The organism is Rhizobium sp. GCM10022189, assembly GCF_042656325.1.
Classification (GTDB): domain Bacteria; phylum Pseudomonadota; class Alphaproteobacteria; order Rhizobiales; family Rhizobiaceae; genus Rhizobium.
On the sequence record NZ_JBHSOR010000002.1, the window covers coordinates 225458 to 339419 of the forward strand.

Genomic DNA, 113962 nt, shown 5'->3' on the forward strand with positions numbered 1-113962 from the left:
CGTGGAGAACCTGACCCTGACCGGCAGCGCCAGCATCAACGCCACCGGCAATGGCCTCGCCAACATTCTCGTCGGCAATTCCGGGGCAAACGTGCTGAATGGCGGCGCTGGCGGGGACAGTATGACAGGCAAGGCCGGTGACGACACCTATATCGTCGACAATGCCGACGACATGGTCATAGAGGCCGGAGGCTCCGGCAAGGACACGATCAAATCCTACATTTCCCTCAGCCTGGGAGACACGGACCATGTGACCGGGACCGTCGAGAACCTCATCCTGATCGGCACGGCCGATATCGATGCGACCGGCAACGGCTCAGCCAATATCCTCACCGGCAATTCAGGGGACAACAATCTCAACGGCATGAAGGGCGCCGATCGTATGGCCGGCGGATTGGGGGATGATACCTATACGGTCGAATCCGCCGGCGACATCGTCGACGAGACCAACGGCGGCGGCAACGACACCGTCGTCTCCTCCATTTCCTTCAATCTGGCGAATGCGTTGGGCACGGTGGAAAATCTGACGCTGTCAGGTTCGGCAGCGCTCGGCGCTACCGGCAACGATGCGGACAACGTCCTGACGGGCAATAGCGGCGCCAACATCATTTACGGCGGCCTGGGGAACGACCGGCTGATCGGCGGCGGCGGCATAGACACCCTGAACGGCGGCGCCGGGGCGGATTATTTCGTATTCAGCACAAAGCCGAGCAAGGCGAGCAATGTCGACAAGATAGAAGATTTTTCCGCAGCGGCCGGCGACAAGATCGTGCTCGACCATGACATCTTCGCAGCGATCGATCCGTCCAGCTTCTCATCGGCCAATTTCGTTGTCGGCATCAAGGCAATGGATGGGAACGACAGGCTCATCTACAACCAGTCCAGCGGCGCACTCTTCTACGATGCCGACGGAAACGGGCGCGGTGCGGCCGTTCAGGTTGCGACGCTCACCAATCTGGCGACGCTTCATCACGACGACTTCCTGTTTCTTTGAAAGCGGCGCGACGTCTTCAAGCGGCGGACCTCACGGGGCTCCTTTGCGGAGCCCTTTTTCTTGCCGCATGCCGATGTCGATGCGCCCCATCGGCCACGCGGGGATCTCGTAACCGGCGTTCTTCCGGCGCGGATCTTCGAGCGGGACAAAGGCTGACAAGTGACTTGCATGATGCAAGTGACTTCTGTAGTGACTTGCATCATGCAACGAACAAGCTTCGCCAATTTCAAATGCCCGGCCGCGCGCGCGCTCGACAGCGTCGGCGACTGGTGGAGCATGATGATCCTCCGCGACGCCTTTCAGGGGCTGACGCGTTTCGACGAATTCCAGAAGAGCCTCGGCATTGCGCCGAATATCCTGACGCGACGGCTCGCGCATCTGATCGAGGAGGAGCTGTTCGAGAAGCGGCTCTATAGCGAGCGCCCTGCCCGCTACGAATATGTGCTGACGGCCAAGGGGCGCGATTTCTTCCCTGTTCTGATGGCTCTGTTTTCCTGGGGACGCCGGCACGTTCCGCAAGAGGACCTTGCCTTCCTGCTCGGCAATGCCGCCTCCGGTGAGGAACGCCGGCCTGTCCTGGTGGATGCGGCCAATGGCGAAGAACTCAAGCCCGAAAACACCTGCCTGCTGCCCGGGCCGGCAGCCGAGGAAAGCGACCGCGAGCGGATTGCCCGCATGCGCGCTTATTATCTTGGCATCGATGCCTAGAAAACCTCGTTTCCCCGGAGTGCCGGAAATGCTCGATCTCTTTGTTTTTGCGCAATTCCGAACGCAAACCGACTGCGCATTTATGCTGGACTTGCTCTAGAAAGGACGAATCCATGGAACGCATTGTTGTCACCGGCATGGGACTTGTTTCGCCGCTCGGCGTCGGCGTGGAGACCGCATGGAACAGGCTTGTCGCGGGCGGTTCCGGTCTGCGCGTGCTGCCGGAGGATGTGGTCGGCGACCTTGCTGCAAAGGTCGGCGGCGTCGTTCCCTCGATCGAGGAGGATGCGGGAGCCGGCTTCGATCCCGACCGCGCGGTCTCGCCCAAGGATCAAAAGAAGATGGACCGCTTCATCCAGTTCGCGATGATGGCGACCGACGAAGCGGTGCGCCAGGCCGGATGGATGCCCGAGGGCGTGGATGAGCGCGAGCGGACCGCGACGATCATCGCGTCCGGCGTCGGCGGCTTCCCGGCGATCGCCGATGCGGTGCGCACGGCCGAGACACGCGGCGTGCGGCGGCTCTCGCCCTTTACCGTGCCGTCCTTCCTCGTCAACCTGGCGGCGGGTCAGGTCAGCATCCGCTATGGTTTCAAGGGACCGCTCGGCGCGCCGGTGACGGCCTGCGCCGCAAGCGTTCAGGCGATCGGCGATGCGGCGCGGCTGATCCGCTCCGGCGAGGCGGATGTCGCTATCTGCGGTGGTTCTGAGGCCTGCATCGACAAGGTGAGCCTCGGCGGCTTTGCGGCGGCCCGCGCACTCTCGACCGGTTTCAACGACAGGCCGGAACTTGCTTCGCGTCCCTTCGATACGGCCCGAGACGGCTTCGTGATGGGCGAAGGGGCCGGCATTCTCGTCATCGAAACGCTTGAGCACGCGCTGGCTCGCGGCGCGACGCCGCTTGCCGAACTGGTCGGCTACGGCACGGCTGCCGATGCCTATCACATGACGGCAGGGCCGGAAGACGGCGACGGCGCCCGCCGGGCGATGGAAGCGGCATTGCGGCAGGCGAAGATTCCGGTCTCCGAGGTCAAGCATCTCAACGCCCATGCGACATCGACACCGGTCGGTGACAAAGGTGAGATCGCTGCGATCGGTACGGTCTTCGGCCGCGACGGCGGCATTGCCGTCAGCGCCACCAAATCCGCGACCGGTCATCTCCTGGGTGCCGCAGGCGGGCTTGAAGCCATCTTCACGATCCTTGCGCTGCGCGACCAGATCGCCCCGCCGACGCGCAATCTGGAGACGGCCGATCCGGCGGCAGAGGGCATCGATCTCGTCGGCAGCACGGCCCGCAAGGTGGCGATGGAATACGCGATCACCAACGGCTTCGGCTTCGGCGGCGTGAACGCCAGCGCCCTCTTCCGCCGCTGGTCCTGACCGGCTCTTTCCTTGCGCCGAAAATCGCCTACACTTGTCCGGATATAGCCGGAGGCGATCCCATGCGCGCATTCTTCGCAGTGCTGATCCTGTGTGCCGTATCCGTGATGTCGGGCGTGCCCGCCTATGCAGAAGATCCCGTCCAGACGACGCAGACGATGATCGAGGCGCAGATCCGGGCCTTCCTCAAGGACGATGCCGATACGGCCTATTCCTTCGCCGCGCCCGGCATCAAGGCCATGTATCCCGACAAGAATGTCTTCTTCGCCATGGTGAAAAAGAGCTACGAGCCGGTTTATCACCCCGGCAACTATGCCTTCGGGCGCAGCAGATCGATCGACGACGGGGCCATGATCTATCAGGAAGTGCTGATTTCAGGCCGCGACGGCAAGGACTGGACGGCAATCTACCAAGTCGCTCGCCAACCTGACGGCAGCTTCAAGATCAACGGCGTGCAGATCGTGCCCAATGCCGACAGCAAGGGCATATGAGGTGCTGTCTGGCCCCCATATCTTCTTTTTCTTCCGGTTGGCCTGGCCAGCTACGCCCTCCAAAACGGATGGGATGTCTTCAAGCTGACCGAGCTTCCGCTGAAAGCGGTCCTGTTTACTCCCAGCACAGGCGTGGAAAGCCTCTTTCCCTTCAACGGCCCCAGTTGGTCTCTGTTTTTCGAGCTTTGGGTTGGGCTGTTGACGAGCCGCTGTGCAAGAGGTTGAAATCGATGCTTGTGCCCGGAACTCCAACCGCCAAACCTGTCGCGTCCGCCGCGAGGACGAACTGATCCTTACACCGGTTCGATATCGCCCCTTGCCCATTCCTCGATCGTCTCGGCCATGAAATCCGCAAAACGGCCTTCGGCAATCGCCTTGCGGATACCCTGCATCAGTTCCTGATAGTAGTTCAGGTTATGCCAGGAGAGCAGCATGCCGCCGAGCGCCTCGTTGGCCCGGACGAGATGGTGGAGATAGGCGCGGGAATAATCGCGCGTTGCCGGGCAGTTCGACTGTTCGTCGAGCGGGCGCATATCCTCCGCATGACGGGCGTTGCGGATATTGACCTTGCCGCGGCGGGTGAAAGCCAGGCCGTGACGGCCCGAACGGGTCGGCATCACGCAGTCGAACATGTCGATGCCGCGGGCAACGGATTTCAGGATATCGTCAGGCGTGCCGACGCCCATCAGGTAACGCGGCTTTTCGCCCGGCAGGACCGGCAGCGTCTCTTCCAGCATTTTCAGCATGACGTTCTGCGGCTCGCCGACCGCAAGGCCGCCAACGGCGTAGCCCTTGAGGTCGAGCTTGGCGAGTTCCTCGGCCGAGCGGACACGCAGGGCCGGCACGTCGCCGCCCTGGACGATACCGAACATGGCTTTGCCGGGCTGATTGCCGAAAGCGACCTTGCAGCGTTCGGCCCAGCGCAGCGAGAGCTCCATGGCGCGCTCGATTTCCTTCGGCTCGGCCGGCAATGCCACGCATTCATCGAGCTGCATCTGGATATCGGAGCCGAGCAGGCCCTGGATCTCGATGGAACGCTCCGGCGACATGTGATGCAGGCTGCCGTCGACATGCGACTTGAAGGTGACGCCCTGCTCGTCGAGCTTGCGCAGGCCGGAAAGCGACATGACCTGAAAGCCGCCAGAATCCGTCAGGATCGGATGTTCCCAGCGGATGAGCTTGTGCAGGCCGCCGAGGCGGGCGACACGCTCGGCCGTCGGACGCAGCATCAGGTGGTAGGTATTGCCAAGGATGATGTCGGCGCCGGTGTCGCGCACCTGGTCGAGATACATGGCCTTGACCGTACCGACCGTGCCGACCGGCATGAAGGCCGGCGTGCGGATGACACCGCGCGGCATGGAAACTTCACCGAGACGGGCGGCGCCATCGGTCTTCTTCAGGGTGAACTGGAAGTTCTCAGTCGTCATCGGTCTTTCCGGAAAAGGAGGCTCGCGTCGCCGTAGGAATAGAAGCGGTAGCCTGTCGCAATGGCGTGTTCATAGGCCGCGTGCATGGTTTCGAAACCGGCGAAAGCGGCGACCAGCATGAAGAGCGTCGAGCGCGGCAGGTGGAAGTTGGTCATGAGGACATCGACCGCCTTGAAACGGTAGCCCGGCGTGATGAAGATGCTGGTGGCGCCAGCCCAGGGCCTGATGTTGCCGCTTTCTTCGGCGGCGCTTTCGATCAACCGCAGCGAGGTCGTGCCGACGCAGATGATGCGCCCGCCCCTTTGCCTGACCGCATTCAGCCGCGCGGCGATCTCGGCGCTGACGTAACCACTTTCCAGATGCATCTTGTGATCGTCGGTATCGTCGGCCTTGACCGGCAGGAAGGTGCCGGCGCCGACATGCAGCGTCACGAAATGCCGTTCGATGCCGGCCCTGTCGAGGGCCCCGAAGAGAGCAGGAGTGAAATGCAGGCCGGCGGTGGGGGCAGCAACAGCCCCCTCCTCCCGTGCGTAGATGGTCTGGTAGTCGGCGCGGTCGCGCTCATCCTCCGGCCGCTTCGCCGCGATATAGGGCGGCAGCGGGATATGGCCGACGCGGGCGATCGCCTCGTCCAGCGCTGGGCCGGAAAGATCGAAAGCGAGCGTCACCTCGCCTGCCTCGCCCTTCTCCTCGACGGTGGCATCGAGCGCGCCGATCAGGCAGCTTTCGCCGCTGTGGCCGAAGGCGATGCGATCGCCCTCCTTGATGCGCTTGCCGGGCTTGGCAAAGGCTTTCCACTTGTTGGCGCCGACGCGCATGTGCAGCGTCGCCGAAACCTGCTGGCCGCCGGCGCCCTCGCGATGGCGGATGCCCTCGAGCTGGGCCGGAATGACCTTGGTATCGTTGAAGACCAGTGCGTCGCCGGCCCGCAGGAAGGACGGCAGATCGAAGACGCGGTGATCCGACAGCTGCGCCTGCCCATTCGGATCGACGACGAGCAGGCGCGCGCTGTCGCGCGGCTCGGCGGGCCGCAGCGCAATGCGTTCATCCGGCAGGTCGAAATCGAAGAGGTCTACGCGCATCGAGGCACTTTCGGGCAAAGCGAAACCCGCCCCGCGCTTTCGCGCAAGGGCGGGTTCCAGCAGAAATCACAATCAGACGTCGGCGGCAACCCGCATGGAGACGATCGAATCCGGATCGGAAACGGGCTCGCCCTTCTTGATCTTGTCGACGTTTTCCATGCCTTCGATGACCTGGCCCCAGACGGAATACTGCTTGTTCAGCCACGGAGCGTCGGTAAAGCAGATGAAGAACTGGGAATTGGCCGAGTTCGGGTTCTGCGAACGGGCCATCGAGCAGGTGCCGCGGACATGCGGCGTTGCCGAGAATTCAGCCTTCAGATCATCCTTGGAAGAGCCGCCCATGCCGGCGCGGCCCGGGTTGAAGTTCTCGCCGCCCTTCTTGCCGAACTCCACGTCGCCCGTCTGCGCCATGAAGTCGGCGATGACGCGGTGGAAGACGACGCCGTCATAGGCCTTCTCGCGGGAAAGCTCCTTGATGCGCTTGACATGTTCGGGGGCGACCTGCGGCAGAAGCTGAATGACAACCTTGCCCTTGGTGGTTTCCAGAATGATGGTGTTTTCCGGATCCTTGATCTCGGCCATTGTCGTTCTCCTTCTCGTCTTGAATTTAGTTCTTGCCCAGCGTGACCTTGATCATGCGGTCAGGATCGCTGACTTCGCCGTTCTGGCCTTCGCCCTTCTTGATCTTGTCGACGTTTTCCATGCCCGAGACAACCTTGCCGACGACCGTGTACTGGCCGTTCAGGAAAGAGCCGTCGGCGAACATGATGAAGAACTGCGAGTTGGCGGAGTTCGGATCCTGGGCGCGCGCCATGCCGACCGTGCCGCGCACGAAAGGCGTCTTGGAGAATTCCGCCGGAAGGTCCGGCAGGTCGGAGCCGCCGGTGCCGGCCAGGCTCGCGTCGAAGTTCTTTTCCATGTTGCCATACTTCACGTCGCCGGTCTGGGCCATGAAGCCGGGGATGACGCGGTGGAAGGCGACATTGTCATACTCGCCCTTCTTCACCAGCGCCTCGATCTGCGCAACATGCTTCGGCGCCACATCGGGAAGAAGCTGGATGACGACCGGGCCGCTCTTCAACTGGATGGTCATGTAGTGATCGGCAGCCTGCGCAAAGGCGTCGCCCGCGAAGGAGGCGAGATAGAGCACGCCGGCAAATGCAAGATAGAAGAGTTTCATGTGAGCTCCGTTGAGGCGAGGTCCGCCTAGGCTTTGCGCTTGGATTTCAGGGCTTGCAGGACGGCCGCCGGCACGAAGGCGCTGACATCGCCGCCCATGGCTGCGATCTGGCGCACCAATGTGGCGGTAATGGGCCGCGAGGCCGTGCCTGCCGGCAGAAAAATGGTCTGGATATCAGGGGCCATCTGCCGGTTCATGCCGGCCATCTGCATTTCGTAATCGAGATCGGTGCCGTCGCGCAGGCCGCGGATCAAGAGGCTTGCGCCATGTGCGCGAGCGGCGTCGACCACGAGATTGTCGAAGGAGACAACGTCGATATCCGCGCTCTTTTCCGGAAAGACCTCGGCCAGGGACGCGCGGATGAGCGCTGCCTTTTCCTCAAAGGAGAAGAGCGGGGTTTTGCCGGGGTGGATGCCGATTGCGACGATCACTTTCCCGGCGACGTTGAGCGCCTGGACCAGCACGTCAACGTGTCCGTTGGTGATCGGGTCGAAGGACCCCGGATAGAAAGCTGTCGTCATCTGGCCCGGCCGTTTGTTTCACGCCTTTTGTCATGGAAGCCGGTTTCCCGCAAGTGATTTAGCCGTGCCGGCCGATGCGGCTGAACGATGAATGAACGGCGCGTTCAAGACCTCTTCAGATGCGATCTGCTTTATTCGGATCGTCAACACAGATGCCGCCGGCCCCGGTGGCATTTCCCCCGGAAAGACCTTGATCATGCTGATCATCCTCATTGCAATTGCCGTTATTTTCTCGCTGGTTGCAGAACTTTTCTACGGCTATCTCGCAGATCGGCGTCAGCCTGGCTGGGTGCGTCCCGAGGTCAACGAACATGCGGCCATCATGCGCCAGCTCGGGCGCATGCGGTCTAATCGATTTGAATTCTGAACGGCAGATGAACGAGGTATTCAAGGTCGCTTCAGAACACGGTTGGTAAACACCCCGTCAACATCCGGCGGGAACCATTTAAAGACGGATGCGTTCATTTGATCGACACATATGAGATGCGAAAGCGCGGCAGGAAGGGAATGAAGATGCCTGGTAAGATCACCATGATTAACGTGCTTTGGATGGCAATGGTTACAGGCATGCTGACTGCCACAGTCGCTCTCTATGACAACCAGAAGATCGATACCTCCAAAGTATATGGTCCCTACGCTTCGGCTCGCTCCGTAAGCGTTCTCGGCCAGTACTGAGGGGCGTGAACGCAACCCTCGACAGAAAGGAACGCCACCATGTTCACGATCCTGACAGTTTTGACAGCACTCATCAGCATCATGTTCATCGTGTCCGTGACCTCAACGATTTCCGCGCTGCGCCGTGAAAGCGAGGACGTGAAATCGATGAACGAGAAGCACAGCGCTTTCTAAAGCCGCTCTCCCAGCGCAAAGCCTGAACGCAAGCCGGATGTTCTGCATCCGGCTTTTCTCATGCCGGCGACGGCCGCAGCGCCAGGCAGCCGCTCTTTCGCAGCGGCAGGACAAGCAGCGCGCCCCTGCCATAGAGCGCGCGCACATAGTCGCTGCGCTCGCTCGTGACGACGGCAAAGCCCCTGCCCCACCGCAGGATCGAAACGCCCTCCGGCAAGGCGCCGGGCTCGATGCTGGCGGCGGGAAAAACCACGGCGGCCGGCGCCTTACCGGTTGCGGCAAAGACGACGGCAAACAGCCCGAAGACTGCGGCGACGACCGCAATCGCAATGCCTGTCCTGCGCGCCAAGCGTCTGATCAAGGGGCCATCCGTCCGATGTTTCAGAAATCGAATATATGTTCGAGCCCGGGATCGGCAATCGGCCGGCCTTTGAGCAGAGGTGCAAGATCGGCCATCCTGACCGAAACGAGCAGACGGTCGCTGGCAAAACCTGTGCGAGACAGGCGCGCAATCGCCTCGCCGGGCAGATTGCCGGGCTCCGTCCCCCGCGGCACAGTCAGCGACACCATGATCTCGTCATTGCCGGCAATCTCGCGGATTGCGCCACCCGCCGTGGCGATCTCAGCGAGGATATGGGTGAAACGGTCGTAGCGCGGCGTCTCGATCAGTACGCCATCGGCACTTTCCGAAATGACCGATACGTCGGGTATAGCTGAAAGCGCGGCAGCCGGCAGGCCTGAAACGACCGATCGGATCGTCAGCTTCGCCTCGCCGGTTGCGGCAACGGCGCTGGCGATCACGCCGGCATAGGCAATCTTGGCGCGCCATTCGCCGCCGAGCGCCAGGCGGCGCTCCCAGCCGCGCAGCGGCTCTTCCACCGGCGCGGCCCAGAGCCTGTCGATCCAGGGCTGAAAGGGATATTTGTACCACGGGGTCTGGCGAAGGAAGGCGGCATAATCGATCGCCATATCGCGGGCGACAATATCCTGGGGCGTCTTTTCACTCCCGCGCCAGAGCGCGAAAACCCGTCCTATCGTTTCCTCATAGGCGGCCTTCAGGCCCATTTCGAGCGTGAAGCTGACACCGATCGTCGCGATCATCATGCGCGTCTCGCTGTCGGCGCCGCCATGCCGATCGGCAATCCGCGTCAGCGCACAATCGGCCGTCCAGAAATCCCGCACGCTGGAGAAATAGCCGAAGCCATGTTCGTCGCCCGTTTTCAGGATTTCGGCAAGGCCGTCATAGGCATAGACGATGTGCCACTCGGGATAGGTGAGGTAGGTATTGGCCTCCTGCCGGCGGAATTCGGCATCCGCTATCAGCGGCTTGTAGCCGTCGGGTTCGGGATCGGCATGGCAGAAGGTCTCGACATAGGCGACGGGGCTCAACAGCAGCAGGACCACGACCACGAGAGCCGCAAGCAGCCAGCCGACGGTCTTGACAAGGCGTCGCATCACGGAGCCTCCCGGCGGAAGATATAGCTGGAGGCAATCCCTGCGCCGCCCAGGAAGAGATGCGGAAGGTTGGCGAGGATCTTGAAGGTGAACGGAAGGTCCTGAACGCCGTAGTTGACGATGCCGAGATCGAGATAGCCCGACCCGGTTGCCAGCCCAAGCAGGCCATCGCTGAAATAGAGCAGACCGAAATAGAAAAGAAAGTTTCGGGAAGCGCGGGCAGACAGGAAGGCAGCGATGGCGGCCCAGGCGGCAGAGGCCAGATGCAGGCTGTCGTCATAGATATCGAGCGCGAAGATGCCGAACGCGCGTCCCTGCGCATCCGTCAATCCGGGAATATAGTTCAAAGCGGCCGCAAAGAGCAGAACCACAGTATAGAGCATGGCAATCAGCCGAAGCCTGGACATGATGATCCCCCTAGAGGCTTGCGAGATAGCGATCCCAGAAACGGTTGCGGAAGGTAAGGGCGGGATCCAGCCGGCGCTTGGTGGCGGCGAATTCGCCGGCGCGCGGATAGGCGCGGGTGAACTGATCCAGCCTGGCATGCGGCCGGTATGGCAGATAGTAGCTGCCGCCGATGGCCAGCACGCGCTCGATCAGGGCTTGCGTCATGCGCTGCATGTCGGCCTCGCCTCTTACCGTTTTTTCCTGGGAGAAGAGCATGACCGCGGCAATGCGAGGCTCCGTCGCATAGGCCAGCACGCTGTCGCGATCGGTATCGACATAGCGCAGCGTGATGTTGAGGAGCTCTTGGTAGGAAGCCGGAATGACCTCCTGGCAGGCATTGACGAAATCGGCGAAACGCGACGGCGCGACGAAATATTCGTGCAGGATATCGGTGCGGGACGGATCCCGGTCATCGAGCGTGACGACGGGCTCGTTCATCAGGCTGTTGCGCGTCGCCTGCGCTGCGATGGATGGATTGACGACGGCCTCCGTCCACCAGCGCAGATGCTTGGCCCTGTCCGAACCGAGCTGCGCGCGGAAGATGTCTCGCGAGACGTGGCTTATGAAACCGGAACCGGAAGCTGGAGGTATCCTGGTCTGGTCCGACGCAGCGCGATATGTAATCAGCAGTGCATCTTCGAAGAAGCGATCGAGCGAGATATCCATGCGGCCATAGGCCATGGCGATGGTGCCGTCGCTCGCCAGAACCTCGGCAAAACGGCGCCCGAGATCCTCGCCCGCCAGATGCTCGAAACTCGGCTCCAGCAACAGGTTCGGCACCATGTCGAGTTCGAGCTCGGTAATGATGCCGAAAAGACCGTAGCCACCCATGGCATGGTTGAAGAGTTCCGCATTTTCCGTGCGCGAGCAGGTCACGAGATTGCCGTCCGCCGTCATCAGCCTGATGGACCGCACCGTGCTGCCGCATCCGCTGAAGGGAACCGGCCAGCCATGGGCATTGACCGAGAATGTGCTGGCAACGCCGAAATCATTGTTGGACTGCATGACGGCGGGCGAGAAACCGATGGCATCGAGCTTGGAAATGACCGTCGACCAACGGGCTCCGGCGGCGACACGATAGGTCCTTGAGGTCGTATCCGCCTCCAGCCAGTCCTGATCGAGCGTGAGCGCCGTGCCGTTCTCGGCAAGGCTCTGGCCGCCCATCGAATGGCGCGCAGCGCTGGCGATGAAGGGTCTGTTTGCCTTGACGGCCTCGGCGAGCGCCGTGCGCAACCGGCCGGTCATGGCGTCCTGCGGCGGCTCCCTGACGGTCAGATGGACCGCCACCCGCGTCGGCGTCAGCTCTCCGGCATCGTTGAGAACGATCGCGCCGTCCTCCACGGGAATCTCCGCTGGAAAGGCCGGTCCCGGATCGCTTTGCGGCTGAAGCAGGAAACGCCCCGCCGCAACGCCGGCTGCGGCCGAAATGCCGGCCAGCACCCCTCGCCTTGTCCACCTGCCCATAACATTCCCCCTCCGGATGAATCGGCAAGTTCTTCATAGCGCAATAAAAAACCGGGCGGCAGGGGCCGCCCGGTTCGCAACGCGAATGTGGTAAAATTATTCGCCCGACGGGGTCTCGTCGGCTTCTCCCGCGGCAGGCGCCCCGCCTTCGGAAAGCACCGCTTCGTCACCATTGTCGGCCGTTTCTTCCTCTTCCGGCTCGCTGATGCGCTCGACGGAGACGACCTTTTCATCCTTGGCGGTCGAGAAGATCGTGACACCCTTGGTTGCGCGGCTGGCGATACGGATGCCGCCGACGGGAACGCGGATCAGCTGGCCGCCATCGGAAACGAGCATGATCTGGTCGCCATCGTCGATCGGGAAGGCGGCGACCAGTTCGCCGATTTCGCCGGTCTTCGACGTGTCGGTGGCGCGGATACCCTTGCCGCCACGGCCGGAGATGCGGAAATCATACGAAGACGACCGCTTGCCGAAGCCCTTTTCGGAAACCGTCAGCACGAACTGTTCGCGCGCCTTCAGCTCTTCGTAGCGGTCGTCGGAGAGCTGTCCCTCTTCGGTGACTTCCTCGCCGACCAGCGCAATATCCTCTTCGTCCACGCCGGTCGCCCGACGTTCGGCGGCGGAGCGCTTGAGGTAGGCGGCGCGTTCCCACGGCTCGGCATCGACATGGCCGACGATCGTCATTGAGATGATGCGGTCGCCTTCGCCGAGATTGATGCCGCGCACGCCGATCGAGTTGCGGCCGGCAAAGACGCGGACGTCATCGACCGGGAAGCGGATGCACTGGCCGAGCGCCGTCGTCAGCAGCACGTCGTCCTGATCGGTACAGGTCTCGACGGAGAGGATTTCGTCACCCTCCTCTTCCAGCTTCATGGCGATCTTGCCGTTGCGGTTCACCTGCACGAAGTCGCTGAGCTTGTTACGGCGCACAGTGCCGCGCGTCGTCGAGAACATGACGTCGAGGTTATCCCAGCTGTCCTCATCCTCGGGCAGCGGCAGGATGGTGGTGATGCGTTCGCCGGGTTCCAGCGGCAGCATGTTGATGAGCGCCTTGCCGCGTGACTGCGGCGTGCCGATCGGCAGGCGCCAGACCTTTTCCTTGTAGACGATACCGCGCGAGGAGAAGAACAGGACCGGCGTGTGGGTATTGACAACGAATAGCCGGCTAACAAAATCCTCATCGCGGGTCGTCATGCCCGAACGGCCCTTGCCGCCGCGGCGCTGCGCCCGGTAGGTCGTCAGCGGGACGCGCTTGATATAGCCGAGATGCGAGACGGTCACGACCATGTCTTCGCGGGCGATAAGGTCCTCGTCGTCCATTTCGAGACCGCCGTCGACGATCTCGGTGCGGCGCGGAGTGCCGAACTCGTCGCGGATGGCGGCAAGCTCGTCCTTGACGATCGTCTGGATGCGCACGCGCGACGACAGGATATCGAGGTAATCCTTGATTTCCTCGCCTATCTTATTGAGTTCATCGCCGATTTCGTCGCGGCCGAGAGCCGTCAGGCGGGCGAGGCGAAGCTCGAGGATGGCGCGAGCCTGCTCCTCCGAGAGATTATAGGTCAGGTCGTCGTTGATGCGGTGGCGCGGATCGTCGATGAGGCGGATCAGGCTCTCGACATCCTCCGCCGGCCAGCGGCGGGTCATCAGTTCTTCGCGGGCCGACTGCGGGTCCGGTGCCTGGCGGATGACGCGGATGACTTCGTCGATATTGGCAACCGCAATCGCGAGACCCACCAAGACGTGGGCACGTTCACGCGCCTTGCGGAGCAGGAATTTCGTTCTCCGGCTAACGACTTCCTCGCGGAACGAGACGAAGGCGCGCAGCATGTCGAGCAGCGTCAGCTGTTCCGGCTTGCCGCCGTTCAGCGCCACCATGTTGCAGCCGAAGGAGGTCTGCAGCGGCGTATAGCGGTAAAGCTGGTTCAGGATGACGTCGGCATTGGCGTCGCGCTTCAGCTCGACGACGACGCGGTAGCCCTGACGGTCGGATTCGTCGCGCAGGTCGGAGATGCCCTCGATGCGCTTTTCGCGCACCAGCTCGGCCATCTTCTCGATCATCGTCGCCTTGTTCACCTGATAGGGAATTTCGGTGATGATGATCTGCTCACGATCGCCGCGCATGGGCTCGATGGTGGCAACACCGCGCATGACGACGGAACCGCGGCCGGTTTCGTAGGCCGAGCGGATGCCGGCGCGGCCGAGGATCTTGGCGCCGGTCGGGAAGTCGGGACCCGGAATGATCTGCATCAGGTCCGGCAGTTCGATTGCCGGGTCGTTGATCAGCGCAATACAGCCGTCGATGACCTCGGAGAGATTGTGAGGCGGAATATTCGTCGCCATGCCGACGGCGATGCCGCCTGCCCCGTTGACGAGCAGGTTCGGGAACTTGGCGGGAACCACGACCGGCTCGGACAGCGTGCCGTCGTAGTTGTCGCGGAAATCGACCGTTTCCTTGTCGAGGTCGTCGAGCAGCGAATGCGCCGCCTTCTGCAGGCGGCATTCGGTGTAGCGTTCGGCCGCCGGCGGGTCGCCGTCGACGGAGCCGAAATTGCCCTGGCCGTCGATCAGCGGCAGGCGGAGCGACCAGTCCTGCGCCATGCGGGCGAGCGCGTCATAGATCGCGGCATTGCCGTGCGGATGGTATTTACCCATCACGTCCCCGGTAACGCGGGCGCATTTGACGTATTTCTTGTTCCAGTCGATGCCGAGCTCGGACATGCCATAGAGGATGCGCCGGTGCACGGGCTTCAAGCCGTCGCGCACGTCGGGAAGTGCGCGGGACACAATCACGCTCATCGCGTAATCGAGATAGGACCGCTGCATTTCCTCCATAATGGAGATCGGCTCGATGCCTGGCGGGAGCTTCCCGCCGCCGGGGGGTGTTTGCTCAGTCAAAACGGTTCACGTTCTCTTCTAGAATCACTCGAAGATTTATAGCGGAAAGCCTGTTCCCACGCCAATTTGGCCGGCAGTTTTGAACAGGCTTTTGCGGTCTAAAGAGGGCAAATCGCGGCATTTGCCCATGGTGAAAGACGAAAGGAGATCATGTATTTGCCAAATCGGAAGCCGCGCATCACAATCATCAAAAACAAGCGTGTATATGGGGTTTTGGAGAACCGATGGCAAGCGCCGACCAACTGATTAACGCATTCACGACGCTGCTCGTCACCATCGATCCGCCAGGACTTGCGCCGCTCTTTCTTGGCCTCACCGTGGGCATGAGCCGCCCGGAGCGCAAGCAGGTGGCGCTGCGCGGCGTGACGATCGCCTTCATCATCCTTGCGGTCTTTGCGCTGTTCGGTTCCAGCGTGCTCGGCGTGCTCGGCATTTCGATCGGCGCCTTTCGGCTGGCCGGCGGCCTGTTGCTGTTCTGGATCGCCTTCGAAATGGTGTTCGAGCGGCGGCAGGACCGCAAGGAAAAGACCACGGAAGTGGCGATCACCAAGGACCATATCGAAAATATCGCCGTTTTCCCGCTGGCGCTGCCGCTGATTGCCGGGCCGGGCGCGATTTCGGCGACGATCCTGCTCGGCGGCACCCTGCCCTCCACGGTCGAGCGCGCGCAATTGATCGGCGTCATCGCGGGCTGCCTGCTGATCACGCTGGTGGTGCTCTTCCTCGCCGACCGGCTGGACCGCTTCCTCGGCGTGACCGGCCGGGCGATCCTGACCCGCCTTCTCGGGGTGATCCTCGCCGCACTTGCAGCGCAATTCGTCGTCGATGGCGCAAAGTCCGCCCTCAACCTGATAAGCGCCACGCCGACATGAAAACGGCGCCAACAGGCGCCGTCGTCAATTCATTCTGACAGCTTCGATCAGAACGGAATGTCGTCGTCGAGATCGCGCGAGAAGTTGCCGCCACCGCCGCTGCCGGCGCCGCCACGATTGCCGCCGCCGCTGCGACCGCCGCCGGAAGACGGGCCGGAGCCGTAATCGTCTCCATAGCCGCCGCCACCGAAATCATCGCCGCCACGACCGCCGCCGAAGCCGGAGCTTGCGCCGCCGCCTTCGCCGCGACCGTCAAGCATGGTGAGCGTCGAATTGAAGCCCTGCAGCACGACTTCGGTCGAGTAACGGTCGTTGCCGTTCTGGTCCTGCCACTTGCGGGTCTGCAGCGCGCCTTCGATATAAAGCTTGGCGCCCTTCTTCACATATTGTTCGACAACCTTGCACAGGCCTTCGTTGAAGACGACGACCGTATGCCATTCGGTCTTTTCGCGGCGCTCGCCGGAATTGCGGTCGCGCCAGGTTTCCGAGGTCGCGATGCGAAGATTGGCGATCGGCCGGCCATCCTGGGTGCGGCGGATTTCGGGGTCGGCACCCACGTTTCCGATAAGAATTACCTTGTTCACACTGCCAGCCATACCATTCACCTTACTGCCGCCCTGACCGGCGGCGTTCAAAAATCATCGGCGCACCTTAAACCATAGAGGACATGCGATGCGCATCCAGGCCCTCTTAATCCACAAGGAATTTTGTTCTTTATTTGTTCTAATTATTCGCTATGATCCTGTCAACAGAATCGAAAACATTTGTTGTTCCGGACATTCAGCCTCGACTCGACCGTCGGCATCACTAAATAAGGGCTGTTATTCCCCAAACGACCTGAAGCAGAGACGATGAGCGAACTGAAGACGATCTCCATCCGCGGCGCGCGCGAGCATAATCTGAAAGGCATCGACCTCGATCTGCCGCGCAACAAGCTCATCGTCATGACCGGGCTTTCCGGCTCCGGCAAATCCTCGCTGGCCTTCGACACGATCTATGCCGAAGGCCAGCGCCGCTATGTCGAAAGCCTTTCGGCCTATGCCCGCCAGTTCCTGGAAATGATGCAGAAGCCCGATGTCGACCAGATCGACGGGCTCTCGCCGGCCATCTCGATCGAGCAGAAAACGACCTCGCGCAACCCGCGCTCGACGGTCGGCACCGTTACCGAAATCTACGACTACATGCGCCTGCTCTTTGCGCGCGTCGGCGTTCCCTATTCCCCGGCGACCGGCCTGCCGATCGAGAGCCAGACGGTCAGCCAGATGGTCGACCGGGTGCTCGCCTTCGACGAAGGCACGCGCCTCTACATTCTGGCGCCAATGATCCGCGGCCGTAAGGGCGAGTACAAGAAGGAACTGGCGGAGCTGATGAAAAAGGGCTTCCAGCGCGTCAAGGTGGATGGCCAGTTCTACGAGATCGCCGACGCGCCGACACTGGACAAAAAATACAAGCACGATATCGACGTGGTCATCGACCGTATCGTCGTGCGCCCCGACATGGCCTCGCGCCTGGCCGACAGTTTCGAGACGGCGCTGAAGCTCGCCGACGGGCTTGCCGTTGCCGAATTCGCCGACAAGCCGCTGCCGCCCGAGGAAACCGCGGCCGGCGGCTCTGCCAACAAGTCGCTCAACGAGACGCATGAGCGCGTGCTGTTTTCGGAAAAATTCGCCTGCCCGGTCTCCGGCTTCACCATTCCCGAAATCGAACCGCGCCTCTTTTCGTTCAACAATCCGTTCGGCGCCTGCCCGACCTGCGACGGCCTCGGCTCGCAGCAGAAGATCGATCCCGACCTGATCGTGCCGGAACCGGAGCGGACATTGCGCGATGGCGCGATTGCGCCCTGGGCAAAATCGACCTCGCCCTATTACAACCAGACGCTCGAAGCGCTCGGCAAACATTTCGGTTTCAAGCTCGGCAGCCGCTGGAACGACCTTCCGGAGAAGGCCAAGGACGTCATCCTGAACGGTACGGACGAGAAGATCGAATTCCACTATGCCGACGGCGCGCGCTCCTACACGACCTCGAAGAATTTCGAGGGTATCGTGCCCAATCTCGAACGGCGCTGGAAGGAAACGGATTCGGCCTGGGCGCGCGAGGATATCGAGCGCTTCATGTCGGCGGCCCCCTGCCCGGCCTGCGGCGGCTTCCGCCTGAAGCCGGAGGCGCTCGCGGTCAAGATCAACAAGCTGCATATCGGCGAGGTCACGCAGATGTCGATCCGCGTCGCCCGCGACTGGTTCGAGGCGCTGCCGGCGACGTTCAACGCCAAGCAGAACGAGATTGCGGTGCGCATTCTCAAGGAGATCCGCGACCGCCTGCGCTTCCTCAACGATGTCGGCCTTGAATATTTGAGCCTGTCGCGCAATTCCGGAACGCTTTCCGGTGGCGAGAGCCAGCGTATCCGCCTTGCCTCGCAGATCGGTTCCGGCCTGACCGGCGTTCTCTATGTGCTCGACGAACCGTCGATCGGCCTGCACCAGCGCGACAACGCGCGCCTGCTCGAGACGCTGAAACACCTGCGCGACATCGGCAATACGGTCATCGTCGTCGAGCATGACGAGGACGCGATCCTGACGGCCGACGATGTCGTCGATATCGGCCCTGCCGCCGGCGTGCACGGCGGCCAGGTGGTGGCGCATGGCACTCCGCAGGAAATCATGGCCAATCCGAAATCGCTGACCGGCAAATATCTGTCGGGCGAACTCGGCGTCGCCCTGCCCGACGAGCGGCGCAAGCCCAAGAAGGGTAAGGAGATCAAGGTCGTCGGCGCGCGCGGCAACAATCTGAAGAACGTGACGGCGGCGATCCCGCTCGGCGTGTTCACGGCTGTGACGGGCGTTTCCGGTGGCGGCAAGTCCACCTTTCTGATCGAAACGCTCTACAAGTCGGCGGCGCGCCGCGTCATGGGTGCCCGCGAAATTCCCGCCGATCACGATCGGATCGACGGTTTCGAGCATATCGACAAGGTGATCGACATCGACCAGTCGCCGATCGGCCGCACGCCGCGCTCGAACCCCGCCACCTATACCGGCGCCTTCACGCCGATCCGCGACTGGTTCGCCGGCCTGCCGGAGGCCAAGGCGCGCGGCTACCAGCCGGGCCGTTTCTCCTTCAACGTCAAGGGCGGCCGCTGCGAGGCCTGCCAGGGCGACGGCGTCATCAAGATCGAGATGCATTTCCTGCCCGACGTCTATGTCACCTGCGACGTCTGCCACGGCAAACGTTATAACCGCGAGACGCTCGACGTGACCTTCAAGGGCAAATCGATCTCCGACGTGCTCGACATGACAGTCGAGGAAGGCGTGGAATTCTTTGCGGCGGTTCCGGCCGTGCGCGACAAGCTGCAGTCGCTCTTCGATGTCGGCCTTGGCTATATCAAGGTCGGCCAGCAGGCCAATACGCTTTCGGGCGGCGAGGCGCAGCGCGTCAAGCTCGCCAAGGAACTGTCGAAGCGCTCGACGGGGCGCACGCTCTATATCCTTGACGAGCCGACCACCGGCCTGCATTTCCACGACGTCGCCAAGCTTCTGGAAATGCTGCACGAACTGGTCAACCAGGGAAATTCGGTCGTCGTCATCGAGCACAATCTCGAAGTCATCAAGACCGCCGACTGGATCCTCGACTTCGGCCCGGAGGGTGGCGATGGCGGCGGCGAGATCGTGGCGGTCGGCACGCCCGAGACGATCGTCAAGGAGAAGCGCTCCTATACCGGACAATTCCTGAAGGATCTGCTGGAGCGGCGGCCGGTCAAGAAGGTGGTTGCAGCGGCGGAATGACCATGCGGCTTGCCACGATAGCGGACCTGCCCGCCGTCGTGGCGCTGACGACGGCCGCCTATCAGCCCTATACCGATCTTTTCGGCACCCCGCCGATCCCGGTGACTGAAGATTACGGGCCGCGGATCGAGCGCGGTGAAGTATGGTTGCGCGAGACCGGGGGTGCCCTGGCGGGGCTCTCGGTCGTCGAGCGCCATGCAGACCATGTGATGCTCTTCAGTATCGCGGTATCGCCTCATTTCCAGGGTGCGGGACATGGCGCGGCCATGCTCGCATGGCTGGAGGACAGGGCACGGGACTGGGAAGTGCCTGAGGTCCGGCTCTATACCAATGCGCGAATGGAGCGGAACATCGCGCTTTATGGCGCCTTCGGTTTTCAGGAAACGGGTCGCCGGCCCAATCCCTATCGGCCAGGATGGACCATCGTCGACATGATGAAAAAGGTTGGCGCGGTCTGAGCGATCGCAAGCGAGGAGGAACAGATGAGCAAATCGGGCACGATCCGCGTGGGAATCGGCGGCTGGACATTCGAGCCGTGGCGCGGCCATTTCTTTCCTGCCAATCTCAAGCAGAAGGACGAGCTGAATTATGCCAGCCGCCAGCTCAAGGTCATCGAGGTCAACGGCACCTATTACAGCACGCAGAAACCCGCGGTCTTCGCCAAATGGGCGGCCGATGTGCCCGACGGCTTCATCTTTTCGCTGAAGGCGACGCGTTTTACGACGAACCGGCGCGTGCTGGCCGAAGCCGGGGAGTCGATGGAGAAATTCCTCTCCTCCGGGATCAGCGAACTCGGCGACCATCTCGGCCCCCTGCTCTGGCAGTTCGCGCCGACCAAGAAATTCGAGCCTGACGATTTCGAAGCCTTCCTCAAGCTCTTGCCGGACAAGCAGGACGGGCTGAAGCTGCGCCATGTCGTGGAAGTCAGGCACGATTCCTTCAAGGTGCCGGAATTCGTCGCCCTGCTCGAAAAATACGGCGTGGCACCTGTCTGCGCCGAGCATTTCGATTATCCGATGATCGCCGATGTGACCGCGGATTTCGTCTATACCCGGCTGCAGAAGGGATCGGACGATATTGCGACCTGCTATCCGGAACCGGAGCTGAAGGACTGGACCAAACGGCTTCAGGCCTGGTCCGAAGGCAAAGTGCCTGAGGACTTGCCGCTGATCGACAAGAACAGGAAGGTCAAGGCCGAGCCGCGTGACGTTTTTGCCTTCATGATCCACGAGGGCAAGGTCAATGCGCCGCACGGGGCGATTGCCCTGCAGAAGCGGGTCGACGGCTGATCGTTTCAGGCGTGCCGGGCAATCTTTCAGATTCGCTCGCCGCGCCTGGCTGCTGTTTTCGCGCGTTGCTGCCAAAAACTGCGGCACGCTGCTATGTGACATGCTTCAGAAGGGCAGCACCTGGGCTGCGAGGTCTTCGGCCGTCAGGCCCTTGCCGGCGCGATGGCCTGCCTCACCATGCAGCCAGACAGCGGCAGCGGCTGCCTCGAAGGCCGGCAGGCCCTGGGCGAGCAGGCCGCCGACAATACCCGCCAGCACATCGCCGGAGCCGGCAGTGGCGAGCCAGACCGGCGCGTTGGTGTTGATCAGCGCCCGCCCGTCCGGCGAGGCTATGACCGTATCCGCTCCCTTGTAGATGATCGCGGCGTTGGAGCGGCTGGCTGCGGCCAGTGCCTTGTCCACCTTGCCTGCCCCCTTGTCGGCTGCGATATCGGGAAAGAGGCGGGCAAACTCGCCGTCATGCGGCGTCAAAACGAGGCGCGGCTCTCCCTTAAACAGCGTGAACAGTGCCTGCGGGTCGTCCTTGAACGAGCTGATCCCGTCCGCGTCGAGAACGAGCCGGCGGTCGCGCAACAGGGATACGAATTTGCGGGCTCTCTTTCCAATCCCGAATCCGGGTCCGAGGATGAAAGTCTGAAGCCGTGCGTCTTCAAGCCAGTGCCCCAATGCCGCCGCATCATCGATGGCGTGCAGCATGACGGCGGTCAGATGGGCGCTGTTGGCTGCAAGGGCTTCCGTCGGTGCGGCTATCGTCACCAGCCCTGCCCCGGCTTTCAGGCCGGCCATCGCGGACATTCGGGCCGCCCCCGTCTTGCTCGCCTCGCCCGAAAACACGACGAGATGGCCGCGCTTGTATTTGTGGGTTTCCAGCTGTTCGGCCGGCATGGCGGAGCGCCAGACGACCGGCGTGTTCTCGGCCACGCGCCCATTCGTCTGTGCTCTGACGATGCGGCCCGGAATGCCGATATCGACGATTTCCAGGCGGCCGCAAAGCTCCCTGCCCGGCATCAGCAGATGGCCGGGCTTGCGGGTCATGAAGGTCACGGTATGGGCCGCGCGGAAGGCGGCCCCGAGCACCGCGCCGGTGCGCCCGTCAAGGCCGGATGGCAGGTCGATGGCGACGACGGCAACGCCCGCCTTCCCGACCTTGCCGATCAGATCGGCCACGTCAGAGGGAACATCGCGCGCAAGGCCGGCTCCGAAGAGGCCGTCAATGACGACGTCGCCCTGCCGCGGTGCGTAGCGGCCTATATCCTGTCCCGTCCGCCCGCAGGCCGCCTTTGCGCGGGCCGCATCCCCCTTGAGCCTGTTCGGATCGCCGAGATGGAAAATCTCCACCGGCGCGGCGCTCTCCCACAGAAGCCGGGCGGCGACATAACCGTCGCCGCCATTGTTGCCGGGGCCGCAAAATACGGCAAAACGCTGCGCACCCGGATAGAGACGCAATGCAGCGGCAGCGACCGCAGCCCCCGCTTTCTCCATCAGGCCGTAGGTATCGATACCGGATGCGGCAGCGGCCCTATCAGCCGCAGCCATTTCAGCAGGTGTCAGGAGAAGATCTGGAAGGCGTTCGCTCATCACACCATTCAATTCAAAAAGCGCCTAAAAAACAACCGCATGACCACAAAAACAAAAGCACACGCTTTAGGCATATGCATATTTTTTAATCGAATCGATGATGGCCTCCCGAAATTGACGTCGGGACGATTTTTTCGCTTTTCACGCCAGTTTTGCAAAAAATGCAGCCTTGCGAACCTCGTTTTTCATCAAAACGACATGCAAATGCAGGCAAACAGGGCCGCGCACGTAAAATTCCGCGATTTTTTGACCGAGACGGATTTCAAACTGGCACGATATCTGCATCATATCCCGCGAGCGGGAAAGTTCCTGCTGTAACGGGAGAAGCGGAGAGACATTTTCTCATGAAAAAGATCGAAGCGATCATTAAGCCTTTCAAGCTGGACGAGGTGAAGGAAGCCCTTCAGGAAGTCGGTCTGCAGGGTATCACTGTCACGGAAGCGAAGGGCTTCGGTCGCCAGAAGGGCCATACCGAACTCTACCGCGGCGCCGAATATGTCGTCGATTTCCTGCCGAAGGTGAAGGTTGAGGTCGTGCTCGCAGACGAAAACGCGGAAGCCGTGATTGACGCTATCCGCAAGGCCGCGCAGACGGGGCGCATCGGCGATGGAAAGATTTTCGTTTCCAACGTCGAGGAGGTTATCCGCATCCGCACCGGTGAAACCGGTATCGATGCCATCTGACCGGCTTTGCCGTCCGGCAGGGCCATCTATCCTCATCGCACATAACGTAAAGTCATCACAAAACAGAGGAAGCATCTTATGGCGAGTGCAAGCGAAATCCTGAAGCAGATCAAGGACAACGACGTCAAGTTCGTCGATCTGCGCTTCACCGATCCCAAGGGCAAGCTGCAGCACGTGACGATGGACGTAGCCTGCGTCGATGAAGACATGTTCGCCGATGGCGTGATGTTCGACGGCTCCTCGATCGGAGGCTGGAAGGCCATCAACGAGTCCGACATGGTGCTGATGCCCGACACCGAAACGGTGCATATGGACCCGTTCTTCGCTCAGTCGACCATGGTCATCGTCTGCGACATTCTCGACCCGGTTTCCGGCGAAGCCTATAACCGCGACCCGCGCGGCACCGCCAAGAAGGCCGAAGCCTACCTCAAGGCATCCGGCATCGGCGACACGATCTTCGTCGGCCCGGAAGCCGAATTCTTCGTCTTCGACGACGTCAAGTACAAGGCCGATCCGTACAATACCGGCTTCAAGCTCGATTCCACCGAACTGCCGTCGAACGACGATACCGACTACGAGACCGGCAACCTCGGCCACCGTCCGCGCGTCAAGGGCGGTTATTTCCCGGTTCCGCCTGTCGACAGCGCCCAGGACATGCGTTCGGAAATGCTGACGGTTCTCTCCGAAATGGGCGTCGTCGTCGAAAAGCACCACCACGAAGTGGCTGCCGCCCAGCACGAACTCGGCATCAAGTTCGACACGCTCGTGCGCAACGCCGACAAGATGCAGATCTACAAATACGTCGTCCATCAGGTCGCCAATGCCTATGGCAAGACGGCAACCTTCATGCCGAAGCCGATCTTCGGCGACAACGGCTCGGGCATGCACGTGCACCAGTCGATCTGGAAGGGCGGCAAGCCGACTTTTGCGGGCGACGAATATGCCGGCCTTTCGGAAACCTGCCTCTACTACATCGGCGGCATCATCAAGCATGCCAAGGCGATCAACGCCTTCACCAACCCGTCGACGAATTCCTACAAGCGTCTCGTCCCGGGTTATGAAGCACCGGTCCTGCTCGCCTATTCGGCCCGCAACCGCTCGGCCTCCTGCCGCATTCCGTTCGGCTCCAACCCGAAGGCAAAGCGCGTCGAGGTCCGCTTCCCGGACCCGACCGCCAACCCCTATCTCGCCTTCGCCGCCATGCTGATGGCCGGCCTCGACGGCATCAAGAACAAGATCCATCCCGGCAAGGCCATGGACAAGGACCTCTACGACCTGCCGCCGAAGGAACTGAAGAAGATCCCGACCGTCTGCGGCAGCCTGCGCGAAGCGCTGGAAAGCCTCGACAAGGACCGCAAGTTCCTGACGGCCGGCGGCGTCTTCGACGACGATCAGATCGATGCCTTCATCGAACTGAAAATGGCCGAAGTGATGCGCTTCGAAATGACACCGCATCCTGTCGAATACGACATGTACTACTCGGCATAAGACAAGACTTGAAAGCCCCGGTTCGCCGGGGCTTTTTTCGATCCGGAGGCCAGGAGGACCGATGGGCGCAGATGACAGTCATGTGACGAAATCCCGCAAAAATCTTGATTTGCGGGGGACCGATCACCAAATTGGGTGAGAAAGGAAGTCGTACCATGAAAGAAAGAGTTGCAAAGTTCAGTATAGGCGAAGTGGTCCGGCACAAGGTTTTTCCGTTTCGCGGCGTCATCTTCGACGTTGATCCGGAGTTCGCGAATACGGAAGAGTGGTGGAATTCCATTCCCGCGGAAGTCCGCCCCAGCAAGGACCAGCCGTTCTACCATCTGCTCGCCGAAAACGACGAAAGCGAATATGTCGCCTACGTTTCCGAGCAGAACCTGGTCAGCGACGAGAGCGACACGCCGCTTCGCAATCCGCAGGTCGAGCAGATCTTCGACCGCAGCCCGACGGGCCAGTTCAAACCCAAGATGAGCTTCGCCCACTAAGTCGGACCCATGACCTCCGTGACAAGGCCCCGCATGACGGGGCCTTTCTTTTGGGCAACAAAAAACCCGGCTCGTGACCGGGTTTTTCATGAATTCCTGAAGGCCCTGATTACTGGGCCTTTGCTGCCTTCTGGGCGTCTTCCAGCTTCTTGCGGGCTTCCTCAGCCTTCTTCTGCATGCTGTCCTGCAGGCTGCGCTGGCTTTCGGCGAGCTTCGATTCGGAAACCGGTTCGCCGTCATAAGCGCCGGTGAAGCCTTCGAGCGAAACCTTGATCGGGTTCGGAGCGCGGCGGAAGTTGATCGAGGTGAAGACCACGTCGCTGCCCTTCTTGAGGCTTGCGATCATGGCGTCCGTCAGCGGGATTTCAGCGGTGCACTTGTCGGGCAGGCAGACGGCGTAATCGAGCTTCTGGCCCTTGCCGCCATCGATCTGCATGCTGATGCCCGGAGGGATCAGGCGTGCGGCCGGAACCGAAACCTGAAGGATCTTGCGGTTGATCTTGCCGGAAACCGAAATCAGGCCAACGGCCGTAACGAGCTGGCCGCCATTGGCAAGAACCAGGTTCTGAACAACGCAGATGTCGTTGTCTTCCTGCTTGCTGCAGGTCTTGTACCAGCCGAGGCGCGGTGCGCCGACAGCCTGTGCGGGCGCGTCTGCCGACGCTGCCGGAGCCTGGGCGGCCGCGTCCTGTGCGAAGGACGAAACCGGAGCCGAAGCACCGAAGATCACTGCCATAACGGACAGTGCTGCCCGCATTTTCTTTTCAGACTTGAACATCATAACGAATTCCGTCTCCTGATATCCGTTGCGGGGCTACGTTCGGCCGCCCCAACCACCGGGTCGTTCGGCACTCCACCTCGTGGAAAATTAAGGCAAATGCATGACCCCAAAAACTTCGGGTCACGTGTTACATCGCACCGCTGAAGATATCCAGCATTTCTTTGGCAATTTCGCGGGCATTTTGGCACATAGGTAAAGAAAGCGGCGGCTGCGGTTGGAATCGAGCTGTCACATGCTACCCTTCCGGCGAATCGTGCCCATTGCCGCGCATCAAGGAATTTCAGCAATGCTCCGGATCGCCCTTTTCGCCGCTTTTGCGCTTGCCGCCAGTGCCGCCGCCGCAGAGCCCGTGCACGGTATCGCCATGCACGGCACACCGGCGCTGCCCGCCGACTACAAGAACTTCCCCTACGTCAATCCGGACGTGAAGAAGGGGGGAAAGATCACCTATGGCGTGGTCGGTACCTTCGACAACCTGAACCCCTTCATCATCAAGAGCAACCGCACGACCGCGCGCGGCATGTGGGATCCGCAGTTCGGCAACCTGGTCTACGAAGCACTTCTGCAGCGCTCCAGCGACGAGCCTTTCACGCTCTACGGGCTACTCGCCGAGACCGTGGAATGGGACGAGGACCGCACCTTCGTGCAGTTCAACCTCAATCCCAAGGCCAAATGGTCCGACGGGCAGCCCGTGACGCCCGAGGACGTGATGTTTTCCTTCGAACTGCTGCGCGACAAGGGCCGTCCGCCCTTCTCCAGGCGTCTCGACGTCGTTTCCAAGATGGAGAAGGTCGGCGAACACGGGGTGCGCTTCACTTTCAACGACAAGGCCGATCGCGAGACACCTCTGATCTTCGGCCTGTTTCCGGTGCTGCCGAAACATGCGATCGACCCGGAAACCTTCGACCGCACGACCCTGACGCCGCCGGTGGGATCCGGCCCCTACAAGGTCAAAAGCCTCAAGCCCGGCGAGAGCATCACCTATGAGCGCGATCCGAACTACTGGGGCAAGGATATTCCGGCCAAGGTGGGCATGGACAATTACGACCAGATCAGCGTGCAATATTTCCTGCAGGATACGACGCTCTTCGAATCCTTCAAGAAAGGCGATATCGACATTTATCTCGACGGCAATCCGGGGCACTGGGCGAGCGCCTACGACTTCCCGGCCGCGACGTCAGGGACTGTCGTGAAGGATGTCTTCCAGCCGAAACTGCCGAGCGGCATGCTGGGCTTCGTCTTCAATACGAGGCGGCCGATCTTTGCCGATATCAAGGTACGCGAGGGCCTGTCGCTGGTCTTCGATTTCGAATGGGCCAACAAGAATCTCTATTCGGGCGCCTACAAGCGCACGCAAAGCTTCTGGCAGAATTCCGACCTTTCGAGTTTCGGCGTACCGGCCGATGCGCGCGAACTGGAACTGCTCGGCCCGATCAAGGACAAGATCGACCCCGCCATTCTCGACGGCAGCTACAAGCTGCCGGAGACGGACGGCTCGGGACGCGACCGCAAGGTGCTGAAACAGGCCGTCGATCTTCTGAAACAGGCGGGATATACGATCCAGGGCGGAAAGATGGCGGATGCCAGCGGCAAGCAGCTCGCCTTCGAGATCATGACGCAGAACCCCGATCAGGAAAAACTCGCCGTCGCCTACCAGCGCTCGCTGCAGACGATCGGCGTTGCCGCCTCGATCCGCACCGTCGATGATTCGCAATATCAGAGCCGGACCAACAGTTTCGACTATGACATGATTATGAAGGCCTATACTTCGTCGCTGTCACCCGGCAACGAGCAGCTCGGCCGCTGGTCGTCCGCAGCCCGCACCCGCGAAGGCACCGACAGTTTCGCCGGCGCCAACGATCCGAATATCGACACGCTGATCGATCACCTGCTGCGGGCACGCTCGACCGAGGATTTTACGGCTTCGGTGCGCTCCTACGACCGGCTGCTGCTTTCCAACCACTATGTCTTGCCGCTGTATCACATCGATCAGCAATGGGTGGCGCGAAACAAGCGCATCGGGCGTCCCGACAAGATGCCGCTCTACGGCTACCAGCTGCAGACCTGGTGGGATGCGAGCGCGCAATAGTCACATCATCCGGCGCGCCGCTCTATTTCCTTTCTCTTGCCGCGACCTTCCTCTAAAGATCGTCCGGAACATTGCTCCGATCTCGGCCCTGCGCCATCGGAGGTTAAAGAACAAGGAAATCGGAATGGAACGCATCACCATCGACGTCGTCTCCGATGTCGTCTGCCCCTGGTGCTATCTCGGCAAGGCGCGGCTGGAGCTGGCTATCGCCGAGGTGCAGGATGAAATCGGCGTCGATATCAATTGGCGCCCCTATCGCCTCAACCCCGACTATCCGCCCGAAGGCGTCGACCAGAAGAAGATGCTGGAAGAGAAGCTTGGCGGCGCAGAACGTGTGGCGCAGGCGCACAAGATGCTCACGGAATACGGCCGCGAGGTGGGCATCAACTTCGATTTCGAAGCCATCAAGATCGGCCCGAACACACTCGACGCGCATCGGCTGATCCATTGGGCCGTCGTCGAGGACCGGCAGAAGCAGGAAGCGGTCGTGTCGGCGCTGTTCAAGGCCAATTTCGAAGAAGGCCGCAATGTCGGCGATCACGAAGTGCTGCTCGATATCGCCGAGAAAGCCGGCCTGCAGCGCCCGGTCATCGCCGCCCTGCTTGCTTCGGATGCCGACCGCAGCGTCATTCTCTCGGAAATCGATGCGGCACAGCGCATGGGCGTCAACGGCGTGCCCTTCTTCATCTTCGACCAGCAATATGCCGTCAGCGGCGCGCAGACGCCGGATGTGCTGGCGGGCGCGCTCCGCGAGATCGCCAAGGCGAAAGCCGAAGCGCGCGCCGGGTTGAACTGACCCGCGCCAGCATCGTCAAATTGGGAAGACAGTGGGGCAGTCCGGTTTAGCCGGGCTGCCCTCAGCTTTTGGCCAGTTCCGCAAGTTGCGTCATGATGACAGCGGCGCCTTGCAGGCGCTTTTCCGGGGTCGGCAGGTCGCGGGTCAGGAACAGGCTGTGGTCGGGGCGGATCTTCGCCATCGTGCCCTGCTTGCCGATATAGCCGACGAGATTGGCCGGGTTCGGGAATTCCTTGTTGCGGAACTGCACGACGACGCCTTTCGGGCCGGCATCGAGCTTTTCGACATTGGCCGTGCGGCAGAGCGACTTGATATAGACGATCTTCAGCAGATGCTGGACTTCCGCCGGCATCGGCCCGAAGCGGTCGATCATCTCGGCGCCGAAGCCGTCGATCTCCTTGAGATCGGTCAGTTCGCCCAAACGACGATAGAGCGCCATGCGCAGATGCAGATCCGGCACGTAATTGTCGGGGATCATGACCGGCGTGCCGACGGAAATCTGCGGCGACCAGCCGGTATCGGCAATCTCGTCGATACCCTTCACTTCGGCGACGGCCTCTTCCAGCATCTGCTGGTAAAGCTCGAAGCCGACTTCCTTGATATGGCCGGACTGTTCCTCGCCGAGCAGGTTGCCGGCGCCGCGGATATCGAGGTCGTGGCTTGCGAGCTGGAAGCCGGCGCCGAGCGTATCGAGCGACTGCAGCACCTTGAGGCGGCGTTCGGCGGTTGCCGTCAGCACCTTGTTGACCGGCAGCGTGAAGAGCGCGAAGGCGCGCACCTTCGAACGGCCGACGCGGCCGCGCAGCTGGTAGAGCTGGGCAAGGCCGAACATATCGGCGCGGTGGACGATCAGCGTGTTGGCTGTGGGAACATCGAGGCCGGATTCGACGATGGTGGTCGAGAGCAGCACATCATAGCGGCCTTCGTAGAAGGCGTTCATGATGTCCTCCAATTCGCCGGCCGGCATCTGGCCGTGGGCGACGGCGACCTTCAGCTCCGGCACGTCGGACTGGAGGAAGGCGTGCACATCCGCCAGATCGGCAAGGCGCGGGCAGACATAGAAGCTCTGGCCGCCGCGATAGTGCTCGCGCATCAGCGTTTCGCGGATGACGAGGCTGTCGAAGGGCGAAATGAAGGTGCGCACCGCCATGCGATCGACGGGCGGCGTGGTGATGAGCGAGAGCTCGCGCACCCCGGTCATGGCAAGCTGCAGCGTGCGCGGGATCGGCGTTGCCGACAGCGTCAGGACGTGGACGTCGCTCTTCAGCTCCTTCAGGCGCTCCTTGTGCTTGACCCCGAAATGCTGCTCTTCGTCGATAATCAGCAGGCCGAGATTGGCGAACTTGATGCCGGCGCCGAGCAGCGCATGGGTGCCGACGACGATATCCGTCTTGCCCTCGGCCACTTCCTTTTTCGTCAGCGCCAGTTCCTTGGAGCCGACGAGGCGCGAGGCCTGCTGGACGCGGACCGGCAGACCGCGGAAACGCTCGGAGAATGTCTTGAAATGCTGGCGGGAGAGCAGCGTGGTCGGTACGACGACGGCAACCTGCACGCCGTTCATGGCCGCAACGAAGGCGGCGCGCAGGGCCACTTCGGTCTTGCCGAAGCCGACGTCGCCGCAGACGAGGCGGTCCATCGGGCGGCCGGCGCCGAGATCGCTTCGCACGGCTTCGATCGCGTTGTCCTGATCCTCCGTTTCGTCATAGGGGAAACGGGCGGCGAACTCGTCATAGAGCCCTTCCGGCGTCGTCAGCACCGGCGCGTGGCGCGTCAGGCGTTCGGCGGCGATGCGGATCAGCGCATCGGCCATATCCAGCAGGCGGCGCTTGAGCTTGGCCTTGCGCATCTGCCATGCGCCGCCGCCAAGCTTGTCGAGCGGGACATCGGTGCTTTCGCCACCGAAACGCGAGAGCAGATCGATGTTTTCGACCGGCAGGAAGAGTTTGGCATCGTCGGCATATTGCAGTTCGAGGCAGGCATGCGGGGCGCCTGCCGCCTCGATCGTGCGCAGCCCGACGAAACGGCCGATACCGTGTTCGGCGTGGACGACGATCGATCCTTCGTCGAGGCCGGCGACTTCGGAAATGAAATCGGCGGCGCGCTTGCGGCGGCGGGAACGGCGCACCATGCGGTCGCCGAGAATATCCTGCTCGCCGATGACGACGAGATCGCCGCTCTCGAAGCCGGATTCGAGGCTGAGCACGGCAGCCGCCGCCTCACCTTTCGCGAGGCCCGACACATCCTTCAGCGCCGCGATCGGCTTGACCCGTTCGAGGCCGTGTTCGTTCAAAACCTGCAGCAGGCGCTCCAGAGACCCTTCGGTCCAGGCGGTGATGACGACCTTCGCGCCGCCGGCGCGTTTATCGGCAATGTGCCTGACGACCACATCGAAGATGTTGACACGCTCGGCATCCCCGCCGCCTTCGGCATTGGAGCGCGCCCAGCGCTGGCCCTGGCGCGCATCGAGATTGACGACGCGGCGCGCCTCCCCCTCGTGCTCGTTGAAGGGCGAGACCCTGATCGCGTTGATCGCATCGAGCGTGCGCGCAAAGGTCTTGCTGTCGAGATAGAGCTGGCCGGGCGTCACCGGCTTATAGGGCGTGCCCTGCGCCATCTGGCCCTTGCCCTGCTGGCCGGAATTCAGGCGCGCATCGTAATAGTCATAGACGAGCTTGGAGCGTTCTTCGGCCGCTTCACGCACCGTATGGTCGGTGACGATGCGGAAGCCGGAGAGGTAATCGAACACCGTATCCAGCTTCTCGTAGAAGAGCGGCAGCCAATGTTCCATGCCGGGGTAGCGGCGACCTTCCGATACGGCGAGATAGAGCGCGTCATCGCGCGTGGCGGCACCGAAGGTGGAGAGGTAATTCTTGCGGAAGCGGCTGATCGTATCCGGGGTCAGTGTCACCTCGCTCATGGGATTGAGATCGAGGGAGCGCACCTGCCCCGTCGTGCGCTGGCTGGCGGGATCGAAGCTGCGGATCGATTCCAGCGTATCGCCGAAGAAATCGAGGCGAACCGGCTCTTCCGAACCGGGCACGAAGACATCGAGGATGCCGCCGCGTACGGCATATTCGCCGACTTCGCGCACGGTCGCCACCCGCTCGAAACCGTTGCGCTCCAGCCGGCCGGCAATATCGTCCATGCGCACCTGATTGCCGGGGCGCGCCGAGAAAGCCAGGCTTTCGATGATGTCCTGCGGGGCCACCTTCTGCAGCATGGCGTTGACCGTGACCAGCACGATGGCCGCATGCGGTTTCTTATGGTGCGCGATCAGGCCGGAGAGGGCCGCGAGGCGGCGCGCCGAGGTATCGGCGCTCGGCGAGACGCGGTCGTAGGGTAGACAGTCCCAGGCCGGCAGCGTCAGAACCGGAATATCGGGCGCCACGAAACCCAGCATCTGCTCCAGATCGGCCATGCGATGGCCGTCCGACAGAACATAGGCGACCGGCTCGCCGTTGCGGGCGAGTTCGGCGAGCAATAGCGGCTCCATGCCGGCCGGCACGTTGCCGATCGTCAGCGGCTCGGCGGCGGCTGCGAGTTTCTTGGCGTCAAAACCAGGGATCATTCCGGTATCCGGGGCGTCTCGAAATCGGGCTTGTAAGCGGCGATGCGGGCAAACATGGGGGTCTGCAAATGCTCGGGCGTCGGCCAGGTTCCCATGATCCAGCGCACGAGATCGTTATCCTCTTCGGCCATGATCGTCTCGAACTCGTCGAGCTCGGCTTCGCTCATGGTGGGAAGTTCGTTTTCGGCGAACTGACCGAAGACAAGGTCCATCTCTCTGATGCCGCGATGCCAGCAGCGGAAAAGAATCCGGCGTCGGCGCGGGTCGAGACCGGCGCTCGTGAGCGTTACTCCTGTCATGGCATCACCTTCCTTGTTGATGCGCCTCTATAGACCCTCGAAAGCGGCTTGTCAGCCTTGCCAAGGCCCTATTGTTCATCGCATTTTGGCACCCATGCGCCCCGCCATTCTCGATCCGCTGTTTTCTCCCGTTTCGGGCCTTCCGGGCGTCGGCCCGAAGATCTCGGAGCTTTTCGTCAAGCTGCTTGGGCGCGAGACACCGGAGGATTGCCGGGTTATCGATCTCCTGTTCCATGCGCCCTCCTCGCTGATCGACCGCCGCAACCAGCCGGGAATCGCCCGCGCCCCGCAAGGGGCGATCGTGACGATCACGGCGCGCGTCGATCGGCATCAGGCGCCGCCGCGCGGCAATCGCAACGTTCCCTACCGGGTCTTCCTGCATGACGAGACGGGCGAGCTGACGCTCGTCTTCTTCCGCGGCCAGGCGGCGTGGCTGGAAAAGCAGTTGCCGATCGACGAGGACGTAACCGTCAGCGGCAAGGTCGACTGGTTCAACGGCCGCGCCTCGATGGTTCACCCAGATTACATCGTCAAGGCAAGCGAGGGTGAGAACCTGCCGCTGGTCGAGCCGATCTATCCGCTGACGGCGGGGCTTTCCCCGAAGACGCTGCGCAAGATCATCGAGGCGGCGCTGCCGCGCATGCCGGAGCTGCCGGAATGGATCGATCTTTCGCTGTCGCAGAAACAGGGCCTGCCCTCCATCCGCGACAGTTTCCATATGTTGCACGAGCCGCGGGATACGTCCGACATAGACCCGCAAACCCCTGCCCGGCGCAGGCTCGCCTATGACGAATTCCTCGCCGGCCAGCTGTCCTTGGCGCTGGTGCGGCAACGGCTGCGAAAGGTCGCCGGCCAGCCCGTGCATGCCACCGGAGAAATCAGCAGCAAGATATTGCGGGGCCTTCCCTTTTCGCCGACGAGCAGCCAGACGCAGGCCGTTGCCGACATTCTGAGGGACATGGCCGGCAATGAGCGCATGCTGCGGCTGCTTCAGGGCGATGTCGGCTCCGGCAAGACGCTGGTGGCGCTGCTTTCGATGGCTGCCGTCATAGAAAGCGGCGGACAGGCCGTGCTGATGGCACCGACCGAAATCCTCGCCCGCCAGCATCATGCGACAATCTCGAAATTCGCCGATGCCGCCGGGCTTGCCGTCGAGGTGCTGACGGGTCGCACCAAGGGGCGCGAGCGCGAGGATATTCTCGAGCGTATCGCGTCCGGCGAAGCGCAGATCATTATCGGCACGCATGCGCTCTTCCAGGAGAGCGTCAACTACAAGAACCTGATGCTGGCCGTCGTCGACGAGCAGCACCGTTTCGGCGTGCACCAGCGCCTGCGGCTGACGGCGAAGGGCATCTCGCCGCATATGCTGGTCATGACCGCAACGCCGATCCCGCGCACGCTCGTGCTGGCGGCCTTCGGCGACATGGATGTCTCCAAACTGACGGAGAAGCCGGCGGGGCGAAAGCCGATCCAGACGATCACCGTGCCGGCCGAGCGCACGGGCGAGATCGTCGGCCGGCTGAAGAGTGCGCTCGCCGACGGCAAGAAGGCCTACTGGATCTGCCCGCTGGTGGAAGAATCCGAAGAGCTCGATCTGATGTCGGTGGAAGAGCGACATGCGACGCTAGTCTCGGCCCTCGGCCCCGGCATCGGCCTCATCCACGGGCGCATGAGCGGACCGGAGAAAGATGCGGTCATGCTGGCCTTCAAGAGCGGCGAATTGCGGCTGCTGGTGGCAACGACCGTTGTCGAGGTCGGCGTCGACGTGCCGGATGCGACGATCATGGTGATCGAACATGCCGAGCGCTTCGGCCTGGCGCAGCTGCACCAGCTTCGCGGCCGTGTCGGGCGCGGAGACGAGGCCTCGACCTGTATCCTGCTCTACAAGGGGCCGCTTGGCGAAACCGGCCATGCCCGGCTTTCGATCATGCGTGAAACGGAAGACGGTTTCCGCATTGCCGAGGAAGATCTGAAACTGCGCGGCGAAGGCGAGCTTCTCGGCACGCGCCAGTCCGGCACGCCGGGTTTCCGGATCGCGAGCCTGGAGGCGCATGCCGATCTCCTGGAGATCGCCCGCAAGGATGCAGCCTATCTTATCGAGCGCGATCCCGAACTGACGAGCGAGCGCGGCGAGGCCGTGCGCACCCTGCTCTATCTCTTCCGCCGCGATGAGGCGATCCGGTTCCTGAGAGCGGGTTAGAGCCTAATCGACCTTCGATATCGCCTTCGGCTTGGGGCGCAGGACCGGAACATGTTCCGGGGCGACAAGGCCGCCCGATATCAGGAACTTGGCGGCATCTTCCGGGCTCATGTCGAGCACGGTGATCTTGTCGCGCGGCACGAAGATCAGGAATCCGGCCGTCGGCACCGGCGTCGGCGGCAGGAAGACGGCGACCATATCCTGCCCCATCGCGTTGAACTTCGATGCGATCTCGCCCTTGGCGTCGGTGGCGACGAAAACCAGCGACCACAGGCCCGGCCCCGGATATTCGATGAGGCCGACCTTCTTGAAGGAATTCGACTGCTCCTTCAGCACCGTTTCGAAGATCTGCTTCACGCTTCTGTAGATGGTGCGCACCAGAGGCATGCGCTGGACGATCGATTCGCCGAAACGGACGATGCTCTGGCCGATCAGGTTCTTGCCGAGGAAGCCGACAATGGTGATCAGCACCACGGCGATCAGCAGGCCGAAACCGGGAATGGCGACGTTGATATAACTCTCGGGGTTCCAGCGTGCCGGGATATAGGGCCGCACCCAGCTGTCCGACCAGTGGATGAAGGTCCAGGTCAGCCAGATCGTGATGGCGATCGGTGCGCAGATGATCAAACCAGCGAGAAAATTATTCCTCAGCCGCATGGCGACCGGCACTCGGGGGGCCTTATCGGTCATCTTTTCTGATGAACTCCGTTTCAGTCTCTAGACAGGCCGTTTCACCGGCCTTCCCCCTGTGTCCGCAGGCACAAAATTGCCAGAATTCGCGTTGCTGCACAACATGTTTCAGCCCATTCGGGCTTACTCCACAGTCACCGATTTTGCGAGGTTGCGCGGCTGGTCGACATCGGTCCCCATGAAGACCGCCGTGTGATAGGCGAGCAGCTGGATCGGCAGCGAGAAGATCATCGGCGCGATGATCTCATCGACAACGGGAAGCGTGATCGTCGCCATGGTCGGCAGCTTGGAGGCGGCAGCACCGGCCTCGTCGGTGATGAAGATGATGCGGCCGCCGCGGGCAGCCACTTCCTGCATGTTGGAGACGGTCTTTTCGAAGAAACGGTCGTAGGGGGCGATGACGATGACGGGCATGTTTTCATCGATCAGCGCGATCGGCCCATGCTTCAATTCGCCGGCGGCATAACCTTCGGCATGGATGTAGGAGATTTCCTTGAGTTTCAGCGCGCCTTCCATGGCAAGCGGGAAACTGGTGCCGCGGCCGAGATAGAGCACGTCCTTGCACTTGGAAAGTTCGCGCGACAGGCTTTCCATCTGCGGCTGGATGAGGTTGAGCACGCGGCTCATGACGCGCGGCATTTCCGCCAGATGGCGCACCATCGCCTTCTCGTCGTCGGCGCCGATCGTGCCGCGGGCGCGGCCGGCGCCGATGGCGAGCGAGGCAAGCACGGCCAGCTGGCAGGTGAAGGCCTTGGTGGAGGCGACGCCGATTTCCGGGCCGGCCATGATCGGGAAGACGGCATCGGATTCGCGGGCAATGGTCGATTCGCGCACGTTGACGACGGCGCCGATCTTCAGGCCGTTGTCCTTGCAGTAACGCAGCGACGCCAATGTGTCGGCGGTTTCGCCCGACTGCGAGATGAAGAGCGCGGCCTGCGAGGACTGCAGCGGCATTTCGCGGTAGCGGAATTCGGAGGCGACATCGATTTCGACCGGCAGGCGCGCGTAGCGCTCGAACCAGTATTTGCCGATCAGCCCGGCAAGATAGGCGGTGCCGCAGGCGGAGATCGCAAGGCCGGTCGCCGCCTTGAAGTCGATCGCGGATGCATTCGGGCTGATCGTATTGGCGGCGAAATCCACATAGTGGCTGAGCGCGTGGGAGATGACCTCCGGCTGCTCGTAGATTTCCTTCTCCATGAAATGACGGTGATTGCCCTTGTCGACCACATAGGCGGTCGCCTGGGAAACCTGGCGCGGGCGTTTGACCACCTTGCCGGAGAAATCGAGCACGGTCGCGCCGTCGCGGGTGATGATCGCGCAATCGCCATCGACGAGATAGGTGATTTCGTTGGTGAAGGGCGAAAGCGCGATGGCATCGGAGCCCAGGAACATTTCGCCCCTGCCGTAACCGACGGCAAGCGGCGGGCCGGAGCGGGCGGCCATGAGCGTGCCGGGATCGCTCTTCAGCATGACGGCCAGCGCATAGGCGCCGGTGACGCGGTTCAGCATCTTCAGCATGGCATCACGCGGAGACAGGCCTTCACGCAGATATTTCGCCATGAGGTGAGCGACGACTTCCGTGTCGGTCTGGCTCTGGAAGGCGGCACCTTCGTGGGTCAGCTCGTCGCGCAGTTCGGAGAAATTCTCGATGATGCCGTTGTGGACGACGGCGACGCCGTCGACGAAATGCGGATGGGCATTGGTTTCGTTCGGCACGCCATGGGTGGCCCAACGCGTATGGGCAATGCCCGTCGTTCCCGGCAGCGGTTCGCTGTCCAGGCGCTTCTCGAGGTTGAAGAGCTTGCCCTCGGCGCGGCGGCGGTCCATCACGCCTTCATGGATGGTGGCAACGCCGGCAGAATCGTAACCGCGATATTCCAGCCGCTTCAGCGCATCGACGAGACGGCCCGCAACCGGCGCATTTCCGACGATCCCCACAATTCCACACATGCAAACGTCCCCTCAGGCATCAATATCGACGCCAGTCCTAGCGATTCCCGCTTATTTCTCAATTGGTCGTGCGGTCACTTTCGGTTTCCGCACGTTACGGAAGAGGGCTCAGCCCTTGGCCTTCTTCGCCGCCTTGATGGCGAGCGCGCGTTCGCGCAGGGCCTTCGCCCGCTCGGGCTTGACCTCCTGGCGGGCGCGACCGAAGGCGAGCGCATCGGCCGGCACATCGGCCGTGATGACGCTGCCCGAGGCAATATAGGCGCCGTTGCCGATCGTCACGGGAGCGACCAGCGAGGAATTGGAGCCGACGAAGGCATCCTTGCCGATGACGGTTTCGAACTTGTTCACCCCGTCATAATTGCAGGTGATCGTGCCAGCGCCGATATTGGTGCCCGATCCGACGACGGCGTCCCCGATATAGGTCAGATGGTTGACCTTGGCTCCCTCGCCGATCCTGCCGTTCTTGACCTCGCAGAAATTGCCGACCTTGGAGCCGGCCGAGAGATCCGCACCCGGGCGCAGGCGCGCGAAAGGACCGACCGTTGCGCCTTCGCTCACATGCGCGCCCTCGATATGCGAGAAGGCGTGGATGACCGCGCCACCGTCGATGACCGCGCCGGGGCCGAAGACGACGTTCGGCTCGATCAGCGCGTCCTGGCCGATGACGGTATCGTAGCTGAGAAAAACCGTTTCCGGGGCAATCATCGTGACACCCGAAAGCATCAGCTCATGGCGGCGCCGCTCCTGCCAGAACCGCTCGATCGCGGCGAGTTCCGCACGGTTGTTGCAGCCGGTCATCTCGACCTCGGGCGCATCGACGGCGGTGACGCGACCGCCCAGCGAGCGGGCGATCTCGACGAGATCGGTCAGATAATATTCGCCCTTTGCGTTGCTGTTGCCGATGCGCGCCAAGAGGTCGAGCGCCTTGCGGCCATTGATCGCCATCAGGCCGCTGTTGCACCATTTGACGGCGCGTTCGGCATCGGTCGCATCCTTTTCCTCCCGGATGGCGATCAGCTCTCCATCCTTGACCAGCAGGCGGCCGTAGCCGGTCGGGCGCTCCGTATGGAAACCGATGACGACCACATCGCTGCCTTCGGCGAGCGCCTTGCGGGCTTCGAGCAGCGGGCCTGATGTCTGCAACGGCACATCGCCGTATGTCACGAGAATATCGTCATAGCCCTCGGCAATCGCCTCGCGGGCGGCGAGAACGGCGTGGCCGGTGCCGAGGCGCTGTTCCTGCAGATAGGATTGGATCTTCACGCCGCCGATCTCGGCAGCCTTCGCCACTTTCTCGGCGTCGCGGCCGACGACGAGCGCGACGGAGGAAATGCCGGTCGCCGCCACGGCATCGACGACATGGGCGATCATCGGCCGGCCGGCCACCTCATGCAGCACTTTCGACTTTGCGGATTTCATTCGCGTGCTGTCGCCGGCGGCGAGAATGACGGCAAGGCAGGTGCGTTCCATGGGCAGACTCCGAGAATCCATTGCTAGGCGGCTGTTCTGCCGCTCATAGCAGCAAGGCGAGGCTTCAAAAAGACGAAATCGGCAGGGAAACGATGGGCTCGGAGAGCGCGGAGAAGGCTTCGTGGACGTGTTCCCTGCCCTCGATGATGACATCCTCCATCGCCTTGCGCGCCGCGGCCGTGTCGCCTGCGGCGATGGCATCGACGATGCGCATGTGGGTTTCGGCGATGTTGGCGAAACCGCTCTGCGAGGGCGGCGTACTCATGCGGAACATGCCGACGAGTGCTGCTTCGATGAGCCCGCCGAGCGTGCGCATGAAGGGATTGTGCGATGCTTCGGAAACGGCAAGGTGAAACCGCAGGTCGGCAAGTGCCAGGCTGTCGGCGGTGTGGCCGCTTTCGGCCATGTCGAGCGCCAGGCCGCGCAGCAACTCGATCTCGGCCGGCTTTGCACGCTCGGCCACGAGACCGGCGGCAAATGGTTCGAAGGCCAGGCGGATATCGTAAAGGTGCAGGAGGAATTCTTCGCTCACACCGTTGGCGAAATGCCAGGAGATGATTTCGGTGTCGAACATGTTCCAGAAGTTCTTTTCCGTCACACGCGTGCCGACACGCGCCTTGGCAACGACCATGCCCTTGGCCGCGAGCGTCTTCATCGTTTCGCGCAGCACCGTGCGCGAGACCTTGAAGCGCTGCGCCAGCTCTCCGTCTCCAGGCAGGATCGTGCCGACGGGATAGGTGCCGGCGACGATTGCCCGGCCGAGTTCATCGACGACATGCGCGTGGCTTGTTCGGGTTCTTCGCCCTGCCTTTCGGGTTTCAAGCGGTCTGTCGCGCAATCCGTCACTCCTCCTAGCCATATCTCCTGTTCAGACCGGAAAGGAAAAGGATGGCCTTCTGCATTATCATGAACGCAAAAAGCAGCAGGCCAATCAGGATTTTTGTCCACCAGCTCGACAGCGTGCCGTCGAAAGTGATGTAAGTCTGAATGAGCCCCTGGATCAGCAGACCGATGAAGGTCCCTGCCACGAATCCCGCTCCTCCCGTCAGCAGCGTCCCTCCGATGACGACTGCCGCGATGGCATCGAGCTCGACACCCACCGCCGCAAGAGAATATCCGGCAGACGTGTATAGGGAAAAAACGATTCCGGATAGACCCGCCAGAAAACCCGACAATGCATAGATCTGGATCGTCGTGCGCGCCACCGGCACGCCCATCAGCTGCGCCGTCTGCACGCCGCCGCCCAGCGCATAGACATTGGTGCCGAAACGGGTGCGGTGGGCGATGAAGATGCCGGCCGCAAAGACGAGCAGCATGATGGTGCCGATCAGCGTCAGCCGGCCGCCGCCGGGCAGACGATAATAGAGGCTGGTCAGCGTCGAATAATATTCGTGATTGATCGGGATGCTGTCGATCGAGAGCACATAGGCCATGCCGCGGGCGAGGAACATGCCGGCAAGCGTGACGATGAAGGGCGGCATCTGCAGGAAATGGATGATCATGCCCATGACCGCGCCGAAAGCGGTGGTGATGACGAGAACGATCGCAAAGGCCGCCAGCGGGTGAATGCCGGTATTCTGCAGGATGACGGCCAGGAAAACGCCGGTGAAGGCGATGACCGAGCCGATCGACAGATCGATGCCGCCGGAAATGATGACGAAAGTCATGCCGACGGCGGCGATGCCGAGAAAGGCGTTGTCGGTCAGGAGGTTGCCGATGACGCGCGTCGACAGCATGTTCGGATATTGCAGCGTGCAGACCGCATAGGCGAGGATGAAGATGACGATCGTCGCCAGGAGCGGCAGGTATTTGGAATTCATTTGCGCTCTCCCGCGTCCGTCCGACGGCTCAGAAAGCCGGTCAGCGACGACATTGCCGGCGACTGGATGACCAGAATGACGATGATGATGACCGCCTTGATGATGAGGTTGAACTCCGGCGGGAAACCGGAGAGCAGGATGCCGGTATTGACCGCCTGAATGATCATGGCGCCGATCAGCGAGCCGACGATGCTGAAACGGCCGCCAAGCAGCGAATTGCCGCCGACAACCACCGCGAGGATGGCGTCGAGTTCCAGCCAGAGGCCGGCATTGTTGGCATCGGCCCCCTTGATGTCCGCGGCCACGATGATGCCCGCCACGGAAGCGCAAAGGCCGCTCAGCATGTAGACCGCCATCAGCAGCACCGGCGTCTGCACGCCCGATAGCGTGCTGGCGCGCCGGTTGATGCCGACCGCCTCGATCAGCATGCCGAGCGCTGTCCGGCGGACCAGCAGGATGACCAGCAGGCCGACAATCAGCCAGATGACGACAGGCATGGGCAGAAAGGCAAAGGAGCCGCTGCCGAAAAAGATCAGCCCGTCATCGTTGAAGGTCATGATGACGCCCTCGGTGATGAGCTGCGCTATGCCGCGGCCGGCGACCATAAGAACCAGGGTTGCAATGATCGGCTGGATATTGAGGACGGCGACGAGGAAGCCGTTCCAGACCCCGCAGAGCAGGCCGACGATGACAGTCAGCGCGAGCGTATAGGCAAGCGAATTGCCCTCGACGATCGACGAGGCGGCAACCGCGCCGCAGATCGCAATGACCGCGCCGACCGACAGGTCGATGCCCTTGGTGGCAATCACCAGCGTCATGCCGATCGCCAGCAGCGCCACGGGCGCGCCGCGATTGAGCACGTCGATGATGCTGCCATAGAGGCGACCGTTTTGAACAATGACATTAAGAAATTGCGGGAAGAAGCTGAAATTCAACAGAAGAACAACCAGAAGCGCAATCAATTGTGGCGCAAGACGAAAGCCAAGCGCCTTCAGCGAGGCAGTCATGCATCCTCCGTTCGTTTGTCGGCTGCAGCAATGGCATCAACGATGCCGGCGGCACTGATGCGCTCGCCGGTCAGTTCCGCGATATGTTCGCGATCGCGAAGCACGATGACGCGCGAGCTATAGGCAACCAGTTCCTCCAGCTCGGAAGAGATGACGATCAGCGACATGCCCCTGGCGCAAAGCTGCTCGATGAGCTTGATGATTTCGGCATGCGCACCGACATCGATGCCGCGCGTCGGTTCATCGAGGATCAGGAAATCCGGATTGGTGGCGAGCCACCGGGCAAGGATCGCCTTCTGCTGATTGCCGCCGGAAAGCAGCCGGATGGGCTTTTCCCGATCGGTCGTGCGGATATCGAGCGCCTTGATATAGTTGTCGGCGATCGCGTTCTGCTCGGCGCGCGAAAGCGGCCGCGCCCAGCCGCGGCGTGCCTGCAGGGCAAGCGCGATATTCTCGCGGATCGACAGGTCGCCGATGATGCCATCCGTCTTGCGGTCCTCCGGGCAAAAACCGAAGCCCCTGGCAATTGCCATGCGCGGGCTGGAGAGCGCCACAGGCTTTCCATCGATCTTTGCCACGCCGCTATCGGCGCTCTCGATACCGAAGAGAAGCTCGGCCGTTTCCGTGCGCCCCGAACCCAGAAGCCCCGCGATGCCGACAACCTCGCCGACGCGAACCTCGAGATCGAAGGGCTTCACCTTGCCGCGCTTTCCATAACCCTCGAAGGCATATCTGACCGCGCCGGCAGCAATTGCGTGTTGTCTTGCGGCGTGTTCCGTCTGGGCGAGTTCGCGCCCGAGCATCATGGCGATCAGGTTCTGCCGCGGCAGTTCGGCTGCCTCATGCGTCCCGACAAGCCGGCCGTTGCGCAGCACGGTGATGCGGTCGCTGACTGCATAGACCTGTTCCAGGAAATGAGTAATGAAGACAATGCCCAATCCGCGTTTTTTCAAGTCGTTTATGATGCCGAACAGCATTTCGACTTCGTGCGTATCGAGACTGGCGGTGGGCTCGTCGAGAATGAGGACCTTGCCTGAGAGATCGACGGCGCGGGCGATCGCCACGATCTGCTGGACGGCGACCGAATAGCGGTCGAGCTGCGCGGTCACGTCGATATCCAGGCCGTAGCCGGCCAGAAGCTCGCGGGCATTCCTGTTCATCGTGCGGGCATCGATCATGCCGAAACGCTTCGGCTGGCGGCCCAGGAACAGGTTTTCGGCAACGCTCAGGTTGGAGAGGAGGTTGACCTCCTGATAGACGGTGCCGATGCCGAGCTTCTGGGCGGCCAGCGTATCGGCCGGGTCGATCTCACCGCCATCCAGCGTCAGGCTTCCGGCGTCGCGACGATAGGCGCCCGTGATGCACTTGATGAGCGTCGATTTGCCGGCACCGTTTTCACCGAGAAGCGCATGTACCTCGCCCCGGCGCAGCGTGAAATCCACCTTGTCCAGGGCGATGGCGCCGGGGAAGAATTTCGATATGCCGGAGGCTGCGAGAATATTCTCGAAATTGTGAACCATGAGGGTTGCTGTTTCCTGATATTGCGCCTTGAGCCTGTACCAAACACGGGCATGACGCCCTGATGGTACCGGCAGTTCCGCACCGGCCCATGAGGGGCCGGTGCGGTTCCAGCTTCACATCAGTAACCCTGACCCTTCTTTTCCTCGTAGACCTTCATCGGATCGTCGGACTGGGTGTAGAGCTTCGATTCCGTCTGGATCCACTTCGGCGGCGCCTTCTTGTCCTTGAGGTAAGCGTCGAGCGCATCGAAGGCGGGGCCTGCCATGTTCGGCGTCAGTTCGACGGACGCGTTTGCCTCGCCTTCGGACATGGCCTTGAAGATATCGGGCACGGAGTCGATCGAAACGATCAGGATATCCTTGCCGGGCTTCAGGCCGGCTTCCTTGATCGCCTGGATGCCGCCGACAGCCATGTCGTCGTTATGGGCGTAGAGGGCGCAGATGTCCTTGCCGCCGTTTTCAGCCTTCAGGAAGCTTTCCATGACTTCCTTGCCCTTGGTGCGGGTGAAGTCGCCGGTCTGGCTGCGGACGATCTTGAAGTTGTCGTGGCCCTTGATGGCTTCCTCGAAGCCCTTCTTGCGGGCGATGGCGGGCGACGAACCCGTCGTGCCCTGAAGTTCGACGACATTGCACTTCTTGTCGCCGACGGTCTTGACCAGCCAATCGCCGGCAACCTTGCCTTCATGAACCTGATCGGAGGTGACAGCCGTCAGGTAGAGGTCATCGGGAGCCTTGATCGTGCGGTCGAGCAGGATGACCGGAATATTGGCTTCCTTGGCTTCCTTGAGAACGTCATCCCAGCCGGTTTCGACGACGGGAGCGATCAGGATGGCATCCACGCCCTGGGCGATGAAGGAACGGAGAGCCTTGATCTGATTTTCCTGCTTCTGCTGGGCATCGGCAAATTTCAGGTCGATGCCGCGCTTTTCAGCCTGCTGCTTCGTCACGGTCGTTTCAGCCGCGCGCCAGCCCGATTCCGAGCCGATCTGCGAGAAGCCAACCGTCAGGTTTGCAGCCGAAGCAGAACCGAACATGCAGGCAGCCAGAACCGTGGCACTCAAAAGTGCAGTCTTCAATTTCATGATTTCCTCCCAAAGCCGCTCCTCGCGGCGCAGGGTCAAAAAATCATATAGTATTACTTTTGTAAATCGGTATTTTAGTATGCGCTGCAGCAAAAAAGGCGCCCTTTTCAGGACGCCTTTTCGCAACTGCGAGTTACAAGATCAGATCATTGCGCCGGCAGCTTGTCGTCCACGCCTTCGACATAGAAGTTCATGCCGAGCAAGGTGGCGTCATCGGCCTTTTCGCCGGCCTTGAGCCAGGGCGTCCCGTCCTGCTTGTTGATCGGACCGGTGAAGGGATGCAGTTCGCCGGACTTGATCTTGGCTTCGGTTTCCTCGGCCATCTTCTTCACGTCGTCAGGCATGTTCGTGTAAGGCGCCATCTTGAGGATGCCGTCCTTCAGCCCGTCCCAGCTCTGCTCGGACTTCCAGGTGCCGTCCAGAAGCGCATGGACGCGCTTGGAGTAGTAGTTGCCCCAGGTATCGACGATTGCCGTCAGCTGCGCCTTCGGGCCGGCTGCGATCATGTCGGACGCCTGGCCGAAGGCATGGATGCCGCGTTCTTCGGCAACCTGCATCGGCGCGGTCGTGTCGGTATGCTGCGTCAGCACATCGACGCCCTGGTCGATCATGGCCTTGGCGGCGTCGGCTTCCTTGCCCGGATCGAACCAGGTGTTGACCCAGATGACCTTCAGCTTGAAGCTCGGATCGACGGACCGGGCGCCCTGCTCGAAGGAGTTGATGCCCATCACCACTTCCGGAATCGGGAAGGAGGCGATGTAGGCGGCACCGTGATTCTTCGACGTCTTGGCGGCGATCTGGCCGAGGATGTAGCGGCCTTCGTAGAAGCGCGAGTTGTAGGTCGCCAGATTCGGGCCGGCCTTGTAGCCGGTGCCGTGTTCGAACTTGACGTCCGGGAACTTGGCGGCGACCTTGACCGTCGCGTCCATGAAGCCGAAGGACGTCGTGAAGATCAGCTTGCAGCCGGAACGGGCGAGACGCTCGATGGCGCGCTCGGCATCCGGGCCTTCCGGCACGTTTTCAAGGTAAGGCGTTTCGATCTTGTCGCCGAACTCGGCCTGGACCTGCTGGCGGCCGACATCGTGCGCCTGCGAATAGCCGCCGTCATTGTGCGCTCCGACATAGACGAAGCAGACCTTCGTCTTGTCCGCAGCCGCGGCGGCGGAGGAGATGCCGATTACGGCTGCGGCCGTTGCGGCAAGTGTGAGTGCGAACTTCTTCATGATGACCCCTGTTGGTTTGAAGATTTTCCGGAAACCCGTCTTGATGTTCTTGTTCTATCGCTCCGGCACGAAGGCTTTTCCAAGCGACGCGGGCGTGTTGATCAACGTCGTGCGCCGATTATGAGAAATGATGATGAGAACCACAATAGTCGCGGCGTAGGGCAGCATCGAAAGGAACTGCGCGGGGATGCCGAGACCGAAGGCCTGCGCATGGAGCTGCAGGATCGTGACCGCTCCGAAGAGATAACCGCCGGCAAAGACCCGCCATGGGCGCCAGGAAGCGAAGACGACCAGCGCCAGCGTGATCCAGCCGCGGCCGGCCGACATGTTTTCCACCCATTGCGGCGTGTAGACGAGCGACAGCTGCGCGCCGGCAAGGCCCGCGCAGGCGCCGCCGAACATTACGGCCAGGTAGCGTGTGCGGATGACGTGAATGCCGAGCGCATGGGCTGAGCCGTGACTGTCGCCGATCGCCCGCAGTTTCAGGCCGGGACGGCTTCTGAACAGGAACCAGCTGACGCCGAAGAGCAATGCGATCGACAGGTAGAAAATCAGGTCCTGCTTGAAGAGGACCGGGCCGATCACCGGAATGTCGGACAGGACGGGAACGACGATCTCTTTCAGCTGGATGCCGGGTACGCTGACATAGGGCTCGCCGAGCTGGCCGGAGACGCCGAGCCCGAGCAGGGTCAGCGCCAGGCCGGTCGCCACCTGGTTTGCCACCAGCGTCAGCGTCAGGAAAGCGAAGAGCAGCGAGAAAAGTGCGCCGGCGACGATACCGCAGACGATGCCGACATAGGGCGAACCGGAGATCTGCGAACCGGCAAAGGCGGCGACGGCGCCCATGATCATCATGCCCTCGACGCCGAGATTGAGGACGCCGGAGCGCTCCGTCACGAGTTCGCCGAGGGCTGCGATGACAAGCGGAGTGGAGGCGGTGATGACCGTCAGAAGAATGGCTTCGAAGATGCTCATACGGCGCCGCCCCTGACTCGCGACCAGACGATGCGGATTTTGTAATAGATCAGTGTGTCGCAGGAGAGCACGAAGAACAGGATCAGCCCCTGGAAGACGCGCGTGACCTTGTCCGAAACGCCGATCGAAAGCTGCGCCGCCTCGCCGCCCAGATAGGTCAGGGCCAGCACGAGGCCCGACGCGACGATGCCGAGCGGATTGAGACGGCCAAGGAAGGCGACGATGATGGCGGTGAAGCCATAGCCCGGCGAGATCGCCGGCTGCAGGTGGCCGATCGAGCCCGAGACCTCGCAGATGCCGGCAAGGCCGGCGAGCGCGCCGGAAAAGAGGAAGCTGAACCAGATCATCCTCTTTGACGAGAAGCCGGCAAAGCGCCCTGCCCGTTCCGACTGCCCAAGCACGACGATCTCGAAGCCCTTCAGCGTGAAGCGCAGCATGAACCAGACGAGGATTGCCGCGACGATGGCGAAAATGAAGGCCCAATGGGCACGGCCGGATTCCTCCCATATCGCCGGTACGATCGCCTCGGGGGCAAAATCGCGCGAGACGGGGAAGTTGAAGCCTTTCGGATCGCGCCATGCACCGCGGATCAGCCAGTCGAGATAGAGCTGGGCGATGTAGACCAGCATCAGCGACGTCAGGATCTCATTGGTATTGAAATGCGCTTTCAGGAGCGCTGGAATGGCGGCAAACAACGCGCCGCCGAGCGCGCCAAGGATCAGCATCAGCGGCAGCACGAGCGGCGAATGCCAGTCGTAGAAGACGATCGGGATATAGGAGCCGGTGATCGCGCCGATGGTGAACTGGCCTTCGGCGCCGATATTCCAGTTGTTGGAGCGGTAACAGACGGCAAGGCCGACGGCGATCAGAATCAAGGGTGCCGCCTTGACCGCCAGCTCGTGCAGCGACCAGACCTCCAGCAGCGGCTCGAGGAAAAAGGCGTCCAGCGCTTCGACCGGATCCTTGCCGAGCATGGCAAACATGATCGCCCCTGCAATCAGCGTCAGCACGAGGGCAAGAAGCGGTGAAACGAAGGTGAAGAGCCTTGAGACCTGCGGGCGCTTTTCAAGCTCAATGCGCATGAGCGGCCTCCGCGGCATGCCTGCCGTCATGCAAACCGCCCATCAGCAGGCCGATCTTTTCGCGCGTCAGTTCGCCGGCCGCATAGGGCCTGGAAAGACGGCCCTCCGAGATGACGGCGATATCGGTGGCCACTTCGAAGATCTCGTCGAGATCCTGGCTGATGACGACGACGGCCGATCCTGCTTTTGCCAGGTCGACCAGCGCCTGGCGGATGCGGCTGGCCGCACCGGCATCCACGCCCCAGGTCGGCTGGTTGACGACGAGCACCGCCGGCTGGCGGTCGAGCTCGCGGCCGACGATGAATTTCTGCAGATTGCCGCCGGAGAGCGAACCCGCTGCCGGATCATCCCCGCTCTTGCGCACGTCCATCGCTTCCGAAATGCGCCGGGCGGCGGATTTCACCGCGCCGTGGCGGATGATACCGAGAAAACCGAGGAAGGCCTTGCGGTCCGACTGGCTGCGGGCCAGGACCAGATTGTCTGAAAGTTTCATGGCGGAAACGGCCGCGTGGCCATGCCGCTCTTCCGGCACGAAGCCGGCGCCAAGCAGACGGCGGGCAGTAATGCCCTGCGTGCCGACGGGTTTCCTGCGAATGACGATCGCCTCGGCCGAGGCGACGGGATATTCGCCGGACAGCGCATCGAAGAGTTCGCTCTGGCCGTTGCCCGCGACACCGGCAATGGCGAGGATTTCGCCGGAGCGCACGGTCATGGAAACATCGCGCAGCGGCATGGCGAAGGGCGTGCGGGCGGCAACCGAGAGGTTTGCGACGGCAAGCTGTATTTCACCCTTGTCGCTTCGCTCGGGATGGGTGACGGCTGCGACCTCGCTGCCGACCATCATGCGGGCGAGAGAGGCCGGCGTTTCCTGCTTCGGGTCGCAGGCGCCGGTCACGCGGCCATGGCGCAGCACGGTGGCGCGGTCGCAGATGCGCTGCACCTCCTCCAGGCGGTGGCTGATATAGAGAACGGAACGGCCTTCGGCGCGCAGCTTGAAGAGCGTTTCGAAGAGCCTGTCGGCCTCCTGCGGCGTCAGCACCGAGGTCGGTTCGTCGAGAATGATGAGCTTCGGGTTCTGCAGGAGCGCCCGGACGATTTCGATGCGCTGACGCTCGCCGACGGAGAGATCGGCGACATGGGCATGCGGATCGAGCGGCAGGCCATAGGCCTCGGACAGCGCCCTCGCCTCCTCGGCGATCCTGCCGATCGGAATTCCGTCATCGAGCGAGAGCGCGATATTTTCGGCGACGGTCAGCGCCTCGAACAGCGAGAAATGCTGGAAGACCATGCCGATGCCGAGCTTGCGCGCCTCGCCCGGCGAATTGATCGCAACCGGTCTCCCCTGCCAGAGGATATGCCCGTCCGTCGGCTCGAGAACGCCGAAGAGCATCTTGACCAGGGTGGATTTGCCTGCACCGTTTTCGCCGAGAAGCGCATGAATTTCGCCCGGCGCTATATCGAGATCGATTTCATTGCAGGCGGCGAAGCTGCCGAAGAATTTCGTGAGCTTCTGAACCGATAACAACGCACCGGAAGCCGGCACATTCAATGGCGACACGTTCCCCTCATTTCTTCTGCCGACCGGTCCGTTCGGATCTCATGGAATCAGCAGCGTCGTTCCGGTTGTTTTTCTTGTTTCCAGATCCGCGTGAGCCCGCCCAACCTCACGCAGCGGATAGGTTTGATTGATATTGATACGCACTTTGCTGCTGCGCACAACATCAAATAGATTGTTTGCACAATCGGTAAGTTCCTGGCGCGTGGCAATATAAGTGAAAAGCGTGGGGCGCGTTGCATAGAGCGAACCCCTCTGTGCGAGATGCGCCATGGTGAAATTCTCGATCGCGCCCGAAGACTGGCCAAAGGAGGCGAAGAGGCCGCGCGGCTTCAGACAGTCCAGCGATTGCGGAAAAGTGTCGCGGCCGATCGAGTCATAGACCACATCGACGCCTTTGCCGCCGGTGATCTCCCGCACGCGCTCGGCGAAATTTTCGGTCTTGTAATTGATGACATGGTCATAGCCGTGTTCGAGCGCCAGTTGCACCTTGTCGGCCGAACCTGCCGTGCCGATGACGGTGGCGCCGAGCGCCTTTGCCCACTGGCCGGCAATGAGGCCGACACCGCCGGCTGCGGCATGGAAGAGCAGCACAGTCTCGGGACCGACCTTGAACGTGCGGTTCAGGAGATATTCCGCCGTCATGCCTTTCAGCATCATCGCCGCAGCCGTTTCCAGGCTGATGCCGTCAGGCACCTTCACGAGGTGTTTCGTATCGATGTTGCGTTCGGCGCTATAGGCGCCATCGGCGCTGGCATAGGCAACGCGGTCGCCCACGGCAAAACCGGCAGCACCCGGTCCGACCGAGGTGACGATGCCCGCACCTTCCTTGCCTGTGACGAAAGGCAGGTGCGGAGCCTTGTAGGTGCCGTCGCGGAAATAGACGTCGATGAAATTCAGGCCGATCGATTGCTGCCGGATCTGCACCTGCCCCTCGGACGGCGGCGGCAGATCGATATCGACATATTCGAAAACCTCGGGTCCGCCGTTCCTGGAAAAGGAAACCGCCTTCGTCTTTGTCATTTCAGTCTACCTCACTTGCGTCCGAGTGCGGGGAAGAATTGGAGTATTGCGCCGATGACGTAAAGATAGATGCCGCTCACGATGAAGAGAACGACGGCCCATTGCGGCATGTTGAAATGCATCAGCAGCGAATAGGCGCCGAGCGCCGACCACAGGAAGAAGATGCCGAGGTTCAGCGGGCGCAGGCGCTGCACGCGCACGGGATGCAGGAAGTTGATCGGCAGGAAGGTGAGGACGACGGAGACGGTGACGACGGCAAAGGCCGTCACCTCGCTCGCATGCATGACGAAGAGCGTGAAGATCACCATGTTCCAGACGACGGGGAAGCCCGAGAAGAAATATTCCTCCGTCTTCATGCCCATGTCGGCATAGTAGATGGCGCTGGAGACGACGATCATGCCGGCAGCCACAAAGGACCAGGGCTCGCCGATCATGCCGCTCTGATAGAGCGCAAAGGCCGGCAGCAGCACATAGGTCACGTAATCGATGATATTGTCGAGCGTATCGCCCGACCAGTTGGGCAGAACCTCCTTGACACGCACCTTGCGCGCGATCGGCCCGTCGATGCCGTCGACCAGCAATGCCAGGCCCAGCCACCAGAACATGTCGATGAAGCGGTGCTCGGCAGCGGCGACCACGCCAAGAAAGGCCAGAAAAGAACCGGACGCCGTCAGAATATGGACGGAAAATGCGCGCATTTCCGCATAAGGAACGCGCTTATAGTTGAAGATTTTCATGTTCCCCCGTACCACCTGTCGCGCGCCCCGCGCCGCGGCGGGCGTCGTTTTTTCTTGAAGCGTGCCGCGATCTTTCGGATCTCGCGACGCACTTCACGTTTTTGTTTGACGCATGTCCTTGCCACAAAAGCGCTGAACGCTTTCGCGTGACGTGCTTTAATATGCATCCTTTGAATAGCTTAGCCAGCGCAAAAGCGACAGTTTACCACAGGCGGCTTTATCCTGACCGTGACATGCATATTTCGCTCCCCTGCCGTGCGATGGAATGGATTGCCTTTAATTCAGCGGGGTTTTGTAATATCTGCCTCGAATGTGATGATCATCTTGCGAACGACGAGTCCGATATCGAAATGAACGCTCCTGCAAAGACCGAAGAATTCGCCTCCGCCATTCCCGCCGGCGTCTATGCCGAGACGGTGCTGAGCGTGACGCATTATACCGACCGGCTCTTCCGCTTCACGATGACGCGGCCGGATGGCTTCCGTTTCCGCTCGGGCGAGTTCGCGATGATCGGCCTTATGGTCGAGGGCAAGCCGATCTTCCGCGCCTATTCGATCGCAAGCCCGGCCTGGGCCGAAGAGCTGGAATTCTTCTCCATCAAGGTGCCGGACGGGCCGCTGACCTCGCATCTGCAGCTCATCAAGCCGGGCGACCAGGTGCTGATGCGCAAGAAGCCGACGGGCACGCTGGTTCTCGATGCGCTCACTCCCGGCAAGCGCCTCTACATGTTCTCCACCGGTACCGGCATTGCGCCTTTCGCGAGCCTGATCCGCGATCCGGAAACCTATGAGAAGTTCGAGGAGGTCATCCTCACCCATACGACGCGCGAGATTTCCGAATTGAAATACGGCTTCGATCTCGTCAACGAGATCCGGAACGACGAGCTCCTGCAGGAAGTCGTCGGCGACAAGCTGCGCCATTACGCGACCGTCACCCGCGAGGATTTCGCCTATCGCGGCCGCATCACCGACCTGATTTCCTCGGGCAAGCTCTTCACCGATCTCGGCGTTCCGCCGCTCGACCCGACAGTTGACCGCGGCATGATCTGCGGTTCTTCCGCCATGCTGAAGGACACGAAGGAGCTTCTGGAAAAGGCCGGCCTCGAAGAAGGCGCCAACAGCAAGCCCGCCGAATTCGTCATCGAGCGCGCCTTCGTCGGCTGAGGCAGCGTTACAGACCAGCATGCGACGGCTCCGGAAACGGGGCCGTTTCTATTTCTATTTCTGGCTGAGGTAGTCGATGAGATCGGCCATGTTTTTCCGCGCCTGCTCGATCTCCCCCTCATGGATCGCCCTGATGACCGCGACATGATGCGAGATGGAACGGTCCATGCGCTCCGGATTGGCGGTCTTGTACCAGAGGCGTCGGGAATGGGTCTGGACCGGCCCGAGCGCGGCGGTGATGAAGCGGTTCGGGCAGGCATCCTCGAGGATTTCGTCGAAAGCCTTGTCGGCGGCGAAGAAGCCCGAGAGATCGCCGCTGACGGCGCAGTCCTCCATGGCACGGGCGCAGGCCACGAGGCGGGATCGCTGCTCCTCATCGGCCGCGTCGGCTACCAGTGCCGCCGCGGCCGGCTCCAGCTTGCGGCGCACCTGCATGACATTGGCGTGGTCTTCGGCATGAATTTCGGCGATCTGCAGGCCGACGCGCGGCTTGACGACAATGAGGCCCTGCCAGGCGAGCTTCTGGATCGCCTCGCGAACCGGTGTGCGGCCGTGACCGGCCAGATCGATCAGCTGCTTTTCCGTCACCAGCGCGCCTGGCGCCAGAGCCAGCGTCACGATAGCGTGCTCGAGCGCCAGATAGGCGAGATGGCTTAGAGATTCCTGCATGCGGGCGAATCCGGGACTGATATATCAATACTGGCACGGTTAGATGCCAAAGACAAGTTATCCTGATATATCAAAGCCATGCAGGGACGAGAATTCCCCTCTATTCGTGGCGCAGTGCTTCGATCGGATTGAGCTGTGCTGCCCGGCGCGCCGGGAAGAAGCCGAAAATCATGCCGATCGCCGCCGAAAAGACGAAAGCGACGAAAATGATGAGCGGGCTGACGACGAAGGGCACATTGAGGAAGCTGACCGTACCATATGCGAGCGTCAGCCCGAGCATGATGCCGGCTATGCCGCCGAAGAGCGACAGGGCGACGGCTTCGACGAGGAATTGCGTCAGAACCTGATTTTCAAGGGCGCCGATCGCAAGACGGATGCCGATCTCGCGCGTGCGTTCCGTCACCGAGACCAGCATGATGTTCATGATGCCGATGCCGCCGACGAGCAGGCTGACGGCCGCGACCGCGCCCAGCAGCCCGGTCAGCAATGTCGTCGTGCCGGTCATGGCTTCGGCGATCTGCGTCATGTCGTTGACGTTGAAATCGTCCTGACGGCCGGGAATGATCTTGCGGCGCTCGCGCAGCAGGTTCTCCACATCGGCCTGCACTTTCGACGTGGAAACACCGTCTCGCGCCGAGATGAGGATCGTCGGCACGTTGGAACTGCCGCTGATGCGCCGCTGGAAGACCTTGACCGGCATGATGACCACATCGTCCTGGTCGTTGCCCATGCCGGACTGACCACGCTTTGCGAGGACGCCGATGACCGGGCAGGAAACTTTGCCGACGCGGATCTGCTGGCCGGTCGGATCGGCGGCGCCGAAGAGCTGTTCACGCACGGTCTCGCCGATGATGCAGCGCGACTGGCCGCGCTCTTCCGCCGGGGTAAACTGGCGGCCCAGCGACAGATCCCAGTCCTGGGCGACGAAATAGTCGTTGGTGGTGCCGTAGACGGTGGTGGAGTGGTTCTGGCCGCCGAAGATGACCGTCGCGGTCGACTGGTTGGACGGGGCGACGGCCCGCAGACCGGGGATCTGGTCGCGGATCGCCTCGACATCCTTCAGCGAAAAGCGCCGCGCTTCGGAACTGGCCCGGCCGGGACCGAACTGGCCGGGGCGCACGAAGAGCATGTTGGTGCCGAGGCGCGAGAGTTCCGTCGAAACCTGCGCCGTCGTGCCGTTGCCGATCGTAACAAGCGCGATGACGGCGGCGACGCCGATGACGACGCCAAGCACGGTCAGGAAGGAGCGCAGAAGATTGCGGCTGATGGCGCGCAGCGCCAGCTTCAGCGTCTCAAAGAACATGTTCCGCCCTCCGCTGGTGCTCCACTTCGGTCTCCAGCTTGCCGTCGACGAAGCGCAGCAGGCGTCCTGCATAGGCGGCGATATCCGGTTCGTGCGTGACCATGACGATGGTAATGCCCTGCTCGCGGTTCAGCCGCGTCATCAGGTCCATGATTTCGATACTGGTCTTGGTGTCGAGATTGCCGGTCGGCTCGTCTGCGAGCAGCAGGGCCGGCTCGGTGACGATGGCGCGGGCAATCGCCACACGCTGCTGCTGACCGCCGGAGAGTTCCTGCGTCTTGTGATGTTCCCTGCCCGACAGGCCGACGAGGCCGAGCGCTTCCCTCGCCCGCCTGCGCCGCTCGCCGACAGCCATGCCGCGATAGATCAGCGGCAGTTCGACATTTTCGACGGCCGAGGTGCGCGGCAAGAGGTTGAAACCCTGGAAGACGAAGCCCAGCATATGGCGGCGCAGAAGGGTCAGCTGGCCGCGATCGAAGCCGCTGGTCGAAATGCCCTGGAACACATAATCGCCCGAGGTCGGCACATCGAGGCAGCCGAGAATATTCATCGCCGTGGACTTGCCGGAGCCGGACGGCCCCATGATCGCGACGAATTCATGCGTGCGGATCGCAAGATCGACGCGGTCGAGCGCGCGGATGGCCGCAGCGCCTTCGCCGTAGATTTTCGAGACCTGCCTGAATTCGAGAAGCGGCGGAGGTTCCATCGTCGCCCCCGTCAGTTCGTCCGCGCCGACGCATCGGTGATGACTGCATCCTTTTCGGTGAGTTCACCTGATGTGACCTGCGTGAACTGGCCATCGGACGAACCGACCTGGATCACGACGGGCGCGGGACGACCGTTGCGCAGCACCCAGACGCGGCGCTCGGTGCCGGTGAGCTTGGAGTCACCGCCACCGCCGCTGCGGGGCGGGCGCGGCGGACGCAGCAGGCTGAAAATGCCCCGGCCGCCACGTGTTTCGGTCTGGGGCGGTGCGTAACGCAGGGCCGCATTCGGCACCATCAACGTATCCTTGACGGCTTCGACGGTGATATCGGCGGTCGCCGTCATGCCGGGGCGCAGCAGCAGGTCGGCATTGTCGACCGACAGGACCGCCTTGTAGGTGACAACATTGTTGACCACTTCGGAGGCAAAGCGGATCTGCTCGATGACGGCCGGGAACGTGCGATCGGGATAGGCATCGACCGTGAATGTCGCCTTCTGGCCGACGGCGATCTGGCCGACATCGGCTTCGTCGACATCCACCTGCAGTTCCATCTTTTTCAGATCGCCGGCAATGGTAAAAAGCACCGGCGCCGAAAGCGAGGCGGCGACAGTGGCGCCCGGGTCGACGGAGCGGGTAAGGATCACGCCATCGATCGGCGAGACGATTTTCGCCTTGCCGAGATTGACTTCGGCAAGCTGCAGGTCGGCTTCCGAGGCCAGGACTTCGGCCTCGTTGATATCCTTGGCGGCGACGGCCGAGTCATATTTGTAGGTCGCATCGTCAAGGCTCTGCTGGGTGGAGACGTTGCTTTTCACAAGGCTCTTCAGGCGGTCGAGCGAGGTCGCGGCCGATTCCAGATCCGCATTCGCCTTGACCACATTTGCCTTTGCCGAATTGAGCTTGGCCCGCGAACTCTTCACATCGGCTTCCAGCTTGTTGGTATCGAGAACGGCCAGAACATCGCCCGCCTTGACGGTGCTGTTGTAATCGACATTGACGTCGCGCATCGTGCCCGACAATTCGCTCGATATATCCACCTGCTCGGTCGGCTGGACGGAGCCCGTGGCGGTGACGAGCACGGTCAGGTCGCCGCGCTTGACCGGCTGGGTCGTGTAGCTGAATTCGGCGCGGCCGCGGCCGGAATAGACATAGACGGCAGCCGCGGCAGCGAGGATCACGAGCACGAGAACGGCCAGCCGGCCGCGCCAGCGGCGGCCACTGCTCCGCTTGCCGGCAGCCAGCACGGCGGCCAGATCGGCATTCGCGCCCGTTACGGAACCGGTCTCTTTGCCAGCCTCCAGATTGTCCATGTCATCCTCGAAAAATGCTTCGCCGTGTCGGGCCTGTTCGCGCCAGAATAATCACAACGAAGATGAACCCAGCATTACCGTTGCCTCTATCATGGTACGGAAATGCGGCTGAAAAACATGAAATATTCGTAAGGAAACAGCCGGATGACGGCGACTGTGCAAGCAAGTCGGCAAGACTGCGCGCTCCGGAATCCGGAACTCATGGTTGCGAAACCTGTTCGCCCGGAGAAACAGCCGCGGCTTCCGAAAGGCCGCGGCACTGCCTGCTGTCTAGCGCGGCGGCAGGATTGCGGCGCCGCCGGCCGCCTGGACGGCGAGGCTGCCCATGGCAATGCCCTCGCGCAGGAAGACATCGGCACTGGCACCACCCAGCCAGGCGTGGATCAGCCCGGCATTGAAGGCGTCGCCCGCCCCGGTCGTATCCACGACCTTGACGGTGGGGGCGGCGTCATGGAGCCTGAGATCGCCGGCCGCAAAATAGGCGCCGCCGGCACCGGCTTTCAGCGCCACGGCCGGGAAGCGCCGGGCGAGCCTGTCCAGCGCTTCGGCGGGATCGGCGCATCCGGTGATGGCAACGGCTTCCTCGACATTCGGCAGGAAAAGATCGACGCCGGCGCAGCGGTCGAGGAAATCCTTCTGGTAGATCAGCGTCTCGTCCCAGCTCGGATCGAGCGACACTGTCAGGCCGTTCTCCCGCGCCTTGCCGACAAGACCCGGAATTTCCGCAAGTGTCGCGAATTCGGCGATGTGAAGATGACGCGCCTCGCTCCAGGCGAGCGCTTCGCCAAGGGTTGCCGGCTCGGCGCCGCCCGCACGTCGCGACAGGAAGGCCCTCTCCTCGCCGTTGTTGATGGCGACAGTCACCTGCGGGCCGGCATCGGCGGCCCGGTCCACAAAGCGCAGGTCGATGCCGCTCGTCTCCAGTTCCGCGGTCAGGCCGTTCGAAAGCCCGTCGGTGCCAAGACGGGCGAGCAGAGCGGTCTTGCGGCCGATATGGGCGCAATAGGCCGCCATGATGAAAGCGCCGCCGCCTGCGGCAATGCGCAGGTCATCGGCAAATATTTCGCGCCCGAGAACGGGCATGGTCTCCAGTCCCGTGAAAATCAGGTCGCAGTAGATCCGGCCGATGCTGAGCACCGCCGATCGCATGTCATTATCAGATGTCATTGGCGCCCGAGGGCCTTTTCCGTTTTTGCATCGAAAACATAGAGAGCACCGGATGCCGCATGGGCATTCACGGCGCTGCCGACGGCCGGTATCACCTTACCGGGGGCGGTTGCAATCACCGATGTTCCCGCCACATCGAAATGCACGAGCGTTTCGGCGCCGAGCGGCTCGACGGCCGTCACCGTACCCGAGAGGGAAAGGACGCCCGTGCCCTCGCCGATCACCAGATCATGCGGGCGTACGCCGACAAGATGCGGACCGCCCTGCCCGATGCGGATACCATCGGCTGCAGCAGTACCCGGCAGAAGGTTCATCGACGGACTGCCGATAAAGCGCGCGGTGAAGACATCGGCCGGGTTCTCATAGATATCCATCGGCGTCCCTGCCTGCAGGATGTGGCCGTCCTTCATGACGACGATACGGTCGGCCATGGTCATGGCCTCGACCTGATCATGCGTGACATAAACGATCGTCGTACCCAAGCGCTGGTGCAGGCGCTTGATCTCGATGCGCATCTGCGTGCGCAGCTGGGCGTCGAGGTTCGACAGCGGTTCGTCGAAGAGGAAGGCGGAGGGATTGCGCACCATGGCGCGGCCGATCGCGACGCGCTGGCGCTGGCCGCCGGACAGGGCCGCGGGACGGCGGGCAAGATAATCGGTCAGGCCGAGAATCTGGGCCGTCTCGTCGATGCGCTTGTCCTTTTCCGCCTGCGAGAGCTTCGAGGTATAGAGGCCGAAGCCGATATTCTGGCGCACGCTCATATGCGGATAGATGGCGTAGTTCTGGAACACCATGGCGATGTTGCGCTGTTTCGGCTCGCGCTCGTTGACCACCTCGCCGCCAATCTTCAGCGTGCCGCCGGAGATGTCTTCAAGACCGGCGATCATGCGCAGTGTCGTTGACTTGCCGCAGCCGGACGGGCCGACGAAGACGACGAATTCTCCATCTTCGATCGAAAGATCGATGCCGTGGACGACATCCAGCTTGCCGTAGCGTTTGACGAGCCCCTGCAGTTCGATATTTGCCATCAGGCGGCCCCCATCAATGCCGTGAATCTGGTGTGAAGTTCCTCGGCAGCGGCGGCTTCGCGCGCTGCGTTCTCCTGTGCCTGTCTGGCGAATGCGGCAGCCTTTTCCTGATAGGCTGCAAGCGCATCCGCCATCGGTGCCGGTGCGGGACCGCCGAAGCGGGCGCGGACGGCAACGAAATGTTCCGGTGAGACGATCTCGGCAAACTGCGCCTTGTCGATACCGGGCTTGCGGCCGGCCAGTTCCTCGAAAGCAGCGAGGAAAGGTTCGTAGCCGTCATCCGAAAGGCCGCCGCCCCTGGCGACCACGGCGCGGGCGACCGTTGCGGCAATCTCATGCGCCTGCCGGAAGGAGAGCCCCTCGCGGCGGACCAGCGAATCCGCCAGTTCGGTGATGGTGATGCAGGAGCGGCGGATATTTTCCGCCACACGTTCCGGGTCGATGCTGATCTGGGAAACGAAGGCGGCCAGCAGGTCGAGCACGCGGCCGGCAGACTGGAAAGCTTCGTAGCCCATGCCCTGCGTTTCGCCCTCGCTGTCGTTCATGTCGGTAAAGGGCGTATTGTGCATGATATCGAGCACCGTGCGGGCGCGCCCGAAGGTCTGGCTGGCCAGATGCCGCATATGCTCGATCGGCACCGGATTGCGCTTTTGCGGCATGATCGAGGAGATCTGCACCAGTGCGTTCGGCACATAGATCTGGCCGACCTCGAAGCTCGTCCAGAACTGGAAATCCTGGATCAGTCGGCCAAGATGCAGGAACATCAGCTCGATCGCGCTGTAGGTGGAGGTCGTGTAATCGACGGCCGCGATGCAGCTGTAGGAATTGCGCAGCGGCGCGGCGAAGCCCAGCAGCTCGGCGACACGGGCGCGATCGATCGGAAAGCCCGAAGTGGTGATCGCCGCAGCGCCCATGGGGCTCAAGTCGACGATCTCGCGCGCCTCGGCAAAACGCTCGATATCGCGGATCAGCACCTCGATTGCTGCCGAAAGATAGTGGCCGAAGGTGGTCGGCTGTGCCGGCTGGCCGTGGGTGTAGGCGACGATCAGCGTCTCCTTTTCCCAGTCGGCGGCCGCAATCATGGCGTCGAGAAGCTTGCGCGCCTTGGCCATCAGCGCGTCGATGCGTTCCTTCAGGCCGAGCTTGAACAGCGTATGGTCGATGTCGTTGCGCGAGCGCGCCGTATGGAGGCGGCCGGCAATATCGACGCCGATACGAGCCTTCAACTCCTTCTCGATCAGGAAGAAGAAATCTTCGACCTCACCGGTATAGACGAGCTTTTCCGGATCGATGTCGCGGTCGATCGCCTCAAGTGCGGCGGCGATCTTGCCGGCCTGGTCGCGATCGAGAATGCCGGTCTCGACCAGCATGACGAGATGGGCGCGGTCGATGCGGCGGAAGCCGTCGACATGATGGGTCTTGGCGCCGTCGAAGAGCGGCCTCAGCACCGTTTCCTTATAGACCGGATCAGGAAAGACGCTCCTGTCGGCAAGGCGTGGATTGGTTTCAGTCATATCTTATCCCTTCAGGCCGGCCAGCATGACGCCGCGCACGATGTAGCGCTGCAGCACCAGGAAGACGATGAGCGTCGGCAATGTCGCCAGCGCCGCACCGGTCATGATCATTTCCCATTGGATGGATTGCTCGACGGCAAAGCTCGATAGGCCAACCGGCAGCGTATAGAGTTCGCGGCTGGTAGTGACGATCAGCGGCCAGAAGAAGGCCGTCCAGTTGCCGAGGAAGGTGAAGATCGCAAGTGCGGAGAGTGCCGGCGTGACGAGCGGCATCGCCACCTTCCACCAGATCTGGAATTCGTTGAGGCCATCGATGCGGGCCGCTTCCAGAAAGTCGTTCGGGACCGTCTCGAAGAACTGCTTCATCAGGAAGGTGCCGAAGGCCGTCATCATGCCCGGGAACATGATGCCCCAGTAGCTGTCGAGCCAGCCGAGCTGGGCCGACATCAGATACCAGGGGATGACGAGCATTTCCGTTGGGATCATCAGGGTGGAGAGGATCGCGAGGAAGATCAGGTAGCGGCCACGGAATTCGAACTTGGCGAGCGTATAGCCGACAAGGCTGTCGAAGAAGACGTTGGAGAGCGTCACCGTGCAGGCAACGATCGCCGAATTCAGGAACCAGCGCATGAAGCGGCCGTCGGAGAGAACGGTGATGTAGTTCTGCAGCGTCGGCTCGGCCGGGATGAGGCGCAGGTCGTAGACCTGGCCTGCCGTCTTGAGCGAAGTCGAGAACATGAAGAGCAGCGGCGAGACCATGATGAGGCCGCCGATGAAGAGCAGCGTCCAGGTGATGATGGCGCCGGGGCGGATATTGGCCTTCGGCAGCGGCGCCGCGTTGTTTGTCGTCACGGCACTCATTTGCGCTCCCTCAAGATCCAGAGCTGCAGCAGGGAGACGCAGAGCAGGATGGCGAAGAGCACGACGGTCTGCGCGGCTGCATAACCCATGTTGTAGGATGAAAAGGCCGTCTGGTAGATCATCAGAACCAGGGGCTTGGTCGATCCGAGCGGGCCGCCGGGATCGTTGGTCGTCATGTTGTAGACCTGGTCGAAGATGCGCAGGAAACCGATCGAGGAAAAGACGACAAGGAAGACGGTCGTCGGTTTCAGGAGCGGCAGCGTGATCTTCCACAGGATCGGCCATTCGCCGAGACCGTCGATTTTTGCAGCCTCGTAAAAGGTGTTCGGAATGGCGCGAAGGCCGGCCATGAAGATGATGATCTGGAAGCCGAGGCCGGCCCAGATGGCAGTGACCATGATCGACGGCAGCGCCTGATCGACGGAGCGGATGAACTGCTGCTGCGGCAGGCCGATCAGGCCAAGCACATCATTGATGACGCCGATCGGAGCCGGCTGGTAGAACCAGCGCCAGACCCAGGCCATGGCGGCGGCGGTCGTCAGAAACGGCAGGAAATAGAGCGCGCGGATCAGGCCGTGCAGGAAACGCACGCGATCGAGGAAGAAGGCCACGACGAAGGAGACGACGAGGCTGATCGGTGTGCCGATGACGAGATAGGTAAAGGTATTGCGGAAAACCTTCCGGAACTGCGGGTCGTTATAAAGCTTCACATAGTTGGCGACGCCGATGAATTTCGGCGGCTTCATCAGGTTCCAATTGGTGAAGGACAGGTAGAAGGCCTGCAGCGTCGGATAAAAGCGGATCACGCAGTAAAACAGGATCGGCAGGGCGAGGAATGTCCAGACCCAGACGAGGCGCTTCTGGCGCATCGTCAGCCGATCCCAGAACGATCCGGCGGGACGGCCGATGGCCGCCCCTTCCGTATTCGCGGGTGCGGAGCTCATGGCCGTCCCTTATTTGCTCTTGGCGTTGTCGATGATTTCCTGCTCGGCGGTTGCCGCCTGAGCAAGCGAATCCTCGGGCGACTGCCCCTCCAGCAGAACGCGGTTGACCATGTCGATGGCGTTCTGGCGCTGGCCGGCTTCATCCACGAAGAGCGAGGTGTGCGAATAGGCGAGCGCCTTGAGGAACGGCGCATAGACCGGGTTCTTGAGGTTTTCGTCGGTCAGCGCGGCCTCGCGACGGGCCGGCAGTTCGCCGACGGTGCCCAGCCAGATCTTCATGGCTTCCGGCGAAGTCACGTAAGCGAGGAACTTCTTGGCGGCTTCCAGCTTTTCGCCGGAAACCTTGGCGCCGATACCGTTGGCGAAATAGCTCGCATAGTTGGAGCGCAGGCCATCGGCATTGGCGGGAAGTTCGGTGACGCCCCATTCGAAATCCTTGATGCTGCCGAAGGAGCCGAGGCGGAACGTGCCGTCGATGGTCATAGCCGCCTTGCCGCCGCGGAAGGCCGCCTGGCCTTCATCCATGAAGCCGGTCTGGCCGACCTTCTTTTCTGTCTGCAGGCTGGTGTAGAATTTCAGCGCCTTGAGGCCGGCATCGCTGTTGTATGTGACCTTGGAATAGTCGGCCGTATAGGGCTCGCCGCCAAACTGGCGGATCAGCACTTCGCGCCACCACTGGTGATCCTGACCGGCCATGTCGAGCGTCATGCCTTCGACGGCAATATTGCCGGCGGCATCGCGCTTGACCGTCTTTTCGGCGGCAGCGACGAATTCGTCGATCGTCTGCGGCGGCTTGTTCGGGTCGAGGCCGGCCTCCTGGAAGAGCTTCTTGTTGTAGAAGAGCGCCAGCGAACGCACGGCGGTCGGCAGGCCGTAATAATCGTCGCCACGCTTCATGGCCGATACGATCGGGAAGAAATCCTTCTCGATCTGGTCATGCGGGAAAGCATCCGTCGGCAGCGGCTGCAGCAGGCCGCCGGCGATGAACTGGTCGAGCCAGCCATAGAAGAGCTGCATCACGTCTGGACCGTTGCCGGCGAGATTGGCGGCGACGACACGCGTCTGGTAGTCGGCATAGGGAAAGGTCGTCTGCTTGACCGTAATGTCAGGATTGGCCTTCTCGAAATTGGCGATCAGCTGGTCCATCGCCTTGACGCGCGTGTCGTAGACATATTGCCAATATTCGATCTCGACAGCCTGGGCGCTGTTGACCGCAACCATGCTGATGCCGGCAAACAGGCCGGCGAATAGGATTCCGCGACGCATATTATTCCTCCATTGCCGAGCCGGCCGTCATGCCGCTCGCGCTCATCTGGTTCCCCAGGACATTCCGCCCATCGGCGGCGCCCCGATTTGATTGGCTCGGGAAGATGGAGCTGTGGCTCCGCCTTCCTCGGCATCGCACTGCGACCTGCACAGGCTGGTTCGGATGGAAGGCTTTGTCAATAAGATAATTTAGTTTAATTATTCTATTGCTCATTTCATGATATCGGCGCTATCCATATCGGCAGAGACGAGGACGGAGAGATGACACGGCCATCCGGCAAGCAGCAGATCGCGATGGGCAAGAACCCAGAACGCAGCCGCGACCACAATCGCCGCGTCGTGCTCGATGTCGTGCGCATGCATGGTTCGCTCGGCCGCATGCATATTGCCAAGCTCACGCATCTGACCGCACAGGCGGTCGCCAATATCGTCGACGAACTCGTCAGCGAAGAGCTGCTGATGGAGATTGGCCGGCTGCGCTCGGGCCGCGGCCAGCCGCCGATCCAGTTTGCCGTCAATCCCGACGGCGCCGTCACGATCGGCGTCGAAATCGCTGCCGACCATATGGTGACGACGGTGCTCGACCTTTCCGGCAAGGTGCGCTCCGAAACCATCATGCCGGTCGGCAATACCAGCCCGGAACATATCGTTCCGCTGTTTGCCGGCGAGGTGAAGACGGTGCGTGAACGTTTCCCCTCCAGGCTGCTCGGCATCGGCGTGGTCATGCCCGGTCCCTTCGAGATCGAGGGTATGAGCTCGGTCGGCCCGACCACCCTGCCCGGCTGGAGCAGCATCAACCCGGCGGCAGTTCTCAGCGAAGCCAGCGGCGAGACCGTCATCGTCGAAAACGATGCCAACGCGGCGGCTGTCGGCGAACGGCTCTTCGGTGCGGGACGCGCCATTTCCAATTTCTGCATGATCTATTTCGGCGTCGGCGTCGGTCTCGGCCTGATCCATGACGGGGCGCCTTTCCGCGGCGCCTTCGGCAATGCCGGGGAAATCGGCCACGTGGTCGTCGCCCCGCGCGGCAAGCCCTGCCCGTGCGGGCAGCGCGGCTGCCTGGAGCGGTACGCTTCGCTGCATGCGCTGAAGGAGAAGCTTGCCGAAGCCGGTTACGAGAATACCGATTTCGCGGCCATCGAAGTGCTGCACCGGGACGGCAATGCCATCGTGAAGGAGTGGATTGCAGAGACCGCGGACTATCTTTCGCCAATGGTGGCGATGCTGGAAAACGTCCTCGATCCGGAGACCGTCATTCTCGGCGGCGCGCTTCCCGATGCTGTCATCGACGAGATCGTCGCGGCCATGCAGACGCTTCCGGTCTCCGTTGCCAGCCGGCGCACGCGTGCGCTTGCACGCGTCATCCGCGGCCAGACTGGCCAGCTGACGGCAGCCCTTGGTGCTGCGGCACTGCCGCTCTTTGAAGCCGTCACACCGAAACTCGACATTTCACCGACCGCGGCCGCCGATAACACAGCTTAGAGCACGCAATTCCGGACGCAAAACCGCTACGCACTCTTGCTGGAATTGCTCAAAAAGCGCGACGCCGGTCTGCCCTAACGGAGGAACCATGCTGACCGATCGAGACCGTATTGAGAAACAGAAGCGGAGCCTTTCGCTCACGCGGCTGCACCGGGCACTCTCCCGCCTGACCTCCACCGTCACCATGATGAACACCGGCGCACATCCGGATGACGAGCATAACGGCCTGCTCGCCTATCTGCGTCTCGGCCTCGGCATGCGCGTCATCGTCGCCTGCTCGACGCGCGGCGAAGGCGGGCAGAATGCTTTGGGGCCGGAGCGGCTCGGCGCGCTCGGCATCCTGCGCAGCCGCGAGATGGAAGAAGCCGCCCGCGAACTCGACGCCGATGTGCACTGGCTCGGCCACGGGCCGGAAGATCCGATCCACGATTTCGGCTTCTCCAAGAACGGCGACCGGACCTTCGACCGCTGGGGCGAAAGGCGCATCGTCGAGCGGCTGGTGCGCGCCTATCGCACGGAGCGCCCCGATATCGTGCTGCCGACCTTCCTCGACGTGCCGGGCCAGCACGGGCATCACCGCGCCATGACGCGGGCGGCGGAAACGGCCGTCGGGCTTGCCGCCGATCCGTCGGCATTTCCCGAACATTTCGACGAGGGGCTGAGGCCGTGGCAGGTGGCGAAGTTCTACCTGCCCGCATGGTCGGGTGGTGGCGACACCTATGATGACGAAGTTCCGCCGCCGGCAACGACGCTGCCGCTCGAAGCCACCAGCTTCGAACCTGTCAGCGGCGTCAGCTACGACCATATCGGCGAGTGGTCGCGCTATTACCATGCCTCCCAGGGCATGGGCCGCTGGCACGATGTCGGCGATACCGAGTGGCCCTTGCACCTGAAGCTGAGCGCTCAAGGTTCTTTCTCGGAAACCTCCATCCTCGATTCGCTTCCCTCGACGCTCGCCGATCTCGCACGCGAGACCGAGCTGCCGCAGAGCGTCGTCGATGCGCTGATGCGGGCGGATGGCGCGATCGGCAAGGCGATCGAGCATTTTCCGGAACGATCCGCCATCGTGGACGCGCTGCTGCAGGCGGCGCATCAGATCGAGAAGGCGATCGAGGAAGCGCCTGAAGCCTTCCTCGAAACGCATGGGCATCGCCTGCGGCGCAAGCTGGTGGAAATCGATGCGGCCCTGTGCGAGGCCGGGCAGGTCTTCGTGCGGGCGGTCGCCGAACCAGCCGCGCTTTCGCCCGGTGCAACCGGCACGCTGATCCTTCATCTCGCCGGCAATGCCGGGGCCGCGGTCGTCTCGGCCGACATCAGATTGCCGCAAGGCGTTTCGGCAAGCATCAAGGAAACCCAGCCGCAGAGGATCGTCCATGCGCTGACCGCAGCAGCGGATGCGCCGCTCACGCGGCAATATCAGCCGGGATGGTCGAGCCTTGGCGGCAACGGCAATGCGGCGGTCGATGTGAGGGCGCAGATCGGCGGCCGTTCGGTAACGATGAGCGTCGATCTCGAAGAGCCGCTTACCGTTGCGCCGCAGCATTCGCTGGCCCTTCAGCCCAATGCCCTCATCATCCCCGTGGAAGGCGACAGGCCGGAAATGGCGGTCAAGGCCGTGTCCGCGGGGCGTGTCGGCTTTTCCGCGCCGAGCGGCTGGACGGTCAAGGAGACCGGCGGCACATTCACGCTCTCGCCTCCCGCCGCGATCACACCCGGCCTCGTCACCCTCACGCCGCTCGTGGACGGTGAGCCTGCCATGCGCATCTCGCCGATCGCCTATCCGCATATCGGCCGCACCAGCTTTCGCGAGCCGGAACTGCTGCGGGTTCTGGCGCTTGACCTCAAACTGTCCGAAGGGGCGAAGATCGGCTATGTCGGCGGCGGCGCGGATCGTGTTGGGCTCTGGCTGGGCCGCATGGGGCTCGACGTCACCGAACTCGATGCGCAGGCCCTGTCCGGCGATCTCTCCCGCTTCACCACCATCGTCGTCGGCATCTTCGCCTTCGGCATTCGTGGGGATCTCGCGGCAGCAACCGCCCGCCTGCATCGGTTCGTCGAAGAAGGCGGCCATCTGCTGACGCTCTATCATCGTCCGAGCGACGGCTGGCAGCCGGAGGCCACGCCGCCCAAACGGATCGAGATCGGCTCGCCCTCGGTTCGCTGGCGCGTGACCGACCCGGCGGCTGACGTGACCGTGCTGGAAGCCGATCACCCGCTGCTCAAGGGGCCGAACAGGATCGTGCCCGCGGACTGGGACGGCTGGGACAAGGAACGCGGCCTCTATTTCGCTTCCCGCTGGGACGACGCCTATGTGCCGCTGCTTGCCATGCACGATCCCGAAGAGCAGCCGCTCAAGGGTGCGTTGATTTCTGCTGCAATCGGCAGGGGCCGGCATACGCATACGAGCCTCGTGCTGCATCACCAGCTCGACAAGCTGACGCCGGGCGCCTTCCGGCTGATTGCCAATCTCGTCCAGCCCGCCTGAGGCGACGGGAATGGATGCGTCCGCGACAGCCAGGGACAGCCGCTCCGGCATTCTCTGGCTGCTCTGCGACACGACGCTGGTGACGGGCATGACGGTGCTGGTGAAGATGCAGGGCGCCTCCTATCCGGCGATCCAGCTCGTCTTCATCCGTGCGCTGATCGGGCTCCTGCTCATCCTGCCGATGATCTGGCGGCATCGCCGGCAGCTCGTCCACTCCAGGGATCCGTTGCGCAATATCATGCGCATCAGCTGCAATGCCGTCGCGCTGACCGGCAATTTCGTGGCCCTCACCATGCTGCCGCTGGTGCTTGTCAACGCACTCGGCTTCACGCGGCCGCTGGTTTCGATGCTGATGGCCGTTATCATGCTCGGCGAAAGGGTCAGCCGCTGGCGGTGGATCGGCGCGGTGTTTGCCTTTGCCGGCGTGCTGGTCATGCTGGCGCCGCATGCGTTCGCCTGGAATTTCGGGCTGGTGGCCGTGCTGCTGTCCATTGTCTTCGGGGCGCTGGCGACGATCCAGACGCGGATGCTGCATTACGAGAATACCACCGTGATGATGGTCTTCTACACGGCGGGCCTCACCGTCATCACCTTCGTTCCCGCCCTCTTCGTCTGGCAGCCGGTGCGCAGCGAGGACTGGCCCGCCCTCATCGGCATCGGACTCCTGGCGCAGCTCGGACAATTCTGTTTCCTGCGGGCCTACCAGATCGCCAGCGCCAGCCTGCTTGCGCCCTTCGGCTATCTGTCGATCGTCTTTGCGACCGCCAGCGGCTATTTCTTCTTCGATGAGGCGCCTGATCTTCGTACGCTCATCGGCATCGTCGTCATCATCGCGGCGCTGCAGGCAATCACCTTTTTGGAGCGGCGGAAAAGTTAGCGCAGCGTCGGATCGAGCCTGTCGCGCAGCCAGTCGCCGACCACGGATACCGAGAGCGTGGTGATGACGATCACCGCTGCCGGCATCAGCATGATCCAGGGTGCCGACTGGATATAGTCGCGACCGTAGCCGACCATGTTGCCGAGGCTCGTCTGCGGCGGCTGCAGGCCTGCTGGTCGAGAACCATTCCCTTTCATGAAACACTGCTCGGCTTGATGAGCCGGCATTTCTAGGCCGCCCATGTTTCAATGCCGTGACAGTTTTTTGATGTTTTTGTTTACATCCTCAAAGTCGCACAAACTTCCACATTTCGTTTCGCGTGTTGCTACTGCCCGCCCTGCGGAGAGTGCAGATCGGTGTCGGGACGGTTTCTCGAAAAACGGCGAACGAGCAAGAAATGTGCCCAATGCAGAAATAAGGAGATTTTTCGGTTGACCGCGATAGGTCGCCTGCATATGTTCCGCGCACTTCCAGCCAGGGTGCTTCGCACTCGCGGAAAGGGAGAGCGTAGCTCAGCCGGTAGAGCAACTGACTTTTAATCAGTAGGTCTCGGGTTCGAACCCCGACGCTCTCACCATCGTCCTTTGTTAAGCTGCACGGCGCGAGAAGGTGCTGGAGGGTGAATGCCTAAAACATCCAAAGAGCCGAGGCTTGAACACTCGGATTTCTCCGGCGAATTCGAAGATAGCGGCATTACGGTGCTGGTCGACATATCCCGGCCGGCGGGCACCAATGGGGACTGGACCCTCGAGGTCATCTCGCAGACCGAGATCGTGACGATCTGGGAAGACAAATTTGCCACGGATCTCGAAGCCTGGGAAGAATTCCTGGCCACCGCGGAACGCGATGGCCTGGAAAGCTTTCTCGAAGACGACGAGCCGCAACTGCATTGACGGGATATTGCCGGGAGAAAAGCCCGGCTGCTGGCTATCCCGGCCTACTCACATTCAATAGCTGCAGGAGCGACCGTCATTCGGTCTGAAGCCGTCCCGGCAGGCGCGGTTCATCGAATCTCCCGGCACGTAACCCGAGGCGGAGCCGTATGAATTCGGGGGAGTCGCGCATGCCGTCAGCACGGAAATGCCAATCAGCGCTGCGACCGCCATGAATGCCCGAAATCTGCTCATCAATATTTCTCCTCGTGGATTCTCTGTCGGCAATTTATCACGCGGTCGCCGCAACGGAATGGCTTTATAAAGGAAAAGGCCGCAACCCGTGTTCGCGGCGCCGGTTTCTACGGCCTTTCTTCATTCGAGATCGCATGGCGAGCGCAAACACATCGGCGCAAAACATATCGGCCGCGTTCCGTCGCCGACGACCGGAGATTTCGCGGAAGGTCCGGCGTGAGCCTCGTATTTCCGCCGACCGGACCTCCCGGCATTTGCAGTGGGGTGCCTGCAAATGCCGGTCGATACCACCAGTCATGCCGGATCCGATCCATTCACAGAAGCAACGACGGTTTGCGCGCGGTAAATATACACGCGCCTTGTGCCATGATGGGATGGATGGGAAAGCCGCAGGGCCTGCGGCAATTTGCAGATCGGGCCGGCCGTGGCCAGCGCGAAAAGGTGATTGGCAATCCCCCCTTTGCGGCGCTAGGAACATCGCTTGATTGCTGCCGGAGAGAATGCGTGTCGATTGCCGATATTTCCCTGTGGAGCGCGCTGCTTGCCGGAGCGCTCTCCTTCCTGTCGCCCTGCGTGCTTCCGCTCGTTCCGCCTTACCTCTGTTATATGGCGGGCATTTCCGTCGAGCAGTTCCGCGGCGGCGGCACGGTTGCTGCGGCCCCTGATGTCCGGCGCGGCGTGCTCTTCTCGGCGCTTTTCTTCACGCTCGGCTTTGCGACGGTCTTCGTGGCGCTCGGCGCCGGGGCCTCGACGATCGGCATGGTGCTGCGCCAGCATCTCGACCTGCTTGCCAAGATCGGCGGTCTGATCATCATCGTGATGGGGCTGAATTTCCTCGGGCTTTTCCGCATCGGCATCCTGGCGCGCGAAGCCCGATTCCAGGGCAACGGCAAGCCGGCGACGCTGACGGGCGCTTACATCATGGGGCTGGCCTTCGCCTTCGGCTGGACGCCCTGCATCGGGCCGGTGCTCGGAGCGATTCTTGGCGTTGCCGCATCGCGTGAAACGGTCGGCTCCGGCGCGGGACTGCTTGCCGTCTATTCGCTCGGCCTTGCCGTGCCCTTCTGGATCGCCGCCGGCTTTTCAGGGGCCTTCATGCGCTTCCTGTCGCGATTCCGCCGGCATCTCGGCACGGTGGAAAAGATCATGGGTGTGTTTCTCGTGCTGACCGGCCTCGCCTTCCTGCTCGGCTGGGTCAGCAATGTCGCGATCTGGTTCCAGCAGACCTTTCCGATCCTTATGCAGATCGGCTGAGCCCAAGGCTCAGCCGGCCGCATGTTCTCCCGCAGGAGCGGCAGATCGCAGCAGGATCAGGCCTTCTTCCGCTTGAAGTGTTCCTTGATCGCATCGGGAATGTCGCGGAAGCCCCTGCCCGGCTCGATGCCTTCGCGCATGACGATGTTGCGCAGCGGCGGGATGGCCGACAGGATGTGCAGGCCCGCGGCCCGCAGCACCTGCACCGGCAGGAAACCGGAGAGCAGCGAGCGGTTCAGGAGATCGACGCTTGCCGTGCGCGTCATGATGTCGGCCCGGCGCTTGCGGTCGAAGCTTGTGCCGGCATCGGCCGCAACGGGCAGTTCGGCGCGCGCGCACAGAAGATCGGTCAGCGCCATGATATCGCGAAGGCTGAGATTGAGGCCCTGCGCCCCGATCGGCGGGAAGACGTGTGCTGCCTCGCCGATCAGCGCGATGCGGCCCTTGCCGAAACGATGCGCCATCATGCCGGACAGGGGCCAGATCTGAACGCCCTCTTCCACCGTGACCTTGCCGAGCATGGACTGCATGCGCTCTTCCACGACATTGCCGAGTTCGGCAAGCGATAGCTCGATGCGGGCTGCGGCATCGGAGGGATTCTGCACCCAGACGAGGCTGGAACGATTGCCCGGCAGCGGCACCTGGGTGAAAGGGCCGTGCTCCGTGTGGAACTCTGTGGAAATATTCTGATGCGGCAGCGTATGGCCAAAATTCAGCACCATGGCCGATTGCGGATAGGACCAGCTGCGCACGTCGATACCGGCCGTCTCACGCAGCTTCGACTTGCGGCCGTCAGCACCGATGGCGAAATCGACGGCAAGCTCTTCGCCGCCGGCAAGCGTAATCGTCACATCATCAGGTGTGATGGCGATCGTTTCCGCCATGTCGGCGAAACGGGTGATATTGCCCTCGGCAGCCGCAGCGGCTTCGAGCACGTCCATCAGCGCCTTGTTCGGGAAATTGTAGCCGAAGGCATCCAGCCCGACCTCGGCCGAGCGGAAACTCGTGGTCGGCGCGCGCAGCAGCCGGTTGGTGCCGTCGATGATGCGCATGCTGGTGAGCGGTGCTGCGGCCGGACGGAGCTTTTCCCAGAGTGTCAGCCGATCCAGGAAGCGGATCGACTGGTCCATCAGCGCCGTGGTGCGGCGATCTTCCTTGGGAGATGGCGGCGCAACCAGCGCCACATTGCGACCGCCGCGTGCCAGGGCAACCGCGGCGATCATGCCGGCGAGACCGCCGCCGATCACCGCCACTTCGAATTTTCTCATTCTATCGTTCCGTCATCGAAAAGACGGCAGAACCGGCGACCTCAGGCGGCCGGCTTTGCCTGACGGCGCCAACTATAGCCCTTACCGGCTTCGGCGTCACGCACCGCCGGCTGATAATGATGCGGAATGGACGGCAGGCGCTTTTCCGACAGGCGGCGGATCGCCGTCTCGTTGGTGACGGCGAAACTGTCGATGCCGACACGCAGCATCAGCGGCACCTGGTCGATCAGCACGTCGCCGACGGCGCGCAGCTCGTTGGTATAACCGAGGCGCTGACGCAGCAGCGAAGCATGGCTGAAGGCGCGGCCGTCGTTGAAGGCCGGGAAGGCGACGGCCACGATCTCCAGACGATAGAGATAGGGCTCGAGTTTGAGCACGTCATCGGCCGGCTTGATCAGCACGCCGAAGCCGACATCGTTGCTTTCGTCGGCCTTGGCGATCAGCTCGTCGAGCGTCAGAAGCGGCTTCTGGTCGCCCGTTGCCTTCACTTCGTCCGTCTCGATCACCCAGGGATCGTTTTCGACAAAACCGGTCTCTCTCCAGATCTTCGTCATCATTCCCTCCTTATGCCGCTTCCGCTGCCGAGCCGTAGAGCGCATCCTTGAAAGGCTGCGGACCGACGCGGCGATAGGCGGCGAGGAAGGTTTCGGACGGATCCTGACGCAGGCCGAGATAGGTGTCGACGATCGTTTCGATCGCATCCGTCACCTTGTCCGGCTCGAAGCCGCGGCCGATGATTTCACCGATCGAGGTATGCTCGCCGCCGGAACCGCCGAGCGTGATCTGGTAGAGTTCGGCGCCCTTCTTCTCCACACCCAGCAGGCCGATATGGCCGACATGGTGATGGCCGCAGGCATTGATGCAGCCGGAGATCTTGATCTTCAGCTCACCGATCTCGGCCTGGCGGGCCGGATCGCCGAAGCGGCGGGAGATTTCCTGCGCGACCGGAATGGAGCGCGCATTGGCGAGCGCGCAATAGTCCAGCCCCGGACAGGCGATGATATCGGTGATGAGGCCGGCATTGGCCTCGGCGAGATTGATCGCCACCAGGCCGCGATAGACGGCTTCGAGATCGGCGAGCGCCACATGCGGCAGGATCAGGTTCTGCTCGTGGCTGACACGGATTTCGTCGAAAGCATATTCCTGCGCGAGATCGGCAACCGCATCCATCTGCGCGTCGGAAGCGTCACCCGGAATGCCGCCGATCGGCTTCAGCGAGATCGTCACCATGCCGTAATCAGGGTTCTTGTGCGGCTGGACATTCTGCTGAACCCAGCGGGCAAACGCCGGATCGGCCTTCTTCCAGCGGGCGAGGTTTTCCCAGCCTTCCGCCCGCTCCGGCAGGGCCGGCGGCGCAAAATAGGCGGCAATCGCCTGCACGTCCTGCTCCGGCAGCTTCAGCTCGGAATCCTTCAGTTGCGCGAACTCGGCCTCGACCTGGCGGGCAAGCTCTTCGGCGCCGGTTTCGTGGACGAGGATCTTGATACGGGCCTTGTACTTGTTGTCGCGGCGGCCGTGCAGGTTGTACACGCGCACGATGGCGGTCGTGTAGGAGAGCAGGTCCTCCTCGGGCAGGAAGTCCCGGATCAGCTTGGCGATCATCGGCGTGCGGCCCTGACCGCCGCCGACATAGACGGCGAAACCGATCTCGCCCTTGTCGTTCTTCTTCAGGTGCAGGCCGATATCGTGAACTTGGATGGCGGCGCGATCGCGCTCGGCACCGGTCACGGCGATCTTGAACTTGCGCGGCAGGAAAGAAAATTCCGGGTGGACCGAAGACCACTGGCGCAGGATTTCGGCATAGGGGCGCGGATCGGCGACCTCATCGGCCGCGGCGCCGGCGAAGTGATCGGCCGTCACGTTTCTGATGCAGTTGCCCGAGGTCTGGAGGGCGTGCATCTCGACCGTTGCGAGGTCGGCAAGCGCATCGGGTATCTCGGACAGTTTCGGCCAGTTGAACTGCAGGTTCTGGCGCGTGGTGAAATGGCCGTAACCGCGGTCATAGGTGCGGGCGATATGGGCGAGCATGCGCATCTGGCGCGAGCTCAGCGTGCCGTAGGGAATGGCGATGCGCAGCATATAGGCATGAAGCTGCAGGTAGACACCGTTCATCAGGCGCAGCGGCTTGAATGCGTCCTCGGCCAGCTCACCCGAAAGGCGGCGCTGGACCTGATCTCGAAACTGCTCGACGCGCTCGGAGACAAAGGCGTGGTCAAATTCGTCGTAACGGTACATCGTCTTCCTCAGACTGCAATGAATTCGGGATCGGCCGGCTTGTAGCCGGGCGCATATTCCATGGTCGGACCCTGGGCGCGGATGCGTTCACGCAGGCGCAGCGGCCAGAGCTGGCCGTTGTTTTCCTGCACCTCGACAACGGCGACATCGACGACCTTGTTGTCGGCGTAGGATTTCTTGCCGATCTCTTCGAGGGCGGCGACAGCTTCGGCATGGCGGGCGACGAGCGCTTCCTGCAACGAGGTCACCCACTCGCCATTGGCGTTCAGCCACACGGCGATGCCGTCCGTCAGGCGGTTGGCGGTCAGAACCTTGTCTACCATGTCAGCTCCTTGCAAGTTCATCGAACCGGATGCGCTCGCGCACCAGCGGTTCGGACAGTTCGAAATTGGCGCCTGCGACCGCATCGCCGATAATGACCATCACCGGTCCCGTCAATTCGTCACGATGCTGCAGGTCGGGAAGATCGCGCAGGGTGCCGTGCAACAGGCGGCGGTCGGCGCGGCTGGCATTCTCGATAACGGCAACCGTGGTTTCCGGGGGAATGCCCGCCTGCATCAGCCGCCCGGCGACGGAAGCGGCGACCGTGCGCCCCATATAGACGGCGACAGTGGCGCCCGATGCAGCAAGGCTTGCCCAGTCCGGCAGGACATCGCCGGTCAGATCATGGCCGGTCGTGAAGACCAGGGAGGAGGCAACGCCGCGTAGCGTCAGCGGCAGCTCGAAATCGGCGGCAGCGGCGAAGGCCGAGGTGATGCCAGGCACGATCTCGTAGGAGATGCCGGCAGCGCGCAGCGCGGCCATCTCCTCCCCGGCCCGGCCATAGACCAGCGGATCGCCGCTCTTCAAGCGCACGACACGCTTGCCCTGGCGGCCGAGATCGACGAGCAGGTCGTTGATCTCTTCCTGGGACTTGGAATGGCAGCCCTTGCGCTTGCCGACCGAGAGGCGCTCGGCATCGCGGCGGCCCATATCGACGATCGCCTGCGGCACCAGCGCGTCATAGACGATGACATCCGCTTCCATCATGACGCGCTGGGCGCGCAAGGTCAGCAGATCCTCGGCGCCCGGACCGGCGCCGACGAGCCAGACATGGCCTTCGACGCGGTCCAGCGAGCGGAGCAAGCCGTTGGCGGCACGGCGAGCCTGCGGAAGATTGCCGTTTGCGACCGCATCGGCAACGGGGCCGGAGAAGAAGCGGCGCCAGAAGATGCGACGCGAGACACCGCGCGGAACGAGATGTTCCACCGCTTTGCGATAGCTGGTCGCAAGGGCGGCAAGGCGCCCCAGGGACGGCGACAGAAGCTGGTCGATCTGGGCGCGGATCATCTGGGCCAGCACCGGCCCTGCCCCTTCGGTGCCGATCGCAACCGCGACGGGCGCACGGTTGACGAGAGCCGGCGTGAAGAAATCGCAGTAGTCGGGCTGATCGACGGCGTTGGCCGGGATCTTCGCGGCGCGGGCGGCATCGATGATGCGGCGATCCTGCTCTGCGTCACCGGTTGCGGCAAAGACCAGAACGGCACCCTCGACCCGTTCGGGAGCGAAGACTTCGCGAACGGTTTCGATGCGGTTGGCGATCAGAAAAGCGTGGTAATCGGCCTGCGGGCGATCGGCATGCGCGACAATGCGCGCCTGCGTGTTCAAGAGCAGGCGAACCTTGGCGAAAGCTTCGTCGCCATTGCCGAAAACGGCCGCAATCCGGCCTTCCACGCGAAAGAAGGCGGGAAATACGGAAAGCTGTTCAGTCCTGGGAGGCATTCTCAATCCACTTCGAAGTTGGCCGAATATGCATTCTCCGGACAGACGAATGAAGAAACAGAATTCCAAAGGCCGGCCAGCCGCGTATTCTTTTACCCGGTTGATCAATGATTTGAGAAAACTCACCCGTGCGACCTAAAAACCACATAACTTGAGCCTTTCGCCAAGGTTTTCGCCGCGAGCGGCCGACCGGGCAGGCGAATAAAGCTTGTGGCAAAGTCGACTGCCGGACAGTTGCGCATTCCGCTTCACACCGATGGGCGATAGGATAAGGCGAACAGGAGATTTTCATGCCGGAAAAGACAATCGCCGCCCGCCTGCTGCAGGTCGTGGAAGAGAATATCCTGCCGATGACGGAGCTTGGCGTCGCCGCCGGCAACAAGGTGTTCGGGGCGGCGATCCTGCGCAAATCCGATCTGTCGCTCATCCTCGCCGAAACCAATAACGAGCTCGAAAACCCGCTCTGGCACGGTGAAGTGCATACACTGAAGCGCTTTTATGAACGCAAGGACAGACCGGCGACGAAAGACCTGATTTTCCTCTCCACGCACGAACCCTGCACGATGTGCATGTCGGCGATCACCTGGGCCGGCTTCGATAATTTCTATTATTTCTTCAGCCACGAGGATTCGCGCGACAGCTTTGCGATCCCGCACGATCTGAAAATCCTGAAGGAAGTCTTCGGTCTCGAGCCCGGCGGCTACAGACGGCAGAATGCCTTCTGGAACAGTTTTGCGATCGCCGATCTGGTCGAGACCGAGGACGAAGGCCTGAAGGCCGAACTCAAGGCGCAGACGGCACGGATCAAAGCACGCTATGCCGCCCTTTCCGGCACCTATCAGGCCACCAAGAGCGCCAACGACATTCCGCTGAACTGAGAGACCATGGAACCTTCGAAAGACATTTCCCGCCTGATCGAGATCATGGCAGCCCTTCGCAACCCACAGACCGGTTGCCCGTGGGACATCGAGCAGGATTTCGAGAGCATCAAGCCCTACACGATCGAGGAAGCCTATGAGGTTGCCGATGCGATCGAGCGCAAGGATATGGACGATCTCTGCGACGAGCTTGGCGACCTGCTGCTGCAGGTGGTCTTCCACGCGCGCATGGCCGAGGAAGCCGGCGAGTTCTCGTTCGGCGACGTCGTGGAGGCGATCACCCGCAAGATGATCCGCCGCCACCCGCATGTCTTTGCCCGTTCGGATGCGGACACGCCCGATGCCGTGAAGAAGCAGTGGGACGAGATCAAGCAGGCCGAAAAGCGCGAGCGCACCGAACGCCGGGCACGGCGCGGCCTGTCAGAGGATTTCAAGGCGGGCTTCCTCGGCTCGGTGCAACGCAGCTTTCCGGCATTGACCGAAGCGCTGAAGCTGCAGGAGCGTGCCGCCAAGGTCGGCTTCGACTGGTCGGCACCGGAGCCGATCCTCGACAAGATCGAGGAGGAGATCGACGAGTTGCGTGTCGCGCTGCGCGACGGCGACAAAACCAAGGTCAGCGACGAGCTTGGCGACCTGATCTTCGCAGTCGTCAATATCGGCCGGCATGTGAAAGCCGACCCGGAACAGGCACTGCGCGGAACGAATACGAAGTTCCGCCGCCGATTCAATCACATCGAGATGGTTCTTGAGGCTGAAGGCGAGACGCTGGAGGCAGCCAGCCTGGAGCGGATGGAAGAGATCTGGCAGGCGGCCAAGGCGATCGAGCGGGCGGTCGTGGCAGGGGCGGAATAAACTCCGCCCGGACGGACCTACCGCTCCCAATCTTCCTTCGCGGGCTTCGGGCCATTGCCGATCCGGCGTTCCAGTTCTGCGGCTTCGGTCTCCGACAGACGCAGTTCCAGTGTCACCGAGCCGTCCTCGTTGTCCTCGCGGCTATCGACGATCGCATGATCGTAAAGCCAGGGCAGCAGCGCCAGCTTGTCCACCGGCAGCGTGATCGCCGTTTCCGTCATGACGCCGGAGAGACGACGGCTGATTTCATCCATCAGCCTGTCCACGCCCTCGCCGCTGATGGCGGAAACGGCGATGACATTCTGTGTGCCGGAGGCCTTCTGCACGATAGCGTCATGGCTATCTGGCTCCAGCCGGTCGATCTTGTTCCAGACTTCGAGGATGCGGCGCTGGCCTTCGGCCTCGTCGATGCCGAGATCGTTGAGAATACGCAGCACGTCGGCGCTCTGGGCCTGATTGTCCACGTCGGACATGTCGCGCACATGCAGGATGAGATCGGCTTCCAGCACCTCTTCCAGCGTTGCGCGGAAGGCGGCGACCAGATGGGTCGGCAGATCGGAGATGAAGCCGACGGTATCGGACAGGATGACGGTGCGGCCATGCGGCAGCTTCATGCGGCGCAACGTCGGGTCGAGCGTCGCAAAAAGCATGTCTTCGGCGAGAACCCCTGCCCCGGTGATGCGGTTGAAGAGCGTCGACTTGCCGGCGTTGGTGTAACCGACGAGCGCCACGATCGGATGCGGCACCTTCCGGCGCTTGGCGCGGTGCAGCTGGCGGGTGCGCACCACCTGCTCCAGCTCGCGTTCGAGCTTGATGATACGGTCCTGCAGCAGGCGCCGGTCGGCTTCGATCTGGGTTTCACCCGGACCACCCATGAAACCGCCGCCGCCGCGCTGGCGCTCAAGGTGGGTCCAGCTTCGAACCAGCCGGCCCTTCTGATAGTTCAGATGCGCAAGATCGACCTGCAGCGTGCCTTCCTTGGTGGAGGCACGCCGGCCGAAGATTTCGAGGATCAGGCCCGTCCGGTCGATGACCTTGGCGTTCCATTCCTTTTCCAGATTGCGCTGCTGCACCGGCGTCAGCGGATGATCGACGATGACGAGACCGGAATCACGCTCATCGAGCAGGTGCTTGATCTCTTCGATCTTGCCCGTGCCGAGCAGCGTTGCCGGGCGAGGATCGTTGACGGGCACGATGGAGGCGTTGACGACATCAAGGTCGATTGCCTGTGCCAGGCCCGTTGCTTCTTCGAGACGGCTTTCCGGCGTGCGGGTCGATGCCGACTCAGTCTGCCCGCCGCGCGAGCGCGACTTCAGTACCGGCACGACGACGGTCGCGCGCATATCATCCCTGTCCTTGGCGGCTTCAGGGATGATGGAATCGTTCTTTGTATCGCGTGTCGAAATGACGGCCGGCCTTGGTTAGGACGCTGCTTCTTCGCTCTCGAACATCTGCATTGGCTGACCAGGCATGATGGTCGAGATCGCGTGTTTATACACGAGCTGCGAATGTCCGTCACGGCGAAGCAAAACACAGAAATTGTCGAAAGACGTGACAACGCCCGTGAGTTTTACACCGTTAATCAGAAAGATTGTCAGGGAAATCTTTTGCTTGCGTACAGTATTGAGAAATAAGTCCTGCAGATTCTGAGAACGTTCCGCCATCGCGCCGCTTCTTTCTTTATTGCCAGCCTGATCAAGCCGGTAGAATATCAATCAACCTCTCCAGCAAGGCAGGTGGCACCCTCATTCCTCCAGCCCAGCAAATCTTGGTATCAAATCGCAATCTTTTCCGCAACGTCGAAAAAGGCTTCCCGAATATTCTGTGACAGGCTTCCCGGATGACCGTTCGCGATGGCCTGTCCGTCGATGGAAACCACCGGAAAACAAATGCTTGTGGCGGCGGTGATGAAGACCTCGCGGGCGGCCATCATCTCCGAAACGGAGAACTTTCGCTCGACGATTTCAACCCCCAGTTTAGCCGCGACATCGATGAGGGTCGTGCGCGTGATGCCGCGCAGGATGCCATGGTCGGCCGGTCGCGTTACCAGCTTACCATCGGCATCGACGATCCAGACGTTGGTCGCAGCGCCCTCCTTCACCATGCCGTCGGCATCGATATAGATCGCCTCCTGAGCGCCCGCCTCCTTCGCCTGCTGGCGCGCAAGGGCGTTCGACAGCAGCCCCACCGTCTTGATGTCGACGCGGTCCCACCGGTTGTCGGGAACGGTGATCGCCTTGATGCCGGCAGCGTTCTTCCTGGCAATGATCGACGGATCGGTGCTCTTGGCCGTCACGACGATCGACGGCGGCGTGCCCTCGGCCGGGAAGACATGGTCACGGCGGGCGACGCCGCGCGTCACCTGCAGATAAAAGAGGCCGTTACGCACATGATTGCGGCGCAGGGTCTGGCGAATCACCTGCGTCAGGGCCGCCCGGCTCATCGGCCAGGCGATGCGCAATTCGCCCAGCGAACGATCGAGACGGTTGAGATGCCGCGTCAGGTCGACGATCAGGCCGTGACGGACTTCGCAGACCTCGTAGACACCATCGGCGAACTGATAGCCGCGATCCTCGATATGCACCGTGGCATCGGAATGCGGCACGTAACGTCCATTCACATAGGCAATTCTGGGCATTGAAAACCTGCTTCAGGCAAAGGGAGGGAACCGGCGCGGCTTGAACCCGCGCCGGGAAAAATCAGACGCCGAGCGACTTCAGCTTGCGATGCAGCGCCGAGCGCTCCATGCCGACGAATTCGGCCGTGCGCGAGATGTTGCCGCCAAAGCGGTTGATCTGGGCGATCAGGTAATCCTTCTCGAACATCTCGCGGGCTTCGCGCAGCGGCAGCGTCATGATGTGATAGTCGTTCTTGGTCGAGACCTTGGGCAGCATGTCGCCGAGGTCGGTCGGCAGCATGTCGGCGGTGATCGGTGCATCCGGGCCGTCGGTGCGGGCAAGGATCATCAGCCGCTCGATATTGTTGCGCAGCTGGCGGATGTTTCCCGGCCAGTCGTGGGCCTGCAGCACGGCCATGGCATCGTCGCCGATACGGCGCGGCCGGATGCCCGCCTGCTCGGAAATCTGGCGCATGAGCTGATCGACGAGGAACGGGATATCCTCGCGACGCTCGGCAAGCTGCGGCACACGCACCGGCACGACAGCCAGGCGATGATAGAGATCTTCGCGGAACCAGCCCTCGGCGATGCGGCTTTCCAGATTATAGGCGGTCGAGGAGATGATGCGCACATCGACCTTCACGCGCTTGGAGCCACCCACACGCTCGAACTGCTGATCGACCAGAACGCGCAGGATCTTGTTCTGCGTTTCGCGCGGCATCTCGCCGACTTCGTCGAGATAGAGGATGCCGCGATGGGCCTCTTCCAGCGCGCCGATCTTGCGGGCCTGACCCGGAGCGCCTTCGGTGCCGAACAGCGCCACTTCCATGCGGTCGGGCGTGATGTTGGCGGCGTTCAGCGCCACGAAGGGGCCGTTGGCGCGCGCCGACTTCTTGTGGATCATGCGCGCCACGAGTTCCTTGCCGGAACCGGATGCGCCGAAGATCATGATGCGGCTGTTGGTGGGCGAGACCTTGTCGATCGTCTGGCGCAGCTGCGAGACGGCGACCGAGGTGCCGATCAGTTCCACCGCATCGCCGGCGCGGCGTTTCAGCTCGATATTTTCGCGCTTCAGCTTGGAGTTTTCCAGTGCCCGCTCGGCGATCAGGATCAGCCGGTCGGCCTTGAACGGCTTTTCGATAAAGTCGAAGGCGCCGCGCTTGATGGCCGAGACGGCCGTCTCGATATTGCCGTGGCCGGAAATCATGACGACGGGAAGCTCTGGATGACGGGTCTTGATCTCGTCCAGCAGCGAGAGGCCGTCGAGCTTGCTGCCCTGCATCCAGATATCGAGGAAGACGAGGCGCGGCACGCGATCGGAAATCGCCGCCAACGCGCTGTCGCTGTCATGCGCCATGCGGGTTTCGTGCCCCTCATCCGACAGGATACCGGCAACGATCTCGCGAATGTCATGTTCGTCATCGACGACGAGAATATCAGAGGCCATATACGCTTTCCTTGTCACTGGCTGCCGGGGTTGCGGCGACATCCCGGCGTGGCAGATGCACGCGGATCATGGCCCCTCTTCCCTGGTCAAAATCTGCGGGTGCATCATGCAGTTCGAGCTGCCCGCCATGTTCCTCGATGATCTTCTTGACGATGGCGAGGCCGAGGCCGGTGCCCTTCTCCCGCATCGTCATGTAGGGTTCCAGAATGCTGTGACGGTTCTCGACAGGCAGGCCGCGGCCGTTGTCGATAATGTCGACCGTGAAGCGATCGCGCGCTTCATCCTTGGACGTGCGGACGAGGATCTTGCGCTCCTCGCGCTCCTCACTCGGCACGGCTTCGATCGCCTCCACCGCATTCTTGATCAGATTGCCGAAGGCCTGCCCCAGCATGCGGCTGTCGAAGGCGCCTTCGAGCCGCTCCTCGCCGAGTTCCTGCAGGAAGGTGATATGGTTATTGCCCATCTCGCGCAGGAAGATTGCGTCGTGAAGGATGGCGCGCAGGTCGCTCGGCTCCTTCGTCGGCTTCGGCATGCGGGCAAAGGCGGAGAATTCATCGACCATGCGGCCGATATCGCCGACCTGACGGATGATCGTGTCCGTACACTGGTCGAAGACGGCACGGTCGTTCTCGTCGATCTGCTTGCCGTAACGGCGGCGGATGCGTTCCGCCGAAAGCTGGATCGGCGTCAGCGGATTCTTGATCTCGTGGGCGATGCGGCGCGCAACGTCACCCCAGGCAGTCGAGCGCTGTGCGATAACGAGATCGGTGATGTCATCAAGCGTGATAACGTAGGATTCGCTGAGATCGCGCACTTCCTCGCGAGTGACCTGAACGCTCAGCGTGCGCACCGTGCCGCCGCGCACCAGCGCGATCTGCTTGCGGAAATCGCCGCGGTAACGCGCGGCAGCTTCCGTCAGCACCTGATCGACTTCAGGGGCGATTTCCGACAGCTGCTTGCCGAGCATGTTGTCGGCCTGGAGCGCCATCAGCGTTTCCGCCGAACTGTTGACGATGGTGATGCGCCGGTCCTGTTCGACGCCGATGACGGCGGCCGTGACACCCGACAGCACGGCCTCGATGAAACGGCGGCGGTCGTCCACCTCGTCCTTCGCCTCAAGGATCTCGTCGCGCTGGGTGCGGATTTCCGAGATCATCTTGTTGAAGGTGCGCGAGAGGCTGGCGACGTCACCATCAACGGCGTGGACGGGAACGACGATGTCCATATTGCCGGAGGCGACGCTATCGGCGGCGGTAATCAACAGGCGGATCGGCCGCACGATACGGTCGGCGACCGCAATCGCGGTCCAGATCGCCGCCAGCAGCACGATCAGCGCAAAGCCGATATAAAGAACCGCGAAGGCGATCTGCAGCGAGACCCGGCCAGCCTCCATCGAGCGGTATTCGGTGGCGTTCTCCTCCATCATGCGCATGGCGTTCATGACCTTGGGATCGACCGCGCGCACCGTATAGAGGAAGGTTCCGGGGATCGCCTCGAGCCGGATGATGGCGCCGACGAGGTTGGTGACACCGGGCGGAATGAGCGTGGGCTGGCCTGCGGCCGCCTTTTCCAACGCATCCTGCGGGATGGCGGGGAGCGGTTTTTCCGTAGCGATATCGGCCTGGACGACGACCGAGCCGTCACGTTCGACCAGGAAGGCGCCGAGCAGGCCGCGGCCCCTTGCCTGCCGGGTCATCAGCTCGCCGAAGCCGGTCCTGTCGAGGCTGTAGAGCGCGCGGTTGCGCTCCAGGTCATTGGCCATCGATACCGTCTGGCCCTGCAGATAGCTGGCATTTTCCAGCATATAGGCCTGGCCGATATTGCGGGACGAACTCACGATCGCCTGGGTGCGAAGGGCAAACCAGCGGTCGAGGCCGGCATTGAGCGTGATACTGGCAAAGATCGCCACCAGAATCGCCGGCGTGATCGCGACGATCGAGAACAGCACGACGATGCGGATATGCAGGCGCGCAGCCGCGCGGCCGCGCGTGCGGGCCTTGAAAAGCCGCGCGACCTCGCGGCCGATCAGGGCGATCAGGCCGAGGACGAAAAAGGAATTGATGACGACCGAACCGATGACCACATGCGAGGTCGGGGCAATCGGCGTTACCCCCAGCAGCACGAAGAGCGTGACGGTCGCGCAGACCAGCGCACCGCCGGCAAGCACGAGGCCCGGTACCGCAAACAGGGCACGACGGTCGGTCACCGTTGTCACCGCCTCGCTCGCCGCTTCCGGCGATACCCCTTCTTCGTCCATTCAGCCTCTCTTCGGACGGCATTGCCGCCACGCCCAACGGGAAGCCGAACGGCGCCGGCTTGCGAGAAACCGGCGTTCAAACGACTCGATCGTGGGCGAATGTCCAAACCCTATGCGTGACCTTTAAGCAACGCATTGTGGCGAAAATGCAACGCGCCTTGCCACAATGTCAAGGTCGAAGGTCAGGCGGTCCGCGAGCTTCTGTAGACGGAAACGCCGAGTTCGCGGATCTTCTTGCGCAGCGTATTGCGGTTCAGGCCCAGGAGGTCGGCGGCCTTGATCTGGTTGCCGCGGGTGGCCGTCAATGCCGCAAGGATCAACGGATATTCCATTTCCGTCAGCACCCGGTCGTAGAGGCCGGGCGGCGGCAGATTCTCGCCGAAGCTTGCGAAATAGGTGCGCATGTTCTCTTCGACCGCCTGGGCGATCGTCATCGAACCGCTGCGGATCGGCCCCTTGTCGATCGGGCTGTCTGGAACGTCGGAACGCAGCTCGGCATCGATGATTTCGCGGGTGATGACATCCTGTGGATAAAGCGCCATCAGGCGGCGAATGAGGTTTTCCAGCTCACGCACGTTGCCCGGCCAGGCATAGGCCTTCATCAATTCCAGCGCTTCCTGATCGAAACGCTTGGAGCCGAGACCTTCCTTTTCGGCCTGCTGGACGAAGTGGCGGACGAGGTCCGGGATATCCTCCGCGCGGTCGCGCAGCGGCGGCAGGCGCAGCGGCACGACATTGAGGCGATAGTAGAGGTCTTCGCGGAAGAGGCCCTGGTTGATCGCCTGCTTCAGGTCCTTGTTGGTCGCGGCCACGATGCGCACGTCGGTGCGGATCGGCGTGCGGCCGCCGACGGTCGTATATTCGCCCTGCTGCAGCACGCGCAGCAGACGCGTCTGGGCATCCATCGGCATGTCGCCGATCTCATCGAGGAACAGCGTGCCGCCTTCGGCCTGTTCGAAACGGCCGGTCGAGCGCGTTTGGGCGCCGGTAAAGGCACCCTTCTCATGGCCGAAGAGCTCGGACTCGATGAGGTCGCGCGGAATGGCCGCCATGTTGATGGCGACGAAGGGGCCGTTGCGGCGCTTGCCGTAATCGTGCAGGGCGCGGGCAACAAGCTCCTTGCCGGTGCCGGACTCGCCGGTGATCATCAATGTCAGGTCCGTCTGCATCAGGCGGGCGAGCACGCGGTAGATTTCCTGCATGGCCGCCGAACGGCCGACGAGCGGCATGCCGTCCTGCATGTCCTCATCGAGCTTGGCCGGCTTCTTCTTCGGTTCGGCAAGCGCGCGCCCGATGATGCCGATCAGCTCCGTCAGGTCGAAGGGCTTCGGCAGGTAATCGTAGGCGCCCTTTTCGGAAGCCTTGATCGCGGTCATGAACGTGTTCTGCGCGCTCATGACGAGAACCGGGAGTTCCGGCCGCGCCTTCTTGATCCGCGGCAGAAGGTCGAAGGCATTCTCATCCGGCATGACGACATCGGTTACGACGAGATCGCCCTCGCCTGCCGAAACCCAGCGCCACAGCGTTGCGGCATTGGAGGTGATGCGCACATCATAACCGGCGCGGCTCAAGGCCTGATTGAGCACCGTGCGGATGGCCGCATCGTCATCTGCAACGAGGATCGTGGCTGTCATCGATTGGGTCCTGTCGAGCTTGCAATAGCGGCGTCATCAAGCGAGGCATCCTTGGAGGCCGGCATGAGGACGCGGAAAATCGTGCGGTTGTTCTGGCTGTCGCATTCGATAATGCCGCCGTGATCGCCGATGATCTTGGCAACCAGGGCGAGGCCGAGACCGCTGCCGTTCGGCTTGGTGGTGATGAACGGGTCGAAGAGATGCGGCAGCAGGTCCGTCGGCACGCCGGGACCGTTGTCGATGACGCAGAATTCCAGCGGCAGAGAGATTTTCTCGCGCGTGCCGGCAACCGACAGGCGGATGCCGGGGCGATAGGCCGTCGTCAGGATGATTTCTCCATCCTGACGGTCGCCGACGGCTTCGGCAGCGTTCTTCACCAGATTGAGGAAGACCTGCACGAGCTGGTCGCGATTGGCGTAGACTGCCGGCAGCGACGGGTCGTAATTTTCCGTCACGCGGATATTGCGGGCAAAGCCTGCCTTTGCCACGGCCTTTACATGGTCGAGCACGGAATGGATGTTGACGGGCACCCGGTCGACCGGGCGCTCGTCGGAAAACACTTCCATGCGGTCGACCAGCGAGACGATACGGTCCGTCTCGTCGCAGATCAGCCGCGTCAGGGCGCGGTCGTCATCGACCACGGACTGCTCGAGCAGCTGGGCGGCGCCGCGGATGCCGGAGAGCGGATTCTTGATTTCATGTGCCAGCATCGAGGCCAGACCCGTGACCGAGCGGGCGGCGGCGCGATGCGTCAGCTGCCGGTCGATCTTGTCCGCCATCGAGCGCTCCTGGAAGACGACGACGACGGAGCCCGGCTCGGCAATCACGGGCGCGACATAGAGATCGACGAGCTTGTCCTGGCCGAGGCGGGGCGAGCTCAGATCCACACGGTATTCGTTGACCGGCGCCTTGCGTTCGCGCACCTGATCGATGAGCGCCAGGAGCGGGCTGCCGAAGGGAATGAAGGTCGAGATGCGATAGCGGGAGAGATGCGCGGCGCTGGCGCCGAAAAAGGCTTCGGCCTCCCAGTTCGCAAAGGCGATGAAGCCGCCCTCATCGACCATGACGACCGGGTTCTGGATGGCGTTCAGCACCGCCATCGCCATGGGGTTGACCGCACTCTCGGAAGAAGCCGTGCCGTCCTTGCTCATGCCGCCTCCCGCCGTTCCACTGCACCTGCCGCCATCGCGCCGCCGAAGCGGGCGATAACGTCATCCGGATTACGCGATGTCATGATCGCAGCCTTGTCTTCGCCCGCCAGATCCGGCGCGAACCGCTCCAGATACCAGCCGAGATGTTTGCGGGCGTGCCTGACGGCAACGGCCTCGCCGTAAAAGTCCAGCATCATGCGATAGTGCTCGACAGCAATGGCGGCGATGTCTTCGCGCGACGGTTCGCGCGCGCCAGCGAGAACGCCGGCATGCCAAGGCCTGCCCTGACAGCCGCGGCCGATCATGACCGCATCGGCGCCGGAGCGGCGCAAGATCTCCCGTGCGTCCTCGGCCGTCTCGACATCGCCATTGGCGATCAGCGGTATGGAAATCACATCGCGCACGGGGCGGATCGCATCCCAGTCCGCCCTGCCCGTATAAAACTGCATGCGGGTGCGGCCGTGAATGGTGACGAGCTGCACGCCCGCCTCTTCGGCACGTCTGGCAATATGCGGCGCGTTGATGGAATTTTCGTCCCAGCCGAGGCGCATCTTCAGCGTGACGGGGATATCGACCGCCTTCACCGTCGCCTCGATGAGCTCGAGCGCATGATCGGGATCGCGCATCAGCGCCGAACCGGAATAGCCGCCGATCACCTTCTTGGCCGGGCAGCCCATGTTGATATCGATGATATCGGCGCCATGATCGGCCGCGATCCTGGCGGCTTCAGCCATCCAATAGGCCTCGCGGCCGGCGAGCTGAACCATGTGCGGGCGGAAGCCGGCAGCGCGAAGGCGCGCCCAGGATTCGGCGGTATCGTTCACCAGCTCCCGGCTGGCCACCATCTCGGTCACGACGAGGCCGGCGCCATGGCGCCAGGCAAGCTCGCGGAACGGCATGTCCGTCACGCCCGACATCGGTGCAAGCACAACGCGGTTCCGCACGGACACAGGTCCGATTCTGAAAGGCGTTGCGAGGTCCTTGGAAATCAAATGATTATCTTTCAGGCACACCATGTAACTGCATTATTTTTAGCCATAGTTCTGCGGCTTGCCAAGAGGGTCGAGCCCGAATTGATATTTTTTGGGCAAATGCTGGAAAAGGTCCAAACAAGGCGATAGAGCAACTGACATCCATTCCGCATATTTCAGGGATTTATGCTGCAAATGCATACTAAGCAACCGATATCGGCTGGAATTGTCGTCGTTGCGGCGGGCCGCGGCGAACGCGCCGGATCGCCCGAGGAAGGCCCCAAGCAATACCGGATGGTCGGCGGCAAGCCGGTTATCGTCCATACGCTTGAAAACTTCATGACATGGGGACCGGCAAAGCAGATCGTCGTCGTCATCCACCCGGACGACGAAGCGCTGTTTGCCAGAGCCTCCCGGCACATCATCTCGGCCACGCCGATCGAGACGGTTCATGGCGGCGCGACGCGACAGCAATCGGTGCTCGCCGGTCTGCGGCACCTCAAGAACAAGGGCATCAGCCATGTGCTGATCCATGATGCGGTGCGCCCCTTCTTCGATCACCGGCTTCTCGACCGGATCGCCGATACGCTTCTGGCCGGCGCGCCGGCTGCCCTGCCGGCAGTGCCGGTTGCCGATACGCTGAAGCGGGCCGGCAGCGACGGGAAGGTGGTCAAGACCGTTTCGCGAGACCAGCTCTATGCGGCCCAGACGCCGCAATCCTTCCACTTCGCCACGATTCTCGATGCGCATGAGAAGGCGGCCGCAAGCGGCAGAACGGATTTCACCGACGACGCCTCGATTGCCGAATGGCTTGGTATTCCCGTGACGATCGTCGAAGGTGCCTCGACCAATGTGAAGCTGACCGTCAGGAGCGATATCGCCATGGCCGACGACAAGCTCTCGGGAACCCGCATTCCGGATGTGCGCACCGGCAACGGTTATGACGTGCATCAGCTGGAACCCGGCGACGGTGTGACGCTCTGCGGCGTCTTCATTCCGCACGACCAGAAGCTCAAGGGCCATTCGGATGCCGATGTTGCGCTGCATGCGCTGACGGATGCGCTGCTTGCCACCTGCGGCGCCGGCGATATCGGCGACCATTTCCCGCCTTCCGACCCGCAATGGAAGGGGGCTGCATCCGGCATCTTCATCGAACATGCGGCGCGGATCGTGCGCGATCACGGCGGCACGATCACCAATGCCGATGTCTCGCTGATCGCGGAGGCACCGAAGGTCGGGCCGCATCGCGAGGCCATGCGTGCCAATCTGTCGGAATTCCTCGGCATCGACATCGAACGCTGCTCGGTGAAGGCCACCACCAACGAAAAGATCGGTTTCGTCGGGCGGCGAGAAGGGATCGCGGCGATTGCGACAGCAACCGTCGTCTATGGAGGCACGAAGCGATGAGCCTGTTTCCGGCGGATATTACCTCGATCGCTGCGAGCATTGTTCGCGATTTCACGGCTGCGGGACGGATGCTGTCGACGGCAGAATCCTGCACCGGCGGCCTGATTGCCGGCGCGCTCACGGAAATTCCGGGATCGTCCGCCGTCATCGACCGTGGTTTCGTGACCTATACGAACGCTGCCAAGATGCAGATGCTCGGCGTGCAGGAGGAAACGCTCGTCCGTTTCGGCGCGGTATCGGAGGAGACGGCGCGGCAGATGGTGCATGGCGCCCTCTTCCGCTCGCGCGCCGACCTTGCGATTGCCGTGACAGGCATTGCCGGCCCCGGCGGCGGATCGCCGGAAAAGCCGGTCGGGCTGGTGCATCTTGCGGCGAAATCACGTTCAGGTAAGCTTATTCACCGTAAGATGCTCTACGGCGATATCGGCCGCACGGAAGTCCGGCTGGCAACAATCCGGACGGCGCTTCAAATGCTTATTGAAATTGCGTGATCTTGCGTGAGGGAACAAAAGGCAGGAATTTCGGTTTCTGCCGCATCCAGGCAACAGCCTGTTTTGAGGGACCAGTCAGATGAGATATTTCGCGTGCATCGGTGTCGTCTTGAGCCTCGCCTGCGTTTCGGCGGCTGAGGCACCATCCAACTATCAGGTTCGCGGCGGCATCAGGGTGGATTCCGATCCGACGCTGCTGCGCAAATACGATCACGCGCTCGCCCGCTGCCAGCCGGAAGCCCTGGGCTACCGCGGCTCACCGGATACGAGCAGCCTGATCTACAATGCGGCGCTGCGCAGCTGCCTCTATCGCTACAGCTTCGTCGATCGCGGTGCCTATGCCTATCCGGCCACGCGCATCTTCGATCATTTCATCGACCGCTGACCAATCAGCTGTAGATCGCCGCCGCCCGCTTCTCGAAGGCTTCCGTGAACATGCGGAAGGCCCGGTCGAACATCGAGCCCATGAGGGCGCCGAGAATGCGGCTCTTGAACTCGTAGTCGATGAAGAAATCGATCGTGCAGCCACCACCCTCCGCTTCCACAAACCGCCAGCGGTTGTCGAGGTAGCGGAACGGCCCGTCGATATATTTGACGTCGATGACGCGCTCGGCCCTGTTCAGCAGGACCTGGGTGGTGAAGGTTTCGCGGATCGCCTTGTAGCCGACGGTCATATCGGCAATCAGCAGCATCCTGCCGTCGCGCTCCTTGCGGTCCTTCACGACAAGGGCTTCGCAGAGCGGCAGAAACTCCGGATAGCGTTCGATGTCGGACACCAGGTCAAACATCTGGTCGGGCGTATGCGGGACGGAGCGATGCGTTTCGAATTGCGGCATGAAGCGCAGTTAAGCCGGCACACCGAGAAGATCAAGAAGCGCGCGCATCTGGCGGCGGGATTTCACCTGCAAAACCGGCACATGCGGCCCGTGCGCGGCAATCGCCGATATCACGCGCGGCGCGAACTTCGCCTCGAAGGTCCAGATATATTCCAGAAACTGCAGGTCGACCTTTTCGATACAGCCGGGCGCCATTTCAGGGCGCGTGCGACCGATATGTTTCAGCCAGCGCGTCATCACGCCCCAGACGCACAGCAGGCGCGGCATGCGCACCCAGATGACGATATCGGTGCGCGGGAGGCGGATATCGAAGGTGGAAGGATTGGTGCCGTCCATGATCCAGCGTTCGCCGGCAATCCTCTCGACGATGCGTTGCCGCTGCTCTTCCTTGCTGCGCTCGACCCAGCCCGGCAGCCAGAGAATATCACGGTCGATCGAAAGATAGGTCAGGTCGAACCGGTGCGCCAGTTTCTGCGCAAGCGTCGACTTGCCGCCGCCCGAGCAGCCGATGACCATGATGCGCCTCGCATTGCGGATCTGTCCGGCGGCGAAAGCGTTATCGACATTGTTGACGGCCTCGCCGGCTGTCCGTTCCATCGCAAGCCCTCCGTTCATCCCCTTGCGGCCGACGGCCGGGAGAGCAGTACCTCGCTGCTTCGTGTGACCCGACGATGACAATGAAGCGCCCAAAGAAAAACCGCGGCGAAAATCGCCGCGGTCCCATGAAAAACAGGGGGCAAGCTCCTACTCGGCCGCCATCAGCAGCTTCTTCTCGCGCGCGGCCTTCAGGCGGGCGAAGTCGTCGCCGGCATGGTGCGAAGAGCGGGTGAGCGGGCTGGAAGCGACCATCAGGAAGCCCTTGGTATAGGCGACCGTCTCGTAGGACTTGAACTCTTCCGGCGTGACGAAGCTCATCACGGCGTGGTGCTTGCGGGTCGGCTGCAGGTACTGGCCGATCGTCAGGAAATCGACATCGGCCGTGCGCAGGTCGTCCATCAGCTGGAGGACTTCGTTGCGCTCCTCACCGAGGCCGACCATGATGCCGGACTTGGTGAACATGGTGGGGTCAAGCTCCTTCACGCGCTGCAGCAGGCGGATGGAGTGGAAGTAACGGGCACCGGGGCGGACCGTCAGATAGTTGCCGGCAACCGTTTCCAGATTGTGGTTGAAGACGTCGGGCTTGGCCGCAACGACGCGCTCCAGCGCACCGGGCTTCTTCAGGAAGTCGGGCGTCAGGATTTCGATCGTCGTCGATGGCGAAGCGGCGCGGATCGCCCAGATCACCTTCTCGAAATGCTCGGCGCCGCCATCCTCCAGATCGTCACGGTCGACGGAGGTGATGACGACATGGCTCAGGCCCATTTCTTTGACCGCCTTGGCGACGTTTTCCGGCTCGGCCATGTCGAGCGCGTTCGGCTTGCCTGTCGCCACATTGCAGAAGGCGCAGGCGCGGGTACAGATCTCGCCCATGATCATGAACGTGGCGTGCTTCTTGTCCCAGCATTCGCCGATATTCGGGCAGCCGGCTTCCTCGCAGACGGTGACGAGCTTGTGCTCCTTCACGATCGAGCGGGTTTCCGCGTAGCCTTTCGAGGTCGGCGCCTTCACACGAATCCAGTCCGGTTTGCGCAGGACTTCCGTATCGGGGCGATGGGCCTTTTCCGGATGCCGTACGCGCTTTGCCTCGGGATTGATCGTGTCGAGAATAGTGACCATGTCAGTTCAACTTTCCGCCGCCCCATGCGGCCCGGATTGCCATAGTGCGCATCGCGCCTTTATTCAAATCCTTCGATCTGACGGCACGCACCTTATCTTCGCACGAGACGCGCGAGGAATATCAGCAGGCAGGCGCCGATGAAACCTGTCACGAAATAGCCGAGCCTGCCGCCGGCCACCGCGATATGAAACTGCGCCAGGACGGCAGTGGCGACCACCGAACCGACAATGCCGAGAACGATGTTCAGCAGGATGCCGTAACGCGCTTCCATCAGCTTGCCCGCGAGCCAGCCCGCAAGTCCACCGATGATGATTGCCGAAATCCAGCCGACGCCTTCCATCTTGCCTCTACCTTAGAGCCGTTGCTCCGTCATTTCGTTTCCGCAATTCCGGACGCAAAACCGCTACGCACTTTTGCTGGAATTGGTCTTTTCCTTATCGCAATTCCGGACGCAAAACCGCTGCGCACTTTTGCTGGAATTGCGCGGTCTTTTCCTTGTCGCAATTCCGGACGCAAAACCGCTACGCACTTTTGCTGGAATTGCTCGGTCTTTTCCTTGTCGCAATTCCGGACGCAAAACCGCTGCGCACTTTTGCTGGAATTGCTCGGTCTTTTCCTTGTCGCAATTCCGGACGCAAAACCGCTGCGCACTTTTGCTGGAATTGCTCCTACGCTATCGCCCTTGCGATCAGCACCACGACGATGGCGCCGACTGTGGCGTGAACGATCTGAACCACCAATGCATTTTCAATGCCCAGCGAAATCCCCAGCGCATTGAACAGAAACCCGCCCACGAACGCGCCGATGATGCCGCTGAGCAGGCAGCGTATCAACCCGCCCCCGCCGACGACGAGGCTTGCGAGAAAGCCCGCAACAAGGCCGATCAGCAGGAAGACGAGAAGCGACTGCGTACCCATAGACATGATGATTTCCTTTCGCTTTTTCCACCCCGGAGCAGGCTGGCATCTTTCACTCCGGGCGATGGCGTTACGCCACGCCCGGATAGAGGGCGGACCGGGAAATTATCAAGCGTTCAGAACGCGGCCGTAAGCATCGAGCACGCTTTCCTTCATCGTTTCCGAGATGGTCGGATGCGGGAAGATCGTGTGCATCAGCTCCTCTTCGGTCGTCTCCAGGTTCATGGCGACGACGAAGCCCTGGATAAGTTCGGTAACTTCGGCGCCGACCATGTGGGCGCCCAGCAGTTCGCCGGTCTTCTTGTCGAAGATCGTCTTGACCAGACCCTGGTCCTCGCCGAGGGCGACGGCCTTGCCGTTGGCGCTGAAGGGGAAGCGGCCGACGCGGATATCGCGGCCCTGCTCCTTGGCCTTGGCTTCGGTGAGACCGACGGAGGCGACCTGCGGGTTGCAATAGGTGCAGCCCGGGATCTTCAGCTTGTCCATCGGATGAACGTTCGGCAGGCCGGCGATCTTTTCGACGCAGACGACAGCCTCATGCTCGGCCTTGTGCGCGAGAAGCGGCGGGCCGGCGACGTCGCCGATCGCATAGATGCCGGGCACGTTGGTCTTGCCGTAACCGTCGATGGCGATGAAACCGCGATCGGTCTTCACGCCGACAGCCTCAAGGCCGATGCCTTCGACATTGGCCTGCACGCCGACGGCGGAGATCATGCGGTCTGCGGTGATCGTCTCGGTCGTGCCATCCTTCTTCTCGATCGTGGCGGTGATCGAGTTCGCGCCCTTCTCCACCTTGGCGACCTTGGCTTCCAGATGGATCTTCATGCCCTGGCGTTCGAACTGCTTCTTGGCGAGCGCGGAAATTTCCGCATCCTCGACCGGCATTACCTGGCTCATGATTTCGACGACGGTGACGTCGACGCCCAGGGTGCGGTAGAAGCTTGCGAATTCGATGCCGATGGCGCCCGAGCCCATGACGAGAAGGGACTTCGGCAGTTCATCCGCCTTCATCGCCTCGAAATAGGTCCAGATCAGCTTGCCGTCGGGCTCGATGCCCGGCAGCGCGCGCGGACGGGCGCCGGTCGCGACGATGATGTGCTTGGCATTGTAGGTGCCCTCACCCAATGCATTCTTCGGCACCGGACCCATCGGCTCCATCGGCTTCTTCGTCGTCTTGGAAACGACGATCTCGCCGGGTTTGGTGATCCTCGCTTCACCCCAGATGACATCGACCTTGTTCTTCTTGAACAGGAAGCCGACGCCATTGTTCATGCGGTGCGCGATGCCGCGCGAACGGGCGACGATCGCCTTGATATCGGGTTTGATCGTGCCTTCCAGCGTCAGGCCGTAATCCTTGCCGTGCTGTGCCGTATGCAGGACGTCCGCCGAGCGCAGCAGCGCCTTGGTCGGGATGCAGCCCCAGTTGGAGCAGATGCCGGCCAGATGTTCGCGCTCGACGCAGGCGACCTTGAGGCCGAGCTGCGCGGCGCGGATGGCGGCGATATAACCGCCGGGACCGGAACCGATGACGATGACGTCGTAGGATTGAGCCATTGCTTTCCTGCCTTTGTTACGCTCCCGCGCGGGTCATCAGAACCCATGCGTGCTTCTTGCTGTTGTCGAAGAGCGGCACGGCATCCATGCGCGCCGCTTCCGAAAATCCGTTTCTTTTGTAAAGCGACAGAGCCGCTTCATTACTGTCCGACGTGATCAGGCTGACCGGTCGCCCGGCGGCCCTTTCGATCTGGTCTTCCAGCAGCCTCCTGCCGATACCGATCCCGCGCATATGGCGATAGACCGCAAGGCTGCCAATGAACCAGTGTCCGATCACCGATCTCTGCATGGCCAGCATCGGCTCTATGGCCGGATGCCGCGCTTCGAGATCGCGTATGCCTTCATCCACTTCATAACCGATCGCCATTCCGGCGATCTCGTCATAGGCCTCGGCAATGACGGCATTCTTCCAGCCGCCCAGCGCCTCGTCGCTCATCTTCAGCCGGCCCCGCTCCAGCGGCGTGTCGCTCATGCCGCTTGCGACATCGGCAAACCAGAGCCATGAGGCAAAGCCGTGCGAGGCAATGTCAGCCAGGATCGCCAGTTCCGAGGCATCCCGGCGGGAGGCCCGCCGGAGAGCGAGAAAGGCAGTCACCGTCAAAGGCCCAGCATCATCCGCACGATGGGCTCAAGGCCCCGACCGAGCGCACGCGTATTTTCCGCATCGAGGTGAATGCCGTCGAGCGGCGTGGTCCTGGCGACGGAATTACCATCGAAGAAGCCGCAGCCGAGTTCATCGGCAAGGTCACGGTAGAGCGTGGGAAGCTTTGCCGATTCCTCGACGCCGCCGGGGAAGGATGCGGCGAAGGGCACGTTGCCCGTCTCGCAGATTGCCGGCGGTGCCACGATCAGGATTTCCGGCCCGTCGAATTCGAAGGGCCAGGAATGGTTGCGGATCAGCCGCACGAGACGGCCGATACCCTGGCAGGCGGCAAAGGCGGAGCCGGCGACGACCGGCTTCATGTCGTTGGTGCCGAGCAGCAGGATGACGAGATCGAGCGGCGCATGCGTCTGCAGGATGGTCGGCAGGATGCGTGCGCCGTTGCGGTCGCAATCGGCAAGATGGTCGTCGAAGGCGGTGGTGCGGCCGTTCAGGCCTTCCGCGATGACGCGAGCCTCGCTTCCGAGCGTTGCCTGAAGCACGCTCGGCCAGCGGGTCTCGTAGGCATGACGGCCGATCGTATCGGCGTCATAGCCCCAGGTCAGCGAGTCACCATAGCAAAGAACAGTCTTCGTCATGTCCGCCCTCCCGCGTCCTGCTTAGACCAGCATGCCCATCGGATTTTCGATATAGCCCTTGAATGCCTGCAGCAGCTCGGCACCAAGAGCGCCGTCGACGCAGCGATGGTCGGTCGAGAGCGTGACGGTCATGACCGTTGCAATCGCCATTTCGCCATTCTTGACGATGACGCGCTGTTCGCCGGCGCCGACTGCGAGGATGGTCGCATGCGGCGGGTTGATGACGGCTGCGAAGTTCTTCACGCCCATCATGCCCATGTTGGAAACCGAGGTCGTGCCGCCCTGATATTCCTCGGGCTTCAGCTTGCGGTCCTTCGCACGCTTGCCGAGATCGCGCATCTCGTTGGAGATGATGGAAAGCGTCTTTTCCTCGGCCTTGCGCACGATCGGGGTGATCAGGCCGCCGGGGATCGACACAGCGACGCCGACATCGGCATGCTTGTGCTTGACCATGGCGTTTTCGGTCCAGGAGACATTGGCATCCGGAACATCGCGCAGGGCGAGAGCCATGGCCTTGATGACCATGTCGTTGACCGAAAGCTTGTAGGCCGGAGCGCCGTCCTTGCGCGGAGCGGCGTCGTTCAGCTGGGCGCGCAGCGCCATCAGCGCATCGAGTTCGCAATCGACCGAGACATAGAAATGCGGAACGGTCTGCTTGGATTCGACGAGGCGGCGGGCGATCGTCTTGCGCATGCCGTCATGCGGCACGAGTTCGTAGGAGCCCTGTTCGAAGAGTTTGAGCACGGCTTCGTCCGAAGCGCCCTTCGGAGCGGCAGCGGCCGGAGCCGGTGCAGCCGCCTGCGGGGCAGCCGCAGCAGCGGCCGGAGCGGCCTTGGCGCCACCGCCGGCAACAGCCGCTTCGATATCGCTCTTGACGACGCGGCCATGCGGACCGGTGCCGGCAACGGCGGAAAGATCGATCCCGGCTTCCTTGGCAAGACGACGGGCAAGCGGCGAGGAGAACGGGCGAGCGCCGCTCGAGGAAGCGGCAGCCGGCGCGGGTGCGGCGGCCGGAGCCGACCGTGCCGGGGCAGGTGCGGCCTCGGCCTTCGGTGCCTCGGCCGGAGCAGCAGCCTTCGGAGCCGGAGCGGCAGAGCCGGCGCCGCTTGCGGCGGCGGCGACATCCTCGCCATCGGCGGCAAGAACGGCGATCAGGGCATTGACCTTGACGCCTTCAGTGCCGGCCGGAACGACGAGCTTGGCAACCGTGCCTTCATCCACGGCTTCGACTTCCATCGTAGCCTTGTCGGTCTCGATCTCGGCGATCACATCGCCGGACTTGACTTTATCGCCTTCCTTGACCAGCCACTTGGCCAGATTGCCTTCTTCCATGGTCGGGGAGAGGGCGGGCATCGTGATATTGATCGGCATCGAAAGGCCCTCCCCTTATTTGTAGCAAACGGCTTTCACCGCATCGACCACTTCGCCGACATTCGGAAGCGCAAGCTTCTCGAGGTTTGCGGCGTAAGGCATCGGAACGTCCTTGCCGGCGATCGTCAGGATCGGCGCATCGAGGTAATCGAAGGCCTGCTGCATGACGCGCGTGGCGATTTCCGTGCCGACGGACGACTGCGGATAACCTTCCTCGACCGTGACGAGACGGCCGGTCTTCTTGACGGATTCGATGACCGTCGGAAGATCCATCGGGCGGATGGTGCGAAGGTCGATCAGTTCGACATCGATGCCGATCTTTTCGAGTTCGGCGACCGCCTTCGTCGCATAGGTCATGCCGATGCCGAAGGAGACGACCGTGACATCCTTGCCCGGACGGTGGATACGGGCCTTGCCGATCGGCAGGACGAAATTGTCGAGCTTCGGAACGTCGAAATGCTGGCCGTAGAGAATTTCGTTCTCAAGGAAGACGACCGGGTTCGGATCGCGAATGGCAGCCTTGAGCAGGCCCTTTGCGTCGGATGCCGTGTAGGGCATGACGACCTTGAGGCCGGGAACATGGCTGTACCAGGCCGCGTAATCCTGGCTGTGCTGGGCGGCAACGCGGGCAGCCGCACCATTCGGACCGCGGAAGACGATCGGAGCGCCCATCTGGCCGCCGGACATATAGAGCGTCTTGGCAGCGGAGTTGATGATCTGGTCGATCGCCTGCATGGCGAAGTTGAAGGTCATGAACTCGACGATCGGCTTCAGGCCGGCCATAGCCGCACCGACGCCGACGCCGGCAAAGCCGTGCTCGGTGATCGGCGTATCGATGACGCGGCGAGCGCCGAATTCCTGCAGCAGGCCCTGCGTGACCTTATAGGCGCCCTGATATTCGGCGACTTCTTCACCCATGACGAAGACGCTGTCGTCAGCGCGCATTTCTTCGGCCATGGCATCGCGAAGCGCTTCACGAACCGTCATCGACACCATTTCGGTGCCGGCCGGGATTTCCGGATCGTTCGGCACGAAAGCCTTGGGCTCGGCCGGGACCGGGGCAGAAGCTGCCGCAGGCTTTACCTCCTGCGCAACGGGAGCCGCGGCAACCGGGGCCGGCTGAGCGGCGGCCGGAGCGGCGGAAATCGCATCGGCGGATTCGCCTTCCTGCAGCAGGACGGCGATCTTGGCGTTGACCTTGACGTTCTCGGTGCCGGCCGGAACCAGGAGCTTGCCGATGACGCCTTCATCGACGGCTTCGACTTCCATCGTCGCCTTGTCGGTTTCGATTTCGGCAATCACGTCACCGGACGTGACCTTGTCGCCTTCCTTCTTGAGCCATTTGGACAGCGTGCCTTCTTCCATCGTCGGAGAAAGGGCGGGCATGAGGATATCGATAGGCATGGGTTCCCTCCCCGATTAGAGCAGAATGTCGGTGTAGAGCTCGGATGCATCCGGCTCCGGATCGGCCTGGGCGAAATCGGCGCTGTCTGCGACAATATCGCGGACTTCCTTGTCGATCGCCTTGAGATCGTCTTCGGTCGCCCAGCCCTTTTCCATCACGCGCATGCGGACCTGCTCGATCGGGTCCTGCTCGGAGCGCATCTTCTGCACTTCTTCCTTGGTGCGGTACTTCGCCGGGTCGGACATGGAGTGGCCGCGATAGCGATAGGTCAGCATTTCCAGGATGATCGGCCCCTTGCCGGAACGGCAATGCTCAAGCGCCTCGTCGGCGGCCGCCTTGACGGCGCGCACGTCCATGCCGTCGACCTGCATGCCGGGAATGCCGAAGCCGGAGCCGCGCAGCGAATAGTTCGACTGGGCGGTGGCGCGGGCGGTCGAGGTGCCCATAGCGTAGCGGTTGTTTTCAACGATATAGACGATCGGCAGCTTCCAGAGAGCAGCCATGTTGAAGCTCTCGTAGACCTGGCCCTGGTTGGCAGCGCCATCGCCGAAATAGGCAACGGCAACCGAGTCATTGCCGCGATAGCGGTTGGCGAAGGCAAGACCGGTGCCGAGCGAAACCTGCGCACCGACGATGCCGTGACCGCCGTAGAAATGCTTCTCCTTGGAGAACATGTGCATGGAGCCGCCCTTGCCGCGCGAATAACCGCTGCGGCGGCCGGTCAGCTCGGCCATGACGCCGCGCGCTTCCATGCCCGTGGCCAGCATATGACCGTGGTCGCGATAGGCGGTGATGACCTGATCGCCTTCCTTTTGCGCCATCTGCATGCCGACGACGACAGCTTCCTGGCCGATGTAGAGGTGACAGAAACCACCGATGAAGCCCATGCCGTACAGCTGGCCCGCCTTCTCCTCGAAACGGCGGATGAGCAGCATTTCGCGATAGGCCTTCAGCTCCTCGTCGCGATCGAAATCGGCGATGGGGCCGCCGTTCGATGCCTTGGCTGTGGATTTCGCACTGGTTTTGCGGCTGGAAACGGTCGCGGTTTTGCGCAACGCCATTCAACCCTCCCTATGGGTTTATCGGTTCTCAGGTGGCGCGTACCATAGGGAAGAAAAATGACCACAGCAATGCCATAATTGCATGGCTCATATTCGCCAGTAAATTATTGATAAACAAGCGAAATTTTAGATTAACCTAAATTCAGTTAATTGCGGTAGTGGTTGAAAATCACAATCTCGTCCGCGCGCGACATGTTGAGCTGATACCGCGCTTTTTCGTCGAGCATGTCCTTGTCCAGCGAGCCGTCGCTGAGCAGCGCCACCTGCGCCTCCAGATGCTCGCGCTTGGCCTTCAGCACGGCCAGCTCCTTCTCGCGCGCGATCCGCTGGCGCTCGAACGCCTCCGTCGCACGCAGACCGTAATCACCATGGATACAATGATAGCCGAAATAGGAGAGGAAGGCGACCGTCATGGCCGGAATGACGAAGCGACCGGTCTTTCTCTTCTTATGATGCTTTGTCCACATACACGCATGCTCTGACGCATTACCAATCATTTCAATCTAGCGCGCAGAGATTAACCGTTCGTTGACTCTGCATGCCTCGCGAACGGAGCCAACAAAAAACCCGCGCCGGAGCGCGGGTTCCAAATGCCTGATTTATAAGATCGTATTAGCCGCGAATGATGGAGCGGCCGGCATACTGAGCCTGCGGGCCGAGGCCTTCTTCGATGCGGATCAGCTGGTTGTACTTGGCAAGGCGATCCGAGCGGGACAGCGAGCCGGTCTTGATCTGGCCGCAGTTGGTGGCAACCGCGAGATCGGCGATGGTGGAATCTTCGGTTTCGCCGGAGCGGTGCGACATGACGGCGGTGTAGGCAGCCTTGTGCGCGGTGTTGACGGCGTCGAGCGTTTCCGTCAGCGAGCCGATCTGGTTGACCTTGACGAGGATCGAGTTGGCAACACCCATGCGGATGCCGTCGCGCAGGCGGGCCGAGTTGGTGACGAACAGGTCGTCGCCGACGAGCTGGCACTTCTTGCCGGCGAGGTCCGTCAGCGTCTTCCAGCCTTCCCAATCGTCTTCAGCCATGCCGTCTTCGATGGAGATGATCGGATACTTGGCGACGAGTTCGGCAAGGTATTCGGCCATTGCGCCCGATTCCAGCGTGCGGCCTTCGCCTTCCAGCACATATTTGCCGTCCTTGAAGAATTCCGTCGAGGCGCAGTCGAGGCCGAGATAGATGTCCTCGCCCGGCTTGTAGCCGGCTTTCTCGACCGACTTCATGATGAAGTCGAGAGCTTCCGGAGCGCTTTTCAGGCCGGGTGCGAAACCGCCTTCGTCGCCGACATTGGTGTTGTGGCCCTGGGCAGCCAGTTCCTTCTTCAGCGTATGGAAGACTTCCGAACCCATGCGGACGGCTTCGCGGATCGAATCCGCGCCGACCGGCAGGATCATGAATTCCTGAAAATCGATCGGGTTGTCGGCATGGGCGCCGCCGTTGATGATGTTCATCATCGGAACCGGCAGCACGCTTGCGGAAGCGCCGCCGACGTAGCGATAGAGCGGCAGGCCGGCAGCCTGGGCGGCAGCCTTGGCAACGGCGAGCGAAACGCCGAGGATGGCATTGGCGCCGAGGCGCGACTTGTTCGGCGTGCCGTCGAGTTCGATCATGATCTGGTCGATCTGGATCTGGTTTTCGGCATCGATGCCGCCGATCGCGTCGAAGATTTCCGTATTGGCGGCTTCGACAGCCTTTTCGACACCCTTGCCGAGATAGCGCTTGCCGCCATCGCGCACTTCGACGGCTTCATGCGCGCCGGTCGAAGCACCCGAGGGAACAGCCGCGCGGCCCATGCTGCCGTCTTCGAGATAGACATCGACTTCGACGGTGGGATTGCCACGGCTATCGAGAATCTCGCGGGCGATGATATCGGTAATTGCAGTCATGGTTTTTTCCTGCTCGGTGGGTGGATAAATCGTTTGAAACCGTCTTAATCGAAGGTGCGCAAATTACAATGGCACTTTGCGACACCTTCGTCCTGCATGTCTGACCGTCGCTATAACACGATCATGTCAGGCTTTTGACTGTCAGCCCTTGGCGACCGCGTCCAAAGCGAGCAGCTTTTCCAGAAGCCGCGGCATATCCTTGAGATAGACCATGTTCGGGCCGTCGCAGGGCGCGTTGTCGGGATCCTGATGGGTCTCGATAAAGACGCCGGCAACGCCGACGGCAACGGCTGCGCGCGCCAGCGTCTCGACGAACTGCCGCTCGCCGCCCGAGGTTTCCCCCTGCCCGCCGGGCTGCTGGACCGAATGTGTGGCATCGAAGATGACAGGCGCGCCGGTTGCCGCCATGATCGGCAGCGAGCGCATGTCGGAAACCAGCGTGTTGTAGCCGAAGGAGGCGCCGCGCTCGCACAGAAGAACGTTCGGATTGCCGCTCTGGTTCAGCTTGCCGAGCACGTTCTTCATGTCCCAGGGGGCCAGGAACTGGCCTTTCTTGACGTTGATGACGCGGCCGGTCCTTGCCGCGGCCACCAGAAGATCCGTCTGGCGGGACAGGAAAGCCGGTATCTGAAGGACATCGACGACCTTGGCCACCTCGGCGCATTGTTCTTCCGTATGGATGTCCGTCAGAACCGGAATGCCGAGCTCTTTTTTCAGGTCGGCGAAGACCTCCAGCCCCTTCTCAAGGCCCACACCGCGCTTGCTCGACAGCGAGGAACGGTTCGCCTTGTCGAAGGACGTCTTGTAGACGAGCCCGATGCCGAGCTTGGCGCAGAGTTCCTTCAAGGTGCCGGCAACCATGAACGCGTGGTCGCGGCTTTCCAGTTCGCAAGCGCCGGCAATCAGCGACAGGCGTCCGGTATTGGAAAAAGTAACCTTGCCGGCGCCCTCGCCGACCGTCACCACGGAGTTCGTATTGGTGCTCATGATCTTTCCTCGAAGGCGAAGAGCGTGCCCTGCCCGGGCGCCGGCTTCACCAGAATTCGGTTGGCCTTGCGTGTGTATGTGACCCCGTTAGCAGCCAAATGCGCTTCTGTCACGGCCAGATCGCCGACGGCAAAGAGGATTGCCCGTCCACGCAGGCCGCGATCGGTATCGGGCGTCACCAGATCGTAATAGGCCTCCAGTCCTTCAGGTGTCATCAGGCTGATCTTCGCATTGGCGGTGGCAATCTGCAGCCCGAAGCCCGTGTCGTCAGCTGACACGACCCTTGCAACCGATCGGACGAAAACACCGAAGGCCTTCGGCTCCGGCGCAGCCAGGGCAATTTCGGCAATACCCGTGACACCATTGGCATGCGTCTCCAGTACGGCGCGATCGGCGGGCAACGGGTTCACGCGCTCGACGGCAAAGAGGAGGAAATCCGGCGCCCGGAGATCGGCGGCGAAGGCGAGCCGGAAGCCGGCAACACTTTCTGCGCCATCTGGCATTTTCACCGGACGCTCGAACTGCAGCAGGGAACCGGCGCTGATGCCGGCCTCGACGAATCGGGCATGTTCTCGCCTTGCATCGCCGGTGGCGAAGGCAATCGCGGAAAGGCCCTCGTCGCCGCAACGGAAGCGGAATGCCTGGTCACGGGCGGCAAAGACGTTGCCGCGACGCGCCGCCTGCTCGCTCTCTGCAACGCTCGCGACGCCCAAAGGCTCGAGATAGGTTTTGTCGGCAAAGAACACGCAGGCATTTTCCGTGCCGAAGGGATGGCGGGCATCGGGCGCGACCGTGAAACCCAGCTTGTCCAGCCTTTCGCGGGCAAGGTCGATATCCGTCACCGGCAAGACGAGATGATCGATCGGAAGCCTGTCTTTGCGCATCGGGTTCCCTCCAGCAATGACAAGGAGATGTGCTTCAGCAGGCCTTGCGAGGCAAGGGTGCGAAGGCGCAAGGGCCGCGAAAAATAAAATTCTCGACAGAATGAACAGAAGTTTTACGAAAATTTAGCCACTTGCGGAACACATATGGAACATATAGTGTCCGTTCTGGATTTGTTTCAAGACTGGGGTTACACGCCATGCTCACGCGCAAACAACAGGAACTCCTTCTTTTCATTCACGAAAGGATGAAGGAGTCAGGCGTTCCGCCGTCTTTCGACGAGATGAAGGACGCCCTGGATCTGGCCTCGAAATCCGGTATTCACCGGCTGATCACGGCACTCGAGGAACGCGGCTTCATTCGCCGGCTTCCGAACCGGGCGCGGGCGCTCGAAGTCATCAAACTGCCGGAAGCCTACAGCCCGAGCCTGCAACCCCGGCGCGGCTTTTCGCCGAGCGTCATCGAGGGCAGTCTCGGCAAGCCGCAGCCTGTGGCGCCTCCCGCCTCGGCCAAGCCGGCACCTGCCGCCGATAACGGCAATTCGGTCTCCGTTCCCGTCATGGGGCGCATCGCCGCCGGCGTGCCGATCTCGGCGATCCAGAACAATACGCATGACATCACGGTTCCGACCGATATGCTTGGCTCCGGCGAACATTATGCGCTGGAAGTTCGCGGCGATTCGATGATCGAAGCCGGCATTTTCGATGGCGACACGGTCATCATCCGCAATGGCAGCACGGCCAATCCCGGCGATATCGTCGTTGCACTCGTCGACGACGAGGAAGCGACGCTCAAGCGCTTCCGCCGCAAGGGCGCATCGATTGCGCTCGAGGCTGCAAACCCCGCCTACGAGACCCGCATTTTCCCGCCGGATCGCGTCAAGGTTCAGGGCAAGCTCGTCGGCCTCATTCGCCGCTATCACTGACCGGTGACAGGCCGGCGTCCGCGAATGCATTGCTTCGCCAGTCATAGGCGCGGTGACGCATCCAGGGGCGCTGCAACGTGTCGAATGTGGTGGTGGCCTCAACTCCGTTGGCAGTGAACCGAAGTTCGACGGAACCTGTCCTGCGCAACGTTTCGCCGGTCAAGAGCAGCGCGCCGGAGCGGCAGCGGTCGACGCGCAGCCGGACGGGGGTCACGACAATATCGGCCGTATCGCAGGCCGGCCCGAGATAGGCGGCATTGTCGATGACGGTCAGCCTCTTTCCGTTGGCGAGCGCGACGCTGCACCAGGCGCCCTTCAGGCAGGAGAAACGCGAGGGAGGGCCGGTGTCGGCCGCCTGTCTCATCGCCTCTCTGGCTTCATCCTGCTGATCCGGCGAAAGCTGCAACCGTTTGCCGTCAGGCGCGGCGGGCGCCTTGGCGGCTTGGAGCATTACCGGCTTGCGGTGCTCTTCGAGGGCAAGCGCCCGCTGCCATTGTTCGAAGATGAAGGCGGGCGGCTTCTCACGGTTTGAAGCCATCGCCTCTCCATCGACTATGGCAACAAGCCCGCCATCCTCTGAGATGGCGATATCGGGCGCCGCACCGGACGGGAGAACGGCCACAGCAAGCGTGGAGACCGCGACAATTGCCGTTCCCATGTGCCGCAGCCCCGTTCTGAGCAGCGTCAGCAGCAGAAAGCCGGAGACGGCTGTCGGGAAATACCAGCCGGGCAAGCGGCCGATATCTATATTGCCGCCCCACCCCGCGATCGCCTTGGCGATCGTGATCACCAGATCGAGCCCGAAGCCTGCCACCTGCCACAGCCAGCCGTCCAGGCCGAAGGGCATCAGCAGCATTGCCAGCATGCCCGCCGGCATGACGATGAAGGAAATGACCGGCATGGCCGCAAGATTTGCCGGCAGGCCATAGGCCGTCAGGCGGTGGAAATGCTCGATCGAAAACAGTGCCGTCGAGAAGCCGCCGATCAGCGACGTCAGGAAAACGCCGCCGAAGAAACTGCCAACCATGGAGATCGGCTTCATGATCGGCAGCCTGGCAAGAGCGTTCTCACGCATCGGCCGCCGCTTCCAGAGATCGTAGCCGGCGACAAGTGCGAGCGTGGCGGCAAAGGACATCTGGAAGCTTGGCCCCAGCACTTCCGATGGCGAGACAGCGAGGATCACGAGAGCGGACAGCGCCACGTTTCTAAGGCTGATCGATGGCCGGTCGAAGAAGACGGCGACCAGCATGATCGCCATCATGATGAAGGCGCGTTCGGCGGAGACGGCAAAACCCGAGATCAGATAGTAGGCGGTTACCGCAGCGAGCGCGCCGGCGGCCGCGATCTTCTTGGTCGGCCACGCCTGGGCAATACCGGGAAACAGGCTGAGGACGACACGCAGGCCGACGAAGAAGATGCCGGCGGAGAGCGCCATATTGAGGCCGGAGATTGCGATAATGTGGGCAAGGCCGGATTGCCGCAAGGCTTCCGTCGTTTCATCCGAGATCGCGCGTCTCTCGTCGGTGACAAGGGAGGCGGCAAAGGCCCCGGTGTCGCCGGGCAGGGCGGAGCGGATCCGATCGCCGATGCCGCTTCTCAGGCGATAGAGCCACTCCAGGACGGCCTCATCGAGCGAGCCTGCCTGCTCCGACTGTTCCGCCACCTTTTTCGGCGCCCCATAGAAGAAGCCGTTGGCGCCGATGCGGTCGAAATAGGCGCTGAAGGCGAAATCGTTGAGATGGGGGAGCGCCGGCCCCGCCGGAGGCGTCAGCCGCGCCCTGCCCTCGATGATGTCGCCGAGTTCGAAGGGGCGGGCCGCGCCACGCGCCAGCACGGAGACGCGTTCGGGCGGACGCCTGATCTCGGGTGCGCTTGTGCCGTTGACCTTGAGAATATAACGCCAGCGTCCCTCGCCATCGCCTTCCCGGCGCTCGATGCGGCCGGTCACGGTCGTCGTGACGGCTGAATCGAGGATCAGGGTCCTTGCCCGCCAGGTTTCGACCTGTGCCGAAAGCATGCCGCCGGCAAAGAGAAGCAGGCCAAGCAGTGTCGCCCGCAATTTCGGCCGGCCATGGCCGCAGACCGTGACGGCGACAAGGAGGACAAGCAGGCAGAGACCGAGCGAGACGGCCGGAAAGTCCGAGCCTGTCAGAAACCAGGTGGCGGCACCCGCCCCCAGGAAGACCGGCGAGAAGAGGATGAGGCGGCCGTGACCGGCCTCCTCGGCCGCCATATGCACGGACAAGGAGACGTACCGTTTCCCAACGGCCGCCAGTCGCCATGGAAAGGGTGTCGCGGCTTGCGTGCGGACCGGTTGCGTCACAATGGCGCGCGGGGCAACGCCAATAAAATCCATCTTTTCATCGATGGATTTCGCCTGCCGCTGTCTTGTCTCCAACCCCGTCATAATCGCCTGGACCCGCCCCCGCAGACCGGCAGAATGCAACCTGAGATCAAAAGGAGCAAACAATAATCGATTGAAATACGAGGAAAAATCAGGGAAGCGAAAAATCCAGTCAAATCATGGTGTTCTGATATGCATCCAGCTCATCGCTGCAGTGCCTAAAAGATGATGCCGCGATGCACAAAATGGCATCACGGTAACTTGGCATTAGCTTCCCGATCATATAGCTATCGCTGAGGACGCTTAACTCTTATGGCGCTTTTGCGGCGCCACCGCCACTCCGGAGGATCAGCATGACGGATCAAAGCGCTACAATCAAAATCGGTGACAAATCTGTCGATCTGCCCGTGCGAAAAGGCACGGTCGGACCTGACGTCATCGATATCGGTGCACTCTATAAAAACACGACCTCCTTCACTTACGATCCCGGGTTTACCTCAACCGCATCCTGTGAATCGAAGATCACCTATATCGACGGTGATGAAGGCGTTCTCCTGCATCGCGGCTATCCGATCGAGCAGCTGGCCGAGCACGGCGACTTCCTTGAAGTCTGCTACCTGCTGCTCTACGGCGAACTGCCGACTGCCGCTCAGAAGAAGGACTTCGACTACCGCGTTACCCATCACACGATGGTGCACGAGCAGATGAGCCGCTTCTTCACCGGCTTCCGTCGCGACGCGCACCCGATGGCCGTCATGTGCGGCTGCGTCGGCGCGCTTTCGGCCTTCTATCACGACTCCACCGACATCACCGATCCGCACCAGCGCATGGTCGCCAGCCTGCGCATGATCGCCAAGATGCCGACGCTTGCCGCAATGGCCTACAAGTACCATATCGGCCAGCCCTTCGTTTACCCGAAGAACGATCTGGACTACGCGTCCAACTTCCTGCGCATGTGCTTTGCCGTTCCCTGCGAGGAATATGTGGTCAACCCGGTGCTGTCGCGCGCCATGGACCGCATCTTCATCCTGCATGCCGACCACGAGCAGAACGCCTCGACCTCGACGGTCCGTCTCGCCGGTTCGTCGGGCGCAAACCCGTTCGCCTGCATCGCCGCCGGCATCGCCTGCCTCTGGGGTCCCGCCCACGGCGGCGCCAACGAAGCGGCCCTCAATATGCTGACGGAAATCGGCACGGTTGACCGCATTCCGGAATATATCGCCCGCGCCAAGGACAAGAACGATCCGTTCCGCCTGATGGGCTTTGGTCATCGCGTCTACAAGAACTATGATCCGCGCGCCAAGATCATGCAGAAGACCACGCATGAAGTTCTCGGCGAACTCGGCATCAAGGACGATCCGCTTCTCGAAGTGGCCATGGAGCTGGAGCGCATCGCCCTGACCGACTCCTACTTCATCGAGAAGAAGCTCTATCCGAACATCGACTTCTACTCCGGCATCACGCTGAAGGCTCTGGGCTTCCCCACGACCATGTTCACCGTGCTCTTCGCCCTGGCCCGCACCGTCGGCTGGATCGCACAGTGGAACGAGATGATCGAAGATCCGGAACAGCGCATCGGCCGTCCGCGCCAGCTCTATATCGGCGAACCGAAGCGCGACTACGTGCCGGTTTCCAAGCGCTAAGCGCTGCGACAGGACAAAAGAAACCCGGTCAGAATGAACTGACCCCCGAAAATTGGACAACCAACTTCGGGGGTCAGTTCAGGGATGGCCGGGTTTTTTGTTGGCGAGAACGTCGAGCACGATCTGGGCCGCATGTTCTCCGGGCGGCCGCTCCGTCCGCATGCGCTGCCAGATCAGCTCATAGCCTTCCTTCATCGCCTTGAGCTGATAGGTATCGGCCGACAGCCTTTCCATCCAGCGCGCGAGGCTTGCGCCGCGAACGATGTCGTTCAGATATTCCGGCACGACCGCGTAATCGGCGATCAGGTTGGGCAATGCGCCCGTCCAGGTCTTGATGCCCGAGGTCAGCATGCGCATGATCCAGTCGACCTTGTAGGCAGAAACGACGGGAACATCGGCAAGGGCCAGTTCAAGGATCACCGTGCCGGACGCCGCCATGGCTGCGTCAGCCTCGGCGAAGGCGTTCCACTTGGCCTCGGCGCCGACGACGATGTCGGGCTTGACCGCCCACCCCGCCGTCAACTCCCGCACAAGTGCTTCCTTGTGCGTGACGGTCGGCAGAATGAAGCGCACCGGCCCGTTGCGGGCGACGAGTTCATTCGCGGCAGCCTCGAAATAGGGAAGAAGCTTCCTGATCTCGGACGAACGCGAGCCGGGAAGAAGCAGGATCGGGCCATTGCCGGGCTGTCGGCCGTCACGACGGCGGCGGGTCTCCAGAAGTGCGGGATCGGCAATCAGGCGGTGTCCGACATAGGTGGTCTGCGGGCCGTTGAGGCGCTGCATCGCTTCCGGTTCGAACGGGAGGACGGCCAGAACATGATCGACATAGGCGAGCATGCGCTGGGCGCGATATTCCTTCCAGGCCCAGACGCTGGGGCAGACATAGTTGACGACCGGCAGATCGGGCAGCGCGGCACGCACGCGCTTGGCGACGCGATGGGTAAAATCCGGGCTGTCGATGATGAGCAGGATGTCGGGTTTTGCCGCAACGATCGCCGCGGCCGTCTGCCGGATGCGGGAAACCAGCTTCGGCAGCTTCGCCAGAACCTGCGTAATGCCCATGATGGAAAGTTCGGAGAAATCGAAGAGCGATGTCAGTCCCTGGCCCTGCAGCCCTTCGCCGCCGACGCCGACAAGTTCGATCGGCCCCGAATGAAGCTTCCGCAGTCCGACAATGAGATCGGCGCCCAGGAGATCGCCGGAGACTTCGCCGGCTATGACGGCGATCTTCAGCGGCCTGTCGTTCATCAAAGCCCCCATCCCGGCAGGCCCTTATCGATACCGCAGACAAAAAGACCGTTCTCGTCGGCCGCCTTGACGAGTGCGCCTCGATCCAGCACCAGCGACCGGCCAGCCTCGATCGCGACACCCGCAAGGCCGGCGGCCTTGGCGTTGAGAACAGTGGAGACGCCAATTGCCGGCAGATCGGCGCGGATGTCCTGCTGCGGCTTGCAAAGCTTGACGAGCACGCCGCGCCGGCGCGGCGAAATACGGCCGGCGGCCTTGAGCGCTGCGACACGCTCAAGCATGCCGTCGGTGCCTTCCAGGCCCTCCGTTGCGACAACACGGCCGCCGATCGAAACGGCACCCTGCCCGATATCGAGACGGCCAAGCGCGTCTGCCGCCTCGCCGGCACGGGCGATATCGCGCCGGTCGTCATCGCCAGGCGCAATGGCGCCGAGAGGGCCGACGGTGGCGAGAAGATCGGGTGCGATCTCGTGCGCGCCGACCACGCGCAGTCCTTCGCCTTCGATCAGCTTGATGACCATCTGCAGAACCGTGTCGTCCCCGCCCGACAGGAGCGTGCGAATGGCAGAGGGAACCTTGCGCAATATCCTGAGCGTCGGCCGCACCTCGCGCCATTCCGGCCGGCGGCGCACGCTGCCCGACATGACGACGCGGTCGATGCGATATTTCTTGAAGAGCCTGTCCAGGGCTGCGAAATCACCGATACCGATCGTGGCGTGGTCGAAACCGTCCCAGCGACGGTCGCCCTCGTCCTTCAAGATCACGATAACGGGGTTTTCGCCGGCCGAACGCGCCGCCTCGGCGACATAGGAGGGCAGAAGGCCGCCGCCGGCAATGATCGCCAGCCGGCCTTCAGCGGTGTCGCCAGCGGAAGCCACGGATCAGCCCTTCTGCCCCCGGCTCGGCGAAGACAAAGCGCGATCGCTCTCTGCTGCAATGAAATCGAGGATTTCGATCACCTGCTCGCAATCGGCATATTCATTGCGAATATGGGCGGCATTCTCGCGGATTGAACCGGGTCCCTCGAAGATCGCCTTGTAGGCGCGGCGGACCGTGTGAATGACAGCGCGATCAACGCCGGCGCGCGTCATGCCGACAACATTGAGCCCGCTCAGGATGCCGGGATTGCCGTTCAGCATGCCATAGGGAATGACATCGTAACTCACGGCCGAGAGACCGCCGACAAAGGCATATTTGCCGACACGGGTGAACTGGTGCACGGCCGCGCCGCCGCTGATGATCGCATGATCGCCGACGGACACGTGGCCGGCCAGCATGACGTTGTTCGACATGATGACATGGTTGCCGACACGGCAATCATGGGCGACGTGCGAATAGGCGAGGAAAAGGCTGTTGTCGCCGATGACAGTCGAACCGCCATGTTCGACGGTGCCGGTATTCATCGTCACGCCTTCGCGGATCGTGCAATTGCGCCCGATGATCAGGGTCGTATCGACGGCGCTGTGACGGGCGCTCTGCGAGTCGCCACCGATGACCGCCGAGGGGAATATGCGCGTGCCGCTGCCGACGGTCGTCAGGCCGAGAACAACCACATGGCTGATCAGTTCGACATTATCCTGAAGCGTGACCTTGGGACCAACATGGCAAAACGGGCCGATCACTACGCCTTCACCGACCGTGGCACCGTCTTCGACCACGGCCATCGGATGAATTTTGGCGCTTTCGGCAATCATGCTCATGCGTTGTCCTTACGTACGATCATCGCGCCAATATCGGCCTCGGCGACAAGCGCGCCATCGACCTTCGCGTCGCAATGGAATTTCCAGATATTGCCGCGCTGCTTGATTTTCTGCACGTGATATTCAACGCGGTCGCCCGGCACGACCGGTTTGCGGAAGCGCGCATTGTCGATCGTCATGAAGTAGACGAGGTTGCCGGTCTGGCCTTCCTTCTTGGCGCAGATCGCGCCGGCCGTCTGTGCCATGCCTTCGACGAGCAAGACGCCCGGCATGATCGGCGCTTCGGGGAAGTGGCCGGTAAAATGCGGTTCGTTGACCGTTACGTTCTTGATGCCCACGGCGGCATTGTCACCGTCGATATCGACGATCTTGTCGACCATCAAAAACGGATAGCGATGCGGCAGAAGCTTCATGATCTCCAGGATATCAGCCGAAGAAAGCGTGCTGGCTGCTTCCTCAGTCATTCTTGCCTCCTTTTTTTCCGCGCACTCCGGACTTAGCCATGAGCTGGGCAACGTCTTTCAGATATTCATTTAGAGGACGTGCAGGTATTCCGCCATAGCGGCCGCCCGCAGCGAGATCGGTCATCACGCCGCTCTTTGCGGCGATCTGCACGCCATCCCCTATGGTGATATGTCCCTTGAGGCCAACCTGTCCACCGATCTGCACGCCGTCGCCGACGATTGTGCTGCCGGCAAGACCGACCTGCGATACGATCGCGCAATGGCGGCCGATACGGACGTTGTGGCCGACCTGGACCTGGTTGTCGATCTTGGTTCCCTCGCCGATAACGGTGTCGTCCATGGCGCCGCGATCGATCGTGGTGTTGGCGCCGATCTCGACATTGTCCTGGATGATCACGCGACCGATCTGGACGATCTTGATCATGCCGCGCGGGCCTGGCGCGTAACCGAATCCATCCTGGCCGATACGGACGCCGTTGTGGATGATGACGCCATTGCCGATCAGCGCGCAGAGAATGCTGACCCCCGTCGCGATCGAACCGTTGCGGCCGATCTTGACGTTGGGACCGATGATCGATTGGGCGCCGATGCGCGTGCCCTCGCCGATCTCCGCGCCGGGGCCGATGATCGCCATCGGCTCGACAATCACGCCCTTTTCAAGCCGCGCGGTCGGATCGACGACTGCGCTTGGCGCAATCTCGGTCTCTCCGGACGAAAAAGTCACGGGCTTGAGCGCTGCCGGATAAAGATAGCCGCCGGCCATCGCAAAGGCAGCATGCGGATTGGAGGAGATCACGACAGGGATATGCGACGGCACCAGCGCGGCCAGCGCCTTGTCGCAGATCACGGCCGAAGCCTCGCAGGTCAGCAGCTCGTCACGATTGCGGCGAGACAGGATATAACAGATATCCCCCGCCCGCGCCCTCGCTATCGGGGACACAGAGCGAATGATGACGTCGCCATGAGCGGAATTGCCAAGCTCTGCCCCAAGAAATTGCGCCAACTCGACGAGTTTCACGCCTTCATGGGGCAGAAAAAAATTATTTTGCTCCATCGGCAAAACTCCAGAACGGAATTGAAATTTACAGTTCCGGACTGCCGATATCAGAATTGGTTGTTAATGCCAAACTTGAAGCGCTGGGTCTTGTCGAAGTCTTCCTTCACGACCGGGATCGCGTAGTCGACGCGCAGCGCGCCGAAGGGCGACTGCCAGATCAGGCCAAGACCGACCGAGGCGCGCAGCGACGAGCCATCGCCCTCTTCGGTATCTGAACCGAGGAGCTCGACATCGTTGCCAAACAGCGTGCCGGCATCTGCGAAGACGGCGCCGCGCAGGTTGAAGTCACGCGGGAAGCCCGGCATCGGGAAGGTCGCTTCGGCCGACGCCGTGAAGTAGGTCGTACCACCGAGCGGATCGTCGTTAACACCGGCAATGCGCGGGCCGATACCCTTGTTCTCGAAGCCACGAATATCCGAGTTGGTCAGCGTGAACTGGTCGAAGACGTTCAGGTGATCACCGAAGCCGACGACATAACCAGCCGAGGCCGAGACCGAACCGATGATGTCGGCGTCGTCAGCGAGCAGATGGTAGTAACGGGCCTTGCCATAGATCTTGTAATACTGGGAATCACCGCCAAGGCCGGCAATTTCCTGCGTCGCAGTCGCATAGATGCCTTCACGCGGCAGGACGGTATCGTCGAGCGTGTTGTAGGTGAGCGTCTGCGAGATCGACGAGCGCGTCCACGGGCTTTCGTCGACGAGGTTTGCATAGGTCGCAGACAGGTCGGCCGTGTCGCCGTCATACTTCATCTGCTTGTAGTTATAGCGGAACGTCGTCGCCAGATCTTCGGTGATCGGCGCCGTTACGCGCAGAACCACGCTGGTTTCTTCGTAGTCGTAATTGTCGTTGCTCGACGTCTCGCTGTGATTGACGTCGAAACCGGCGGCAAGACGATAGCCGAGGAAATAGGGTTCCGTGAAGTTGATGCCGTAAGCGCGCGAACCTTCCTGACCGCCACCGGCCGAAACGCGAATATACTGGCCGCGGCCGAGGAAGTTCTTTTCTTCGATCGACGCTTCGAGCAGCAGGCCGTCGCCGCCGGCCGCGTAACCGGCACCGATGCCGAACGAACCGGTCGACTGATCCTGCACGTCGACAACGATGACGACGCGGTCGGGCGAGCTGCCCGGCTGGGTCGAAATGTTGACCGAGGAGAAGTAGCCGAGCGCTTCAAGACGGCGCTTTGCGCGGGTGATCATCTGCTGATTGAAGGCGTCGCCTTCGCTGAGGTCGAACTCGCGGCGGATGACATAGTCGCGCGTGCGGCTGTTGCCGCGGATTTCGATCCGCTCGACATAAGCGCGCTCGCCCTGATCGACGAGATATTCGACGCCGATCGTGTTGTTGTTCAGGTCGCGGTTGCCGCGCGGCGTGACGCGCGCGAAGGGATAGCCGGCCGAAGCAACCTGATCCGAAATCGCCTCGATGGACTTCTGGACTTCCTTGGCGCTGTAGACCTGGCCTTCGCGGGTCTGGACGAGCGACTGGAGCTGCTGGGCATCGACGCCTTCGACGGTCGACTGAACGCTGACCGGGCCGAAATCGTAGCGCGGGCCTTCTTCGATGTTGAAGGTCAGCGTGTACTTGTTCGTGGCTTCGTCGAAAGCGGCATCGGAAGAGACGATGCGCATGTCGGCATAACCGCGATTGTAATAGAACTGGCG

General features: G+C 62.0%; 104 protein-coding genes, 1 tRNA gene and 1 pseudogene (2 of these 106 cut by a window edge). 30 read left to right on the top strand and 76 right to left on the bottom strand.

Features of this window, described 5'->3' with window-relative positions; translation table 11 throughout:
* The 4 genes from ACFPWW_RS01305 to ACFPWW_RS01320 form a co-directional block, all read left to right on the top strand.
* Positions 1-994, top strand: partial view of a calcium-binding protein gene (locus ACFPWW_RS01305; protein WP_377309985.1) — the end only. It extends 1355 nt beyond the left edge of the window; the window shows 994 of its 2349 coding nt (coding positions 1356-2349); its start codon lies beyond the left edge, outside the window; the stop codon is at positions 992-994.
* A 201-nt stretch (positions 995-1195) separates the two neighbouring features.
* A complete protein-coding gene (locus tag ACFPWW_RS01310) occupies positions 1196-1702 on the top strand; it encodes a winged helix-turn-helix transcriptional regulator (protein ID WP_112706182.1) in 507 nt (168 codons plus the stop codon).
* 113 nt (positions 1703-1815) lie between these two features.
* Entirely contained in the window at positions 1816-3081 is a 1266-nt protein-coding gene (fabF, locus tag ACFPWW_RS01315; protein WP_112567873.1) for a beta-ketoacyl-ACP synthase II, read from the top strand.
* Positions 3082-3143: 62 nt separating this feature from the next.
* A complete protein-coding gene (locus ACFPWW_RS01320) occupies positions 3144-3572 on the top strand; it encodes a DUF4864 domain-containing protein (RefSeq protein ID WP_112567875.1) in 429 nt (142 codons plus the stop codon).
* A 293-nt stretch (positions 3573-3865) separates the two neighbouring features.
* Here the strand turns inward: ACFPWW_RS01320 and tgt are convergent, their stop codons facing one another.
* The 5 genes from tgt to coaD all read right to left on the bottom strand — a co-directional run bounded on the left by tgt (position 3866) and on the right by coaD (position 7782).
* Complete coding sequence (tgt, locus tag ACFPWW_RS01325) at positions 3866-4999, bottom strand: tRNA guanosine(34) transglycosylase Tgt (RefSeq protein ID WP_377309987.1); 1134 nt, start codon at positions 4997-4999, stop codon at positions 3866-3868.
* Positions 4996-6081 carry a tRNA preQ1(34) S-adenosylmethionine ribosyltransferase-isomerase QueA gene (gene queA / locus ACFPWW_RS01330; protein ID WP_377309988.1) on the bottom strand — a complete coding sequence of 362 codons (1086 nt, stop codon included), beginning with the start codon at positions 6079-6081 and terminating at the stop codon, positions 4996-4998. The genes tgt and queA overlap by 4 nt, the downstream gene beginning before the upstream one ends.
* 72 nt (positions 6082-6153) lie before the next feature.
* The gene (locus ACFPWW_RS01335) at positions 6154-6663 is read right to left on the bottom strand and encodes a peptidylprolyl isomerase (protein WP_112754460.1); all 510 of its coding nucleotides are present in this window, start codon (positions 6661-6663) and stop codon (positions 6154-6156) included.
* 25 nt (positions 6664-6688) lie between these two features.
* Positions 6689-7261 carry a peptidylprolyl isomerase gene (locus ACFPWW_RS01340; RefSeq protein WP_112567883.1) on the bottom strand — a complete coding sequence of 191 codons (573 nt, stop codon included), beginning with the start codon at positions 7259-7261 and terminating at the stop codon, positions 6689-6691.
* Between the two features lie 26 nt (positions 7262-7287).
* Complete coding sequence (gene coaD / locus ACFPWW_RS01345) at positions 7288-7782, bottom strand: pantetheine-phosphate adenylyltransferase (RefSeq protein ID WP_377309990.1); 495 nt, start codon at positions 7780-7782, stop codon at positions 7288-7290.
* 91 nt (positions 7783-7873) lie between these two features.
* Here coaD and ACFPWW_RS01350 point away from each other — a divergent pair, with 91 nt between their 5' ends.
* Together ACFPWW_RS01350 and ACFPWW_RS01355 are read left to right on the top strand one after the other, a co-directional pair.
* Entirely contained in the window at positions 7874-8149 is a 276-nt protein-coding gene (locus ACFPWW_RS01350; protein ID WP_113414507.1) for a hypothetical protein, read from the top strand.
* 347 nt (positions 8150-8496) lie between these two features.
* Positions 8497-8631, top strand: coding sequence for a hypothetical protein (locus tag ACFPWW_RS01355; RefSeq protein ID WP_377309991.1), 135 nt, complete (start codon positions 8497-8499; stop codon positions 8629-8631).
* Positions 8632-8689: 58 nt separating this feature from the next.
* Here the strand turns inward: ACFPWW_RS01355 and ACFPWW_RS01360 are convergent, their stop codons facing one another.
* From ACFPWW_RS01360 to gyrA, 5 genes are all read right to left on the bottom strand, one after another.
* Positions 8690-8992, bottom strand: a complete 303-nt coding sequence (locus ACFPWW_RS01360; protein WP_377309992.1) for a hypothetical protein — start codon at positions 8990-8992, stop codon at positions 8690-8692.
* 20 nt (positions 8993-9012) lie between these two features.
* Positions 9013-10086, bottom strand: coding sequence for a hypothetical protein (locus tag ACFPWW_RS01365; protein ID WP_377309993.1), 1074 nt, complete (start codon positions 10084-10086; stop codon positions 9013-9015).
* Complete coding sequence (locus tag ACFPWW_RS01370) at positions 10086-10493, bottom strand: hypothetical protein (protein WP_112754456.1); 408 nt, start codon at positions 10491-10493, stop codon at positions 10086-10088. The genes ACFPWW_RS01365 and ACFPWW_RS01370 overlap by 1 nt, the downstream gene beginning before the upstream one ends.
* Positions 10494-10503: 10 nt before the next feature.
* Positions 10504-11997 (bottom strand): FAD-binding protein, encoded by a 1494-nt coding sequence (locus ACFPWW_RS01375; RefSeq protein ID WP_113498854.1) that lies wholly within the window; start codon positions 11995-11997, stop codon positions 10504-10506.
* Between the two features lie 96 nt (positions 11998-12093).
* Complete coding sequence (gene gyrA, locus ACFPWW_RS01380; RefSeq protein ID WP_112706170.1) at positions 12094-14895, bottom strand: DNA gyrase subunit A; 2802 nt, start codon at positions 14893-14895, stop codon at positions 12094-12096.
* Between the two features lie 224 nt (positions 14896-15119).
* Between gyrA and ACFPWW_RS01385 the strand changes: the two genes are divergently transcribed.
* Entirely contained in the window at positions 15120-15767 is a 648-nt protein-coding gene (locus tag ACFPWW_RS01385; RefSeq protein ID WP_112567899.1) for a MarC family protein, read from the top strand.
* Positions 15768-15814: 47 nt separating this feature from the next.
* On the opposite strand, the gene ACFPWW_RS01390 is transcribed toward ACFPWW_RS01385, so the two are convergent.
* Positions 15815-16363 (bottom strand): single-stranded DNA-binding protein, encoded by a 549-nt coding sequence (locus tag ACFPWW_RS01390; RefSeq protein WP_112567901.1) that lies wholly within the window; start codon positions 16361-16363, stop codon positions 15815-15817.
* Positions 16364-16618: 255 nt separating this feature from the next.
* Between ACFPWW_RS01390 and uvrA the strand changes: the two genes are divergently transcribed.
* The 3 genes from uvrA to ACFPWW_RS01405 are packed head-to-tail and all read left to right on the top strand — an operon-like array spanning position 16619 to position 20832.
* Positions 16619-19543 (top strand): excinuclease ABC subunit UvrA, encoded by a 2925-nt coding sequence (uvrA, locus tag ACFPWW_RS01395; RefSeq protein ID WP_112706168.1) that lies wholly within the window; start codon positions 16619-16621, stop codon positions 19541-19543.
* Positions 19540-20001, top strand: a complete 462-nt coding sequence (locus tag ACFPWW_RS01400; protein WP_112567905.1) for a GNAT family N-acetyltransferase — start codon at positions 19540-19542, stop codon at positions 19999-20001. Before uvrA ends, ACFPWW_RS01400 begins: the two co-directional genes overlap by 4 nt.
* Positions 20002-20025: 24 nt before the next feature.
* Entirely contained in the window at positions 20026-20832 is an 807-nt protein-coding gene (locus tag ACFPWW_RS01405) for a DUF72 domain-containing protein (protein WP_377310000.1), read from the top strand.
* A 105-nt stretch (positions 20833-20937) separates the two neighbouring features.
* Here the strand turns inward: ACFPWW_RS01405 and ACFPWW_RS01410 are convergent, their stop codons facing one another.
* Positions 20938-22410, bottom strand: coding sequence for an NAD(P)H-hydrate dehydratase (locus ACFPWW_RS01410; RefSeq protein ID WP_377310002.1), 1473 nt, complete (start codon positions 22408-22410; stop codon positions 20938-20940).
* A 344-nt stretch (positions 22411-22754) separates the two neighbouring features.
* Between ACFPWW_RS01410 and ACFPWW_RS01415 the strand changes: the two genes are divergently transcribed.
* The 3 genes from ACFPWW_RS01415 (at position 22755) to hspQ (ending at position 25066) form a co-directional block, all read left to right on the top strand.
* On the top strand, positions 22755-23093 hold the full coding sequence (locus ACFPWW_RS01415; RefSeq protein ID WP_003539626.1) for a P-II family nitrogen regulator: 339 nt from the start codon (positions 22755-22757) through the stop codon (positions 23091-23093).
* 78 nt (positions 23094-23171) lie between these two features.
* Entirely contained in the window at positions 23172-24581 is a 1410-nt protein-coding gene (gene glnA / locus ACFPWW_RS01420; RefSeq protein ID WP_112567911.1) for a type I glutamate--ammonia ligase, read from the top strand.
* A gap of 155 nt (positions 24582-24736) precedes the next feature.
* On the top strand, positions 24737-25066 hold the full coding sequence (gene hspQ / locus ACFPWW_RS01425; RefSeq protein WP_112567913.1) for a heat shock protein HspQ: 330 nt from the start codon (positions 24737-24739) through the stop codon (positions 25064-25066).
* 109 nt (positions 25067-25175) lie between these two features.
* Here the strand turns inward: hspQ and ACFPWW_RS01430 are convergent, their stop codons facing one another.
* Positions 25176-25847 (bottom strand): invasion associated locus B family protein, encoded by a 672-nt coding sequence (locus ACFPWW_RS01430; RefSeq protein WP_112567915.1) that lies wholly within the window; start codon positions 25845-25847, stop codon positions 25176-25178.
* A gap of 286 nt (positions 25848-26133) precedes the next feature.
* Between ACFPWW_RS01430 and ACFPWW_RS01435 the strand changes: the two genes are divergently transcribed.
* Together ACFPWW_RS01435 and ACFPWW_RS01440 are read left to right on the top strand one after the other, a co-directional pair.
* Positions 26134-27936 carry an extracellular solute-binding protein gene (locus ACFPWW_RS01435; RefSeq protein WP_377310009.1) on the top strand — a complete coding sequence of 601 codons (1803 nt, stop codon included), beginning with the start codon at positions 26134-26136 and terminating at the stop codon, positions 27934-27936.
* Between the two features lie 124 nt (positions 27937-28060).
* Positions 28061-28732 carry a DsbA family oxidoreductase gene (locus tag ACFPWW_RS01440; RefSeq protein ID WP_377310010.1) on the top strand — a complete coding sequence of 224 codons (672 nt, stop codon included), beginning with the start codon at positions 28061-28063 and terminating at the stop codon, positions 28730-28732.
* A gap of 61 nt (positions 28733-28793) precedes the next feature.
* Here ACFPWW_RS01440 and mfd read toward each other — a convergent pair whose 3' ends face one another.
* Positions 28794-32300 (bottom strand): transcription-repair coupling factor, encoded by a 3507-nt coding sequence (mfd, locus tag ACFPWW_RS01445; RefSeq protein ID WP_377310012.1) that lies wholly within the window; start codon positions 32298-32300, stop codon positions 28794-28796.
* A complete protein-coding gene (locus ACFPWW_RS01450; protein WP_112567923.1) occupies positions 32297-32599 on the bottom strand; it encodes a succinate dehydrogenase assembly factor 2 in 303 nt (100 codons plus the stop codon). Before ACFPWW_RS01450 ends, mfd begins: the two co-directional genes overlap by 4 nt.
* 94 nt (positions 32600-32693) lie before the next feature.
* Here ACFPWW_RS01450 and recG point away from each other — a divergent pair, with 94 nt between their 5' ends.
* Positions 32694-34799, top strand: a complete 2106-nt coding sequence (recG, locus tag ACFPWW_RS01455) for an ATP-dependent DNA helicase RecG (RefSeq protein ID WP_112758045.1) — start codon at positions 32694-32696, stop codon at positions 34797-34799.
* Between the two features lie 3 nt (positions 34800-34802).
* On the opposite strand, the gene ACFPWW_RS01460 is transcribed toward recG, so the two are convergent.
* The 14 genes from ACFPWW_RS01460 to pcsA form a co-directional block, all read right to left on the bottom strand.
* Positions 34803-35489: a DUF502 domain-containing protein gene (locus ACFPWW_RS01460; RefSeq protein WP_112567927.1), complete on the bottom strand. Its 687-nt coding sequence runs from the start codon at positions 35487-35489 to the stop codon at positions 34803-34805.
* A gap of 123 nt (positions 35490-35612) precedes the next feature.
* Positions 35613-37439, bottom strand: coding sequence for a glutamine--fructose-6-phosphate transaminase (isomerizing) (gene glmS / locus ACFPWW_RS01465; RefSeq protein ID WP_377310014.1), 1827 nt, complete (start codon positions 37437-37439; stop codon positions 35613-35615).
* Positions 37440-37547: 108 nt separating this feature from the next.
* On the bottom strand, positions 37548-38909 hold the full coding sequence (glmU, locus tag ACFPWW_RS01470) for a bifunctional UDP-N-acetylglucosamine diphosphorylase/glucosamine-1-phosphate N-acetyltransferase GlmU (protein WP_112706161.1): 1362 nt from the start codon (positions 38907-38909) through the stop codon (positions 37548-37550).
* A gap of 64 nt (positions 38910-38973) precedes the next feature.
* Positions 38974-39747: a FadR/GntR family transcriptional regulator gene (locus ACFPWW_RS01475; protein WP_112567933.1), complete on the bottom strand. Its 774-nt coding sequence runs from the start codon at positions 39745-39747 to the stop codon at positions 38974-38976.
* 13 nt (positions 39748-39760) lie between these two features.
* Entirely contained in the window at positions 39761-40729 is a 969-nt protein-coding gene (gene yjfF, locus ACFPWW_RS01480; RefSeq protein WP_112567935.1) for a galactofuranose ABC transporter, permease protein YjfF, read from the bottom strand.
* Positions 40726-41736 (bottom strand): ABC transporter permease, encoded by a 1011-nt coding sequence (locus ACFPWW_RS01485; RefSeq protein WP_112706160.1) that lies wholly within the window; start codon positions 41734-41736, stop codon positions 40726-40728. Before ACFPWW_RS01485 ends, yjfF begins: the two co-directional genes overlap by 4 nt.
* Complete coding sequence (gene ytfR, locus ACFPWW_RS01490; RefSeq protein WP_112567939.1) at positions 41733-43256, bottom strand: galactofuranose ABC transporter, ATP-binding protein YtfR; 1524 nt, start codon at positions 43254-43256, stop codon at positions 41733-41735. The genes ACFPWW_RS01485 and ytfR overlap by 4 nt, the downstream gene beginning before the upstream one ends.
* A 119-nt stretch (positions 43257-43375) precedes the next feature.
* Complete coding sequence (gene ytfQ, locus ACFPWW_RS01495) at positions 43376-44338, bottom strand: galactofuranose ABC transporter, galactofuranose-binding protein YtfQ (protein ID WP_112567941.1); 963 nt, start codon at positions 44336-44338, stop codon at positions 43376-43378.
* Between the two features lie 146 nt (positions 44339-44484).
* Positions 44485-45561 (bottom strand): BMP family ABC transporter substrate-binding protein, encoded by a 1077-nt coding sequence (locus tag ACFPWW_RS01500; RefSeq protein WP_112567943.1) that lies wholly within the window; start codon positions 45559-45561, stop codon positions 44485-44487.
* 54 nt (positions 45562-45615) lie between these two features.
* Positions 45616-46536, bottom strand: a complete 921-nt coding sequence (locus tag ACFPWW_RS01505; protein WP_112567945.1) for an ABC transporter permease — start codon at positions 46534-46536, stop codon at positions 45616-45618.
* Positions 46533-47618 carry an ABC transporter permease gene (locus ACFPWW_RS01510; protein WP_377310018.1) on the bottom strand — a complete coding sequence of 362 codons (1086 nt, stop codon included), beginning with the start codon at positions 47616-47618 and terminating at the stop codon, positions 46533-46535. The genes ACFPWW_RS01505 and ACFPWW_RS01510 overlap by 4 nt, the downstream gene beginning before the upstream one ends.
* Complete coding sequence (locus ACFPWW_RS01515) at positions 47608-49176, bottom strand: ABC transporter ATP-binding protein (protein ID WP_112567947.1); 1569 nt, start codon at positions 49174-49176, stop codon at positions 47608-47610. The genes ACFPWW_RS01510 and ACFPWW_RS01515 overlap by 11 nt, the downstream gene beginning before the upstream one ends.
* A gap of 39 nt (positions 49177-49215) precedes the next feature.
* Positions 49216-50196, bottom strand: coding sequence for a quinone oxidoreductase family protein (locus ACFPWW_RS01520; protein ID WP_377310020.1), 981 nt, complete (start codon positions 50194-50196; stop codon positions 49216-49218).
* Between the two features lie 11 nt (positions 50197-50207).
* Positions 50208-50933: a phosphatidylcholine synthase gene (gene pcsA, locus ACFPWW_RS01525; protein WP_112758051.1), complete on the bottom strand. Its 726-nt coding sequence runs from the start codon at positions 50931-50933 to the stop codon at positions 50208-50210.
* 350 nt (positions 50934-51283) lie between these two features.
* Here pcsA and ACFPWW_RS01530 point away from each other — a divergent pair, with 350 nt between their 5' ends.
* Positions 51284-52096, top strand: a complete 813-nt coding sequence (locus ACFPWW_RS01530; protein ID WP_377310023.1) for a ferredoxin--NADP reductase — start codon at positions 51284-51286, stop codon at positions 52094-52096.
* 54 nt (positions 52097-52150) lie between these two features.
* On the opposite strand, the gene ACFPWW_RS01535 is transcribed toward ACFPWW_RS01530, so the two are convergent.
* The 10 genes from ACFPWW_RS01535 to ACFPWW_RS01580 form a co-directional block, all read right to left on the bottom strand.
* Positions 52151-52765: a GntR family transcriptional regulator gene (locus tag ACFPWW_RS01535; RefSeq protein ID WP_112567953.1), complete on the bottom strand. Its 615-nt coding sequence runs from the start codon at positions 52763-52765 to the stop codon at positions 52151-52153.
* A 100-nt stretch (positions 52766-52865) separates the two neighbouring features.
* Positions 52866-54068, bottom strand: coding sequence for an ABC transporter permease (locus ACFPWW_RS01540; protein WP_112706155.1), 1203 nt, complete (start codon positions 54066-54068; stop codon positions 52866-52868).
* Positions 54058-54774 (bottom strand): ABC transporter ATP-binding protein, encoded by a 717-nt coding sequence (locus tag ACFPWW_RS01545; protein ID WP_377310026.1) that lies wholly within the window; start codon positions 54772-54774, stop codon positions 54058-54060. The genes ACFPWW_RS01540 and ACFPWW_RS01545 overlap by 11 nt, the downstream gene beginning before the upstream one ends.
* An 11-nt stretch (positions 54775-54785) precedes the next feature.
* On the bottom strand, positions 54786-56084 hold the full coding sequence (locus ACFPWW_RS01550; RefSeq protein ID WP_377310028.1) for an efflux RND transporter periplasmic adaptor subunit: 1299 nt from the start codon (positions 56082-56084) through the stop codon (positions 54786-54788).
* A 270-nt stretch (positions 56085-56354) separates the two neighbouring features.
* Positions 56355-57251, bottom strand: coding sequence for a carbohydrate kinase family protein (locus tag ACFPWW_RS01555; protein ID WP_377310029.1), 897 nt, complete (start codon positions 57249-57251; stop codon positions 56355-56357).
* Positions 57248-58279, bottom strand: a complete 1032-nt coding sequence (locus tag ACFPWW_RS01560) for an ABC transporter ATP-binding protein (protein WP_113413944.1) — start codon at positions 58277-58279, stop codon at positions 57248-57250. Before ACFPWW_RS01560 ends, ACFPWW_RS01555 begins: the two co-directional genes overlap by 4 nt.
* Positions 58279-59793, bottom strand: coding sequence for an argininosuccinate lyase (gene argH / locus ACFPWW_RS01565; RefSeq protein WP_377310032.1), 1515 nt, complete (start codon positions 59791-59793; stop codon positions 58279-58281). Before argH ends, ACFPWW_RS01560 begins: the two co-directional genes overlap by 1 nt.
* A gap of 3 nt (positions 59794-59796) precedes the next feature.
* Complete coding sequence (locus ACFPWW_RS01570; RefSeq protein WP_112567967.1) at positions 59797-60654, bottom strand: carbohydrate ABC transporter permease; 858 nt, start codon at positions 60652-60654, stop codon at positions 59797-59799.
* Entirely contained in the window at positions 60651-61523 is an 873-nt protein-coding gene (locus ACFPWW_RS01575; protein ID WP_377310410.1) for a carbohydrate ABC transporter permease, read from the bottom strand. The genes ACFPWW_RS01570 and ACFPWW_RS01575 overlap by 4 nt, the downstream gene beginning before the upstream one ends.
* An 84-nt stretch (positions 61524-61607) precedes the next feature.
* Positions 61608-62864, bottom strand: coding sequence for an extracellular solute-binding protein (locus tag ACFPWW_RS01580; RefSeq protein ID WP_112706150.1), 1257 nt, complete (start codon positions 62862-62864; stop codon positions 61608-61610).
* 261 nt (positions 62865-63125) lie between these two features.
* Here ACFPWW_RS01580 and ACFPWW_RS01585 point away from each other — a divergent pair, with 261 nt between their 5' ends.
* The 3 genes from ACFPWW_RS01585 (at position 63126) to ACFPWW_RS01595 (ending at position 67708) form a co-directional block, all read left to right on the top strand.
* Positions 63126-64346, top strand: coding sequence for an ROK family protein (locus tag ACFPWW_RS01585; RefSeq protein ID WP_112706148.1), 1221 nt, complete (start codon positions 63126-63128; stop codon positions 64344-64346).
* A gap of 88 nt (positions 64347-64434) precedes the next feature.
* Complete coding sequence (locus ACFPWW_RS01590; RefSeq protein ID WP_377310034.1) at positions 64435-66831, top strand: PIG-L family deacetylase; 2397 nt, start codon at positions 64435-64437, stop codon at positions 66829-66831.
* A 10-nt stretch (positions 66832-66841) separates the two neighbouring features.
* Positions 66842-67708, top strand: a complete 867-nt coding sequence (locus tag ACFPWW_RS01595; protein ID WP_377310035.1) for a DMT family transporter — start codon at positions 66842-66844, stop codon at positions 67706-67708.
* On the opposite strand, the pseudogene ACFPWW_RS01600 reads toward ACFPWW_RS01595, so the two are convergent.
* Positions 67705-67878 (bottom strand): annotated as a pseudogene (locus tag ACFPWW_RS01600) (ABC transporter permease); the annotation flags it as partial. The gene ACFPWW_RS01595 and the pseudogene ACFPWW_RS01600 sit on opposite strands and share 4 nt — an antisense overlap.
* A 331-nt stretch (positions 67879-68209) precedes the next feature.
* Here ACFPWW_RS01600 and ACFPWW_RS01605 point away from each other — a divergent pair.
* Both ACFPWW_RS01605 and ACFPWW_RS01610 read left to right on the top strand, forming a co-directional pair.
* Positions 68210-68285, top strand: a tRNA-Lys gene (locus tag ACFPWW_RS01605).
* 46 nt (positions 68286-68331) lie between these two features.
* Positions 68332-68601 (top strand): hypothetical protein, encoded by a 270-nt coding sequence (locus ACFPWW_RS01610; protein ID WP_112704829.1) that lies wholly within the window; start codon positions 68332-68334, stop codon positions 68599-68601.
* A 54-nt stretch (positions 68602-68655) separates the two neighbouring features.
* On the opposite strand, the gene ACFPWW_RS01615 is transcribed toward ACFPWW_RS01610, so the two are convergent.
* Positions 68656-68835 (bottom strand): hypothetical protein, encoded by a 180-nt coding sequence (locus ACFPWW_RS01615; RefSeq protein ID WP_112704830.1) that lies wholly within the window; start codon positions 68833-68835, stop codon positions 68656-68658.
* 504 nt (positions 68836-69339) lie between these two features.
* On the opposite strand from ACFPWW_RS01615, the gene ACFPWW_RS01620 reads away from it, so the two are divergent.
* The gene (locus ACFPWW_RS01620; protein WP_377310037.1) at positions 69340-70089 is read left to right on the top strand and encodes a cytochrome c biogenesis CcdA family protein; all 750 of its coding nucleotides are present in this window, start codon (positions 69340-69342) and stop codon (positions 70087-70089) included.
* 56 nt (positions 70090-70145) lie between these two features.
* Here the strand turns inward: ACFPWW_RS01620 and ACFPWW_RS01625 are convergent, their stop codons facing one another.
* The 5 genes from ACFPWW_RS01625 to cysG are packed head-to-tail and all read right to left on the bottom strand — an operon-like array spanning position 70146 to position 75353.
* Entirely contained in the window at positions 70146-71357 is a 1212-nt protein-coding gene (locus ACFPWW_RS01625; protein WP_112758079.1) for a UbiH/UbiF family hydroxylase, read from the bottom strand.
* Positions 71358-71398: 41 nt separating this feature from the next.
* Entirely contained in the window at positions 71399-71911 is a 513-nt protein-coding gene (locus tag ACFPWW_RS01630; RefSeq protein WP_112704833.1) for a DUF934 domain-containing protein, read from the bottom strand.
* A gap of 10 nt (positions 71912-71921) precedes the next feature.
* Entirely contained in the window at positions 71922-73592 is a 1671-nt protein-coding gene (locus tag ACFPWW_RS01635) for a nitrite/sulfite reductase (protein ID WP_377310039.1), read from the bottom strand.
* 8 nt (positions 73593-73600) lie between these two features.
* A complete protein-coding gene (locus ACFPWW_RS01640) occupies positions 73601-73915 on the bottom strand; it encodes a DUF2849 domain-containing protein (protein ID WP_112567992.1) in 315 nt (104 codons plus the stop codon).
* Position 73916: 1 nt separating this feature from the next.
* Complete coding sequence (cysG, locus tag ACFPWW_RS01645) at positions 73917-75353, bottom strand: siroheme synthase CysG (RefSeq protein WP_377310041.1); 1437 nt, start codon at positions 75351-75353, stop codon at positions 73917-73919.
* Positions 75354-75643: 290 nt separating this feature from the next.
* Here cysG and ACFPWW_RS01650 point away from each other — a divergent pair, with 290 nt between their 5' ends.
* Complete coding sequence (locus ACFPWW_RS01650) at positions 75644-76231, top strand: deaminase (RefSeq protein ID WP_112567996.1); 588 nt, start codon at positions 75644-75646, stop codon at positions 76229-76231.
* Positions 76232-76237: 6 nt separating this feature from the next.
* Positions 76238-77083 carry a nucleoside triphosphate pyrophosphohydrolase gene (mazG, locus tag ACFPWW_RS01655; protein ID WP_377310043.1) on the top strand — a complete coding sequence of 282 codons (846 nt, stop codon included), beginning with the start codon at positions 76238-76240 and terminating at the stop codon, positions 77081-77083.
* Between the two features lie 17 nt (positions 77084-77100).
* Here the strand turns inward: mazG and hflX are convergent, their stop codons facing one another.
* The 8 genes from hflX to dusB all read right to left on the bottom strand — a co-directional run bounded on the left by hflX (position 77101) and on the right by dusB (position 87205).
* The gene (hflX, locus tag ACFPWW_RS01660) at positions 77101-78426 is read right to left on the bottom strand and encodes a GTPase HflX (protein ID WP_112568000.1); all 1326 of its coding nucleotides are present in this window, start codon (positions 78424-78426) and stop codon (positions 77101-77103) included.
* A gap of 78 nt (positions 78427-78504) precedes the next feature.
* On the bottom strand, positions 78505-78747 hold the full coding sequence (hfq, locus tag ACFPWW_RS01665; RefSeq protein WP_003539403.1) for an RNA chaperone Hfq: 243 nt from the start codon (positions 78745-78747) through the stop codon (positions 78505-78507).
* 110 nt (positions 78748-78857) lie between these two features.
* Positions 78858-79721 carry a D-amino-acid transaminase gene (locus tag ACFPWW_RS01670; RefSeq protein WP_377310045.1) on the bottom strand — a complete coding sequence of 288 codons (864 nt, stop codon included), beginning with the start codon at positions 79719-79721 and terminating at the stop codon, positions 78858-78860.
* Positions 79722-79782: 61 nt separating this feature from the next.
* Positions 79783-81147, bottom strand: a complete 1365-nt coding sequence (locus tag ACFPWW_RS01675; protein WP_112704839.1) for a sigma-54-dependent transcriptional regulator — start codon at positions 81145-81147, stop codon at positions 79783-79785.
* Positions 81137-83404, bottom strand: a complete 2268-nt coding sequence (locus ACFPWW_RS01680) for a sensor histidine kinase NtrY-like (protein WP_377310047.1) — start codon at positions 83402-83404, stop codon at positions 81137-81139. The genes ACFPWW_RS01675 and ACFPWW_RS01680 overlap by 11 nt, the downstream gene beginning before the upstream one ends.
* A gap of 182 nt (positions 83405-83586) precedes the next feature.
* A complete protein-coding gene (ntrC, locus tag ACFPWW_RS01685) occupies positions 83587-85038 on the bottom strand; it encodes a nitrogen regulation protein NR(I) (protein ID WP_112568008.1) in 1452 nt (483 codons plus the stop codon).
* Positions 85035-86189: a two-component system sensor histidine kinase NtrB gene (locus tag ACFPWW_RS01690; RefSeq protein ID WP_112568010.1), complete on the bottom strand. Its 1155-nt coding sequence runs from the start codon at positions 86187-86189 to the stop codon at positions 85035-85037. Before ACFPWW_RS01690 ends, ntrC begins: the two co-directional genes overlap by 4 nt.
* On the bottom strand, positions 86186-87205 hold the full coding sequence (dusB, locus tag ACFPWW_RS01695; RefSeq protein ID WP_377310048.1) for a tRNA dihydrouridine synthase DusB: 1020 nt from the start codon (positions 87203-87205) through the stop codon (positions 86186-86188). Before dusB ends, ACFPWW_RS01690 begins: the two co-directional genes overlap by 4 nt.
* 141 nt (positions 87206-87346) lie before the next feature.
* Here dusB and ACFPWW_RS01700 point away from each other — a divergent pair, with 141 nt between their 5' ends.
* From ACFPWW_RS01700 to ACFPWW_RS01710, 3 genes are all read left to right on the top strand, one after another.
* A complete protein-coding gene (locus ACFPWW_RS01700) occupies positions 87347-88567 on the top strand; it encodes a bifunctional 2-C-methyl-D-erythritol 4-phosphate cytidylyltransferase/2-C-methyl-D-erythritol 2,4-cyclodiphosphate synthase (RefSeq protein ID WP_377310050.1) in 1221 nt (406 codons plus the stop codon).
* On the top strand, positions 88564-89058 hold the full coding sequence (locus ACFPWW_RS01705; protein ID WP_377310052.1) for a CinA family protein: 495 nt from the start codon (positions 88564-88566) through the stop codon (positions 89056-89058). Before ACFPWW_RS01700 ends, ACFPWW_RS01705 begins: the two co-directional genes overlap by 4 nt.
* Positions 89059-89137: 79 nt before the next feature.
* Positions 89138-89443: a hypothetical protein gene (locus ACFPWW_RS01710; protein ID WP_377310053.1), complete on the top strand. Its 306-nt coding sequence runs from the start codon at positions 89138-89140 to the stop codon at positions 89441-89443.
* Positions 89444-89447: 4 nt separating this feature from the next.
* Here the strand turns inward: ACFPWW_RS01710 and ACFPWW_RS01715 are convergent, their stop codons facing one another.
* From ACFPWW_RS01715 to ACFPWW_RS01785, 15 genes are all read right to left on the bottom strand, one after another.
* Entirely contained in the window at positions 89448-89894 is a 447-nt protein-coding gene (locus ACFPWW_RS01715; RefSeq protein WP_377310055.1) for a type II toxin-antitoxin system RatA family toxin, read from the bottom strand.
* A 9-nt stretch (positions 89895-89903) separates the two neighbouring features.
* Positions 89904-90491 (bottom strand): AAA family ATPase, encoded by a 588-nt coding sequence (locus ACFPWW_RS01720; RefSeq protein ID WP_112704843.1) that lies wholly within the window; start codon positions 90489-90491, stop codon positions 89904-89906.
* 147 nt (positions 90492-90638) lie between these two features.
* Complete coding sequence (gene lipA, locus ACFPWW_RS01725; RefSeq protein WP_112704844.1) at positions 90639-91610, bottom strand: lipoyl synthase; 972 nt, start codon at positions 91608-91610, stop codon at positions 90639-90641.
* 92 nt (positions 91611-91702) lie between these two features.
* Positions 91703-91951, bottom strand: coding sequence for a GlsB/YeaQ/YmgE family stress response membrane protein (locus ACFPWW_RS01730; protein ID WP_112568026.1), 249 nt, complete (start codon positions 91949-91951; stop codon positions 91703-91705).
* Between the two features lie 328 nt (positions 91952-92279).
* Entirely contained in the window at positions 92280-92534 is a 255-nt protein-coding gene (locus ACFPWW_RS01735; protein ID WP_112568028.1) for a GlsB/YeaQ/YmgE family stress response membrane protein, read from the bottom strand.
* Positions 92535-92636: 102 nt separating this feature from the next.
* Complete coding sequence (gene lpdA / locus ACFPWW_RS01740) at positions 92637-94082, bottom strand: dihydrolipoyl dehydrogenase (RefSeq protein ID WP_377310058.1); 1446 nt, start codon at positions 94080-94082, stop codon at positions 92637-92639.
* Positions 94083-94098: 16 nt separating this feature from the next.
* Entirely contained in the window at positions 94099-94677 is a 579-nt protein-coding gene (locus ACFPWW_RS01745; protein ID WP_112704958.1) for a GNAT family N-acetyltransferase, read from the bottom strand.
* Positions 94678-94679: 2 nt separating this feature from the next.
* Complete coding sequence (locus tag ACFPWW_RS01750; RefSeq protein ID WP_112568032.1) at positions 94680-95321, bottom strand: SGNH/GDSL hydrolase family protein; 642 nt, start codon at positions 95319-95321, stop codon at positions 94680-94682.
* 21 nt (positions 95322-95342) lie between these two features.
* Complete coding sequence (locus ACFPWW_RS01755; RefSeq protein ID WP_377310060.1) at positions 95343-96692, bottom strand: pyruvate dehydrogenase complex dihydrolipoamide acetyltransferase; 1350 nt, start codon at positions 96690-96692, stop codon at positions 95343-95345.
* A 15-nt stretch (positions 96693-96707) separates the two neighbouring features.
* Positions 96708-98096 carry a pyruvate dehydrogenase complex E1 component subunit beta gene (locus ACFPWW_RS01760; protein ID WP_113413927.1) on the bottom strand — a complete coding sequence of 463 codons (1389 nt, stop codon included), beginning with the start codon at positions 98094-98096 and terminating at the stop codon, positions 96708-96710.
* Positions 98097-98111: 15 nt separating this feature from the next.
* Positions 98112-99158, bottom strand: coding sequence for a pyruvate dehydrogenase (acetyl-transferring) E1 component subunit alpha (gene pdhA / locus ACFPWW_RS01765; protein ID WP_112568038.1), 1047 nt, complete (start codon positions 99156-99158; stop codon positions 98112-98114).
* A 146-nt stretch (positions 99159-99304) separates the two neighbouring features.
* Positions 99305-99625, bottom strand: coding sequence for an FtsB family cell division protein (locus ACFPWW_RS01770; protein WP_112568040.1), 321 nt, complete (start codon positions 99623-99625; stop codon positions 99305-99307).
* 145 nt (positions 99626-99770) lie between these two features.
* Positions 99771-101045 carry a phosphopyruvate hydratase gene (eno, locus tag ACFPWW_RS01775; protein WP_112568042.1) on the bottom strand — a complete coding sequence of 425 codons (1275 nt, stop codon included), beginning with the start codon at positions 101043-101045 and terminating at the stop codon, positions 99771-99773.
* A 141-nt stretch (positions 101046-101186) separates the two neighbouring features.
* Positions 101187-102032 (bottom strand): 3-deoxy-8-phosphooctulonate synthase, encoded by an 846-nt coding sequence (gene kdsA, locus ACFPWW_RS01780; protein ID WP_112568044.1) that lies wholly within the window; start codon positions 102030-102032, stop codon positions 101187-101189.
* Positions 102029-102916 carry a VOC family protein gene (locus tag ACFPWW_RS01785; RefSeq protein ID WP_377310063.1) on the bottom strand — a complete coding sequence of 296 codons (888 nt, stop codon included), beginning with the start codon at positions 102914-102916 and terminating at the stop codon, positions 102029-102031. The genes kdsA and ACFPWW_RS01785 overlap by 4 nt, the downstream gene beginning before the upstream one ends.
* Before the next feature lie 197 nt (positions 102917-103113).
* On the opposite strand from ACFPWW_RS01785, the gene lexA reads away from it, so the two are divergent.
* Positions 103114-103839, top strand: a complete 726-nt coding sequence (gene lexA, locus ACFPWW_RS01790; protein WP_112568048.1) for a transcriptional repressor LexA — start codon at positions 103114-103116, stop codon at positions 103837-103839.
* Here the strand turns inward: lexA and ACFPWW_RS01795 are convergent.
* Complete coding sequence (locus ACFPWW_RS01795) at positions 103820-106246, bottom strand: ComEC/Rec2 family competence protein (protein ID WP_377310066.1); 2427 nt, start codon at positions 106244-106246, stop codon at positions 103820-103822. The two genes, lexA and ACFPWW_RS01795, sit on opposite strands and share 20 nt — an antisense overlap.
* Before the next feature lie 290 nt (positions 106247-106536).
* On the opposite strand from ACFPWW_RS01795, the gene gltA reads away from it, so the two are divergent.
* Complete coding sequence (gltA, locus tag ACFPWW_RS01800) at positions 106537-107826, top strand: citrate synthase (RefSeq protein WP_112568050.1); 1290 nt, start codon at positions 106537-106539, stop codon at positions 107824-107826.
* Positions 107827-107904: 78 nt separating this feature from the next.
* On the opposite strand, the gene lpxB is transcribed toward gltA, so the two are convergent.
* The 6 genes in view from lpxB to bamA are tightly spaced (at most 50 nt apart) and all read right to left on the bottom strand, a layout consistent with a single transcriptional unit that may run on beyond the window.
* On the bottom strand, positions 107905-109074 hold the full coding sequence (lpxB, locus tag ACFPWW_RS01805; RefSeq protein WP_377310068.1) for a lipid-A-disaccharide synthase: 1170 nt from the start codon (positions 109072-109074) through the stop codon (positions 107905-107907).
* A complete protein-coding gene (locus ACFPWW_RS01810) occupies positions 109074-109952 on the bottom strand; it encodes an LpxI family protein (RefSeq protein ID WP_377310070.1) in 879 nt (292 codons plus the stop codon). Before ACFPWW_RS01810 ends, lpxB begins: the two co-directional genes overlap by 1 nt.
* Positions 109953-109955: 3 nt before the next feature.
* A complete protein-coding gene (gene lpxA, locus ACFPWW_RS01815) occupies positions 109956-110774 on the bottom strand; it encodes an acyl-ACP--UDP-N-acetylglucosamine O-acyltransferase (protein WP_377310072.1) in 819 nt (272 codons plus the stop codon).
* Entirely contained in the window at positions 110771-111238 is a 468-nt protein-coding gene (gene fabZ, locus ACFPWW_RS01820; protein ID WP_112568056.1) for a 3-hydroxyacyl-ACP dehydratase FabZ, read from the bottom strand. The genes lpxA and fabZ overlap by 4 nt, the downstream gene beginning before the upstream one ends.
* Positions 111231-112292: a UDP-3-O-(3-hydroxymyristoyl)glucosamine N-acyltransferase gene (lpxD, locus tag ACFPWW_RS01825; RefSeq protein ID WP_112704855.1), complete on the bottom strand. Its 1062-nt coding sequence runs from the start codon at positions 112290-112292 to the stop codon at positions 111231-111233. The genes fabZ and lpxD overlap by 8 nt, the downstream gene beginning before the upstream one ends.
* A 50-nt stretch (positions 112293-112342) precedes the next feature.
* Positions 112343-113962, bottom strand: the 3' portion of a protein-coding gene (bamA, locus tag ACFPWW_RS01830) for an outer membrane protein assembly factor BamA (RefSeq protein ID WP_112704960.1). It continues 714 nt past the right edge of the window; the window shows 1620 of its 2334 coding nt (coding positions 715-2334); its start codon lies off the right edge, out of view; it ends in the stop codon at positions 112343-112345.

Excerpts from the sequence above, each read along its gene's own strand:
- ACFPWW_RS01630 (WP_112704833.1), bottom strand. The coding sequence starts at position 71,911 with ATGACGAAGATCTGGAGAGAGACCGGTTTTGTCGAAAACGATCCCTGG.
- ACFPWW_RS01390 (WP_112567901.1), bottom strand. The coding sequence starts at position 16,363 with ATGGCTGGCAGTGTGAACAAGGTAATTCTTATCGGAAACGTGGGTGCC.
- ACFPWW_RS01700 (WP_377310050.1), top strand. The coding sequence starts at position 87,347 with ATGCTGCAAATGCATACTAAGCAACCGATATCGGCTGGAATTGTCGTC.
- ACFPWW_RS01730 (WP_112568026.1), bottom strand. The coding sequence starts at position 91,951 with ATGGAAGGCGTCGGCTGGATTTCGGCAATCATCATCGGTGGACTTGCG.
- eno (WP_112568042.1), bottom strand. The coding sequence starts at position 101,045 with ATGACTGCAATTACCGATATCATCGCCCGCGAGATTCTCGATAGCCGT.
- ACFPWW_RS01450 (WP_112567923.1), bottom strand. The coding sequence starts at position 32,599 with ATGACAGGAGTAACGCTCACGAGCGCCGGTCTCGACCCGCGCCGACGC.
- ACFPWW_RS01440 (WP_377310010.1), top strand. The coding sequence starts at position 28,061 with ATGGAACGCATCACCATCGACGTCGTCTCCGATGTCGTCTGCCCCTGG.
- mfd (WP_377310012.1), bottom strand. The coding sequence starts at position 32,300 with ATGATCCCTGGTTTTGACGCCAAGAAACTCGCAGCCGCCGCCGAGCCG.
- ACFPWW_RS01310 (WP_112706182.1), top strand. The coding sequence starts at position 1,196 with ATGCAACGAACAAGCTTCGCCAATTTCAAATGCCCGGCCGCGCGCGCG.
- dusB (WP_377310048.1), bottom strand. The coding sequence starts at position 87,205 with ATGGTGTGCCTGAAAGATAATCATTTGATTTCCAAGGACCTCGCAACG.
- ACFPWW_RS01715 (WP_377310055.1), bottom strand. The coding sequence starts at position 89,894 with ATGCCGCAATTCGAAACGCATCGCTCCGTCCCGCATACGCCCGACCAG.
- coaD (WP_377309990.1), bottom strand. The coding sequence starts at position 7,782 with ATGACGACAGCTTTCTATCCGGGGTCCTTCGACCCGATCACCAACGGA.
- ACFPWW_RS01560 (WP_113413944.1), bottom strand. The coding sequence starts at position 58,279 with ATGGCAAATATCGAACTGCAGGGGCTCGTCAAACGCTACGGCAAGCTG.
- ACFPWW_RS01460 (WP_112567927.1), bottom strand. The coding sequence starts at position 35,489 with ATGACCGATAAGGCCCCCCGAGTGCCGGTCGCCATGCGGCTGAGGAAT.
- ACFPWW_RS01510 (WP_377310018.1), bottom strand. The coding sequence starts at position 47,618 with ATGCGCATTGAGCTTGAAAAGCGCCCGCAGGTCTCAAGGCTCTTCACC.
- ACFPWW_RS01520 (WP_377310020.1), bottom strand. The coding sequence starts at position 50,196 with ATGACAAAGACGAAGGCGGTTTCCTTTTCCAGGAACGGCGGACCCGAG.
- lipA (WP_112704844.1), bottom strand. The coding sequence starts at position 91,610 with ATGGTCACTATTCTCGACACGATCAATCCCGAGGCAAAGCGCGTACGG.
- lpxD (WP_112704855.1), bottom strand. The coding sequence starts at position 112,292 with ATGGAGCAAAATAATTTTTTTCTGCCCCATGAAGGCGTGAAACTCGTC.
- ACFPWW_RS01355 (WP_377309991.1), top strand. The coding sequence starts at position 8,497 with ATGTTCACGATCCTGACAGTTTTGACAGCACTCATCAGCATCATGTTC.
- lpdA (WP_377310058.1), bottom strand. The coding sequence starts at position 94,082 with ATGGCTCAATCCTACGACGTCATCGTCATCGGTTCCGGTCCCGGCGGT.
- ACFPWW_RS01735 (WP_112568028.1), bottom strand. The coding sequence starts at position 92,534 with ATGTCTATGGGTACGCAGTCGCTTCTCGTCTTCCTGCTGATCGGCCTT.
- lexA (WP_112568048.1), top strand. The coding sequence starts at position 103,114 with ATGCTCACGCGCAAACAACAGGAACTCCTTCTTTTCATTCACGAAAGG.
- ACFPWW_RS01365 (WP_377309993.1), bottom strand. The coding sequence starts at position 10,086 with ATGCGACGCCTTGTCAAGACCGTCGGCTGGCTGCTTGCGGCTCTCGTG.
- argH (WP_377310032.1), bottom strand. The coding sequence starts at position 59,793 with ATGACTGAAACCAATCCACGCCTTGCCGACAGGAGCGTCTTTCCTGAT.
- ACFPWW_RS01370 (WP_112754456.1), bottom strand. The coding sequence starts at position 10,493 with ATGTCCAGGCTTCGGCTGATTGCCATGCTCTATACTGTGGTTCTGCTC.
- ACFPWW_RS01570 (WP_112567967.1), bottom strand. The coding sequence starts at position 60,654 with ATGAGTGCCGTGACGACAAACAACGCGGCGCCGCTGCCGAAGGCCAAT.
- cysG (WP_377310041.1), bottom strand. The coding sequence starts at position 75,353 with ATGCCTCCCAGGACTGAACAGCTTTCCGTATTTCCCGCCTTCTTTCGC.
- ACFPWW_RS01720 (WP_112704843.1), bottom strand. The coding sequence starts at position 90,491 with ATGGAACGGACAGCCGGCGAGGCCGTCAACAATGTCGATAACGCTTTC.
- glnA (WP_112567911.1), top strand. The coding sequence starts at position 23,172 with ATGGCGAGTGCAAGCGAAATCCTGAAGCAGATCAAGGACAACGACGTC.
- ACFPWW_RS01400 (WP_112567905.1), top strand. The coding sequence starts at position 19,540 with ATGACCATGCGGCTTGCCACGATAGCGGACCTGCCCGCCGTCGTGGCG.
- fabZ (WP_112568056.1), bottom strand. The coding sequence starts at position 111,238 with ATGACTGAGGAAGCAGCCAGCACGCTTTCTTCGGCTGATATCCTGGAG.
- ACFPWW_RS01610 (WP_112704829.1), top strand. The coding sequence starts at position 68,332 with ATGCCTAAAACATCCAAAGAGCCGAGGCTTGAACACTCGGATTTCTCC.
- ACFPWW_RS01410 (WP_377310002.1), bottom strand. The coding sequence starts at position 22,410 with ATGAGCGAACGCCTTCCAGATCTTCTCCTGACACCTGCTGAAATGGCT.
- ACFPWW_RS01590 (WP_377310034.1), top strand. The coding sequence starts at position 64,435 with ATGCTGACCGATCGAGACCGTATTGAGAAACAGAAGCGGAGCCTTTCG.
- ACFPWW_RS01650 (WP_112567996.1), top strand. The coding sequence starts at position 75,644 with ATGCCGGAAAAGACAATCGCCGCCCGCCTGCTGCAGGTCGTGGAAGAG.
- ACFPWW_RS01580 (WP_112706150.1), bottom strand. The coding sequence starts at position 62,864 with ATGCGTCGCGGAATCCTATTCGCCGGCCTGTTTGCCGGCATCAGCATG.
- glmU (WP_112706161.1), bottom strand. The coding sequence starts at position 38,909 with ATGGAACGCACCTGCCTTGCCGTCATTCTCGCCGCCGGCGACAGCACG.
- ACFPWW_RS01705 (WP_377310052.1), top strand. The coding sequence starts at position 88,564 with ATGAGCCTGTTTCCGGCGGATATTACCTCGATCGCTGCGAGCATTGTT.
- ACFPWW_RS01385 (WP_112567899.1), top strand. The coding sequence starts at position 15,120 with ATGGCAAGCGCCGACCAACTGATTAACGCATTCACGACGCTGCTCGTC.
- ACFPWW_RS01785 (WP_377310063.1), bottom strand. The coding sequence starts at position 102,916 with ATGCGCAAAGACAGGCTTCCGATCGATCATCTCGTCTTGCCGGTGACG.
- hflX (WP_112568000.1), bottom strand. The coding sequence starts at position 78,426 with ATGCGCGCGACCGTCGTCGTGCCGGTACTGAAGTCGCGCTCGCGCGGC.
- lpxB (WP_377310068.1), bottom strand. The coding sequence starts at position 109,074 with ATGAACGACAGGCCGCTGAAGATCGCCGTCATAGCCGGCGAAGTCTCC.
- recG (WP_112758045.1), top strand. The coding sequence starts at position 32,694 with ATGCGCCCCGCCATTCTCGATCCGCTGTTTTCTCCCGTTTCGGGCCTT.
- ACFPWW_RS01550 (WP_377310028.1), bottom strand. The coding sequence starts at position 56,084 with ATGGACAATCTGGAGGCTGGCAAAGAGACCGGTTCCGTAACGGGCGCG.
- ACFPWW_RS01405 (WP_377310000.1), top strand. The coding sequence starts at position 20,026 with ATGAGCAAATCGGGCACGATCCGCGTGGGAATCGGCGGCTGGACATTC.
- ACFPWW_RS01335 (WP_112754460.1), bottom strand. The coding sequence starts at position 6,663 with ATGGCCGAGATCAAGGATCCGGAAAACACCATCATTCTGGAAACCACC.
- hspQ (WP_112567913.1), top strand. The coding sequence starts at position 24,737 with ATGAAAGAAAGAGTTGCAAAGTTCAGTATAGGCGAAGTGGTCCGGCAC.
- fabF (WP_112567873.1), top strand. The coding sequence starts at position 1,816 with ATGGAACGCATTGTTGTCACCGGCATGGGACTTGTTTCGCCGCTCGGC.
- ACFPWW_RS01750 (WP_112568032.1), bottom strand. The coding sequence starts at position 95,321 with ATGACGAAGACTGTTCTTTGCTATGGTGACTCGCTGACCTGGGGCTAT.
- gltA (WP_112568050.1), top strand. The coding sequence starts at position 106,537 with ATGACGGATCAAAGCGCTACAATCAAAATCGGTGACAAATCTGTCGAT.
- ACFPWW_RS01555 (WP_377310029.1), bottom strand. The coding sequence starts at position 57,251 with ATGACATCTGATAATGACATGCGATCGGCGGTGCTCAGCATCGGCCGG.
- ACFPWW_RS01680 (WP_377310047.1), bottom strand. The coding sequence starts at position 83,404 with ATGGACGAAGAAGGGGTATCGCCGGAAGCGGCGAGCGAGGCGGTGACA.
- ACFPWW_RS01690 (WP_112568010.1), bottom strand. The coding sequence starts at position 86,189 with ATGAGCAAGGACGGCACGGCTTCTTCCGAGAGTGCGGTCAACCCCATG.
- ACFPWW_RS01670 (WP_377310045.1), bottom strand. The coding sequence starts at position 79,721 with ATGCCCAGAATTGCCTATGTGAATGGACGTTACGTGCCGCATTCCGAT.
- ACFPWW_RS01625 (WP_112758079.1), bottom strand. The coding sequence starts at position 71,357 with ATGAGAAAATTCGAAGTGGCGGTGATCGGCGGCGGTCTCGCCGGCATG.
- ACFPWW_RS01415 (WP_003539626.1), top strand. The coding sequence starts at position 22,755 with ATGAAAAAGATCGAAGCGATCATTAAGCCTTTCAAGCTGGACGAGGTG.
- mazG (WP_377310043.1), top strand. The coding sequence starts at position 76,238 with ATGGAACCTTCGAAAGACATTTCCCGCCTGATCGAGATCATGGCAGCC.
- ytfR (WP_112567939.1), bottom strand. The coding sequence starts at position 43,256 with ATGGTTCACAATTTCGAGAATATTCTCGCAGCCTCCGGCATATCGAAA.
- lpxA (WP_377310072.1), bottom strand. The coding sequence starts at position 110,774 with ATGAGCATGATTGCCGAAAGCGCCAAAATTCATCCGATGGCCGTGGTC.
- ACFPWW_RS01505 (WP_112567945.1), bottom strand. The coding sequence starts at position 46,536 with ATGAGCATCTTCGAAGCCATTCTTCTGACGGTCATCACCGCCTCCACT.
- ACFPWW_RS01710 (WP_377310053.1), top strand. The coding sequence starts at position 89,138 with ATGAGATATTTCGCGTGCATCGGTGTCGTCTTGAGCCTCGCCTGCGTT.
- pcsA (WP_112758051.1), bottom strand. The coding sequence starts at position 50,933 with ATGAAAATCTTCAACTATAAGCGCGTTCCTTATGCGGAAATGCGCGCA.
- ACFPWW_RS01540 (WP_112706155.1), bottom strand. The coding sequence starts at position 54,068 with ATGTTCTTTGAGACGCTGAAGCTGGCGCTGCGCGCCATCAGCCGCAAT.
- ACFPWW_RS01575 (WP_377310410.1), bottom strand. The coding sequence starts at position 61,523 with ATGCGCCAGAAGCGCCTCGTCTGGGTCTGGACATTCCTCGCCCTGCCG.
- ACFPWW_RS01795 (WP_377310066.1), bottom strand. The coding sequence starts at position 106,246 with ATGACGGGGTTGGAGACAAGACAGCGGCAGGCGAAATCCATCGATGAA.
- ACFPWW_RS01770 (WP_112568040.1), bottom strand. The coding sequence starts at position 99,625 with ATGTGGACAAAGCATCATAAGAAGAGAAAGACCGGTCGCTTCGTCATT.
- kdsA (WP_112568044.1), bottom strand. The coding sequence starts at position 102,032 with ATGAGCACCAATACGAACTCCGTGGTGACGGTCGGCGAGGGCGCCGGC.
- ytfQ (WP_112567941.1), bottom strand. The coding sequence starts at position 44,338 with ATGAAATTGAAGACTGCACTTTTGAGTGCCACGGTTCTGGCTGCCTGC.
- hfq (WP_003539403.1), bottom strand. The coding sequence starts at position 78,747 with ATGGCGGAACGTTCTCAGAATCTGCAGGACTTATTTCTCAATACTGTA.
- ACFPWW_RS01545 (WP_377310026.1), bottom strand. The coding sequence starts at position 54,774 with ATGGAACCTCCGCCGCTTCTCGAATTCAGGCAGGTCTCGAAAATCTAC.
- ACFPWW_RS01430 (WP_112567915.1), bottom strand. The coding sequence starts at position 25,847 with ATGATGTTCAAGTCTGAAAAGAAAATGCGGGCAGCACTGTCCGTTATG.
- ACFPWW_RS01485 (WP_112706160.1), bottom strand. The coding sequence starts at position 41,736 with ATGACTGCCTCGCTGAAGGCGCTTGGCTTTCGTCTTGCGCCACAATTG.
- ACFPWW_RS01350 (WP_113414507.1), top strand. The coding sequence starts at position 7,874 with ATGAACGGCGCGTTCAAGACCTCTTCAGATGCGATCTGCTTTATTCGG.
- ACFPWW_RS01320 (WP_112567875.1), top strand. The coding sequence starts at position 3,144 with ATGCGCGCATTCTTCGCAGTGCTGATCCTGTGTGCCGTATCCGTGATG.
- pdhA (WP_112568038.1), bottom strand. The coding sequence starts at position 99,158 with ATGGCGTTGCGCAAAACCGCGACCGTTTCCAGCCGCAAAACCAGTGCG.
- ACFPWW_RS01375 (WP_113498854.1), bottom strand. The coding sequence starts at position 11,997 with ATGGGCAGGTGGACAAGGCGAGGGGTGCTGGCCGGCATTTCGGCCGCA.
- ACFPWW_RS01760 (WP_113413927.1), bottom strand. The coding sequence starts at position 98,096 with ATGCCTATCGATATCCTCATGCCCGCCCTTTCTCCGACGATGGAAGAA.
- glmS (WP_377310014.1), bottom strand. The coding sequence starts at position 37,439 with ATGTGTGGAATTGTGGGGATCGTCGGAAATGCGCCGGTTGCGGGCCGT.
- ACFPWW_RS01500 (WP_112567943.1), bottom strand. The coding sequence starts at position 45,561 with ATGAAGAAGTTCGCACTCACACTTGCCGCAACGGCCGCAGCCGTAATC.
- ACFPWW_RS01435 (WP_377310009.1), top strand. The coding sequence starts at position 26,134 with ATGCTCCGGATCGCCCTTTTCGCCGCTTTTGCGCTTGCCGCCAGTGCC.
- ACFPWW_RS01585 (WP_112706148.1), top strand. The coding sequence starts at position 63,126 with ATGACACGGCCATCCGGCAAGCAGCAGATCGCGATGGGCAAGAACCCA.
- ACFPWW_RS01675 (WP_112704839.1), bottom strand. The coding sequence starts at position 81,147 with ATGGCCTCTGATATTCTCGTCGTCGATGACGAACATGACATTCGCGAG.
- ntrC (WP_112568008.1), bottom strand. The coding sequence starts at position 85,038 with ATGACAGCCACGATCCTCGTTGCAGATGACGATGCGGCCATCCGCACG.
- ACFPWW_RS01755 (WP_377310060.1), bottom strand. The coding sequence starts at position 96,692 with ATGCCGATCAATATCACGATGCCCGCCCTCTCCCCGACCATGGAAGAA.
- ACFPWW_RS01530 (WP_377310023.1), top strand. The coding sequence starts at position 51,284 with ATGAACGCTCCTGCAAAGACCGAAGAATTCGCCTCCGCCATTCCCGCC.
- ACFPWW_RS01340 (WP_112567883.1), bottom strand. The coding sequence starts at position 7,261 with ATGAAACTCTTCTATCTTGCATTTGCCGGCGTGCTCTATCTCGCCTCC.
- ACFPWW_RS01595 (WP_377310035.1), top strand. The coding sequence starts at position 66,842 with ATGGATGCGTCCGCGACAGCCAGGGACAGCCGCTCCGGCATTCTCTGG.
- ACFPWW_RS01635 (WP_377310039.1), bottom strand. The coding sequence starts at position 73,592 with ATGTACCGTTACGACGAATTTGACCACGCCTTTGTCTCCGAGCGCGTC.
- queA (WP_377309988.1), bottom strand. The coding sequence starts at position 6,081 with ATGCGCGTAGACCTCTTCGATTTCGACCTGCCGGATGAACGCATTGCG.
- ACFPWW_RS01615 (WP_112704830.1), bottom strand. The coding sequence starts at position 68,835 with ATGAGCAGATTTCGGGCATTCATGGCGGTCGCAGCGCTGATTGGCATT.
- ACFPWW_RS01640 (WP_112567992.1), bottom strand. The coding sequence starts at position 73,915 with ATGGTAGACAAGGTTCTGACCGCCAACCGCCTGACGGACGGCATCGCC.
- ACFPWW_RS01535 (WP_112567953.1), bottom strand. The coding sequence starts at position 52,765 with ATGCAGGAATCTCTAAGCCATCTCGCCTATCTGGCGCTCGAGCACGCT.
- tgt (WP_377309987.1), bottom strand. The coding sequence starts at position 4,999 with ATGACGACTGAGAACTTCCAGTTCACCCTGAAGAAGACCGATGGCGCC.
- uvrA (WP_112706168.1), top strand. The coding sequence starts at position 16,619 with ATGAGCGAACTGAAGACGATCTCCATCCGCGGCGCGCGCGAGCATAAT.
- yjfF (WP_112567935.1), bottom strand. The coding sequence starts at position 40,729 with ATGAATTCCAAATACCTGCCGCTCCTGGCGACGATCGTCATCTTCATC.